This is a genomic window from Vibrio sp. CCUG 15886 (genome assembly GCF_028570825.1).
Classification (GTDB): Bacteria; Pseudomonadota; Gammaproteobacteria; order Enterobacterales; family Vibrionaceae; genus Vibrio; species Vibrio vulnificus_B.
The window spans coordinates 230,686-316,032 of record NZ_JAQQBT010000005.1; the positions used below are offsets into that span (position 1 = coordinate 230,686).

General features: G+C 45.7%; 90 protein-coding genes, 1 pseudogene and 1 riboswitch (1 of these 92 only partly in view). Of the genes and pseudogenes, 28 read left to right on the forward strand and 63 right to left on the reverse strand.

The window, feature by feature from the left end; translation table 11 throughout:
- The 11 genes from kdsD to mgtE all read left to right on the forward strand — a co-directional run.
- A protein-coding gene (gene kdsD / locus PQQ36_RS12550; RefSeq protein WP_263130515.1) for an arabinose-5-phosphate isomerase KdsD crosses the window boundary here: on the forward strand, positions 1–229 show its 3' portion. Its footprint begins 743 nt before the window's first position; only the last 229 of its 972 coding nucleotides appear in the window; its start codon lies off the left edge, out of view; the stop codon is at positions 227–229.
- Entirely contained in the window at positions 229–786 is a 558-nt protein-coding gene (gene kdsC, locus PQQ36_RS12555) for a 3-deoxy-manno-octulosonate-8-phosphatase KdsC (RefSeq protein WP_013572482.1), read from the forward strand. Before kdsD ends, kdsC begins: the two co-directional genes overlap by 1 nt.
- Positions 783–1,346, forward strand: coding sequence for an LPS export ABC transporter periplasmic protein LptC (gene lptC, locus PQQ36_RS12560; protein ID WP_011078767.1), 564 nt, complete (start codon positions 783–785; stop codon positions 1,344–1,346). The genes kdsC and lptC overlap by 4 nt, the downstream gene beginning before the upstream one ends.
- A complete protein-coding gene (gene lptA, locus PQQ36_RS12565) occupies positions 1,327–1,821 on the forward strand; it encodes a lipopolysaccharide transport periplasmic protein LptA (RefSeq protein ID WP_011078768.1) in 495 nt (164 codons plus the stop codon). The genes lptC and lptA overlap by 20 nt, the downstream gene beginning before the upstream one ends.
- Positions 1,821–2,546, forward strand: a complete 726-nt coding sequence (gene lptB / locus PQQ36_RS12570; protein ID WP_011078769.1) for an LPS export ABC transporter ATP-binding protein — start codon at positions 1,821–1,823, stop codon at positions 2,544–2,546. Before lptA ends, lptB begins: the two co-directional genes overlap by 1 nt.
- Before the next feature lie 53 nt (positions 2,547–2,599).
- Positions 2,600–4,063 carry an RNA polymerase factor sigma-54 gene (locus tag PQQ36_RS12575; protein ID WP_039552533.1) on the forward strand — a complete coding sequence of 488 codons (1,464 nt, stop codon included), beginning with the start codon at positions 2,600–2,602 and terminating at the stop codon, positions 4,061–4,063.
- Positions 4,064–4,086: 23 nt separating this feature from the next.
- The gene (hpf, locus tag PQQ36_RS12580; RefSeq protein ID WP_011149377.1) at positions 4,087–4,374 is read left to right on the forward strand and encodes a ribosome hibernation promoting factor; all 288 of its coding nucleotides are present in this window, start codon (positions 4,087–4,089) and stop codon (positions 4,372–4,374) included.
- A 2-nt stretch (positions 4,375–4,376) separates the two neighbouring features.
- Complete coding sequence (gene ptsN / locus PQQ36_RS12585; protein WP_011078772.1) at positions 4,377–4,823, forward strand: PTS IIA-like nitrogen regulatory protein PtsN; 447 nt, start codon at positions 4,377–4,379, stop codon at positions 4,821–4,823.
- 12 nt (positions 4,824–4,835) lie between these two features.
- Entirely contained in the window at positions 4,836–5,699 is an 864-nt protein-coding gene (gene rapZ, locus PQQ36_RS12590; protein WP_011078773.1) for an RNase adapter RapZ, read from the forward strand.
- 2 nt (positions 5,700–5,701) lie between these two features.
- On the forward strand, positions 5,702–5,977 hold the full coding sequence (locus PQQ36_RS12595; protein ID WP_011078774.1) for an HPr family phosphocarrier protein: 276 nt from the start codon (positions 5,702–5,704) through the stop codon (positions 5,975–5,977).
- Between the two features lie 214 nt (positions 5,978–6,191).
- Entirely contained in the window at positions 6,192–7,547 is a 1,356-nt protein-coding gene (gene mgtE, locus PQQ36_RS12600) for a magnesium transporter (protein WP_011078775.1), read from the forward strand.
- 100 nt (positions 7,548–7,647) lie between these two features.
- Here mgtE and pmbA read toward each other — a convergent pair whose 3' ends face one another.
- The gene (pmbA, locus tag PQQ36_RS12605) at positions 7,648–8,991 is read right to left on the reverse strand and encodes a metalloprotease PmbA (protein ID WP_011078776.1); all 1,344 of its coding nucleotides are present in this window, start codon (positions 8,989–8,991) and stop codon (positions 7,648–7,650) included.
- A gap of 117 nt (positions 8,992–9,108) precedes the next feature.
- Between pmbA and yjgA the strand changes: the two genes are divergently transcribed.
- Positions 9,109–9,666: a ribosome biogenesis factor YjgA gene (gene yjgA / locus PQQ36_RS12610; RefSeq protein ID WP_011078777.1), complete on the forward strand. Its 558-nt coding sequence runs from the start codon at positions 9,109–9,111 to the stop codon at positions 9,664–9,666.
- A gap of 92 nt (positions 9,667–9,758) precedes the next feature.
- Here yjgA and thiQ read toward each other — a convergent pair whose 3' ends face one another.
- The 5 genes from thiQ to mpl form a co-directional block, all read right to left on the reverse strand.
- Complete coding sequence (gene thiQ, locus PQQ36_RS12615) at positions 9,759–10,463, reverse strand: thiamine ABC transporter ATP-binding protein (protein WP_224655493.1); 705 nt, start codon at positions 10,461–10,463, stop codon at positions 9,759–9,761.
- A complete protein-coding gene (thiP, locus tag PQQ36_RS12620; RefSeq protein ID WP_111416045.1) occupies positions 10,457–12,064 on the reverse strand; it encodes a thiamine/thiamine pyrophosphate ABC transporter permease ThiP in 1,608 nt (535 codons plus the stop codon). The genes thiQ and thiP overlap by 7 nt, the downstream gene beginning before the upstream one ends.
- 9 nt (positions 12,065–12,073) lie before the next feature.
- On the reverse strand, positions 12,074–13,081 hold the full coding sequence (gene thiB, locus PQQ36_RS12625; RefSeq protein ID WP_072616351.1) for a thiamine ABC transporter substrate binding subunit: 1,008 nt from the start codon (positions 13,079–13,081) through the stop codon (positions 12,074–12,076).
- Between the two features lie 66 nt (positions 13,082–13,147).
- A riboswitch (TPP riboswitch) is annotated at positions 13,148–13,273 on the reverse strand.
- 29 nt (positions 13,274–13,302) lie between these two features.
- Complete coding sequence (locus PQQ36_RS12630; RefSeq protein ID WP_039555111.1) at positions 13,303–13,941, reverse strand: flavin prenyltransferase UbiX; 639 nt, start codon at positions 13,939–13,941, stop codon at positions 13,303–13,305.
- A 22-nt stretch (positions 13,942–13,963) separates the two neighbouring features.
- Positions 13,964–15,325 carry a UDP-N-acetylmuramate:L-alanyl-gamma-D-glutamyl-meso-diaminopimelate ligase gene (mpl, locus tag PQQ36_RS12635; protein WP_013572490.1) on the reverse strand — a complete coding sequence of 454 codons (1,362 nt, stop codon included), beginning with the start codon at positions 15,323–15,325 and terminating at the stop codon, positions 13,964–13,966.
- Positions 15,326–15,666: 341 nt separating this feature from the next.
- Between mpl and fbp the strand changes: the two genes are divergently transcribed.
- Positions 15,667–16,683 carry a class 1 fructose-bisphosphatase gene (gene fbp / locus PQQ36_RS12640; protein WP_273661585.1) on the forward strand — a complete coding sequence of 339 codons (1,017 nt, stop codon included), beginning with the start codon at positions 15,667–15,669 and terminating at the stop codon, positions 16,681–16,683.
- A 139-nt stretch (positions 16,684–16,822) separates the two neighbouring features.
- Complete coding sequence (gene ppa / locus PQQ36_RS12645; RefSeq protein ID WP_011078784.1) at positions 16,823–17,353, forward strand: inorganic diphosphatase; 531 nt, start codon at positions 16,823–16,825, stop codon at positions 17,351–17,353.
- An 89-nt stretch (positions 17,354–17,442) separates the two neighbouring features.
- Here the strand turns inward: ppa and PQQ36_RS12650 are convergent, their stop codons facing one another.
- The 4 genes from PQQ36_RS12650 to tamA form a co-directional block, all read right to left on the reverse strand.
- Positions 17,443–17,802: a DUF2799 domain-containing protein gene (locus PQQ36_RS12650; protein ID WP_011149368.1), complete on the reverse strand. Its 360-nt coding sequence runs from the start codon at positions 17,800–17,802 to the stop codon at positions 17,443–17,445.
- Between the two features lie 100 nt (positions 17,803–17,902).
- The gene (locus PQQ36_RS12655; protein WP_043877048.1) at positions 17,903–18,250 is read right to left on the reverse strand and encodes a gamma-glutamylcyclotransferase family protein; all 348 of its coding nucleotides are present in this window, start codon (positions 18,248–18,250) and stop codon (positions 17,903–17,905) included.
- A gap of 63 nt (positions 18,251–18,313) precedes the next feature.
- Entirely contained in the window at positions 18,314–22,069 is a 3,756-nt protein-coding gene (tamB, locus tag PQQ36_RS12660; protein ID WP_263130516.1) for an autotransporter assembly complex protein TamB, read from the reverse strand.
- Positions 22,066–23,781 (reverse strand): autotransporter assembly complex protein TamA, encoded by a 1,716-nt coding sequence (gene tamA / locus PQQ36_RS12665; RefSeq protein WP_011078788.1) that lies wholly within the window; start codon positions 23,779–23,781, stop codon positions 22,066–22,068. The genes tamB and tamA overlap by 4 nt, the downstream gene beginning before the upstream one ends.
- A 231-nt stretch (positions 23,782–24,012) precedes the next feature.
- Here tamA and msrA point away from each other — a divergent pair, with 231 nt between their 5' ends.
- On the forward strand, positions 24,013–24,642 hold the full coding sequence (msrA, locus tag PQQ36_RS12670) for a peptide-methionine (S)-S-oxide reductase MsrA (protein WP_011078789.1): 630 nt from the start codon (positions 24,013–24,015) through the stop codon (positions 24,640–24,642).
- A 104-nt stretch (positions 24,643–24,746) separates the two neighbouring features.
- Here the strand turns inward: msrA and PQQ36_RS12675 are convergent, their stop codons facing one another.
- Positions 24,747–24,956: a DUF1107 domain-containing protein gene (locus PQQ36_RS12675; RefSeq protein WP_011078790.1), complete on the reverse strand. Its 210-nt coding sequence runs from the start codon at positions 24,954–24,956 to the stop codon at positions 24,747–24,749.
- Positions 24,957–25,288: 332 nt separating this feature from the next.
- On the opposite strand from PQQ36_RS12675, the gene PQQ36_RS12680 reads away from it, so the two are divergent.
- The 7 genes from PQQ36_RS12680 (at position 25,289) to PQQ36_RS12710 (ending at position 30,714) form a co-directional block, all read left to right on the forward strand.
- Complete coding sequence (locus tag PQQ36_RS12680) at positions 25,289–25,840, forward strand: YtfJ family protein (RefSeq protein ID WP_011078791.1); 552 nt, start codon at positions 25,289–25,291, stop codon at positions 25,838–25,840.
- Between the two features lie 137 nt (positions 25,841–25,977).
- Positions 25,978–26,271: a DUF2607 family protein gene (locus tag PQQ36_RS12685; protein ID WP_011149363.1), complete on the forward strand. Its 294-nt coding sequence runs from the start codon at positions 25,978–25,980 to the stop codon at positions 26,269–26,271.
- Between the two features lie 45 nt (positions 26,272–26,316).
- The gene (zrgA, locus tag PQQ36_RS12690; RefSeq protein ID WP_182290345.1) at positions 26,317–26,934 is read left to right on the forward strand and encodes a zinc uptake protein ZrgA; all 618 of its coding nucleotides are present in this window, start codon (positions 26,317–26,319) and stop codon (positions 26,932–26,934) included.
- A gap of 66 nt (positions 26,935–27,000) precedes the next feature.
- Complete coding sequence (locus tag PQQ36_RS12695; RefSeq protein WP_011078794.1) at positions 27,001–27,705, forward strand: ABC transporter ATP-binding protein; 705 nt, start codon at positions 27,001–27,003, stop codon at positions 27,703–27,705.
- On the forward strand, positions 27,702–28,961 hold the full coding sequence (locus tag PQQ36_RS12700; protein WP_011078795.1) for an ABC transporter permease: 1,260 nt from the start codon (positions 27,702–27,704) through the stop codon (positions 28,959–28,961). The genes PQQ36_RS12695 and PQQ36_RS12700 overlap by 4 nt, the downstream gene beginning before the upstream one ends.
- A gap of 4 nt (positions 28,962–28,965) precedes the next feature.
- The gene (locus PQQ36_RS12705) at positions 28,966–29,463 is read left to right on the forward strand and encodes a DUF3299 domain-containing protein (protein WP_011078796.1); all 498 of its coding nucleotides are present in this window, start codon (positions 28,966–28,968) and stop codon (positions 29,461–29,463) included.
- A 348-nt stretch (positions 29,464–29,811) separates the two neighbouring features.
- Positions 29,812–30,714 (forward strand): TIGR03899 family protein, encoded by a 903-nt coding sequence (locus PQQ36_RS12710; protein WP_039552507.1) that lies wholly within the window; start codon positions 29,812–29,814, stop codon positions 30,712–30,714.
- Between the two features lie 126 nt (positions 30,715–30,840).
- Here PQQ36_RS12710 and cysC read toward each other — a convergent pair whose 3' ends face one another.
- The 5 genes from cysC to cobA all read right to left on the reverse strand — a co-directional run bounded on the left by cysC (position 30,841) and on the right by cobA (position 36,579).
- Positions 30,841–31,464, reverse strand: coding sequence for an adenylyl-sulfate kinase (gene cysC, locus PQQ36_RS12715; RefSeq protein ID WP_011078798.1), 624 nt, complete (start codon positions 31,462–31,464; stop codon positions 30,841–30,843).
- 13 nt (positions 31,465–31,477) lie between these two features.
- The gene (locus PQQ36_RS12720; RefSeq protein ID WP_011078799.1) at positions 31,478–33,202 is read right to left on the reverse strand and encodes an SLC13 family permease; all 1,725 of its coding nucleotides are present in this window, start codon (positions 33,200–33,202) and stop codon (positions 31,478–31,480) included.
- 87 nt (positions 33,203–33,289) lie between these two features.
- Positions 33,290–34,720 (reverse strand): sulfate adenylyltransferase subunit CysN, encoded by a 1,431-nt coding sequence (gene cysN, locus PQQ36_RS12725; protein WP_182290347.1) that lies wholly within the window; start codon positions 34,718–34,720, stop codon positions 33,290–33,292.
- Positions 34,721–34,737: 17 nt separating this feature from the next.
- Positions 34,738–35,646 (reverse strand): sulfate adenylyltransferase subunit CysD, encoded by a 909-nt coding sequence (gene cysD, locus PQQ36_RS12730; RefSeq protein WP_011078801.1) that lies wholly within the window; start codon positions 35,644–35,646, stop codon positions 34,738–34,740.
- 57 nt (positions 35,647–35,703) lie between these two features.
- Positions 35,704–36,579 (reverse strand): uroporphyrinogen-III C-methyltransferase, encoded by an 876-nt coding sequence (cobA, locus tag PQQ36_RS12735; RefSeq protein ID WP_011078802.1) that lies wholly within the window; start codon positions 36,577–36,579, stop codon positions 35,704–35,706.
- 272 nt (positions 36,580–36,851) lie between these two features.
- On the opposite strand from cobA, the gene cpdB reads away from it, so the two are divergent.
- The 4 genes from cpdB to PQQ36_RS12755 all read left to right on the forward strand — a co-directional run bounded on the left by cpdB (position 36,852) and on the right by PQQ36_RS12755 (position 40,874).
- Positions 36,852–38,813, forward strand: coding sequence for a 2',3'-cyclic-nucleotide 2'-phosphodiesterase (cpdB, locus tag PQQ36_RS12740; RefSeq protein WP_182290350.1), 1,962 nt, complete (start codon positions 36,852–36,854; stop codon positions 38,811–38,813).
- 72 nt (positions 38,814–38,885) lie between these two features.
- A complete protein-coding gene (locus PQQ36_RS12745; RefSeq protein ID WP_065090748.1) occupies positions 38,886–39,449 on the forward strand; it encodes a Crp/Fnr family transcriptional regulator in 564 nt (187 codons plus the stop codon).
- 99 nt (positions 39,450–39,548) lie between these two features.
- Positions 39,549–40,001, forward strand: a complete 453-nt coding sequence (locus PQQ36_RS12750) for a GNAT family N-acetyltransferase (RefSeq protein ID WP_039552496.1) — start codon at positions 39,549–39,551, stop codon at positions 39,999–40,001.
- The gene (locus PQQ36_RS12755; RefSeq protein ID WP_263130517.1) at positions 40,002–40,874 is read left to right on the forward strand and encodes a DMT family transporter; all 873 of its coding nucleotides are present in this window, start codon (positions 40,002–40,004) and stop codon (positions 40,872–40,874) included. It begins immediately after the preceding gene.
- Positions 40,875–40,947: 73 nt separating this feature from the next.
- On the opposite strand, the gene PQQ36_RS12760 is transcribed toward PQQ36_RS12755, so the two are convergent.
- Complete coding sequence (locus PQQ36_RS12760) at positions 40,948–41,511, reverse strand: LysM-like peptidoglycan-binding domain-containing protein (protein ID WP_011078807.1); 564 nt, start codon at positions 41,509–41,511, stop codon at positions 40,948–40,950.
- A gap of 226 nt (positions 41,512–41,737) precedes the next feature.
- Here PQQ36_RS12760 and PQQ36_RS12765 point away from each other — a divergent pair, with 226 nt between their 5' ends.
- Both PQQ36_RS12765 and PQQ36_RS12770 read left to right on the forward strand, forming a co-directional pair.
- Positions 41,738–42,358: an FKBP-type peptidyl-prolyl cis-trans isomerase gene (locus PQQ36_RS12765; RefSeq protein ID WP_026050414.1), complete on the forward strand. Its 621-nt coding sequence runs from the start codon at positions 41,738–41,740 to the stop codon at positions 42,356–42,358.
- Between the two features lie 133 nt (positions 42,359–42,491).
- Positions 42,492–42,986: a DUF2780 domain-containing protein gene (locus PQQ36_RS12770; protein ID WP_011149348.1), complete on the forward strand. Its 495-nt coding sequence runs from the start codon at positions 42,492–42,494 to the stop codon at positions 42,984–42,986.
- A 333-nt stretch (positions 42,987–43,319) separates the two neighbouring features.
- On the opposite strand, the gene rplQ is transcribed toward PQQ36_RS12770, so the two are convergent.
- From rplQ to wecC, 46 genes and pseudogenes are all read right to left on the reverse strand, one after another.
- On the reverse strand, positions 43,320–43,703 hold the full coding sequence (rplQ, locus tag PQQ36_RS12775; RefSeq protein WP_011078810.1) for a 50S ribosomal protein L17: 384 nt from the start codon (positions 43,701–43,703) through the stop codon (positions 43,320–43,322).
- Between the two features lie 26 nt (positions 43,704–43,729).
- Positions 43,730–44,722, reverse strand: a complete 993-nt coding sequence (locus tag PQQ36_RS12780) for a DNA-directed RNA polymerase subunit alpha (RefSeq protein ID WP_010445384.1) — start codon at positions 44,720–44,722, stop codon at positions 43,730–43,732.
- A 23-nt stretch (positions 44,723–44,745) separates the two neighbouring features.
- On the reverse strand, positions 44,746–45,366 hold the full coding sequence (gene rpsD / locus PQQ36_RS12785; protein ID WP_011078811.1) for a 30S ribosomal protein S4: 621 nt from the start codon (positions 45,364–45,366) through the stop codon (positions 44,746–44,748).
- A gap of 27 nt (positions 45,367–45,393) precedes the next feature.
- Positions 45,394–45,783 (reverse strand): 30S ribosomal protein S11, encoded by a 390-nt coding sequence (rpsK, locus tag PQQ36_RS12790; RefSeq protein WP_001118870.1) that lies wholly within the window; start codon positions 45,781–45,783, stop codon positions 45,394–45,396.
- An 18-nt stretch (positions 45,784–45,801) separates the two neighbouring features.
- Positions 45,802–46,158: a 30S ribosomal protein S13 gene (gene rpsM, locus PQQ36_RS12795; RefSeq protein WP_011078812.1), complete on the reverse strand. Its 357-nt coding sequence runs from the start codon at positions 46,156–46,158 to the stop codon at positions 45,802–45,804.
- A 146-nt stretch (positions 46,159–46,304) separates the two neighbouring features.
- Positions 46,305–46,418, reverse strand: a complete 114-nt coding sequence (gene rpmJ, locus PQQ36_RS12800; protein WP_000868186.1) for a 50S ribosomal protein L36 — start codon at positions 46,416–46,418, stop codon at positions 46,305–46,307.
- Positions 46,419–46,456: 38 nt separating this feature from the next.
- The gene (secY, locus tag PQQ36_RS12805; protein ID WP_011078813.1) at positions 46,457–47,791 is read right to left on the reverse strand and encodes a preprotein translocase subunit SecY; all 1,335 of its coding nucleotides are present in this window, start codon (positions 47,789–47,791) and stop codon (positions 46,457–46,459) included.
- A gap of 20 nt (positions 47,792–47,811) precedes the next feature.
- Positions 47,812–48,246, reverse strand: a complete 435-nt coding sequence (gene rplO, locus PQQ36_RS12810; protein ID WP_011078814.1) for a 50S ribosomal protein L15 — start codon at positions 48,244–48,246, stop codon at positions 47,812–47,814.
- A gap of 6 nt (positions 48,247–48,252) precedes the next feature.
- The gene (gene rpmD / locus PQQ36_RS12815; protein WP_011078815.1) at positions 48,253–48,429 is read right to left on the reverse strand and encodes a 50S ribosomal protein L30; all 177 of its coding nucleotides are present in this window, start codon (positions 48,427–48,429) and stop codon (positions 48,253–48,255) included.
- 7 nt (positions 48,430–48,436) lie between these two features.
- Positions 48,437–48,940, reverse strand: coding sequence for a 30S ribosomal protein S5 (rpsE, locus tag PQQ36_RS12820; RefSeq protein WP_273661620.1), 504 nt, complete (start codon positions 48,938–48,940; stop codon positions 48,437–48,439).
- Positions 48,941–48,954: 14 nt separating this feature from the next.
- A complete protein-coding gene (gene rplR, locus PQQ36_RS12825; protein WP_011078817.1) occupies positions 48,955–49,308 on the reverse strand; it encodes a 50S ribosomal protein L18 in 354 nt (117 codons plus the stop codon).
- Positions 49,309–49,317: 9 nt separating this feature from the next.
- Positions 49,318–49,851 carry a 50S ribosomal protein L6 gene (rplF, locus tag PQQ36_RS12830; protein WP_011078818.1) on the reverse strand — a complete coding sequence of 178 codons (534 nt, stop codon included), beginning with the start codon at positions 49,849–49,851 and terminating at the stop codon, positions 49,318–49,320.
- A 12-nt stretch (positions 49,852–49,863) separates the two neighbouring features.
- Positions 49,864–50,256, reverse strand: coding sequence for a 30S ribosomal protein S8 (rpsH, locus tag PQQ36_RS12835; RefSeq protein ID WP_011078819.1), 393 nt, complete (start codon positions 50,254–50,256; stop codon positions 49,864–49,866).
- Between the two features lie 30 nt (positions 50,257–50,286).
- Entirely contained in the window at positions 50,287–50,592 is a 306-nt protein-coding gene (gene rpsN, locus PQQ36_RS12840) for a 30S ribosomal protein S14 (RefSeq protein ID WP_011078820.1), read from the reverse strand.
- A 17-nt stretch (positions 50,593–50,609) separates the two neighbouring features.
- Positions 50,610–51,149 carry a 50S ribosomal protein L5 gene (gene rplE / locus PQQ36_RS12845; protein WP_011078821.1) on the reverse strand — a complete coding sequence of 180 codons (540 nt, stop codon included), beginning with the start codon at positions 51,147–51,149 and terminating at the stop codon, positions 50,610–50,612.
- Between the two features lie 26 nt (positions 51,150–51,175).
- Complete coding sequence (gene rplX / locus PQQ36_RS12850) at positions 51,176–51,493, reverse strand: 50S ribosomal protein L24 (protein WP_011078822.1); 318 nt, start codon at positions 51,491–51,493, stop codon at positions 51,176–51,178.
- A 13-nt stretch (positions 51,494–51,506) separates the two neighbouring features.
- Positions 51,507–51,878, reverse strand: coding sequence for a 50S ribosomal protein L14 (gene rplN / locus PQQ36_RS12855; RefSeq protein ID WP_011078823.1), 372 nt, complete (start codon positions 51,876–51,878; stop codon positions 51,507–51,509).
- Positions 51,879–52,040: 162 nt separating this feature from the next.
- Positions 52,041–52,295: a 30S ribosomal protein S17 gene (gene rpsQ / locus PQQ36_RS12860; RefSeq protein ID WP_011078824.1), complete on the reverse strand. Its 255-nt coding sequence runs from the start codon at positions 52,293–52,295 to the stop codon at positions 52,041–52,043.
- Positions 52,295–52,486: a 50S ribosomal protein L29 gene (rpmC, locus tag PQQ36_RS12865; RefSeq protein WP_011078825.1), complete on the reverse strand. Its 192-nt coding sequence runs from the start codon at positions 52,484–52,486 to the stop codon at positions 52,295–52,297. Before rpmC ends, rpsQ begins: the two co-directional genes overlap by 1 nt.
- On the reverse strand, positions 52,486–52,896 hold the full coding sequence (gene rplP, locus PQQ36_RS12870; protein ID WP_004728605.1) for a 50S ribosomal protein L16: 411 nt from the start codon (positions 52,894–52,896) through the stop codon (positions 52,486–52,488). The genes rpmC and rplP overlap by 1 nt, the downstream gene beginning before the upstream one ends.
- An 11-nt stretch (positions 52,897–52,907) precedes the next feature.
- Complete coding sequence (gene rpsC / locus PQQ36_RS12875; protein ID WP_011078826.1) at positions 52,908–53,609, reverse strand: 30S ribosomal protein S3; 702 nt, start codon at positions 53,607–53,609, stop codon at positions 52,908–52,910.
- 18 nt (positions 53,610–53,627) lie between these two features.
- Complete coding sequence (gene rplV, locus PQQ36_RS12880; RefSeq protein ID WP_005528535.1) at positions 53,628–53,960, reverse strand: 50S ribosomal protein L22; 333 nt, start codon at positions 53,958–53,960, stop codon at positions 53,628–53,630.
- Positions 53,961–53,970: 10 nt separating this feature from the next.
- Positions 53,971–54,249: a 30S ribosomal protein S19 gene (gene rpsS / locus PQQ36_RS12885; protein ID WP_011078827.1), complete on the reverse strand. Its 279-nt coding sequence runs from the start codon at positions 54,247–54,249 to the stop codon at positions 53,971–53,973.
- A 21-nt stretch (positions 54,250–54,270) separates the two neighbouring features.
- Positions 54,271–55,095 (reverse strand): 50S ribosomal protein L2, encoded by an 825-nt coding sequence (gene rplB / locus PQQ36_RS12890; RefSeq protein ID WP_017420314.1) that lies wholly within the window; start codon positions 55,093–55,095, stop codon positions 54,271–54,273.
- Between the two features lie 16 nt (positions 55,096–55,111).
- Positions 55,112–55,414: a 50S ribosomal protein L23 gene (gene rplW / locus PQQ36_RS12895; protein WP_011078829.1), complete on the reverse strand. Its 303-nt coding sequence runs from the start codon at positions 55,412–55,414 to the stop codon at positions 55,112–55,114.
- Positions 55,411–56,013 (reverse strand): 50S ribosomal protein L4, encoded by a 603-nt coding sequence (rplD, locus tag PQQ36_RS12900; protein WP_011078830.1) that lies wholly within the window; start codon positions 56,011–56,013, stop codon positions 55,411–55,413. The genes rplW and rplD overlap by 4 nt, the downstream gene beginning before the upstream one ends.
- 16 nt (positions 56,014–56,029) lie before the next feature.
- Entirely contained in the window at positions 56,030–56,659 is a 630-nt protein-coding gene (gene rplC / locus PQQ36_RS12905; RefSeq protein WP_011078831.1) for a 50S ribosomal protein L3, read from the reverse strand.
- Between the two features lie 14 nt (positions 56,660–56,673).
- Entirely contained in the window at positions 56,674–56,985 is a 312-nt protein-coding gene (gene rpsJ, locus PQQ36_RS12910) for a 30S ribosomal protein S10 (RefSeq protein WP_004410492.1), read from the reverse strand.
- Positions 56,986–58,381: 1,396 nt separating this feature from the next.
- A pseudogene (locus PQQ36_RS12915) lies at positions 58,382–62,935 on the reverse strand (SslE/AcfD family lipoprotein zinc metalloprotease).
- A gap of 1,284 nt (positions 62,936–64,219) precedes the next feature.
- Entirely contained in the window at positions 64,220–65,560 is a 1,341-nt protein-coding gene (locus PQQ36_RS12920) for an MBL fold metallo-hydrolase RNA specificity domain-containing protein (RefSeq protein ID WP_273661629.1), read from the reverse strand.
- 125 nt (positions 65,561–65,685) lie between these two features.
- Positions 65,686–65,922: a GIY-YIG nuclease family protein gene (locus PQQ36_RS12925; protein WP_443098524.1), complete on the reverse strand. Its 237-nt coding sequence runs from the start codon at positions 65,920–65,922 to the stop codon at positions 65,686–65,688.
- Between the two features lie 932 nt (positions 65,923–66,854).
- Positions 66,855–68,021 carry a nucleotide sugar dehydrogenase gene (locus PQQ36_RS12930; RefSeq protein WP_263139929.1) on the reverse strand — a complete coding sequence of 389 codons (1,167 nt, stop codon included), beginning with the start codon at positions 68,019–68,021 and terminating at the stop codon, positions 66,855–66,857.
- A gap of 175 nt (positions 68,022–68,196) precedes the next feature.
- Positions 68,197–70,149 (reverse strand): polysaccharide biosynthesis protein, encoded by a 1,953-nt coding sequence (locus PQQ36_RS12935; protein ID WP_243328877.1) that lies wholly within the window; start codon positions 70,147–70,149, stop codon positions 68,197–68,199.
- A gap of 24 nt (positions 70,150–70,173) precedes the next feature.
- The gene (locus tag PQQ36_RS12940; RefSeq protein ID WP_243328878.1) at positions 70,174–70,728 is read right to left on the reverse strand and encodes a sugar transferase; all 555 of its coding nucleotides are present in this window, start codon (positions 70,726–70,728) and stop codon (positions 70,174–70,176) included.
- Positions 70,728–71,687 (reverse strand): UDP-glucose 4-epimerase family protein, encoded by a 960-nt coding sequence (locus tag PQQ36_RS12945; RefSeq protein WP_243328879.1) that lies wholly within the window; start codon positions 71,685–71,687, stop codon positions 70,728–70,730. The genes PQQ36_RS12940 and PQQ36_RS12945 overlap by 1 nt, the downstream gene beginning before the upstream one ends.
- Before the next feature lie 2 nt (positions 71,688–71,689).
- On the reverse strand, positions 71,690–72,865 hold the full coding sequence (locus PQQ36_RS12950) for a glycosyltransferase family 4 protein (protein WP_273661630.1): 1,176 nt from the start codon (positions 72,863–72,865) through the stop codon (positions 71,690–71,692).
- Positions 72,862–74,358 carry a heparinase II/III family protein gene (locus tag PQQ36_RS12955; RefSeq protein ID WP_238796116.1) on the reverse strand — a complete coding sequence of 499 codons (1,497 nt, stop codon included), beginning with the start codon at positions 74,356–74,358 and terminating at the stop codon, positions 72,862–72,864. The genes PQQ36_RS12950 and PQQ36_RS12955 overlap by 4 nt, the downstream gene beginning before the upstream one ends.
- 143 nt (positions 74,359–74,501) lie before the next feature.
- Positions 74,502–76,640: a bi-domain-containing oxidoreductase gene (locus PQQ36_RS12960; protein WP_130190820.1), complete on the reverse strand. Its 2,139-nt coding sequence runs from the start codon at positions 76,638–76,640 to the stop codon at positions 74,502–74,504.
- 1 nt (position 76,641) lies between these two features.
- The gene (locus PQQ36_RS12965) at positions 76,642–77,427 is read right to left on the reverse strand and encodes an AglZ/HisF2 family acetamidino modification protein (protein WP_130190819.1); all 786 of its coding nucleotides are present in this window, start codon (positions 77,425–77,427) and stop codon (positions 76,642–76,644) included.
- Between the two features lie 2 nt (positions 77,428–77,429).
- Positions 77,430–78,044 (reverse strand): imidazole glycerol phosphate synthase subunit HisH, encoded by a 615-nt coding sequence (gene hisH / locus PQQ36_RS12970; RefSeq protein WP_130190818.1) that lies wholly within the window; start codon positions 78,042–78,044, stop codon positions 77,430–77,432.
- Positions 78,041–79,171 carry an N-acetyl sugar amidotransferase gene (locus PQQ36_RS12975; protein ID WP_225490562.1) on the reverse strand — a complete coding sequence of 377 codons (1,131 nt, stop codon included), beginning with the start codon at positions 79,169–79,171 and terminating at the stop codon, positions 78,041–78,043. Before PQQ36_RS12975 ends, hisH begins: the two co-directional genes overlap by 4 nt.
- 11 nt (positions 79,172–79,182) lie before the next feature.
- A complete protein-coding gene (locus tag PQQ36_RS12980) occupies positions 79,183–80,298 on the reverse strand; it encodes a glycosyltransferase (protein WP_243328883.1) in 1,116 nt (371 codons plus the stop codon).
- Positions 80,295–81,344 carry a glycosyltransferase family 4 protein gene (locus tag PQQ36_RS12985; protein WP_243328884.1) on the reverse strand — a complete coding sequence of 350 codons (1,050 nt, stop codon included), beginning with the start codon at positions 81,342–81,344 and terminating at the stop codon, positions 80,295–80,297. The genes PQQ36_RS12980 and PQQ36_RS12985 overlap by 4 nt, the downstream gene beginning before the upstream one ends.
- Before the next feature lie 4 nt (positions 81,345–81,348).
- Positions 81,349–82,698: a hypothetical protein gene (locus tag PQQ36_RS12990; RefSeq protein ID WP_243328885.1), complete on the reverse strand. Its 1,350-nt coding sequence runs from the start codon at positions 82,696–82,698 to the stop codon at positions 81,349–81,351.
- On the reverse strand, positions 82,688–83,890 hold the full coding sequence (locus tag PQQ36_RS12995) for an oligosaccharide flippase family protein (protein ID WP_273661632.1): 1,203 nt from the start codon (positions 83,888–83,890) through the stop codon (positions 82,688–82,690). The genes PQQ36_RS12990 and PQQ36_RS12995 overlap by 11 nt, the downstream gene beginning before the upstream one ends.
- Positions 83,891–83,969: 79 nt before the next feature.
- A complete protein-coding gene (gene wecC, locus PQQ36_RS13000) occupies positions 83,970–85,238 on the reverse strand; it encodes a UDP-N-acetyl-D-mannosamine dehydrogenase (RefSeq protein ID WP_243328887.1) in 1,269 nt (422 codons plus the stop codon).
- Between the last annotated feature and the right edge of the window lie 109 nt (positions 85,239–85,347).

Consider the following 85,347-nt stretch of genomic DNA (forward strand, 5'->3'; position numbering starts at 1 on the left):
TACTGACGGAGACTTACGCCGTATCTTAGATAAGCGTGTCGACATTCACAACGCACAGATCGGCGAAGTGATGACCAAACACCCAACGGTTGCCAATCCAAGCATGCTCGCGGTTGAAGGGCTCAATCTCATGCAACAAAAGAAAATTAACGGTTTAATGTTGTGCCAAGATGGTAAACTGGTTGGCGCATTAAATATGCACGATTTATTGAAAGCGGGAGTCATGTAGTGACGCAATTCGTTGAAACTTTATACGGTCCAGTAGAGCAAGCGATCGTCGATATTGCCCGCGATATTAAACTTCTCATTTGTGATGTGGATGGGGTATTTTCTGACGGTCTGATTTATATGGGCAATCAGGGAGAAGAGTTGAAAACTTTCCACACCCGAGACGGTTATGGCGTCAAAGCACTCATGAATGCGGGCATTGAAATTGCGATTATTACAGGTCGTCAGTCACAGATCGTCGAAAACCGAATGAAGGCATTAGGTATTTCACTCATTTATCAAGGTCAGGATGATAAAGTCCGCGCCTACTACGATATTTGTGACAAACTCTCCATCCTCCCAGAACAAACCGGGTATATTGGAGACGATTTAATCGACTGGCCTGTGATGGAAAAAGTCGCACTACAAGTTTGTGTTGCAGATGGTCATCCATTACTGGCACAACGCGCCAACTATGTTACCCGCATTAAGGGGGGGCATGGCGCAGTGCGTGAAGTTTGCGATCTCATTTTACAGGCACGTGGAGAATTAGACGCTCACAAAGGTCTGAGTATATGAGTTTTTCTCGGCTGATTTATTTACTGCTGTTTTTCGTTGTGAGTTGGTCTTGCTACTACTTGTATGGCCAACGTGAAGCTCAATCTGTACAAGTGGCACCCAATTTAGAGCTACCGATGTTTAGTGGCGAATCACTCAATAACATCAGCTATAACTCTGATGGCATACGAAGCCATCAGATCTCTTCGTCACATTTGGATCACTATGCCAAAAGTGGCGATACCGTTTTTGAAAATCCGAGTTTAGTCATCTACCGCGATGGCGACACGATCGAATGGAAAATCACAGCTCGACGCGCCGTGCTGGATGAAGAACAAGTTTTGACCCTCTCCGACCACGTAAGAATGCAAAACTTGTTGCCAGGTGCCAGCTTCGAAATGCTGTCTACGGACAAACTGGAAATCGATCTGTCAAATCGAGATTTTCATGCTGACCAGCAGGTTTTATTGATTGGTCCACAATTTGAAACCACCGGAGAAGCGATGAAGGGTAACCTGAAAACCAACACAGCGACTCTGTATAATCATGTACAAGGTAGATATGAAACCCTTACACCTTAGTCTTTTTGCTCTTATGCTGGCCACCAGCAACGCCTATGCGTTGAAATCTGATACTCAGCAGCCTGTTTATATTGATTCCGATTCACAGCAATTAGATATGCGTAGTAATCAAGTCATCTTTGATGGTGACGTCTCTCTCAAACAGGGCAGCATCAATATCAATGCCGATAAAATCGTCGTCACACGCGATCCTGAGAGCAATACGATTAAAAAGATCGAAGCCTTTGGCCAGCCAGCGACCTTTTCACAATTGATGGATGACGGCAAAACGCTCAGCGGCAGCGCTAAACAGCTCGATTACAGCATCGATAACGATCAGTTGACGATGAAAGGTCAAGCGGAGCTTGCGCAAGACAACAACGTCATCAAAGGTTCGTCCATTGTCTACCAAATTGCTTTACAAAAACTGATGGCCGACAGCTCTAAAAATGAGCGTGTCACCACCGTTTTACAGCCAAGTCAGGTGAATAACTAATGGCGGTATTGAGCGCAAAACACTTAGCGAAAAGCTATAAAAAACGCAAAGTCGTTACAGACGTTAGCTTGCAGGTTGAATCGGGCCAAATCGTGGGATTACTGGGCCCCAACGGCGCAGGCAAAACCACCTCGTTTTACATGATTGTAGGACTGGTGCCTCGCGATGAAGGCTCAATTAAGATCGATGATCGTGACATCAGTATTCTTCCGATGCATAGCCGCTCTAAATTGGGCATTGGTTATTTGCCGCAAGAAGCGTCGATTTTCCGTAAGCTCTCCGTTGAAGACAACATCATGGCTGTGCTGCAAACTCGCAATGAGCTCACACGCGAAGAACGTCAGGACAAACTGGAAGACTTATTAGAAGAGTTCCACATTCAGCACATTCGTCACAGCGCGGGCATGGCATTATCCGGCGGTGAACGTCGTCGAGTGGAAATTGCCCGAGCGTTAGCGGCCAACCCACAATTCATTCTATTGGATGAACCTTTTGCCGGCGTTGACCCCATTTCGGTCATTGATATCAAAAAAATTATCGAACATCTGCGCGATCGAGGCTTAGGTGTCCTGATTACCGACCACAACGTACGTGAAACCTTAGACGTCTGTGAAAAAGCTTACATCGTTAGCCAAGGTCGTTTGATTGCGGAAGGAACACCTGAACAAGTTCTCAACAATGAACAGGTAAAACAAGTTTATCTCGGCGAACAATTCCGACTATGATTAAATGAAGAACAACAGAACCAATTACGAGAATAAAAGGTAAGTACTACTGAATGAAACCTTCATTACAACTCAAGCTAGGTCAACAGTTAGCCATGACGCCTCAGCTCCAGCAGGCCATACGTTTGCTGCAGCTGTCCACCTTGGATTTACAGCAAGAAATCCAAGAAGCGCTGGAATCAAATCCCTTATTGGAAGTGGAAGAGCATCAAGAAGAAGCGCAACTGAATGGCGAAGACAAAGCGATCAATGAAGGTTCCGATTCTGATGATTTTTCTGTTGAGATCGACATTCCTGACAGCTCTGATGTGATTGAAAAATCCGAGATCAGTAGCGAACTGGAAATCGACACCACCTGGGATGACGTTTACAGTGCCAACTCTGGCAATACGGGCATCGCACTCGACGATGACATGCCGGTCTATCAAGGTGAAACGACGGAAACACTGCACGACTACTTACAGTGGCAACTGGATTTAACCCCGTTTAGCGATACTGACCGCATGATCGCCTTTGCCATCATTGATGCCGTCGACGACACTGGCTACCTCACCATCAGCCCTGAAGAGATCTTAGAAAGCCTGAACAGCGTCGATATCGAACTCGACGAAGTGGAAGCCGTACGCAAACGCATCCAACAGTTCGATCCCCTTGGTGTCGCGTCGCAAAACCTACAAGAATGCTTGCTGCTACAACTGGCCACATTTCCTATCGAGACCCCTTGGCTAGCCGAAGCCAAAATGGTCCTGAGCCATCACATTGATGCGCTAGGCAATCGCGATTACAAGCTGATCGTCAAAGAAGCGAAGCTTAAAGAAGAAGACCTACGTGAAACGCTCAAACTGATCCAGCAACTTGATCCAAGGCCTGGCAGTAAGATCAATGCCATCGAGCCTGAGTACGTGATTCCAGATGTATCCGTATTTAAAGAGCATGGCAAATGGAGTGTCGCGATCAATCCAGACAGCATTCCAAAATTAAAAGTAAATCAACAGTATGCGCAACTAGGCAAAGGCAGCAGCGCCGATAGCCAGTACATTCGCAGCAATTTGCAAGAGGCGAAATGGTTAATTAAGAGCCTTGAGAGCAGAAACGAGACGCTGCTCAAAGTTGCACGTTGCATAGTTGAACATCAACATGATTTCTTCGAGTATGGGGAAGAAGCAATGAAACCTATGGTGCTAAATGATGTGGCAACCGCGGTTGAGATGCATGAATCCACCATCTCACGCGTGACAACCCAGAAGTTTATGCACACACCTAGAGGTATCTTTGAATTGAAATATTTCTTCTCTAGCCATGTTAGTACGGATAGTGGAGGAGAATGTTCATCGACAGCAATTCGCGCACTCATTAAGAAGTTAGTCACTGCCGAAAACAGTGCGAAACCACTGAGTGATAGCAAAATTGCTGCCTTACTGGCAGACCAAGGGATCCAGGTCGCACGGCGAACGATAGCTAAGTACCGCGAGTCCTTAGGCATTGCCCCATCTAGTCAGCGAAAACGCCTACTTTAGGCCTCAACTGAAAAGGAAAGTCTATGCAAATCAATATTCAAGGCCATCATGTTGATCTTACCGATTCAATGCAGGACTATGTTCACTCCAAGTTTGACAAACTTGAACGATTTTTTGATCACATCAATAGCATACAAGTTGTACTTAAAGTTGAAAAAATTCACCAGATCGCGGAAGCTACGCTCCACGTCAATCAAGGTGAAATTCACGCCTCCTCTGACGATGAGAACATGTACGCCGCGATTGATTCGCTGGTGGATAAACTGGTTCGCCAGTTGAACAAACACAAAGAAAAACTACACAGTCATTAACCATGCAACTTAGCACAATACTTTCTCTGGACTGCACCAAAAGTGCAGTCCAGTGTTCTAGCAAAAAACGCGCACTAGAAATCATCAGTAACTTGGTCGCAGAGCACACAGGCCAAGATTCCACCGAACTCTTTGAATGTATGCTTAGCCGCGAGAAAATGGGCAGTACCGGTATCGGTAATGGTATTGCGATTCCACACGCGCGCATGACCGCCGCAGACAAAGCTGTCGCCGTTCTTTTGCAATGTGAAGAACCGATCGATTTTGATTCGATTGATAACCGTCCTGTGGATCTCCTTTTTGCTTTATTGGTCCCAGAAGAGCAGTGTAAAGAGCACCTCAAAACGCTTTCGTCGATGGCAGAGCGCCTCAGCGACAAGCAAGTTCTGAAGTTGCTGCGCGCAGCGCAAAGCGATCAAGAACTGTACGACATCATGACCAATCAGTAACGGAAACCAACCATGCGTCTTATTGTAGTGAGTGGGCACTCCGGTGCAGGGAAAAGTGTCGCGCTACGTGTGTTAGAAGATATGGGTTACTACTGCGTAGATAATCTCCCGGTTAACCTGCTGGAATCTTTCATACAATCAGTTTCGGAAAGTAAACAGAATGTCGCGGTCAGTATTGACGTTCGCAACATTCCGAAGAAACTGAAAGAGCTGACAACAACGCTACAAAAGCTGAAATCCAGCATTGACCTTTCGATTCTCTTTTTAGATGCGGATAAAGCTACCCTTCTCAAACGCTACAGTGAGACTCGCCGTGTTCACCCTCTTTCTCTAAGTGATGAGTGCCATACCCTAGATCAAGCGATCGACCTTGAGAAAAAAATGCTCAAGCCATTGAAAGAGATCGCCGATATCTTACTCAACAGCAGCAACCAATCACTGCACGATCTCAGTGAAGACGTACGCTACCGAATTGAAGGAAAAGAGCGTAATAAGCTCATCATGGTGTTCGAGTCTTTTGGCTTCAAATTTGGTTTACCAACAGACGCTGACTACGTGTTTGACGTCCGCTTTCTGCCCAACCCTCATTGGGAACCTGCGTTGCGTCCGATGACGGGGTTGGATGCGCCCATCAAAACCTTCTTAGAAAGCCATGATGAAGTGTTAGAACTCAAAAGGCAGATTCAAACGTTTATAGAGCATTGGTTGCCTTTGCTGGAAAAAAACAATCGCAGCTATTTAACCGTGGCGATTGGCTGTACGGGAGGGAAACATCGCTCCGTCTACTTAACTCAGCAAATCGGCGAATATTTCGCAGCGATGGGGCACACCGTTAAGATCCGCCACACCACTTTGGAAAAACGCAACAAGGAATAGCCGTGGAACTCAGCCGCAAAGTACTCATACAGAATCGACTTGGCTTGCACGCTCGTGCTGCCGTCAAATTGGTAGAACTGGCACAAAGCTTTGCCGCCGAAGTCACCATCGACAACGAAGAAGACAAAACCGCCGCGGCTGACAGCGTGATGGGGCTACTCATGCTTGAGTCTGCACAAGGGCAATATGTGACCATTCATGCCAGCGGAGAACAGGCAGAACAAGCCCTGGACGCCATTTGTCATCTTATCGAAGATAAGTTTGAAGAAGGCGAATAGCCTTCTTCACTTTCACACTCTGCACACTTTCCCCGTCACGAATCATCACAACTGCTATTCTTTTCATAGCCAAGGTTACTCAGTAAACCAATTGTTTCTTTGGAAGAAATACTGACAGAGTTTTGTCGAGCGAGCATGCTTTCTCGGGTTACTTGTGTGGCGAATTAAGTTATTATTCAACACATTGTAAATATCTAGGAATCAGGGGGTCACCGTGGCAGAGCAAATTGAATTCGACCAAGCTCACCAAGCCCTCCAGGAAGTTTCTGAAGCGCTCGAAAATGGCCGCTTCGTTCACGTCCGCCGTCAGCTTCAGGACATGGAGCCTGAAGATATTGCCCATCTACTTGAAGCATCCCCGCGTAAAAGCCGCGAAGTCTTATGGCAACTTACCGACCCTGAGGATTATGGTGAAATCCTTGACGAGCTGAGTGAAGACGTCAAAGACAGCCTTGTCTCAAAAATGGCCCCCGAGGATCTCGCCGAAGCGACCGAAGGGATGGACACCGATGACGTTGCTTACGTTCTACGTAGCCTACCAGATAACGTTTCTCGTGAAGTACTGGCGCAAATGGACGCGGCGGATCGTCTGCGCGTGGAAACCGCGCTGTCCTATTCTGAGGACACGGCCGGTGGCTTGATGAACACCGACGTGATCACCATTCGTGGTGATGTTGATGTCGATGTAGTCCTGCGTTACTTACGTATGAAAGGCGAGCTGCCGGAAAACACCGATGCACTTTACGTGATTGACGAAGAGAGCCGTTTAATTGGCGAGCTGCCTATCTCTATCCTCATCACCACCCAGCCTGATGTCAAAGTCAGTGAAGTGATGGAAGATGTGGATGACGCCATTGCGGTCACCACCAGTGACTCAGATGTGGCTAGCCTGTTTGAACGTCGAAACTGGATCTCCGCCCCCGTCATTGATGAAAATCAGCATCTGGTTGGTCGTATCACCATCGATGATGTCGTCGACGTTATTCGTGAAGATGCCGAACACTCGATGATGAGTATGGCGGGTTTGAATGACGACGAAGATACCTTTGCTCCCGTGGTTAAATCGGCGCGTAAACGCAGTATTTGGCTCGGGGCGAATGTGCTTGCCGCCTTAGCAGCCGCGTCGGTTTCCAACATGTTTGAAGCGACCCTTGATCAGATGGCGGCCATTGCGGTATTGATGACCATTGTTCCCTCCATGGGCGGCGTGGCAGGCAACCAAACGGTCGCACTGGTGATCCGTGGTTTGGCACTGGGTCATATCGGTGATGCCAACAAACGCGAACTATTGATGAAAGAAGCGGCGATCGGTTTTCTCAACGGGGTGTTATGGGCGTTGATCATCGGTGGTATCGTGGTGGCTTGGAAAGGTAACTGGCTACTCGGCGGCATCATTTCCGCCGCAATGATGACCAACTTAATTGTCGCGGGCATCGCCGGGGTAACCATCCCTATCCTTCTCAAGAAGATGAATATTGACCCTGCCTTGGCGGGCGGTATGGCGCTGACCACCGTCACTGATGTGATTGGTTTATCGGTGTTTTTAGGCCTTGCCACCATTTTGATTTAACGACCTGACGCTATCAAAATGAAAGCAGAATAGAAACGAAACAAAAAAGGTTGCTTACTGAGCAACCTTTTTCATCTCTTAACGAATGCCACAATCGCGATTATTCGCCCGCAATCTTCATCGATGGCAACAAAATAGAACCGGTTTGAATTTGTGAGCGCGTCTCTACATCGCTACCAACGGCAACGATTTGCTGGAACATCTCTTTCAAATTACCCGCAATGGTGATTTCTGACACTGGGAATTGCAACTCGCCATTTTCCACCCAGAAACCCGCCGCGCCACGCGAATAATCGCCGGTCACCACATTCACACCTTGACCCATCACTTCGGTCACAAGTAAACCCGTACCCAGCTCTTTGAGCATCTGTTGGAAATCTTGCCCTGTCGATTGCACAAACCAATTGTGGATACCACCTGCATGTCCCGTTGGCGCCATATTCATTTTACGCGCAGCGTAACTGGTGAGCAGATAAGTGGCGAGCACACCATCGGTGATGATTTCGCGATCTTGCGTGTAAACCCCTTCGCTGTCGAATGGGCTTGATGCCAAACCACGCAGAATATGCGGACGCTCAGAGATATTGAACCACTCTGGCAGCACTTGCTTGCCCAAATGATCAAGTAAGAAAGACGATTTGCGATACAAGTTACCGCCACTGATCGCCATCACTAAATGACCGATAAGCCCGGTTGCCACATCCGCGGCAAACATCACCGGGTATTTGCCCGTTTTTAGCTTGCGGGCATCTAAACGTTCAATGGTTTTTTGCGCCGCTTCGCGACCGACTTGTTCAGGACGCCACATGTCATCACGATGACGAGCGACAGTGTAGCTGTAGTCACGCTCCATTTCGCCATTTTTGCCTTCACCAATTACACAACAACTGATGCTATGGCGACTCGAGGCATAACTTGCCAATAAGCCGTGACTGTTGCCGTAGACGCGAACGCCGTAATGGCTGTCGTAACTCGCGCCATCACTCTGCTTAATTTTATCGCTGTAGTTAAGCGCATGCTCTTCAGCAGCAATGGCCATTTTCGCCGCATAATCGGGATCGGGCGTATCTGGATGGAAGAGATCCAAATCCGGAATCTCTTTCACCATCAACTCAGCAGGAGCTGGCCCTGCACAGGGATCTTCTGACGTGTATTGCGCAATATCCAAGGCCGCCAAGACAGTCTGTTCAATCGCTTTTTCACTGAGATCCGATGTCGATGCGCTGCCTTTACGCTGACCACGATAAACCGTAATGCCTAAAGCGCCATCACTGTTAAACTCGACGTTTTCTACTTCACACATGCGAGTCGAAACACTTAAGCCCGTGGTTTTGTTGATCGCAACTTCAGCACCATCGCTATGTTGCGCTGCCAGCGCGAGCGCTTTGGCAACCGCGGCTTCGAGCTCAACTCTTTGCTGAGCAACTTGCTGTTTTACATCCATATCTCAATCATCTTTGATTTGTAATGGCATAAGAATAACAAGAATTTCGCTTTCTCCCCACGATTCTTGTTAAAATAGGGCTAATCTTATTTTGAGAAAGTGATATAGGCAGAAAAGATGGCCCGTAAAAACCAAAAAGCGCCATGGGAACCTGAAGAAGAGTACATCCTAGTCAGCAAGTCTGAAATGAAGCGTGATATGGACGCGCTACAGAAGTTGGGTGAAGAGCTAGTGGAACTCAAACCTTCGGTATTGGCTAAGTTCCCAATCAGCGAAGAGTTACTTGATGCAATCAAAGATGCGCAGCGTTTCAAAAACGAAGCCCGTCGTCGCCAGTTGCAATACATTGGTAAAGTGATGCGCCAAGAAGATCCAGAGCCAATTCAAGCGGCGCTGGACAAAATCCGTAACAAGCACTCGCAAAACACCGCCGTGCTACACAAGCTAGAAACGCTGCGTGAACGTATTGTTGAGCAAGGTGACAGTGCAATTGATGATGTGGTTGCCCTTTACCCTGACGCGGATCGTCAACGCCTACGCCAGCTAGCACGTATGGCGACGAAAGAGAAGCAAGCGAATAAGCCGCCAAAGGCCTACCGTGAAATCTTCCAAATCTTAAAACAGCTTAATGATGATGCGGTTTCAGACTCGATCGAAAACGAGCTAAAACAGTAATAGCAACGCTGTAAAACATAAAAACAAAGGTTGGCTCACTGCCAACCTTTTTTATCTCTGCACCACAACAGATCGTTGCCGCCTTTTATCTATCATACTGCGGCTTGGAAAAACTCTACCAACTCTGGGTGGCTGTGCTTTTCATTGAGGCTCGCAATAGGCCCATGCGCGGCAATGGTACCCTTGTCTATGTAGGCAAAGTGGCTAGCAATGGCACGTGCATCACTTAAATGATGCGTCACCATCAAGACCGTAATGGCACGCTCTTGCGCCAGCAGTTTGACGAGCGAGAGCATTTCTTCACGCAAGACTGGATCGAGTGCGGAAAACGGCTCATCCAGTAACCAAATTGGGTTGGGCTGGACAAAACAACGCGCAAGGGCCACTCGCTGTCGCTGACCACCAGAGAGCTGTTCAGGCAGCCGATCTAAATAGGCTTCAATGCCAACCTGCTTTGCCGCTTGCTCCACTTGCTTTTGTTGCTGCGACGTCAGTTTCAAACCGGGATGCAATCCCAACGCAATGTTGTCGCGCACCGTGAGATGAGCAAACAAATTGTGTTCTTGAAACAACATCGAAAAAGGACGTTGCGCTGGAGAGAGTGTATTGAGCAAACGCCCATCCAATGCCATGCGACCCGACTGAGGCGCAATGAACCCCGCCAGCAGCGCCAGCAAGGTGGACTTTCCTGCCCCACTTGGCCCCATCAACGCCACAATACTGCCTGCTTCTACCTCTAAATCAAAAGCAAACAGATCTTGATGATAATAATAATGCACCTGTTGCAGCGTTAGCATGGCGCCTTCTCCTGATGTTGATTCGATTTGGTACTGAGTAAGGACTCACTCAGGGCAAAACAGCCGACACTCAGCAGCAATAACGTGAGTGACACCACCGCTGCTGCCTCCATTTGATAACTGCCGAGTAACTGGTACAGATAGAGTGGTAGAGTACGAAAATCTTGGCTACCAAATAAGGCAATTGCGCTCAAATCGCCAATGGAAAACATAAAACAGAGCGCAAACGCATTGGCAAAAGGTTTACGCAGTGCGCGCCACTCAACGATTTTAAAACGATTCCACCCGCTTAAGCCCAATGTAGCAGCCAAGTATTGATACTGCTGCTCGCAATGCAACATCGGCTGAGCGAGCGTTTTAACGGCGTATGGTAATGCCATCAAACTGTTGACGATGATGACGATCAACAGCGCCAAACTGAACACATCTGCAAAACTACGCAGCAATAAAAACAGCCCAGTACTCACCACCAAACCTGGCGTCACCAAGATGATGGTGCCCACCATCTCAATGCCGTCTGCAGGGTATCGCAGACCACGCAACCGCCATGCACGACTGGTGAGCAAAATAGCAATCGCTGCACCCACGGCTAAGGTGGCGGCACCAAACGCTACACGTAACGAGGCCCCCAGAGCGGACCAAAATCGACCATCACTGATCACGTCAGGGAGCTTGCTGTTTATCCCGCTGGCCACCACAAACAGCAGCGGCGGAACCACCAGCAGTGTCGCCAGTGCTATCCACGCATAATCCCACATCAAATGACGCTTAGAAGCTGGGGTTAATTGAACGAAACGGGTGTGGCTGCCAACCGAGACAGGCAGCGGTTTAGTCAATCGCTGCAGCGTCAACACCAGCAAGCTACACAATAACATTTGCCAGATCGCCAGTAGCGCTCCAGCTTGTAAGTCAAAATCAAATTTTATCGCTTGGTAGATAGCCAGTTCGATGGTGGTCGATTTTGGGCCGCCACCGAGGGCCATGACCGTGGCAAAGCTGGTGAAGCAAAGCATGAACACCAAGCCACACACATGTGGTAGTTGCTGGCGCAATCGCGGCCATTCGACCCAACGAAACTTCTGCCAACTGTTCATACCAAGATGAGCCGCCAATTTGTGCTGCTCTGCCGGAATCGACTCTAAGGTTTGCAGCAGCAATCGCGCTGCATACGGCAAATTGAAAAACACGTGCGCGAGCAAAATGCCGCTCAATCCGTAGATCGAAAAGGGCAATTTGGCGTCAAAGCTCGCCAATACACTCGCCAACCAACCACTGTTCCCATAAATGGCCAACAAGCCAAACACGCCTACCAATACTGGCAGCACTAAAGTTGACGCAAACAATTTGAGCAATAACGAACGGCCAACAAAATGTCGCCGAGACAAGGCGTGCGCGACAGGAAGCGCCAAGCCGACACTCAGCAGCATCGATAGCGTCGCTTGAAGAAAACTAAATTGCGTAACATGGCGGTAATAAGGATCTTGCCATACCGCCGTGAGATCCAGCGTCGGCGTCGCCAACAAGAGCGCCGAGAGAGCAGAAACAACAAAGGTCGCGATGATCATCGCGACCCCAATGCCCAACTTAGGAACCGAATTCAATGCGACGCCTTAAAACGTCAACGCGCTTTGCCATTCGCGAATCCAAGCTTTACGCTGCTTCGCCACCTCTTCCGCACTGAAACTCAACGCCTTCTCAGGCACGGTTAAACTGCGGTAGCCCTCTGGCAGCGTCACGTTGGTCACTGGGTACATCCAGTTGCCCGTAGGCATTGCGCTTTGGAACTCATCGCTCAAAATGAAACTCATAAACTGATCAGCCAGCGCTGAGTTCTGACTACTTTTCACTTTTGCGGCGACTTCCACTTGCATGTAGTGCCCTTCACTAAAACCCGCCGCGGCATATTGCGCATCATTTTCGGCAATCAGGTGGTACGCCGGTGAGGTGGTGTAAGAGAGCACCATGTCCGATTCGCCTTTGAGGAACATCGAATACGCTTCCGACCAACCTTTCGTGACCGTCACGGTTTTCTTCGCCAGTTGCTGCCATGCGCCCGTCACGTCATCGCCATACACCGACTTCATCCACAGCATCAAACCTTGACCGGGTGTTGAAGTGCGAGGGTCTTGGTAGATGACTTTCAGATCGTCGCGTGATTCCACCAGCTCTTTTAAGCTCTTGGGTGGATTCGTCAGTTTGCCTTTGTTGTAAACAAACGCAAAGTAACCGTAGTCATAAGGAATAAACGTGTCGTCAGCCCAACCATTTGGCAATGACAGTGCTTGGGTGTTCACTTGATGTGGCGCCAGCAAACCTGTGGCTTTAGCTTCTGCCATCAAATTATTATCCAAACCTAAAACAATATCCGCTTTGGTATTGCTGCCTTCTAAACGTAAGCGGTTGAGAATTGACACCCCATCGTCCAGCGCGACAAAATTCACATCGCAGCCACACTGCGCTTCAAATGCTTTTTCGACTGTCGGGCCTGGGCCCCAATCGGAGGCAAAAGAATCGTAGGTGTAAATGGTTAAGGTTTTGTCCGCCGCAAGTGCAGAAGAAGAGATGCCCATCATTGACGTGATTGACGCTAGGGCTATCAGGTTTAGAGTGTGTTTCACTGCTCGCTCTCCATTTCGCATGAGTTGAGCGGCACAGGCTTGAGGTAGGTGTTAATCGTCCTTGCTAATTAATCCCGACTCAATTCCTACGCCAGCATTATCTGGTTCAGGTTTACGGGTCCTAGGCCTTTGCCTAGTCTCAGCCACTGCGATGCAATAAAACACCACAGTTAAGCGCCCCGATGAGTGGTTCGGATTGTAATCGGAATGATCTCTCTTGGCTATACAGAGTCACCGTCATTGCGATGATCGTATCCCCAACGTGGCACCAAAACCTGTTCGATGCCGAGATGATCCAAGATACGCGCGACCATAAAATCAATCAGATCGTCTATCGACTGCGGTTGATGATAGAAACCGGGCGCGGCGGGCATGATGGTGACCCCGAGCTGAGAAAGCTTGTGCATGTTTTCAAGATGCAAGGTCGAAAAGGGCGTTTCACGCACCACTAAAATCAATTGGCCACGCTCTTTCATCACCACATCCGCAGCACGCTCAATTAAATTATCCGACATACCATGAGCGATCGCCGCCACACTCCCTGCCGAGCAAGGGCAAACCACCATCTGCTTCGGTGCGGCCGAGCCAGAAGCCACTGGCGAAAACCAATCGTCTTTACCACACACCACCAGCTTGTCGGCATCACAAGCCAAATGGGCCACCAGCGCTTGCTGCGCGGCGTCAGGATTGGCTGGCAGTTTGAGACCATGCTCGGTTGCCAATACCACTCTTGCCGCAGAAGAGATCAGCAGGTAGACACGGTAATCTGCCGCCAGTAATTGCTGTAATAAACGTAACCCATAAGGCGCGCCAGAGGCGCCCGTAAAGGCTAACGTGATCGATTTTTCTTGGTTTGTCATGCTCATCTAATATGTGTCTTTTCTAGCGCGTTGAACTCTCTAAAGCGGTCAGTAATTTGCCATGAATGCCTTCAAAACCGCCATTGCTCATGACCAAAATTTGCGTTCCTGCCTCGGCGCGCTGCGCAATGTTGGCCACAAATTGGTCAATGTTATCACTGGTGAATGCCGGTTGCTGACATTGCGCCGCGACGTCCTGCACCGACCAAGCAATTGACTCTGGTTGGTAAAGGAACACTTCATCTGCCTGCTTGAGTGAAGCCGCCAAGGTCTCTTTGTGCACGCCACGTTTCATAGTGGCTGAGCGTGGCTCCAGTACCGCGATGATTTTCTTATCACCCACCTTATTACGTAAACCAGCAAGAGTCAGTTCAATCGCAGTTGGGTGATGGGCAAAATCGTCATACACCGCCACGCCATTGATTTCCCCTTTCAGCTCTAGGCGACGCTTGGTATTAATAAAGCGCCCTAGTGCCTCACAAGCCAGATCTGCTGTCACACCCACATGGCGCGCTGCTGCGATCGCCATCAACGCATTATCGACATTATGATCGCCGACTAAGTCCCATTGCACCGTGCCTACTTGCTCACCCTGTAGCCACACTTCAAAGTGTGAACCATCTTTGCTGAGTTTGACCGCTTGCCACTCGCCGTCCTGACCAGAAAACTCCTGGTCACTCCAGCAGCCTCGTGACAACACATCCGCTAATGCGCCGTCTTGCTTGGGCGCCAAAATACGGCCATTACCGGGAACAGTACGCACTAAGTGGTGGAATTGTCGCTTGATCGCTTCAAGATCATCAAAGATGTCAGCATGATCAAACTCTAGGTTATTCATGATCAAGGTGCGAGGATGGTAATGCACAAACTTAGATCGCTTGTCGAAAAAAGCACTGTCATATTCGTCGGCTTCGACGACAAAAAACATGCTTTCGCCTAAACGCGCGGAGACACCGAAGTTACCAAGCACGCCACCAACAAGAAATCCCGGCTGGTAACCACAATCTTCCAAAATCCACGCCAGCATGCTCGAGGTAGTGGTTTTACCGTGTGTGCCCGATACCGCCAATACCCAGCGGTCATGCAACAAAAACTCCTGCAGCCACTGCGGCCCAGAGGTGTAACGCAGGTTGTGATTCAACACATATTCAACACAAGGGTTACCCCGGCTCATGGCATTGCCAATCACCACCAAGTCTGGTGCAGGATTAAGTTGCGAAGGATCAAAGCCTTCAATAATTTCAATACCTTGAGACTCGAGCAAGGTGCTCATTGGTGGGTAAACATTGGCGTCAGAGCCGGTCACTTTGTGGCCCAACTGTCGCGCTAAAATCGCAGCACCACCCATGAAAGTGCCACAAATTCCCAAGATATGAATATGCATAAATTGAATCCTGCCATCAGACTGTTTTTTCTCGTTCTCATTATCATGATAACCGTTAGAAAAGCGAGCAGCATTGTTGGCCTTGTGCCACATGCCGCTCAGTTTTTACTGTTGAGTGGAAGCAAACGCTGTTTTTTCAGCCACTTTTTATCGAACTCTTCCGTGTAATCAACCGGTTTCATTCGACATACAAATTGAGATCTGCGTCGGTTACTTCATTACCATTAATAAGATCTAAACCTTACACTTATTGGGAGCGCAAACGATAACCTTCGTCACATCCATCAAGAGATGCCGCTCACACTCCCCCAACATTATTCAGCGAAGTTTAAGGAAATAACATGTCTGGAATGCGCACCCTTGGCGAGTTCATTGTTGAGAAACAAGCGGACTTCCCCCACGCTAGCGGTGATCTCTCTTCTCTTTTGTCGTCGATTCGCTTGGCGGCCAAAATCGTTAACCGTAAAATCAACAAAGCGGGTCTCGTTGATATCACAGGCGCGGCAGGAGTAGAGAATATACAAGGCGAAGTTCAACAAAAGTTGGACGTGTATGCGAATGAAAAATTCAAATCGGCACTCGAAGCACGCGACCAAGTGTGTGGCGTAGCGAGTGAAGAAGAAGATGAAGCGGTTGCTTTTAACAAAGAGCTAAACAAAAACGCCAAATACGTGGTGTTGATGGACCCTCTTGATGGCTCATCGAACATCGATGTTAACGTTTCTGTTGGCACCATTTTCTCTATCTACCGTCGAGTTTCCCCTATTGGCACTCCCCCGACTCAAGAAGACTTCTTGCAGCCAGGACACAAACAAGTGGCCGCGGGTTACATCATTTACGGCTCTTCCACCATGCTGGTGTACACCACAGGCAATGGCGTGAATGGTTTCACCTACGATCCATCACTCGGCACCTTCTGTCTGTCGCACGAAAACATGATGATCCCACAAAATGGCAACATCTATTCGATCAACGAAGGCAACTATATTCGCTTCCCTATGGGCGTGAAAAAATACATTAAGTATTGTCAGGAAAATGTGCCTGAAGATGGCCGTCCTTACACCTCTCGCTACATCGGCTCGCTCGTGGCGGATTTCCATCGCAACCTGCTTAAGGGCGGTATTTATCTTTACCCAAGCACACAAAGCCACCCACAAGGCAAACTGCGCTTGTTGTACGAGTGCAACCCAATGGCGTTCTTGATTGAGCAAGCCGGTGGTTTGGCTTCTGACGGAGTGAACCGCATTCTTGATTTAAAACCGACAGAATTGCATCAACGCGTGCCTTTCTTTGTTGGCTCCACCAACATGGTGAAGAAAGTCGAAGAGTTCCTCGAAGTCTATCGTGACGAAGCCTAAAGAATGAAACAAAGCGCCTGCAACAGCAGGCGCTTTTTGTTAGCCACTTTGGAAAGCCCAACGCACTTGGTTTACAGCTCAGCCTGTTTGCGGCTAAATTATCACCGTTCAGCCCAAAACAAAGAAAAGGAAATCACTCATGAGTTTAAATAATGTCCCAGCGGGCAAATCACTGCCTGATGATCTGTATGTCGTCATCGAGATCCCAGCCAACGCGGATCCGATCAAATACGAAGTGGACAAAGAGTCTGGCGCGGTGTTCGTTGATCGCTTTATGTCGGCGCCGATGTTCTACCCATGCAACTACGGCTATGTTAACCATACCCTTTCGCTGGATGGCGACCCTGTCGATGTGTTGGTCCCAACCCCTTACCCTTTAATGCCAGGTTCAGTGATCCGTTGCCGCCCAGTCGGTGTGCTTAAAATGACCGATGAATCCGGCGAAGATGCCAAAGTCGTCGCAGTACCACATTCTAAGTTGTCCAAAGAGTACGATCACATCCAAGACGTCAACGATCTTCCTGAGTTACTCAAAGCGCAAATCACCCATTTCTTTGAACGCTATAAAGAGCTTGAATCAGGTAAGTGGGTCAAAGTGGATGGCTGGGAAGACGTGGAAGCGGCGCGTAAAGAGATCTTAGATTCTTACCAACGTGCACAGAACAAATAATCCTTGCCCATTGAAAGACAAAAGAGCTGTGTGAACACAGCTCTTTTTGATCCTGACAAGCACTTCGGTTCTTAGCATCTCTTTCGCCTTTACAAACCACCAGCGGTCGACATCTGTCCGGAGATATAATCCTGTTTGAAGAACGGGTCAACATCATCACAAATGCCATAGTAAGGCTTGCCAATCACCCCCAACATATAGGCATTCTGTTGGCAGTACTGCTGCTTACCCTCTTGGTAGCCCGCTTGGTATGAGGCCAGCAAATTGGCCGAGAGGTTTCGCGGTTCCGCCAATTTGAGTAAACGTGCTTCGCTTAAAGCCATCTTACCTTCTAACGCGCTTTCAACGCCAAAGGTGTGCCAATCTAAAGCTTGCTCCGATTGCGGTAACGGAGTCTGCACGCAGCCAACCAGCAACAGCAGCGGGAACGTCAATACGAGAGCTTTCATGCTCGGTCTCCTTTGTTGAGATAGGTCCTCAAGGCACTATCGTTTCCTCATCCACAACAACAGAACCTATCACAGTATACGACCTTCGAGCCTCAATCGCTCAAACGCGTTGGCACCAATCTCCTGAGGCAATTTCCTCCACCAACTTACTGCTGTCTTGATAGAGATAAATCCACGCTTGACCAAATGGGGTCGCGATGGTTTCACGGCGGTATTCCACTGGTACGTCTTCGAGCTTATCAAGGGCTTGCAGTGTTGCGTCGTCAATCAGATACACTTCCCCACTGACGGCGCGATTGCCTTCGCCAACCGCTGGGTAATCACCGAGATCGTACAGGCGATATTCTTGCCCACTCTGGCAACCACCCAAAAACTCACTGTGTTGCAAATAGTGGTGATTGGATTCACCTTTTCTCAACGTGCCATAGACAAACACTAAATGTTGCATAACCACTCCTTGTCGCCAACTGACCATTTCGCCTAAGTGCAGTGAATAGCATGTGGCGAGATTTTAATCAAACTCAAACTGATAAAGCAGATCAACGGCGCTTTCAACCCCTGAAACCCCTTCTAGATAGAGATCTTTCATCAGACGATAGCGCACGGTGAACTCACCAAGCGGTTTGAAAATACCCACCCCATACTTCACTTGCAGCCCTGGCATTATGTAGCCACTGACCGTGACTTGTGAATCTTCCCCGGAACCTGCGGTATCCAACTGCAGATCTTGCACGCCAAACGCCTGACCAATTTCACCGACGACTTTGCCGCTTTTGGCCAGACTCAATCCGATTAAGGCCGTGGTCATGGCGTTGCCGCCTCCCGATTCACCATCAATGTCTTGCCCGCGCAATAAGTAAGAAAGCGCATTGGCCTGCGGCATGGCAGGTTCGGAGAAAATCGTAATACTTGGCTCAGTGGCAGGGCCAGTCACTTTCACCCCCGCGATGACATCATCTTGGGTATTTTCTGGGTTGCGAATTGCTTTGATCGCCACATATGGCTGATCGGCAGGCCCGTTCATCAACACTTTGCCTTCTTTGATCAAGAGGTCTTGACCAAAGGATCGATAGGTCCCGTCAACAATGTTGACTTCACCAAGGATAAACGGCCCTTTCTCTTTCTGCGTGACATTCAACTGGCCTTTTAAGCCCCCTTCAAGGCCAAATGCCGCCAGTTTGAAATCGTCACCAATCGAAATGTTAATGTCGGTTTCAACGTTAAATGGCATCGAGGAAGACTTATCGATTGGCTCGAGTTGGTCGTTGAGCAACACCTGATCTTTCGACACACTCACCGCGCTTGGTGGCAGTTCTTCGACAACAATACGCCCCCAAGGCAGAGCCAAACTGCCCGTCACTTTGGCCAGTGTCGGATTAACTTCAATCGTCATATCCGGCACCAACTTAATTTTCACCATCGGCGGCATGTCGACTTTGAGGGAATCGGCAAAAACCCGCACCTTACTGTGCCAGTTATCCAATTGCTGCCAATTCGCCTCACCACTGACGTTGAGCTCACCATCAGGGGTTACAATATTGGCCGCCAAATCGGCGTCATAACCGCGAAAATCGATCGCCAGTTTGCCCTGTTTCACGTCGATTGGGCTGATATCACCGTTCACTTGGATATCGTCTACTAAGAACTGGCCCTTTACTTGAGGATGATAAGCCGAACCCGACACCGACAGATCGGTTGAAATCAGCGCTTTCAGCGCGCTGTATTCCCCAACTAAAGGTGCTAAGAAATCCAAATTGAACTGGCTAAGTGCCAACTTGGCCTTCAGTTGTGGATCGCTGGCTTGCACATCGGCCACTTGCAGTTGCCCCGTTAAATCACCATTGTCACTCACATTGATCTGCCAATCCGCGTTCAATTGGTCTTGATGCAGTTGCGCATTGAGATTGATGTCGTCCCAACCGAGCGTTACGACTTGTTCAATTTTCTGTTGCACCTGACCTGTGGGTAAATGCAGCGACACTTTGGCCTGTGGCGAACTCTCTGGTGCCCATTTTGCCCACACTGTTGCATCGACACTGCCATCGAGCTTCGTTTCCGGCGGTAAAAACATCGCAATCTGAGCGAAATCGAATTGGTTTAATGCCAGCTCGGCTTCGCCTTTTTCACCGACGCGAATGTCTTTCGTTAGGCAAAGCGTTGAACCTTGTTGCTGCCAGCAATGTGCTGCGACATCGACCTGTTGCTGATCAATATTGGCTTTAATCGCCGTCGCTTGTTGTAAGGTCCACGTCCCTTGCTGAGTGGTGGCAAACATGCGCTCCAACTCCCCAGACCAAACCATCTGTGGTTTTTGCTGTAAGCCACCATGGATAGCCAAGCTGGTGGAGACCAGATCCGAAGAGACGTCCAAACTCAGTTGATGCTGTTTTTCGCCGCCACTGACCGAGAGCAAAATCGAGTCAATCAACTGCTCTTGATAACGCAGTGCCGCCACCTTCAATGTGACATCCGCTTGTGGCTCCGGCAAAGGCGTGACTCTGCCTGTGAGCGACAACTGTTCGATGCTCGCTTGCTGCTGCCATTGGATTTTCTGTGCTTGCAGTGCCAGTTGAATGTCTGGCTCTTTCAACGCACCGCGCAAATCAACTTCACCAGCCACCGAACCAGACAGATCCGGCACGCTCTTCGCCAAATCGGTGAAATGGATGTCGACATCCATCTGCCACTCTTTTTTCAACTGACCTTTGGCGGTTAAGCCATTCGGACCGTGAGACAAGGTTAAGCGCTCAGTATCAAGGTAGACTTCCCCGTTACCCTCTTCGTCGGAAGCGTGTAGCGAACCTTCAATGTTAAGTGGATAGCCACGCAGCAAACCATCAATATCCAGTTCTGGCAGCGCCACTTTCCAACCGCCTTTCTCAGTCAACGAGCCAGTAGTTGCAAGTTTGCCACTGATGTTGCCTTCCGCTTCAGGCCATTGAAGACCAGGCTGAATATTTTGCAGCTGCAAGCTCGCCTGCCAATTGACCAACGATTGCCAGTTGGCCATCACTTGGCCTTTAAGCTCTCCCCCCAGTGTCTCGACATTGAGCTTATCGAGATCAATGTGTTGCAGATCACCGCTGCCATGCACATCAAGCGTGATCGCAGGGATCTCTTTACCATCCAACTGAGATTGCAGCGCCAACTGATAGCCCTCAAGAGAGCCTTGGGTCATCAGGTTGGTTGACTTGATCTGATAGTCACTCTCACCACTCAGTGGCCACTGAGTCTGTAGATCTGAGAGTTTGACATCAAAAGGCAAGCTCACTAATAGTGGCGCAAGCGTGGCAGACAGCTGTGCGGAAACGGGCCCAGATAAGGTACTCTGCAACTGCAAATGCGCCACGCTTTGCGAGGCATTCAGCGTAATATTCTGCCCTTTCAGGTCGGTTTCTTTCAGTTTCGCTTTGAGATCCAATGAAAGTGGGTACTCACCTTTCAATTCAACCTGCGCATTCGCTTGGGCCGACACTTGCGGCATGTCGAGCTCCAACGTCTCCACGTCAACACGGTTTTTGCCCGCCTTCGCTTCTAAGGCTAAATGATTGACTATCAATGGCGTTTCTTGATGCAAGGTAAAACGGTTGACATCAAAACGCTGCAACACAATTTGTAGCGGGATCCATACTTCTGGCAGTTCAATATCTTGTCGTGGCGCGTCATTTGGCGCCGCCGATTGAGCTTGCGGCTCGCTGGGTGCCAGCGTGACATCAATGTCGCTAAAGCGAGTCGGCGCGATGACCAGACGATCCCCTTGCATGGAGAGGGCGCTACTCAATTCTCCCCAAGAGATTTGGTTGCCCAGCACATCCAGTTGGATGTTGGTCAATGCCAATCGATGCAAAAAGACGGGTACGGGTGTGCTGATACTTTTCAGCGGTTCACTGGGTTCTTCGACGACCTCTGAGCTGGGAGGTAACTGTGGCAGTGAGAGCGCCAAGCCATCAATACTGATTTCATTGATGCAAACTTTGGGCTCCAACAAACACTGAAAATTCATCGCTAAAGTCAGTTCATCCACAGACGAAGAGATGTTGAGTTCGGCATCATTAAAGGTGACTTTTCTCAGCGTGAACTTGGGAAACAGCGCGCCTTGTACTTGGCCAACTTGCAACTGCGGCACTACTTTTTCCGCGACCCAAATGGCCGAAGTTAGGCCGGGATGCGTAAAGAGCAGCAGAGCAATCAAGGTCAGCAGCAAAACCAGCAGCGCCATGACGCCCGCAGAAATCCACTTGCTCCATTTAAACACCACTTTGATCATAACTCAGGCCCCAAAGTGAAGTGCAAACGGAACTCATCCCCCGGCTTGGCGTCCAGCCCCCATGCGAAGTCGATGCGAATTGGGCCAACTGGCGAAGCCCAGCGAATGCCAAGCCCCGTCCCTGTTTTCCAATCAGGCGCATCATTAAAGGCATCACCATAATCAACAAAGGCAGCCGCCCACCAGTTGCCATATAAGCGATACTGGTACTCTAGCGTACTGGTCGCAATGTACTGCGCCCCGGTTAAGGCACCACTGCTGTCTTTGGGTGAAATGGATTCGTAACCATAACCACGTAGGTTATTGTCACCACCGGCGAAGAAACGCAGCGAGGGCGAGAGCTTTTCAAATTCCTCGGTGAGATTGGCCCCCGCTTCAAGCCGTGCAAGACCACGATGATTCTCACCTAGGCTGCGAATCCAGGTGGTTCGGCCTTGCACGCGCAGCACTCGCGTTTCAGACAACAAATTGTCGTCACCATACTCAAAGGTAATACTCTGTTTGTCACCCCAGCTCGGCATGCTGCCACCACGCACGCGACTGCGAGAAAAAGAGACGCCGGGCAAAACAAACTGTGCGACGTCGTCTTGCAAACCTTGTTCATAGTTTTCAATCAAATAACGAACAAACACCGTTCTGTGCCAACGGTTGTCTAGCAACCAATGACGCTCAACGGCTAAGTTCGATTCCAAGCTTTTAGTGTCTCGGCTGTCGACGTGTTTCATCGCGTATTGAATGCGGTAGTAATCGTGCAACACATCTTCAAGCGGGATCTGATAACCCGCGGTCACGGTTTGTTCTGGTTTCGAGATCGACAAGCTGCTGTCAAAACTGTGGCCAAGTTCATTCACCCACGGTTTTTTCCATTTCAACGTACCGCGAAATTCAACGTCGGTGGCGTAACCAATACCTGTTTCAATCTGGTTTTTTGCTTGCGGAGCCAAGCTGACTTTCATCGGCAACTCGCGGGTATCATCAAGGGATGACAAATCAGGTTCGACGAATACCGATGAGAACCAATCGGTGTTAGAGAGGTTTTGATTGTACTCCCCCACCTTGGCGACCAAATAGGGGTCACCGGCTTTAAACGGTTGCAAGGAGCGCACTCGGTTTTCTTCAATTTGACTGCCCGTAATGGTCGTTTGACCAAAGTGGTAACGCATCCCACTGTCGTAATGGAGGCGCACAAACGCTTGATTGAGATCGGCTGCGACCTCTAAACGCGTTTCGATAAAATCGCCTTTAAAATAGCCTTTTTGCAGTGCGAGGTTACGTATTGAGGATTTGAGCGTGTCGTAGTCGCCATGATTTAAAATCGCCCCCTGTTTAAGCGGCGATTTTTCTAACAGTTGCAGGAAATCTTTGTCATTCGAGGCTTCCCCCTCAATGCGCACATCAAAGGTCTCAACTCTCACCGGTTCGCCCAGGGTGATATGGGCCGTCAGTTCTTCCTGATCGTCGCTGATTTGATAGTCAATCTGGGCATGATAGTAACCCAATGCGTTCAACGCGCCATTAATGATGCCATCAAGACGAGATTGAAAACGCAACGAGGTGGAATAATCCTTTTCATCAATCGAGGTAAGGTGCGCCTCGATATTTTCCTCCACAGCACCGCTCACCCCTTCCAAAGAGAGAGAAACTTGAGGTGCCGCAACAAGATTGCTGGCAAAAAGCGAGCTGACTAATAGTGGTAATACTTTTTTTATCATGCTTTAGTACGTACAAAACAACGTCGGCTGACATCGAGGCTTTGCGGATATGAATGTGGTGTAGAATCGACACAACTCATAAGCAGACAAGTTGCGTTAAGCTGACGGTCTAAACTATCCTGCATCACCAGCTGAGACTGAGCTTGCAAGATAGCACCCGACCTACAAAGGGACAACCAGATTCCGTTTTTTGTTCGGAGTCATATCACAGATGAATATAAGGGAAGAGAGATGCTCAACAAACAAATCATGGTCGATGCCGATAACGCGCTAGCGGGCCGCCAAGAAGCAATGGCCGTAGAGCCTATTCATTTTGTCAACGGCAGTGATATCACTGCCTCTGCCACACAAGGACAACAAGAAATACTGTTCGGCATGGGCTGTTTTTGGGGGGCAGAACGCTTGTTTTGGCAACTCGATGGGGTGGTTTCAACGTCGGTTGGATACAGTGGTGGCTTTACGCTCAATCCCACCTACCAAGAAGTGTGCAGTGGTCAAACGGGCCATACGGAAGTGGTGCGCGTGATCTTTGACCCGCAAGTATTGCCACTTGAGCAACTGCTGGAAAAATTTTGGGAACGTCACGATCCCACTCAAGGCATGCGCCAAGGCAACGATCTTGGCACGCAATATCGCTCTGCCATTTACACTTTCAGTGATCAACAGCTCGATATCGCCCTTGCTTCTCAGCAAGCCTATCAAGCGGCATTGGCAAATCAACAACACAACACCATCACCACCGAGATCCGCCCCGCTGGACCTTATTTCTACGCAGAAACTTACCACCAGCAATATTTGGCCAAAAATCCAGAAGGCTATTGTGGTCTAGGCGGCACCGGTGTGTGCTTCCCGCCAGCCTAGTGTCAGCATCAAAGCGATCACCTCAGCGTGATCGCTTGCTTGAGATCGCGAAGTGTCATTGCCCGCCAAGGTGCTAGGTGTTTTAGCTTCACGTTGAATGTAGACTACGCGGCAGCCAAAGACAGAGCGTTGATCTCTGCGTTGACTTCACGATAGACAGACAATTTTTGTGTATTGTGAGTATCAGGCAACAGCACTTTGCCGTTGTCGAATTCAAACTCCCCAATGCCATTGATGGAAAAAGAACCTTTGAAAAGGGTTTTAACAAATCGAGCCACTTGACGTGGACGATAGACAGCAAACTCGCGCAACATAAGCAAACCTCAACTTCCGTATCAGTTAATGTGACGGGCAAAGAGCACGTCACCCATGCCTTTTGGCATTCCTTGTTTAGCTCACTCTAAGGCGAGATCCTCTCACCTCAGCTTGGCCATTTTATTTGTCGTTGACTCATTAGCGTTCACTAATGAATAAAAAAAGCATACCTCAGAGTGATGGAGAGTTAAACTCATTAACGCCATTTTTGTTAAAAAAATGTTATTTACAACCAGATATTTTTGCCAACAGCGTATTATACTCAGCCAGCACAAGATAAAATGCACTCTGCTCTTAATGAACGGAGTTTCAGATACATAAGGATAAATCGATGAAACGAAAGACTCTCCTCACTCTGGCACTGCTTAGTGCTTCTTTTGGTGCAGCAGCACACAACCTCTCTCTAGGCAACCCAGTCCCTAGCGTCAGTGTGGCCTCGTATGGCGAAATTGTGCTGCAAGGAAAAGGCACCGCCTTTCAACCTTGGGCTTCTTCACAAATGCTCGGTAAAGTTCGCGTGATTCAAGCTATTGCGGGTCGCAGCAGCTCAAAAGAGATGAATGCGCCGCTGATGCAAGCCATTACTGCCGCACAGTTTTCAGCGGATCATTACCAAACCACCACCATCATCAATCAAGATGACGCGATTTGGGGCACGGGATCGTTTGTCAAATCTTCAGCGCAAGACAGCAAGAAAGAGTTCCCTTGGTCATCAATGGTGTTAGACGAAAATGGCGTGGTAGCCAGCAGTTGGCAACTGGATAAAGAGAGCTCTGCGATCATCGTACAAGACAAGCAAGGCAAAGTGCTGTTTGTCAAAGAAGGGGCTCTTTCAAGCGATGACATCACTCAAGTTCTTGAGTTAATCAAAGCTAACATTTAATTGCTTTTCTTCATCAATAAAACCCATACACTCCATCGGTATGGGTTTTATTTTTTGTACACTTTTTGACAAAAAGAGTGAACTTTGCGGCTGAATAGCTGTTATATTGTAACACTTTCAAATGTCTCAATCGGTTTATGCAACACAATCTTAGCCTCCCTTTCATGACTTTGCGCCACACTGCGATCTTTGCGGTGGTACTCAGCGTGTTTTTGAGCTTTGCCAGCATTGCCCATGACTTTGACTTTAATGCCGAGCACCACAACAGCCATCACTGCCAACTGTTTGCCAATGCCCATCATGGTGTTAACCAAGCAGCGATTAGCGTCCCCGTTTTGGTGCCCGAATACGCACAGCCGCAACCCGTTACAGCAATTGCACCTTATCAACCAACCAGTGCCTATTTGGCGCGTTCTCCTCCCTTCAACTAAATAAGTCTATAAGTATTTCAATTTAGTTTATTAAGGATTAGAACCATGCTACGCAAAACTTCTCTCGCCATTTTGGTTGGGCTTTCTTTTTCTGCTCTCGCGTCTGCGCAAGAGGGCTTTCGTCAACACGATGCTCACGTACACGGTCAGGTCGAATTTAATATCGCCCAAGACGGCCATGATCTTCTGCTCGAAATCACCGCTCCGGGGGCCGATGTCGTCGGTTTTGAACACGCTCCAGAAAACACAGAGCAAGAAAATCAACTTAAGGCCGCAGTGGAAAAACTCTCTCAAGCCGACTTGATGGTTCAAATCAATGAAGCCGCCAAATGCACGATTGAGAATGTATCGGTAACACACACCTTAGGCGGTGAAGAGCACGATGACCATGAGCATCATGATGACCACAAACATCATGATGACCACGAACATCATGACAACCACGAACATCATGACGACCACGGACATGAGCACGATGGTCATGGGGCTTTTACCGTCGAGTACCAATATCACTGTGGCAATGTGGCAGCGTTGAATGCACTTGAAACCGATTGGTTTAAACAATTCCCTGCGACTCAAGCTATTCAGGCCAATGTTCTAACGGACAAAGTACAAAGTGCCCTTGCCTTGTCGCCAGCACACAACACAGTCTCATTGAAATAACGGCTAAGCTCAGCAGGTAAGTGGTGACTTACCTGCTATTCTTCTCCACTCAATAGGGTAAATGTTATGGTGAACACTTCGCCTGCCGTCATTGAACTACAGCAAGTCTCTTTTACGTGGAAAGAGGCTACCCAGCCTATCCTGCAGATACCGCATTTTTCCGTTGCTCGCGGTGAGCATGTTTTTATTAAAGGCCCTAGTGGTTGTGGCAAGTCCACACTGCTGAGTCTATTAACCGGCATCAACCAAGTACAATCTGGTCAACTCACGATTCTCGGTACAGAACTGGCCGCACTGTCTCCCAGTCAACGAGATAAGTTTCGCGCCGACAATATCGGTTATATCTTCCAGCAATTTAATCTATTGCCATATCTCAATGTATTGGAGAACGTTTTGCTGCCTTGCCAGTTCTCTCGCACACGCGCAACCCATGTGGAAGGCGATGCCCGAGCGAAAGCGGCGCAGTTGCTTACTCGCCTCCATTTACCGCAATCGCTGCATCTCAAATCGGTCAGTGAACTGAGTATCGGGCAACAACAACGCGTTGCGGCGGCACGTGCGTTAATCGGTGCACCGGCTCTAGTGATTGCAGATGAACCAACGTCAGCACTGGATTTCGACAATCGCAGCGCCTTTATCGAACTGTTGATGGAACAAGCCAACGCTGCCAATGCCACCTTGGTGTTTGTCAGTCACGATCCCACCTTGGAACGTCTTTTTGACCGCACAGTGGATCTACGTCAACTCAACCAAGCAGGAGAAGCCTCATGAGCGCAACGATGACCTTAGCTTGGAAAAGCTTACGGAATCGCAAAGCCACCGCCTTTTTGACCGTGCTAACGGTGGCGATCTCGGTCATTCTGCTGTTGGGGGTCGAGAAAATTCGCACGCAAGCCAAAGAGAGTTTTGCCAATACCATTTCAGGCACCGATCTCATCGTCGGCGGGCGTTCTGGCCAAGTAAACCTCTTACTGTATTCGGTATTTCGCATCGGCAATGCCACCAACAATATTGACTGGAAGAGCTATCAAGATTTTGCCAACCATCGTGCTGTAGCGTGGGCTATCCCGATCTCATTGGGTGATTCTCATAAAGGCTTTCGCGTGATGGGGACCAACCACAGCTACTTTGAACATTTCAAATATGGCAGTAAGCAACCACTCACATTTTCTCAGGGCAAACCGTTCAATGGCTTGTTTGAGACGGTACTCGGTGCCGATGTGGCGAAACAACTGGGCTATCAGATCGGCAGTGAAATCATCATTGCTCACGGCATCAGTGACGTCGGTTTTAGCCGCCATGACAATTTGCCATTTAAAGTGGTCGGCATCCTAGCGCCAACAGGCACCCCCGTCGACAAAACGGTGCACGTTTCACTTGAAGCCATTGAAGCGATCCATGTCGGTTGGGAATCGGGCGCTCGACTCGGCCCTTCCCCCGATGCCACTCAATTGGAACAAAAACAATTTCAGCCCAAACAGATCACCGCGATGATGCTCGGGTTGAAATCACGCATCCAAACCTTTGCACTGCAACGTGAAATCAACACCTACAATCAAGAACCGCTCAGCGCCATCATGCCTGGTGTCGCGCTGCATGAACTATGGGGCATGATGTCTGTCGCCGAGCAAGCCTTAATGGCCGTCTCGGTATTCGTTGTCATTGCCGGGTTGCTTGGCATGCTCAGCAGCTTGCTCACCAGCTTACAAGAGCGTCGCCGTGAGATGGCCATCCTACGCGCAATGGGAGCAAGGCCTCGTCATGTCTTCACGTTATTGATAAGCGAAGCCAGCTTACTGACACTGGCAGGTATCGTCACTGGGGTGGCGGGGGTGTACGGATTACTGTCGATTGCGCAACCAATCATTCAACAACAATACGGCATTAACATCACTATGACGGCGATTTCTCCTCATGAATGGATGTTACTCGCCTTCGTTCAAACTGCAGGCATCCTCATCGGTTTTATCCCTGCAATCAGAGCTTATAAACAATCACTCAGTGATGGAATGACCATAAGGATTTAACGTCATGAAACGTAGACTCACTCTGTTTTTAACGCTGATTTTTGCCGCTTGGCTGCCTGTGCAAGCCATCGCGCAACAAGTCACCACTTTAGATTGGATCGATTTGGTCCCCGAGCAAGAACGTAAAATGTTCGACAGTGTCGGTATGCCCGCCGCCGATCACTCCGGTACGGCCGCCGCCCAATCCAAAGTTGGCGGTGTTCGCCCTGAACTCAACAACAAAAAAGTTAAGATCCCAGGCTTTGTGATTCCGCTTGAAGGGGATGCCAACAAAGTGACAGAGTTTCTGTTGGTGCCGTACTTTGGTGCGTGTATTCACGTACCACCACCACCACCAAACCAAATTATTTATGTGAAGTTTCCAAAAGGCGCTCCCGTTCAGGAGCTGTGGGATGTGATTTATCTGGTGGGCACCTTAAAAACCGAAACCGTCAGCCATGAATTGGCAGAAACGGCGTATGTGATCGAAGGTGATGCCATTGAGCCTTATGACGACATGTAATCACGATTAACATTTACACAACCTGTCAATCGTTCTCTCTCAAGCAATGAATTTAGATAAATAAATTAACGTTGCTAGGTAAGCCACCAAGAGTAGCGCGATTGATAGGTGCTTTTTCAGCTTATTCTCTCCGAAGTACTTCATAGTTCCCTCACAAAACACCGCAACAATTTTAACAACTTATTATCATTTGGCATAGCCTATTACACGGTTAATTTGCGATTTTCTCCGCGAACAGGGCAATATCTCGCCATGAACCAGCAGAGTGTGAGGCGTGAATCTTGCAGTCTGCTTCTGATTGCAGGTACATTGAGAGCTTAGCCAGCGAAAAGATGAAAGGAAAACCCCATGGCGGATAGCAGACCTCCCGTCGTCATTGACGTGGAACCCGAAACCAAAAGCAGCGGTTATCAGGAGAAAAAGTCCAGCTATATCAAAGACAGCGCGAGCCGAATCCAAACCATAGCGCAAACCTATGGCCTCGATGCGCTGTTGCAAAAAGATCCGCCAGCCAAAAATGCTCTAGAGCGGGCCGTGTTTCGTGAAGAGCAACGCAAAGAACAGCGACAAAAAAACCTAGAGCAGATCCTCAAGCTGGCGCATGTATCATGCAAAGATGAAACGGCTGGTGAGCCAGACCAGGATTGGCTCTACCGCTTCTTCGACATGGCGCAAGAGATCCACAACAGTGCCATGCAAAAATTGTGGGCACAGGTGCTTAAACGCGAAGTAACCAATCCGGGTTCAACCTCGATGAAAGCGCTGAAAGTGCTACAAGACATGACGCCAAAGGAAGCGCACATACTGCAACGTGCCGCCTCGCTTGCCTGCAGCTTTGGCGGTGACGCCAGCCGTAAATTACTCATTGGCTTTCGTGCGCAAGGCGGACTGTTCAGCTTTGGTAAGCGCGATACCACCAGCAACATTAATATTGGCAGCTTCCAACTTCCTTTCTCCAGTCTACTGGTTTTGATTGAGTTAGGGTTGCTGCACGGAACTGAGCTTGAGTCGGGTGAAATTGAACAGCAAACGCCGCTCATGCTCACTTATCAAGGCAAAAATTTGCAGTTGAATGCCACATCCAAAGGAGTGCGTTTGCTTTATTACCGTTTTACTCCAACGGGGAATGAATTGTGTAAATTGCTTGGCAACAAACCGAATAACTCGTATTACGATCAACTGGTTGCGCTACTCAATCAAAAATTTACCGTACAAAGTGACGCGCAAAGCAGCATCCATCACACCGTGTAAAACCGACGCGAAAATTGCCAGTACGGCAATAACGTCAAGCTATCCACATAAAATGAATCACAATAAAAAAGTGAGTCTCGCGCTGCGACACTCACTTCTTGTCATACAAAAATTCAGTTAACAGTACTAACGTGGGGAAATCACACCACGCAGAGTGAGCTGCTCCACCAGCAAATCCACCAGCGCTTCGATGCCTTTTTCTCCCGCAGGCAGGTCAATCTCTGGATTGAGTGGTACCTCATATTCAGAGTCGATTCCCGTGAAGTTGGCAATTTCGCCTGCACGTGCTTTTTTATACAAACCTTTTGGATCACGTTGTTCGCACACTTCTAATGACGTATTGACGAAAACTTCAATAAACTCCCCTTCCGGCAATAAATCACGCACCAACTGACGCTCAGCGCGGTGAGGAGAAATAAATGCCGTCAACACGATCAAGCCCGCATCGGCCATCAACTTAGCCAACTCACCGATACGGCGAATGTTTTCACGACGATCTTGCGTCGAAAAACCAAGATCACTGCACAAGCCGTGACGTACGTTGTCTCCATCCAATAGATAAGTATGAAAACCTTGTTCAGCAAGCCGATTTTCCAGCGCACCAGCCACTGTCGATTTGCCCGCACCAGACAATCCCGTAAACCAAAGCACGGCTGGCTTTTGCTGTTTTAAATCTGCGCGCTGCGTTTTAGTCACAGCATGTTGATGCCAAACGACATTTTCATCTTTTTGCGCGATAACGCTGCTCATAGAAAATCCTTTTTTAAAACGGGAAGAAAATCGGAATCAGAGTCAACACCAGCACCGAATACACCAAAGAGATCGGCACACCAATTTTCAAATAATCCAACAAACGATAATTCCCCACGCTGTACACCAGCAAGTTGGTTTGATACCCGTAGGGTGAAATAAAACTGGCACTGGCACCAAACAACACCGCCATGATAAACGGCATCGGATCAACGCCATAGCCCAACGCCATGCTATAGCCCAGCGGAAAGGCAAGAGCCGCCGCGGCATTATTGGTCACCAATTCCGTCAGAATCAAAGTGACAAAGTAGGTGGCCACCAAAGCGCCAAACACACCCCAGCCATTGAAGGCTTCAATGAACATGCCACCCATACGCTCTGAAAAACCAGAGCTGATCATCAACTGCGCAATCGACAGCGCTGAGCCAACAATCACCACAATATCAATCGGAAAACGTCGTCTTAGCTCATTGAGCTGCACAATACCAAAAACTACTAGAGCCAGCAGATACACCGCCAAGCCTTTAATGATCGGCACTAACCCCGTCAGTGCTGCAGCAATCACCGCCATAAAACCGAGTAACACCAACGTCGATTTGTGGCTGTCTAAACGTGCGCTGGAATCCAAATCGTTCATCAGCACAAACTCTTTACGATGTGCCTGACGCTCCGCTTCAAACCGCTTGCCCGGCACTACCACTAAGGTATCGCCAGCCGCTAAGGTAATATTACCTAAGCCCCCTTCGAGACGCTCATGACCACGACGAATCGCCACCACAACCGCATCAAACCGGTCACGAAAACGGCTCGATTTGAGGGTTTTATTGCAAAATGTCGCCGATGAACTCACCACCACTTCAACAAAGTTTTGTCCGTTGAGATGCTGCTGACCAAACAAGGTCAAACCGGGAATTTCTTGCAACGTCGAGACGCTATCGACCTCACCACAAAACAACAAACGATCTTTGGCTTGCAGAACAAAATCGGGCCCCACTGAAGGCACCGTTTGCCCATCACGAATCACCTCTGCCAAAAACAGCTTACGCAAAGCACGTAGATTGTTCTCGGTGATGCTACGCCCCACCAGTGGTGAACCGGGTTCCACCGCGGCTTCTAGGAAATACGGTAACTCATCTTGGCCTTGGTCATCGTAATCGGGTAGCAAATAACTTAGAGGAATCAGTACCAACACCCCGCCAATCACGATCGCCAAACCAATCAACGTTGGGGTAAAGAAACTGAGGCTGGGTAATCCCGCATCTTCGACAAAACTGTTGATGATCAAATTGGTGGACGTGCCAATTAACGTCAGCGTACCCCCAAAAATCGCCGCATAAGAAAGCGGGATCAACAGCTTAGAAGGCGCATGCTGACGATTGCGTTTGATTGCCCCAATCAGAGACACCACTACTGCGGTGTTATTGGTAAACGAAGAGAGAAAGGCCGTAGAAAAACCCAGTTTCGCTACCACTGTCAACAATCTGCCTTCCGAAATACTGCGACTGACCCAACTGATCAAACGCGTCTTTTCCAACGCAGTCGAAGCGAGAATCAGCAACACTAAGGTCAATAAGGACGAGTTGGTGAAATTCGCTGCAATCGCGGTTAGATCACTCATTCCAGCCATAAATGCAGCAAACGCCGCACCAGCAAAAATATAGCTTGGTTTGATTTTCGTGACGAGCAAACAGGTGATGATGCCCAGCAACAACGCCAATACAAATCCTTGCTCCCACATACTACATCCCCATGATGGGGGAGCCTCACTCCCCCAGTTACAACAACGTCTGACTGACTCTACAAACTTCGGTATGATGACTCAGTGTTACTTCTTAAGCAGTTCGCTCAAATCTTTCGCATCCCAATGTGGGAAATGCTTGCGAATGAGTGCATTCAATTCCAACTCAAATGCGGAGAAATCACTGCTTACTTTGGTTACTTCCGTCAGGCTCTCACTCACCATGCCCGCACCAACAGTGACGTTTGTCAGGCGATCGATGATGATGAAACCACCGGTATCAGCACAGTCTTGGTAGTTATCCAGAGCGATAGACTCATTAAAGGTCCACTCACACAAACCAATACCATTCAATGGCAACTCAGCCGCACTGTGTTTAGAAAGGTTGTTGATGTCATATTGATGATGAATGTGCTCAACGCGACCAATGGTCTTTTTACCAGCAATCTTGATGTCATAATCACGACCAGGCTGAAGTGGCTGTTCTGTCATCCACACCACATCCGCTGCCAAATGGTTAGTGAGCTCCACATTCGCACCATGGTGAACAATCAAATCCCCGCGGCTGATATCGATCTCATCGGCCAGAGTCAGCGTCACTGCTAAACCCGCTTGCGCCTGTTTAAGATCGCCATCGAAGGTGACGATGCGCGCAACGGTTGAGCTCTTACCCGATGGCAACGCCGTAATGCGATCGCCCACGTTCACCACACCAGACGAAATGGTGCCAGCGAAACCACGAAAATCGAGGTTTGGGCGATTAACGTATTGCACTGGGAAACGGAATTCACCCGCTTCTTTCTCTTTCTCAACGTCAACCGCTTCCAAAATTTCGAGTAGTGTCGGGCCTTGATACCAAGCCATTTGTTGGCTCAGTTCAACCACGTTGTCGCCTTCCAGAGCAGAGATGGGGATAATTTGAATATCCGTTTCACCACGAAGATTTTTCGAAAACGCTTGGTATTCGGCTTTAATTTCTTCAAAACGCTGTTGAGAAAATTCCACCAAGTCCATTTTGTTAACCGCCACCACAAAGTGTTTCAGGCCAAGCAAGTTGGAGATAAACGAGTGGCGACGCGTTTGATCCAACACCCCTTTACGCGCGTCGATCAAAATCACCGCAAGATCACAGGTAGAAGCACCTGTTGCCATGTTGCGCGTGTACTGCTCATGCCCTGGAGTATCGGCGATAATGAATTTACGCTTCTGAGTTGAGAAGTAACGGTAAGCCACATCGATGGTGATACCTTGCTCACGCTCCGCTTGTAGGCCATCCACTAGCAACGCCAAGTCTGGACGGCTGCCGGTGGTGCCAACGCGCTGGCTATCGTTATGTACGGCGGCCAATTGATCTTCATAAATCTGTTTTGAGTCGTGTAGCAAACGACCAATCAGGGTACTTTTACCATCGTCTACCGAGCCACATGTCAGGAATCTAAGTAGCGATTTGTGTTGGTGTTGATTTAGGTAACCTTCAATACCTAACTCAGCGAGCTGAGCTTGAACTGCACTATTCATTTTCTTTCCTTAGATCCTTAGAAGTAACCCTGACGTTTTTTCAGTTCCATCGAACCCGATTGATCGTGGTCGATGGCTCGTCCTTGACGCTCACTGGAAGTCGCCACCAGCATCTCTTCAATAATGCCTGTCAACGTATTCGCCTCTGATTCGATCGCGCCCGTCAGTGGGTAACAACCGAGGGTACGGAAACGTACGCTTTTCTCTTCAATCACTTCACCTTCTTTCAGCTTCATACGATCATCGTCCACCATGATCAGCATGCCATCACGCTCTACCACCGGGCGTTTAGCGGCCAGATACAGCGGAACAATCTCGATGTTCTCTAGATAGATGTATTGCCAAATATCCAATTCTGTCCAATTCGACAAAGGGAACACGCGAATGCTTTCGCCTTTGTTTACTTGGCCGTTATAGGTTTTCCACAGCTCTGGGCGCTGATTTTTTGGATCCCAAGTGTGGTTTTTGTCGCGGAATGAGTAGACACGCTCTTTCGCTCGCGATTTTTCTTCATCACGACGCGCGCCACCAAAGGCAGCATCAAAACCATACTTATTTAATGCTTGCTTAAGACCTTGCGTTTTCATGATGTCAGTATGTTTCGAAGAGCCGTGGGTAAATGGGCTACATCCCATAGCGAGACCTTCTGGGTTCTTATGTACCAACAATTCAAAGCCGTACTTCTCTGCCGTACGATCACGAAATTCGATCATTTCGCGGAATTTCCAATCCGTATCTACATGCAGTAGTGGGAAAGGAATCTTCCCTGGATAGAAGGCTTTGCGTGCTAAATGCAGCATGACCGAAGAGTCTTTGCCGATTGAGTACATCATTACTGGATTGTCGAACTCAGCAGCCACTTCACGAATAATGTGAATGCTTTCTGCTTCCAGCTGCTTCAAGTGAGTCAGGCGTTGTTGATCCATAGTTATTTCCTTTTTAAACCTTTTGGCTTATACGTATCCCTAAATCTTTGGTAACGATTATATTGAGTTGGCAATAGCACTATTGTTGATTCGAGTACCAGATAAGAACCAATCTAATTTCTGAGACAACTGCACCACTTCACCGATCACAATCAGTGCTGGAGCCTCTGCTTTCTTAGCTAAATCAGCAAGTTCCGATAATTGACCTTTAAAAACTTTCTGTGACAACTGAGTCCCACGTTCGATAATCGCAATCGGTGTTTGTGCTCTGCGACCGTGTTTGATCAATTGCTCTTGAATGTAATTCGACTTCATCAACCCCATATAAATCACCAGTGTTTGCTGCCCTCTTGCCAGAGTCGACCAATCCAATTGGTCACTTTCTGCTTTGAGATGCCCTGTAATAAACATAGCGGATTGTGCGTAATCACGATGGGTAAGCGGTATGCCCGCATACGCTGTGGCGCCCGCTGCGGCAGTAATACCTGGGACCACTTGAAAGGTAATGCCAGCATCGGCTAACACTTCTAGTTCTTCGCCGCCACGGCCAAAAACAAACGGATCCCCCCCTTTGATGCGCACGACTTTGTAACCTTGCTTGGCAAAGTCCACGAGGAGTTGGTTGGTTTTCTCTTGAGGCACGCTGTGGTGACCCGCTCGCTTACCGACACACACTAAAATGGCGTCATTGGGTACCAGAGCCATGATCTCATCAGAGACGAGGTAGTCGTACAGCACGACTTCGGCTTGCTGTAGGTAATTGAGTGCTTTGAGCGTCAGTAGCTCCGGGTCACCCGGACCCGCACCGACTAAAGCCACTTCACCATGCTTGAGCTGGCTGTGACCATAACGGCCAGCCGTAGGATTACTTGCCACAACGCTAGGGCGCTTAAAGGGGAAAACCGTTGCTGTGTCCTTGTCTGCCATGCTCATCTTTCCATCGAACTATTGATAAGCGCATTATGGCGAGCTCTTCATATTACCTGAAATTCTAAAATTTCATTTTTTATTCAAAAAACTGCTAAGGAAAAACAATCTCGTTACTCTCAGCGCTGAAATAACCCGCAAAAGGTGAGAGATAATAAGCAGAACGGGATAAAGTAATTGCTCAAAATCACAATTCAATGTGTCGCGTAAGATAGGTTTCATCATTATTTGTTACATTAATCACCGACCTTTCCGCAAACATTCTTTTGGAGCAGACAATGAAAGTGGCAGTGAAACCCCTATCTCTAGCCGTTTTAAGCAGCATGTTAGTCATGGCTGGCCCAGCAATGGCTGAGACCATCAAACTACGCATTATTGAAACCACCGATATTCACACTAATGTGATGGACTACGACTACTACAAAGACAAGCCTTCACAACAAATTGGTTTGACGCGTGCAGCAACGCTGGTCAAACAAGCACGTGGTGAAGTGGTCAACAGCGTATTGGTTGATAACGGTGACTTAATTCAAGGTAGCCCGATGGGTGACTACATGGCAGCTAAAGGCATTAAAGCGGGTGAAGTTCATCCTGTTTACAAAGCCATGAACCAGCTGAGCTACGATGTCGGTAACATTGGTAACCACGAATTCAACTACGGTTTGGAGTTCTTAGCGGAAACCATTAACGATGCGGATTTCCCATACGTCAGCGCCAACGTTTTTGATAAGAAAACGGGCAAGCACTACTTCAAACCTTACATCATCAAAGATCACACCTTCAAAGACGTAAACGGTGAAGAGCACACCATCAAAGTGGGCTACATTGGCTTTGTACCTCCTCAAATTATGGTGTGGGACAAGAAAAACCTCGAAGGCAAAGTGTTCGCCAAAGACATCAAAGAAACCGCAGAAGAGCTGGTTCCGCAGATGAAGAAAGAAGGTGCCGATGTGATCGTCGCCATTCCACACTCAGGCGTCTCCTCTGACCCATACAAAATTGGCGCAGAAAACTCGGTTTACTACCTCTCAGAAGTGGACGGCATTGATTCAATTGCGTTTGGCCACTCCCACGCCGTGTTCCCAGGTAAAGGCTTTGACAACATCCAAGGTGTCGATAATCAAGCTGGCACCATCAACGGTGTTGCGGCGGTGATGCCAGGACGCTGGGGCAGCCATGTCGGCATCATTGATTTGGAGCTGCAACAGAAGCAGGGCAAATGGACGGTGGTGAAAGGACAAACGGAAGCACGCCCAATTTTCGACAAAGCGACCAAGAAACCATTAGTCGACGCCGATGCGGCGATGGTAAAAGCACTGGAAGCCGACCACAAAGGCACACGCGAATTCGTTAACCAACCTATCGGTAAAGCGAACGATGTGATGTACAGCTTCCTCGCATTGGTTCAAGACGACCCAACCGTGCAAATTGTTAACTTAGCGCAGAAAGATTACGTAGAACGCTTCATTCAAGGCGATCCTGATCTCGCTGGCCTGCCCGTTCTTTCTGCTGCAGCTCCTTTTAAAGCGGGTGGTCGCAAAAACGATCCGGCCAACTTTACCGAAGTTGAATCTGGTCAATTAACGTTCCGTAACGCAGCCGATTTGTACCTTTATCCAAATACACTGGTAGCAATGAAAGTCACTGGTCATGAAGTGAAAGAGTGGCTTGAATGCAGCGCAGGTCAGTTCAAGCAAATCGACGTCAGCAGCACGGCGCCTCAATCTCTGATCGATTGGGATGGTTTCCGCACGTATAACTTCGATGTGATCGATGGAGTGAACTACCAGATTGATGTGACCAAACCTGCAAAATACGACGGTGATTGTAAAGTGATCAACGCCGATTCTGAGCGTGTTATTGGCCTGACTTACCAAGGCAAGCCGATCGATGTGAAGCAAACATTCATTATTGCGACCAACAATTACCGCGCTTACAGCAACAAATTCCCAGGCACTGGTTCTGAGTTTGTTGCGTTTGATTCACCAGATGAAAACCGCACTGTTGTGGCCAACTACATCTCTCGCGTGAGCCAAGAAAAAGGTGAAGTGACACCAAGTGCCGACAATAACTGGACTTTTGCGCCGATTAAGTCAGACAAAGCACTGGATATTCGCTTTGAAACCTCGCCAAGCGACAAAGCGGCTCAGTTCATCAAGGAGAAAGGCATCTACCCAATGAAGCAGATTGCGACGGACGACGTTGGTTTCGCCGTGTACCAGTTGGATCTACAAAAATAACTTTTCTCGATACGAGAAATGCTTAAACTCAAACCGTTGCCCTAAGGCAACGGTTTTTTTTTAGGGAGAGACATGGACACTCGCTTTACACAACAGCTTCAGCAGCTCAATTTATCCGCCGATGACATTGCTCTGGTGCTCTCTCACGCCAAAGAGTTGCAATTACCCACTCGTCATATTCTCCATCATCAGGGAGAGTGTCCGCAGCAATTTTATTTTTTGCTCGATGGGTTGTGCCACGCCTGCTATCTCACCGAAGAAGGTAAAGAATTCAGCAAAGAATTCTATTGGGAAGTCGATTGGATGATCGGTTTTGAAAGCGCAATTTTGCAACAAGCGAGCCCTTTTCTGCTTGAGACATTAACACCAGTGCATTTACTGACATTTCCTATCGAGTTACTGCAGCATTGGCGCTCAACGCATCACCCGCTTTACACGCACTTACTCGAGACTCAACTGGTTTACAAAGAACGTAAAGAGCGCTTTTTGCTGCTTCACACTCCTGAGCAAAAATACCACTTGTTTAAAACGTCGTTCCCCACGTTATTGGAACGGCTCAGTGATCGGCAAATTGCGGCGTATTTGGGTATCACCCCTGTCAGTCTAAGTCGAATCAAAAACCGTTCAACGGTTTAACTCGATGACATAGAGATAACCATCGTTAACATATGTTAATGGCATTAGTGGGAGACAAAGATTAGAGTCGCCATACTCATTTCATAAGGAGCGTTATCCATGACCCAATGGCAATTGCTGCCGTTTGCGCAGCTGTCAAACACCCAGCTTTATCAGTTATTAAAACTTCGCGTTGATGTCTTCGTCGTTGAGCAAAATTGCCCGTATCCTGAGCTCGATGGTCACGATACAAAACCAGGGGTCTACCATCTATTGGGTTATCAAGGAGAAGAGTTGGTTGCTTGTAGTCGCTTGCTTCCTGCTGGAACCACTTACCCTCACGCCTCAATCGGACGCGTGGCAACCTTAGCCAGTGCACGAGGCAATGGCCTTGGCCATCAATTGCTCAATCAGGCGTTGCAATATTGTGACAAACTTTGGCCAAACACAATAATCGACATTGGTGCCCAACAACACCTCGAAGCGTTTTACCAACATCACGGCTTTCGTACAGTGTCAGACATGTACCTTGAGGATGGAATCCCCCATATCGACATGCGTAAAGGCAACTAAATGCAAGCTCAGCAACTGGCTATCGTTTTACTGATTGTTGGCAATTTCTTGGCGACGCTTTCCGATGTCGCCGTGAAGCTCATCGACGGCGACATCTCCCCATTTCAATACATGTTTTTACGTCAGGTGGTCTCGCTCTTACTCATCACGCCCTTATGGTGGGTTCAATCGCCAGAACAACGGCGATTAACACAACCCGCAGTGACCATCACCCGAGCGCACCTCATTTTGATTGGTAGCGGTTGCATGATGGTTTCTATCACTTATCTGCCGCTGGCAACCGCCAATGCGGTTTTTTATGCCGCACCGTTACTCATGCTGCCATTGTCGATTTGGCTATTGAAAGAACGCCCTTCCGCCGCCAAAGTGCTTGCGACCAGCCTGGGCTTTGTTGGTGTGTTGATCGTGTTACGTCCTTCTCAATTTCATTGGGCGGCACTCTTTGCACTCGGCACCGCCACCACACTCGCACTGTTTAACATCCTAGTGAGAAAATTGCCGGCCTCGCAATCGGTGGTGACCACATTATGGTGGACAACCCTGTTCTCCTTTCCGGTATCTGCCTTGCTCGCGCTATTTCATTGGCAACCCATGAGTGCTCAACTGTTTCTGTTGGTCGCAATAAGCGCAGTGTGCATCCTTGGCTATAACGGCTTGGCCGTTGCAGCGTATCGCCGTGCGCCAGCAGGCCAAATTGCGCTCTCGGAGTATTCTGGATTGCTGTTTGTCACCCTCATTGGCGTGGTTGGTTTTAACGAACTGCCTGATGGCTTCACTTGGCTAGGAATTTCATTGATTGTGCTGCCGCTACTGCCCGTCCGCGAGTGGTTACATGCCAGGCAACGGAAACATCGCTCTCCATCATCGAGCTAGAAAAAGAGAGCTCGCATAAACGCAATAAGGCGCTCAACGCGCCTTATTGGGACTGATTCATCACACGGCAGCGCTACTTGCTGCGGCCAAAACCACCATCAGACAAGCGGAAAAACATCACTGAAGTGGTGCCTTTTTCCAACTGTAAAATGTCCAATTGGCCAGTGTCATTGAGCTTAAAACGCACCAACTGACCTTGTTTGATCTGGCTGAGCGGTTTGTCATCCCCTTCGATGCGCACCAGTGCATTGAGATCCGACATCGACAATTGATTATTACGAAACACCTGAGAAAGAGTGTCACCATCACGCACTAGGTATTCCTTCCAGCTATTGGACTTTAAGTTGTTCTGCTCTTCTGTGCGTTGCTGGCTTAACCCGGTAGTATCAATATCCAAAGCAATACGCTGCGGCGTGCTAGGCTCTGACACTTTGAGCTCTGGTTCGCTACTTGGCCATAGTAACAAGACAAACAGGACAGGAACCAAAACATAAAGCGCACGTTGATGTAAACGTGGCAACGTTGCCCAAAACTGCTTTACGTTGGACAAAATACGCTGGTAATCAAATTGAGCAATACGCTGTTTACACAGCGCCAGATAATCTACCTGAGCCTTCTTCTTTCTACGTCGATTCATGCTAGTGCTTCTCCAAACCCTTTGCACTCAGTATAAAAATACAAATTGGCTGAGTATAGTGCTTTCCGATGACAGTGAGTCATTACAAGGTAAAAATGGTTAAAAAGCGTGAAGGAAAACGTTCCTTTTACACGGCCATACGCCCGTCGGTGAGAGATGGACCATTTAAACCTGTAGCCTAAACTGTTATCCTTTCGCTTTCATTCGTTCAATAAGAGTGACTTTTATGTCTGACATTAAATTTGAAACCGTAGAAGAGAAAGCAAGCTACGGTATCGGCCTACAAATGGGCCAGCAGCTAGCAGGTTCAGGTCTTGATGGCCTAAACGTTGCAGCCATCGCCGCGGGTATCGCCACATCTCTAACAGGCGACATGCCAGCGATTGAAGTAGACGAAATCAACAAAGCGCTACACGAGCTATACACTCGCGCAGAATCTGCGCGTGCAGAAGCGGCAAAAGCCGCAGCGGCTGACGGCGAGGTATTCCTAAAAGACAACGCACTTCGTCCAGAAGTAACGGTTCTTGAGTCTGGCCTGCAATACGAAATCATCACCGAAGGTAATGGCGAAATCCCAACGTCAGACAAAACCGTACGTGTTCACTACCATGGCGAACTGGTTGACGGCACCGTTTTCGATAGCTCAGTATCACGTGGCCAACCAGCGCAATTCCCAGTAACGGGTGTGATTAAAGGTTGGGTTGAAGCACTACAACTGATGCCTGTAGGCTCTAAATGGAAACTGTACATCCCACACGATCTTGCTTACGGCGAGCGTGGTGCGGGCGCGTCCATTCCTCCATTTGCAGCACTTGTATTTGAAGTAGAACTGCTAGACATCGTTTAATCTAAACTTGTAGCATTTCTCATAACGGCGACACATTGTGTCGCCGTTTTTTTTGGATAATACTGAAACCATTCAAAACAAGAATATTCGGTTGCGACAATACCGAAAATAAGTCAGAAAATAAGGAAATATTATGTACAAGAAAATCGCTATCGCCGCCTTTGTCAGTGTTGCACTTATGGGATGTCAAACGACATCGAAACAAACTCAAACAGGTACCGAAAGTGGCTATAGCGAAATCGCTAATGCGGCGCTGATGGGCGCAGTTCAAACATGGTCTCAAAAAGGAGCAGCCGATAGCGATCTCGTCTCCGCGATACAAAATAGCACTAATGTGTCATCTGAACAGGCTATTGGCGGGATCGGCTCACTACTCGCGTTAGCTCAAAACTCATTGAGCAGTAACGAAAACAATGAGTTATCGGGGCTCATTCCGGGATTTGATTCTTTACAGTCAAGTGGCTTGACGGCTTTAATTAGTAATAACGAAACGGTTAAGAGCGCATTTTCGGCATTGGGATTAGATCCAGCTCTTATTTCTACCTTTACACCGATCATCCTAAGCGCACTACAAAACCAGGGCGCAAGCTCAGGTTTGCTAGATAGCCTTTCTTCTATCTGGAAATAAGCGAAGCGAGAAGCGAGAAGCGAGAAGCGAGAAGCGAGAAGCGAGAAGCGAGAAGCGAGAAGCGAGAAGCGAGAAGCGAGAAAATGTTGAGGGGTTGGTGCGCAGTGCCAACCCTTTTTCTTTAAATTCAGATAATGAAATCCAAATTAGGAACCAGTGCTGTCTGCAACTTTTGACTCTCTCTCCGCGATCTCATCTCGAAGAACGGAGTTCGCTCGCGATTCTCTGAACGAAGCTTTCTCAAAGGAAGTAAGGCGTGGCTCGTTATTTCCCTACCTTACAAACGCAAAAAAGCCGAGCTAATGCTCGGCTTTTCTGTTCTTACGAACCTGATTACTCAGCAGCAGCTTCTTCAGCAGCTGGGCGATCTACAAGCTCAATGTAAGCCATTGGAGCTTTGTCACCAGCACGGAAGCCAGCTTTTAGGATACGAGTGTAACCGCCCTGACGAGCAGCAAAACGTGGACCTAGTTCGTTAAATAGCTTTGCAACTACTTCGTTGTCACGAGTACGTGCAAACGCAAGACGACGGTTAGCAACACTGTCAGTCTTAGCTAGTGTAATCAAAGGCTCAACTACGCGACGTAGCTCTTTAGCTTTTGGCAATGTAGTCTTGATAACTTCATGACGTACAAGAGAGCTAGCCATGTTGCTGAACATCGCTTTGCGATGTGAGCTGTTGCGGTTGAGTTGACGACCACTCTTACGATGGCGCATGACCTAATCCTTCTAACTAGTATCGATTAATCTTCAGCGATTGATGCAGGTGGCCAGTTTTCTAGGCGCATGCCCAGAGACAGACCACGTGACGCAAGTACGTCTTTAATCTCAGTAAGAGATTTTTTACCAAGGTTTGGCGTTTTAAGTAGCTCAACCTCAGTACGTTGTACTAGATCACCGATGTAGTGAATCGCTTCTGCTTTCAGACAGTTAGCAGAGCGAACTGTTAGTTCAAGATCGTCTACAGGACGCAGTAGGATCGGATCGAATTCTGGCTTCTCTTCCTTCTCCTCAGGTACACGTACATCACGAAGATCTACGAACGCATCCAATTGCTCAGCAAGAATAGTTGCTGCGCGACGGATTGCTTCCTCAGGTTCAAGAGTACCGTTCGTTTCCATATCGATAACAAGCTTGTCTAAGTCAGTGCGCTGTTCTACACGAGCTGCTTCTACAGCGTAGGCAATTTTGTCTACTGGGCTGTAAGTAGCGTCTACTAGTAGGCGACCGATTGGACGCTCATCTTCTTCAGTATGGATACGAGCTGAAGCTGGAACATAACCACGACCACGTTCTACTTTGATGCGCATTGCGATCTCTGCGTTGTCATCCGTTAGGTGACAAATTACGTGTTCAGGGTTAGCGATCTCTACATCACCGTCATGGGTGATGTCACCTGCAACCACAGGGCCCGAGCCTGATTTGTTCAGTGTAATGAACACTTCATCTTTGCCTTCGGCAACGCGTACAGCCAAACCTTTTAGGTTTAGTAGGATTTCAAGAATATCTTCTTGAACGCCTTCTTTAGTGCTGTACTCATGAAGAACGCCTTCAATTTCTACTTCTGTTACAGCACAACCTGGCATAGAAGATAGAAGAATACGGCGAAGTGCATTACCTAGAGTATGGCCGAAACCACGCTCCAATGGCTCAAGAGTTACTTTTGCGTGGGTCGAGCTGATCTGTTCGATGTCAACTAGACGTGGCTTAAGAAATTCTGTTACAGAACCCTGCATTGTGTCCTCTCTTTAGTTTAACCTTACTTAGAGTAAAGCTCGACGATCAATTGTTCGTTGATGTCAGCTGATAGATCTGAACGTTCAGGCATACGCTTGAATGTACCTTCCATCTTGCCAGCATCTACTTCAATCCAAGTTGGTTTTTCACGTTGTTCAGCAACTTCTAGAGCTGCTTTGATACGAGTTTGCTGTTTAGCTTTCTCGCGAATTGAAACAACGTCGTTAGCCGCTACTTTGAAAGAAGGAACGTTTACAACTTTACCGTTTACTAGGATAGCTTTGTGGCTAACTAGCTGACGTGCTTCTGCGCGAGTTGCACCAAAGCCCATGCGGTAAACTACGTTATCAAGACGACCTTCAAGAAGCTGAAGTAGGTTTTCACCTGTGTTGCCTTTAAGACGAGCAGCTTCTGCGTAGTAGTTACGGAATTGTTTTTCTAGAACGCCGTACATACGACGTACTTTTTGCTTCTCACGAAGCTGAACGCCATACTCAGATAGACGACCGCGACGAGCGCCGTGTACACCTGGTGCGTTATCAATTTTACACTTGGTATCGATCGCGCGAACACCAGACTTAAGGAACAAGTCAGTGCCTTCACGACGGCTAAGCTTCAGCTTAGGACCCAAATATCTTGCCATGATCTTTCTCCAGTAATCTAAAAAACGTTATACGCGACGTTTCTTAGGTGGACGACAACCGTTATGAGGGATTGGTGTAGCATCAACGATGTTGGTGATGCGGAAACCAGCTGCGTTCAGTGCGCGAACAGTAGATTCACGACCTGGACCAGGACCCTTAACCATAACTTCCAAGTTCTTTAGGCCGTATTCTTTAGCCATTTCAGCACAACGCTCAGCAGCAACCTGTGCAGCGAACGGAGTAGACTTACGAGAACCACGGAAACCTGAACCACCAGCAGTAGCCCATGCAAGAGCATTACCTTGACGGTCAGTGATAGTTACGATTGTGTTATTGAAAGAAGCATGGATGTGCGCAACGCCATCCGCAACTTGCTTGCGTACGCGCTTGCGCGCGCGAGTTGGTTGTTTAGCCATTGTACTCTACCTTCCCGATTATTTCTTGATCGGCTTACGCGGACCCTTACGGGTGCGAGCGTTGGTTTTAGTACGCTGTCCACGTAGAGGTAGACTGCGACGATGACGAAGACCACGGTAACAGCCAAGGTCCATAAGACGCTTGATGTTCATAGATACTTCACGACGTAGATCACCTTCTACAGTGTACTTAGCTACACCATCACGCAGTTGATCGATCTGCTCTTCAGTTAGTTCACTGATCTTAACATCTTCAGCAATACCCACGTCAGCTAGGATAGCTTTTGAGCGAGTTTTACCGATACCGTAGATCGCAGTTAGAGCGATTACAGCATGTTTCTGATCAGGAATGTTAATGCCTGCAATACGGGCCATTATTCACTCCTAGGTTTCATAAAAGAATTATCCGCAGCAAAGCCCGTGTCGGATACGCTGCGGGATACTACTTCTTTTGCACGCAAAAGGTAGGCCGAGGAATATACTCGACACTACCTTTTATTTCAAGTAAAAATTTCTGCTGATTAGCCTTGGCGCTGCTTGTGCTTTGGCTCACTGCAAATCACGCGAACTACACCGTTACGCTTGATTACTTTACAGTTACGGCAGATTTTTTTAACGGAAGCACGAACTTTCATTGCTAAACTCCGTAATTGAAACTGAAACTACCGCCGGATTAACGGCCGTAGCCTTTCAGATTCGCTTTCTTCAACACAGACTCATATTGATGAGACATCATATGTGTCTGTACCTGTGCCATAAAGTCCATAATTACAACAACTACGATAAGTAGTGATGTACCGCCGAAGTAGAAACGTACGTTCCACGCGACCATCATGAACTCCGGAATCAGACAGATAAAGGTAATATAAAGCGCACCAGCTAAGGTTAAACGCGTCATTACTTTATCAATGTACTTGGCTGTCTGCTCGCCTGGGCGGATACCGGGTACGAATGCACCTGACTTCTTCAGGTTATCTGCTGTTTCACGCGGGTTGAAAACCAACGCCGTGTAGAAGAAACAGAAGAAAATAATCGCTGCTGCATAAAGCATTACATATAGCGGTTGACCAGGACTTAGAGCCAATGACACATCAGTTAACCAACCGAACGCGCTGCTTTCACCATTCTGACCGAACCACTGGGCCAATGTTCCAGGGAACAGGATAATGCTTGATGCGAAAATCGCAGGAATTACACCAGCCATATTAATTTTCAATGGAAGGTGCGAGCTTTGTGCTGCAAATACTTTACGACCTTGTTGACGCTTCGCGTAGTTAACAACGATACGACGTTGACCACGCTCCATGAAAACAACGAAGTAAATTACAGCAAAAGCCAAAACTGCAATTAACAGCAGAAGAAGTACATGCAATTCACCTTGACGCGCTTGCTCGATTGTTTGACCGATTGCCGAAGGCAATCCAGCAACAATACCTGCAAAGATCAGTAATGAAATACCATTACCAATTCCACGCTCAGTAATTTGTTCACCTAACCACATTAAGAACATGGTACCGGTTACTAAACTCACGGTTGCAATTAGCGTAAACATGGTTTGATCGATAACGACCAGATTGTCGACCATGTTTGGTAAGCCAGTTGCAATACCAATAGCCTGGAATGTTGCAAGTACAAGCGTGCCGTAGCGTGTGTATTGGCTGATCTTACGACGGCCTGCTTCACCCTCTTTCTTGAGTTCAGCTAACGCTGGATGAACTACAGTTAGCAACTGGACAACAATAGATGCCGAAATATACGGCATGATGCCCAGAGCTAAAATAGATGCACGCTCAAGAGCACCACCGGAGAACATGTTAAACATTTCAACGATGGTACCTTTTTGCTGTTCGAACAAATCGGCAAGTACAGCAGCGTCAATACCAGGAATCGGCACAAAAGAGCCAGCTCGGAATACTAAAAGTGCACCAATTACGAATAATAAGCGCGACTTCAGTTCACTTAAGCCGCTCTGAGCACTACGAAAATCTTGTCCTGGTTTCTTAGCCATCTGTACCTCGTTCCTCGAGATTATTCCTCGATTTTACCGCCTGCAGCTTCGATTGCAGCTTTAGCGCCTTTAGTCACACGTAGACCTTTAACAGTCACTGCCTTGTTGATTTCACCAGAAAGAACGATTTTCACGTTCTCAATGTTTTTGGTGATAACGTTAGCAGCTTTAAGGCTGTTTAGATCAACCACGTCACCAGTTACTTTCGCTAGCTCAGCTACGCGAACTTCAGCAGACACTAGGCTCTTACGAGAAGTGAAACCGAATTTTGGTAGACGTTGTTTTAGAGGCATCTGACCGCCTTCAAAACCTGGACGAACTTTACCGCCAGAACGTGACTTTTGACCTTTGTGACCGCGGCCACCTGTTTTACCAAGGCCAGAACCGATACCGCGACCTACACGCTTAGGAGCATGCTTAGAGCCAGCAGCCGGTGATAGAGTATTCAAACGCATTTCTGATTACTCCTCAACTTTAACCATGTAGTAAACCTTGTTGATCATACCGCGAATGCACGGAGTATCTTCAAGTTCTACTGTGTGGTTGATACGACGAAGACCTAGACCACGAAGTGTAGCTTTGTGCTTAGGTAGACGACCAATTGAGCTTTTAGTTTGTGTTACTTTGATAGTTGCCATGGTGTTCTTACTCCGAAATAACTTCAACAGTTAGACCACGTTTAGCAGCAACCATTTCTGGTGACTTAACGTCTACTAGCGCATCAATCGTTGCACGAACGATGTTGATTGGGTTAGTAGAGCCGTACGCTTTAGACAGTACGTTGTGTACACCAGCAACTTCTAGTACTGCACGCATCGCACCACCTGCGATAACACCAGTACCTTCTGCAGCAGGCTGCATGTAAACTTTAGAGCCCGAGTGGCGACCTTTCACTGGGTGGTGAAGTGTGCCTTCGTTAAGTGCGATAGTAACCATGTTACGACGCGCTTTTTCCATTGCTTTTTGGATCGCTGCAGGTACTTCACGAGCTTTGCCGTAACCGAAACCTACACGACCGTTACCGTCACCAACTACTGTTAGTGCAGTAAAGCTCATGATTCGACCACCTTTAACCGTTTTAGAAACACGGTTAACTGCGATTAGCTTTTCTTGCAAATCATTCGCTTGAACTTGTTGTTCTTTAGCCATCTTCCAACCCTACCTTAGAATTTCAGACCAGCTTCGCGAGCAGAATCTGCTAGCGCCGCTACTCGACCGTGGTATTGGAAACCAGAACGATCGAATGCAACAGTAGATACGCCTTTTTCAAGAGCGCGCTCTGCTACAGCTTTACCAACTGCTTTAGCTGCTTCGATGTTACCAGTGTATTTCACTTGCTCACGGATCGCTTTTTCTACAGTAGAAGCTGCTGCGATAACCTCAGAGCCGTTTGCTGCGATAACTTGAGCGTAAACGTGGCGAGGAGTACGGTGTACTACCAGGCGAGTTGCACCAAGTTCTGCAATCTTACGACGTGCACGTGTAGCACGACGGATGCGAGATGCTTTCTTATCCATAGTGTTACCTTACTTCTTCTTAGCTTCTTTACTACGCACATTTTCATCTGCGTAACGAATACCTTTACCTTTGTAAGGCTCAGGCGCGCGGTAAGCACGAATGTCTGCTGCAACTTGACCGATCAACTGCTTATCACAACCAGTTAGAACGATTTCAGTTTGGCTAGGACACTCAGCTTTGATACCCGCTGGCAATTCATGCTCAACTGGGTGAGAGAAGCCAAGAGTTAGACCAACCGCATTGCCTTTGATAGCAGCACGGTAACCTACACCCTTAAGGATTAGCTTACGGGTAAAGCCTTCAGTAACACCTACAACCATGTTGTTAACTAGAGCGCGAGCAGTACCTGCTTGTGCCCATGCGTTAGCAACACCTTCGCGAGGACCGAAAGTTAGCTTGTTTTCTTCCTGAGCGATAACTACTGCGTTGTTGATAACGCGAGATAGTTCACCTTTAGCACCTTTTACAGTGATTTCTTGGCCGTTCAGTTTCACCTCTACGCCAGCTGGAATAGCGACAGGTGCTTTAGCAACACGAGACATATTCTACTCCTATTAAGCTACGTAGCAGATGATTTCACCACCAAGACCTGCTTTACGAGCAGCACGGTCTGACATCAGACCCTTGGAAGTGGAAACTACAGCAACACCTAGACCACCCATAACAGATGGCAGATCGTCTTTCTTCTTGTAGACGCGCAGACCTGGGCGTGAAACACGCTTCAGTTGCTCGATTACTGGTTTAGCTTGGAAGTACTTAAGAGTAACTTCTAGCTCAGGTTTTGCTTCGCCTTCAACAGCGAAGTCAACGATGTAACCTTCAGCCTTTAGTAGTGCAGCGATTGCAACTTTCAGCTTTGAAGAAGGCATTTTAACAGCAACTTTGTTTGCTGCCTGACCGTTACGAATACGGGTCAGCATATCCGAAATCGGATCTTGCATGCTCATATGATTTACTCCAAATGATTAAAGTGGCAATTACCAGCTAGCCTTACGAAGTCCAGGAATCTCGCCTTTCATGCAAGCTTCACGAACTTTGATACGGCTCAGACCGAATTTACGTAGGTAACCGTGTGGACGACCAGTTTGGTTACAACGGTTGCGCTGACGTGACGCACTAGAATCACGTGGAAGAGTTTGCAGTTTTAGAACCGCATTCCAACGATCTTCTTCAGATACATTTACATCGCTGATGATAGCTTTTAGAGAAGCACGCTTTTCAGCGAACTTAGCTACTAGCTTTGCACGTTTTGCTTCACGTGCTTTCATTGATTGTTTAGCCATAACAGTAACCCTTCACCTTACTTACGGAATGGGAAGTTAAAGGCAGCCAGCAGAGCACGGCCTTCCTCATCAGTACCAGCAGACGTCGTAATAGTGATGTCTAGGCCGCGTACACGATCAACTTTATCAAAGTCGATTTCCGGGAAGATGATTTGCTCGCGAACGCCCATGCTGTAGTTACCGCGACCGTCAAAAGACTTAGCGTTAACACCACGGAAGTCACGTACACGTGGAAGAGCGATAGAGATTAAACGCTCCATAAAATCCCACATACGTTCGCCACGCAAGGTTACTTTACAACCGATAGGGTAGCCTTCGCGGATTTTGAAACCTGCAACAGATTTACGCGCTTTAGTGATAAGTGGCTTTTGACCAGAGATCGTTGCCATATCAGCAGCTGCGTTTTCTAGCAGTTTCTTATCGTTGATAGCATCGCCCACACCCATGTTAAGGGTGATCTTTTCGATTCTAGGGACTTGCATGACGCTTGTGTAACCGAACTGTTTGGTCAGTTCAGCGACTACAGACGACTTGTAGTAATCATGCAGTTTCGCCATAGTAGAACTCCAAATTACTTTCTAAATTAGTTAGAAACAGTTTCACCGTTAGACTTGAAGAAACGAACCTTTTGGCCGTCTTCAAAACGGAAACCGATACGGTCAGCTTTACCAGTAGCTGCGTTAAAGATCGCCACGTTAGAAACGTCGATTGCTGCTTCTTGCTCTACGATACCGCCTTGGATACCTAGTGCAGGAACAGGTTTCTGGTGTTTCTTAACAAGGTTGATACCTTCAACGATAACTTTACCAGTTGCTAGGACCTTAGTTACTTTACCTTTCTTGCCTTTATCTTTACCAGCAAGAACGATTACTTCGTCGTTACGACGGATTTTAGCTGCCATTTTTTGCCGCTCCTTACAGAACTTCTGGAGCCAGTGAAACGATCTTCATGAACTTATCGCCACGAAGTTCGCGAGTCACAGGACCAAAGATACGTGTACCGATTGGTTGCTCAGTGTTGTTGTTTAGCAACACACAAGCATTTCGGTCGAAGCGAATGACAGAACCGTCTGGACGACGTACGCCTTTACGGGTGCGAACTACCACCGCCTTCAGAACGTCACCTTTTTTAACTTTACCGCGAGGAATTGCTTCCTTAACAGTAACTTTGATAACGTCACCGATATGTGCATAACGGCGGTGAGAGCCACCCAGAACCTTAATACACATTACGCTGCGAGCGCCTGAGTTATCAGCTGCGTCCAGCATACTTTGCATTTGGATCATGTTAGTGCTCCGCTAAATATTAAAAAAACTAGACCCTCTCGGGTCGGGCTGCCTCTTTATAAGGGACGCGAATTGTACCACCCTTTTTTGTGATTGGGTAGTCAAAAAATAAACGGCCCCAAAAAAATTTTGGAGCCGTTTATATTCATAGAATAGTGAAGATTAGATCTTCGCTTTTTCTACAACTTTTACCAAAGTCCAAGACTTAGTCTTAGACAGTGGACGACATTCACGAATTTCAACAGTGTCGCCAATGCCACACTCGTTGTTTTCGTCATGTGCGTGAACTTTAGTCGTGCGCTTAACGAATTTACCGTAGATAGGGTGCTTCACCATGCGCTCGATAGCAACAACGATAGACTTGTCCATCTTGTCGCTAACAACACGACCTAGTTGAGTACGAATTTTGTCGCTCATTATGCGCCTGCCTTCTCAGTCAAAACAGTTTTCACACGTGCGATATCACGGCGTACAGCTTTCAGAGTATGAGTTTGCTGTAGTTGACCAGTTGCAGCTTGCATGCGCAAGTTGAACTGTTCACGTAGCAAATTCAATAGCTCAGAGTTAAGCTCTTCAACGCTCTTTTCGCGTAGATCTTGTGCTTTCATCACATCACCTGCTTAGTTACAAATGTAGTCTTGAATGGCAGTTTGCGAGCCGCTAGGCGGAACGCTTCACGCGCCAATTCTTCAGGTACACCATCAACTTCGTACATAACCTTACCAGGTTGGATTTGGGCTACCCAGTACTCAACGTTACCTTTACCCTTACCTTGACGAACTTCAAGTGGTTTTTCAGTGATCGGCTTGTCTGGGAACACACGGATCCAGATCTTACCTTGACGCTTGATGTGACGCGTCATAGCACGACGTGCAGCTTCGATTTGACGAGCAGTCAAACGACCACGGCCAACAGCTTTAAGACCAAAAGAACCAAAGCTAACTTCAGTACCTTTAGCTAGACCGCGGTTACGACCAGTATGAACCTTACGGAACTTAGTACGTTTAGGTTGTAGCATCTGTCGACTCCTTACTTACGGCCTTTACGCTGCTTCTTAGGCTTGTCAGCCTTTGGCTCTGCAGCTTCAGTTGCTGCTGGCATACCGCCTAGGATCTCACCTTTGAAGATCCAAACTTTAATGCCGATTACACCGTATGTGGTGTGAGCCGAAGAAGTTGCGTAATCAATGTCTGCACGTAGAGTGTGTAGAGGCACACGGCCTTCACGGTACCACTCAGAACGTGCGATTTCAGCGCCGCCTAGACGACCGCTTACTTCCACTTTGATACCCTTAGCACCTAGACGCATTGCGTTTTGTACCGCACGCTTCATAGCACGACGGAACATTACACGACGCTCTAGCTGAGACGCGATGCTGTCACCAACAAGTTGCGCATCTAGTTCAGGCTTACGTACTTCAGCGATGTTAATTTGCGCTGGTACACCTGCAATTTTCGCTACAGCTGTGCGTAGCTTCTCAACGTCTTCACCTTTCTTACCGATAACAACGCCTGGACGAGCAGTGTGAATAGTCACACGGATGCTCTTAGCAGGACGCTCGATAACGATGCGTGATAGAGACGCTTTTGAAAGTTCCTTAGTTAGGAACTGACGTACCTTGAAGTCGCCGTCTAGGTTGTCAGCGAAATCTTTGGTGTTAGCAAACCATGTAGCATTCCAAGGCTTAACGATGCCTAGACGAATACCATTAGGATGTACTTTTTGACCCATTGCTTACTCTCCTAGTCTCTAGCGATCTGCTACAACAACAGTGATGTGGCTTGAACGCTTCAAGATACGATCCGCACGACCTTTAGCACGAGGCATAATACGCTTCATGGTTGGGCCTTCATCTACAAAGATTTTTGCGACATTCAGATCGTCAATATCTGCACCTTCGTTGTGCTCCGCGTTAGCGATAGCAGACTCTAGAACTTTCTTAACTAGTACAGCAGCTTTTTTGTTGCTGAAAGTTAGGATTTCAAGAGCTTGGTCAACAGATTTACCACGAATTAGATCCGCAACTAAGCGAGCTTTCTGAGGCGAAATGCGAGCAAAGTTATGTTTAGCAATAGCTTCCATTATTTACTCCTTAACGCTTCTTAGCTTTCTTATCCGCAGCGTGACCGCGGTAAGTACGAGTTGGTGCGAATTCACCCAGTTTATGACCGATCATTTCTTCGGTAACGAAAACTGGAACGTGCTGACGACCATTATGGACAGCGATGGTCAAACCGATCATCGTAGGGATGATCATTGAACGACGGGACCAAGTCTTAAGTGGCTTTTTGTCTCCGCTTTCCACCGCTTTCTCTACCTTCTTCAGCAAGTGTAGGTCAATAAATGGACCTTTCTTGAGAGAACGTGGCATGGCGATTCCTCTTTATATAGATTACTTGTTACGACGACGTACGATGTACTTGTCAGTGCGTTTGTTGCTACGAGTCTTGTAGCCTTTAGTTGGTACACCCCAAGGTGAAACTGGATGACGGCCACCAGAAGTACGACCTTCACCACCACCGTGTGGGTGATCTACTGGGTTCATTACCACACCGCGAACGGTTGGACGAACACCACGCCAGCGACTTGCACCAGCTTTACCAAGCTCACGAAGCATGTGCTCAGAGTTACCAACTTCACCGATTGTTGCGCGACCTTCAGATAGAACTTTACGCATTTCGCCAGAACGTAGACGGATAGTTACGTAAGAACCATCACGAGCTACTAGCTGAGCGTAAGCACCCGCTGAACGAGCCAACTGTGCACCTTTACCAGGAGTCAATTCAACACAGTGAATTGTAGAACCTACTGGGATGTTGCGCATTGGTAGAGTGTTACCCGCTTTGATCGGTGCATCAACACCAGATTGGATAACGTCACCAGCTTGCAGACCTTTAGGTGCAATGATGTAACGACGCTCACCGTCTGCGTACAGAACTAGAGCGATGTTTGCGCTACGGTTTGGATCGTATTCTAGACGCTCAACTTTCGCTGGGATACCGTCTTTAGTACGTTTGAAGTCAACTACACGGTAGTGTTGTTTATGACCACCACCGATGTGACGTACTGTGATACGACCGTTGTTGTTACGACCACCGTTCTTAGAGTTTTTCTCTAGAAGAGGTGCGTAAGGCTTGCCTTTGTGTAGGTCAGCGTTAACAACTTTAACAACGTGACGACGACCAGCCGAAGTCGGCTTACATTTAACAATAGCCATTATTCAACTACTCCTGTTATTCCGCGCCGCCAACAAAGTCAAGATCTTGACCTTCTTTCAAAGTAACGTACGCTTTCTTCACGTCTGAACGACGGCCTTGGCGTAGACCTTGACGCTTGGTCTTACCCTTAGTGATAAGAGTATTTACAGACTTAACTTCAACTTCAAATAGCTGTTCTACAGCTGCTTTGATCTCTTTCTTAGTTGCATCTTTCGCTACTTTGAAAACGATAGTGTTCGCTTTCTCAGCTGCCATAGTTGCTTTTTCAGAGATGTGCGGTGCACGTAGAACTTTTAGTAGACGCTCTTGAGTGATCATGCCAGCATCTCCTCAACTTGCTTAACTGCATCAGCAGTCATTAGAACCTTGTTAAACGCGATTAGAGAAACTGGGTCAATACCAGCTACGTCACGTGCGTCAACTTTGTATAGGTTACGTGCAGCTAAGAATAGATTCTCGTCTACTTCGCCAGTTACGATAAGCACGTCGTTTAGCTCAAGTTCTTTAAGCTTAGCAACTAGCTCTTTCGTTTTTGGTGCTTCAACAGAGAAGTTATCAACAACGATTAGACGCTCTTGACGAACTAGCTCAGAAAGAATGCTCTTCATCGCACCACGGTACATTTTCTTGTTTACTTTTTGGCTGTGATCTTGTGGTTTCGCAGCAAAAGTAACACCACCTGTACGCCATAGTGGGCTACGGATTGTACCAGCACGTGCACGGCCAGTACCTTTTTGACGCCATGGCTTAGCACCACCGCCAGAAACTTCTGAACGTGTTTTTTGAGCACGAGTACCTTGACGAGCACCTGCTGCGTACGCAACAACTACTTGATGAACAAGAGCTTCGTTGAACTCACGTCCGAAAGTAGCTTCGGAAACAGTTAGTGCAGCAGCACCTTTAACCATCAATTCCATTACTTACTCCTAGACGTTATGCTTTAACAGCTGGTTTAACGATCACGTTACCGCCAGTTGCGCCAGGGACTGCACCTTTAATAAGAAGCAGATTGCGCTCAGCGTCAACACGTACGATCTCTAGGTTTTGAGTCGTTACACGCTCAGCACCCATGTGACCTGCCATTTTCTTGCCTTTAAATACGCGACCTGGAGTCTGACATTGACCGATAGAACCAGGAGCACGGTGAGACAATGAGTTACCGTGAGTCATATCTTGAGTGCGGAAGTTCCAGCGCTTAACAGTGCCTTGGAAACCTTTACCCTTAGATGTACCAGTAACGTCTACTTTTTTAACTTCGTTGAATAGCTCAACAGTTAGTTCTGAACCAACTGCAAACTCTTCGCCGTTTTCTAAACGGAATTCCCAAAGACCACGACCAGCTTCAACGCCAGCTTTAGCAAAGTGACCTGCTTCAGCTTTGTTTACGCGGTTAGCTTTCTTTGTACCAGCTGTAACTTGGATTGCTGCATAGCCGTCAGTCTCAAGAGTTTTCACTTGAGCAACACGGTTCGCTTCAACCTCAACAACAGTTACAGGGATAGAAACGCCTTCTTCAGTAAATACGCGGGTCATGCCCACTTTACGACCGATTAGACCAATCATTCTTCTAATCTCCCTTAACCTAGGCTAATTTGAACGTCAACGCCTGCAGCAAGGTCTAGACGCATCAGAGCATCAACAGTTTTGTCTGTTGGCTCAACGATGTCGATTAGACGCTTGTGAGTACGAATTTCGTACTGGTCACGAGCTTTCTTGTTAACGTGTGGAGAGATAAGAACGGTGAAACGCTCTTTACGAGTAGGTAGTGGGATTGGACCACGAACCTGTGCGCCAGTGCGCTTAGCTGTTTCAACGATTTCCGCTGTAGAAGCGTCGATTAGTTTGTAATCGAAAGCTTTAAGGCGGATACGGATACGTTGGTTCTGCATGAGACAGAGCTCCAATATTAAAAATTACACAAACAATATCGCCACTCAAACTCGTTAAGACGAGAGAATGCCGATTGATTTATGTGAAACCGTAGCATCCAAGATTAGGACGCATTGTCAGTTAATTTTCGATTAACCATGTATCTATGGAAGGAACGCTATCAGATAGGAACACTAAAATAGATAAGCTAATTGTATTAACTGCGAACATAAGCTGAGTATACATTACCCCACAACCGAAGCTGCTGGCTCCTCGCTGCTCATTGGTTCACAACTGAACAAGTCAGTGCGGCGTATTATACAGATCACAGTTTTGCTTGCAAGGGCTGTTTGAAAAATAATCGGAGAAAGATTCAGACGATTAAGATCCTCGCAACCTGGAGTAGCCGAGATACAACTCACCTCAATACACATGGCAGATAAACACAATCGCTATAATGGAGCTCAATACCCTCCCCGCACCACCAGCCGTCATTCCCGTGTACACGGGAAACCATTTATCCGCACACACCGAACCCTGCGTTAGAACAAAAGCTCGCAACGTTAAAACGTGCACAGGGTCATCAAACATTTACCGATAGTGAGGCAGTACGACCAACCCACTGCGCTTTCCGTACCATGGGTCCCCGCGTTCGCGAGGATGACGAGCTTTGAGGCTATGGCATAGATAGGAGCGCCCATCCCCTATCCGCATTCCTAACTCTCAGCCACCTCCCCCTGCTGTCATTCCCGTGCACACGGGAAACCATTTATCCGCGCACGCTAGATGCCGCGTTTGGAGATACACTCACCACAACAGACAGCAAGAACAACGACAATGCAGTAGTAATACCTACCCTCCACGCTCGCCGTTCCATGGGTCCGCGCGACCGCGAGGATGACGAGATAAAAGAAGGAAAGAAAAAGCCGATCGAAGATCAACGCCAAAGAACAAAAACTCTGAACACCGCCTCCCCCTGCTGTCATTCCCGTGCACACGGGAAACCATTTATCCGCACACGCCAGATGCCGCGTTTGGAAATACACTCCTCACAACAGACAGCAAGAACAACGACAATGCAGTAGTAATACCTACCCTCCACGCTCGCCGCACCATGGGTCCCCGCGTTCGCGAGGATGACGAGATTAAAGATGAAAAAGAAATGAATCGACCTAGAGCTCAAATATAAGTCAGAAGTGCTGGAAACTAGAGAACTAGGAACTAGGAACTAGGAACTAGGAGCTAGATAACTAGATAACTAGATAACTAGATAACTAGATAACTAGATAACTAGATAACTAGATAACTAGATAACTAGAAAACTAGAAAACTAGAAAACTAGAAAACTAGAAAACTAGAAAGGTAACTGCAACTTAGCACGAAAACAAAGGCCCTAGAGAGCTAGGGCCTTATCTATTATCTTGATAACTGATTTATCGCTAATGGATCATGTTGTGGTTCAGGCAACTTGAGCGCTTTCAACTTGTCTAGCCCACTTTGTGTAATCCCGCCTTCATACCTTGGTGTTGGGTCACCTGGGTAGAGAAACACTTTAGACCCCGGATTCCACGCTTGGAAGAAAGCACTCAGATCCGTTTGAGCCGCATAAGAGGCGCAAAGCATCAACATGTCACTCTTTCCCAACCCTGACGCTTGGCACATGTTCTCACCTTTTAGCTTAAACAAATCCTCAGTCTTATTACGCGTTAATCGATGCATTAATTTAAAGAGGTTCCACCCTGTGATCCCTTCTTTCGAGCTGTAGTAACTTGGCACCTCATCGCCATACCACTGCTGAATATCAAATTCACTCTCAGCCCACTCTTTCAGTTGTGCAAACATCACTAAGCGTTCACCCGCACCGCCCGCGCCCCATGCATGACCATTCTCCATACGCACAAAATCTGGCGCGATTCGGATATCTTGCTCAACGCGAACCATTTTTCCTAAGTACTGATCCTGCATGTACAACGCCAGTAGGTTATTCACCACTTCCGTTGCGCCATCTACATTAAACGGTGCCTCTGCGGCGTTATGTCCAACCTCATGCCATAACAGCCAGCTGTTCAGTGGCGCTGTATTTAGACTTTGGCTCTTAGCATTAAAGCTCGCATTCATCACTGGGTAACCAGAGTGAGCCGCGCCAATACTAATCGCAACATCATTTACAAAGTGATGGCGGTTATTAGGATTACTCTGACTGGTCGCTTGACGATTTAAGCGCCCTTCAACCCCTTCATCGCGAGCGTAAAAATCATTGAGATCCGCCGAAAAACGATCGAGATCCCGGGCGAACTGTTCGATACCACCAGAGTAACCAGAAGCATTTAAGTTCGCTTTCGGGGCAGTAAAGACAAAGGTATCTGAAATCACCTCACCCATTGGCGCAGGAGAGATCTGTGGATTTTGCCATTTGCCCTGTTTATACAGAGGCGCATCAACCGTGCCAGTAAACGTTAAGCTCACTTGCTCGCTATTGCCACCTTGGGCATAAATCAAACCACCATAAGGAACGGTAAACTGCTGACTTGTGGCATGGCCACCACCAATGACGAACGACTTGGTCATTCTTGGCGGACGCTGCAAACCAAGCTCATGTTTTTCACGACCAGTTAAATCATCCGCCAAAGCGATAGTGATAGTGACGGGCGCTTCCTCCCCAGCCACCGATACCGTAAACGGCTACTGCGCGACCGCCCACTGCCCTGTTGGCTGACGGTTGCCCGCAAACCATGCGGTCGTCAAATTACGCATATCCAAAGTAACATTGCGGCCACCCGCCCCCTCACCTGCTTCTCCAGGGAATGCACGGACATCCACCTTGATGTCTAAATCCCAAAAAGAGCGACCAAGCATTAATCGGGTTAACGGTTTTTCCATATAGTTGAGCGGGTAGCTAGGGTTCATTTGACCGGCATACTCACCAGCCTCATCACCATAGACCATGTTCAACCGGTTCAATTCAGATTTCACCTCTTCTGGGCAATGGGTATTACCGCCTGCCACATCATTGGTGTAACAGTTTAAGAATTGGGTAAAACGCTGGAAACCTAACTCATCCTCACTGCTTGATTCGTAGCGATAATCGAGGTCGTTCCATAGCCAAACCGTCATATTCTGGTAGATACGGTTGAGATCAACACTGCTTAAACGCTCCCCCATTTTCCCTTTGGTACGGAAATAGCGCTCATGCTGATACAACGCCTCAATATTGGTCCCTAAGTTAGCCGCTTTCACCATAGCTTGCGATTCTGCTTCACCAAGTTTGAGCTCAGTGTAATAAGGCACATGCATACCCCCACCAGTGGGTATGCCGTTCCCTGGGCGGGATTCCAAACAGTTCACTTCATAATGAAATTGGCTATCATGACACTCTTGATAAGCGGGCTTTCCGTTTACCAAGAAGGCGTTCAAAATACGTTGCTTTGCCTTGGCAAGGCTGTCTTGATCCAATATAGGCTGTTGATGTTCATCGACAACCACATGGCCCTCTTCATCTTTACGCCAATGCTGTGATTCATCAATAAAGGCGACATTAATGATCGGGTTGCCATCTTTATCCAGCACTGGCTCGCCTTGCTCATCCAATTCAGGCCAACGAGCCATCTCTAGATTGGGTTTATCATCTGGCCTGCCTTCTACTTGATATTGCCACTCAACCGAACCATCGTCTTTAATGGTGTAAGGCAATACTGGTTTACCATCCGCGCCTTGTACCGCCGCATAGCGCTCCAGCACCCAAATACCATGCTGACGCTGATTGCGCGGGCGATCAGGATAACCGCCACTTGGTCCATTGCCATTTGGCACCACACTTTGCCCCATGCCAAACGCGATACCGGCACTATCGAGTAACCGAGCAACTTCACCCGCATTAGCACGATTGATGATGGTTTCCATCATCAAAACATTGCCACCACGATTCACGTAGTCGATGAGATCCGAGACATCTTGCTGGCTCAATTTAGGCTTATTGATATTGGCACTCATTGGCAGATCGTACGCGCCGATACCCGCATGACCTAAATACTCATACCCATTGATGATCACAACAGGCATAGCTTCAGGGTCAAGATTCACAAAATCAGGGAGTTGCTCCGTTTTAGCCGCTAAACGAGGATCGATAACAAAATCGGCCCGCTCGCCCATCACTTGACCATGACGCTTAAAGTAGACATAAGGAATATTGGTGCCAACCGTCAGCTCTTGCGCTGATTTGCCGGTTAAATAACGCAGCGTGTTAGCAAAGAAGTTTGCCATGTCGTCAGCGTCGCTGGATTGCTTACACGAGCCATCTTGATTCACCCCGCCATTCCAACTAAAGCCATTCGGGCAAACCAACACACTGTTGTATCGCGCGTTGCCCATCACCATCACTTTGCCTTCGCCCAACTCACCAATGCTCATGAAAGGCAGATTGAAGGTCGCCGTTTCCGCCGACACTTTTTCTGGCACAACAGAAGAAGGGGCCTCGGTGATAAACGCCAGACCTTGCGCATCCCAAGCTTTCGGTTGACCAAAGTCGATCCAGTAATTGTTGTCGTTACGAGCCATCATGACCGGAAACGCGCTATTGGCAATATTCACCGCCGCCTGACCGCGTGCATTACCTGTACTCCCGTAGAAGTTGGTACTGTCATGGAACACATGGAAACGTTCTACTTTTTTCCATCCAGCTTGCTGCACTTGGTTAGTCGCCCCCCAAAGTTTTTGGATATCCGCTTGAATGCGGCTTGCTTGCGGATCGAGTGCGCCTTTAACCACTGGCAGCTCAACGTTTGAGCGAGCAGATGGCTTAGCTAGCTGTTGATCGATATCCGCAGCGAGACCATGAGCAAATTGCTGTTCAAATTCACCCGGAACCAGTTGCGTTTGACCTCCCCCCACGTCAAGTAACGTATCATCACTATTGAGCGATAAAGAGATCGCTTCATTGACCACGTTCGGATAGAGGGCAAAAACCTCCGTGACTTGTTGAGGAAGCGTTACTTTACTGTCAGTACGGTCGGCATAACGATGCACCAGTTTTTCAACGTTTTTCCCCTCATTTCCTTGAGCAAGTTCTGTTAGCTGGAAGGCCGTTTTGTTGCCGCGTACCTCACCCAGTTCAAACGTATCGATAGCAAAACTGATGTTTTCGCCCCAAGAGAATTCAAAACGGCCATCACCGATCATATTTCCTTGCTTATCGACTCCAGTGACACCTCGACCATGGGCACTGAAATAGGCAATACCATTGACAGGCAAACCTTGCTCATTAAGCAACTGTGCTTGAGTTAAGATAACCTCGCTCGGTTTATAAACCAGAGACTCTTCAGCACTTGCTGACACAAAACCACTCGTTAAGTCACTCGATGCGCCGGGCGTCACCGCCGGTGGAACATCGGGCACGTGCGTTGTAGGCTGCTTATCCACTTGGTTATCATTGCTCACTTTCTCGGTGATCAACGCTCGAAACTCATCAACAGGCATGTCTAGGTTGTGGTCAAAATAATGTTCGAACGTGAGCGCATCGCGTGACGAAGACAAATCCAGCTCTATTGTATTGCCCTGAGTGCTACCTATGTTTTTAATCAGCGTTTGAATATTGCTCAAACGTACTGGTGAAGCTTTGTATTCATCGGCTTGAGCCAGCGACAGGACTTCCACATTGACGGCACGACTACGAGTTTGTTCCGCAACGTATGGGGTTGTGAAGGTTGCAAGTGTGCGACCTTGCACCATGCACACGACATCCTCTTTTTGAGGAACATCGAACTGATTCGCTGGCCCACCATTACACTCAACCGAACCGCTCAACATCAAATGCCCATCCAAAGATAAGGCGCTGACGATGATCGGGTCATCAACCCCAATATCGGGCAGCTCTGGTTCTACCGTTGGAGGGAGAACGGGGGCAAGTACTTGATCTTCACTACCACAAGCCACCAGCATAGAAGCAATCAAAAGCGACAAAAGGCTTCGTTTCAAGATGTCATCCTTCTTAAGAATACATTGAACAAGCAGACTTTCTTAATTAGCTCAAAACAAAAAAGAAAAGACGAAAGAACTGCGATTTACTTAATTTTAAAGCTCATTTTTACAGTTCAATATTCTATATATGGATTCAAGTTTGGGAAATAGAAATGAATCGCTACCTCCGAAAATGTGGCAGAGATAGAGATTTAGTAATAAAGAACCAGGGCACCAGCCATCATTCCCGTACTCACGAGAACTCATCCACACACCAGATACCACGTTTGGAAATGCTCTCACCGCAACAAACAACAAGAACAACGTCAATACAGTAGTAATACCAACCCACAGCGCTTGCCGTACCATGGGCCCCCGCGTCCGCGAGGATGACAAGATAAGAGACAGAAAGAGGCTAATAGACAGAAGTTATAAAGAAGAAGTTGGAATAACAAAGATGAGACAAGACAAACCAACAGCGCCACTCTCACATAAACACTCAGCACACTACTAACTGTCATTCCCGTGCACACGGGAAACCATTTATCCGCACACACTGGATGCCGCGTTTGGAAATACACTCGCCACAACAGACAACAAGAGCAACGACAATACAGTAGTAATACCAACCCACAGCGCTTGCCGTACCATGGCCCCCCGCGTTCGCGAGGATGACAAGATAAGAGACAGAAAGAGGCTAATAGACCGACGTTATAAAGAAGAAGTTGGAATATCAAAGGATGAGACAAGACACATCAACAGCGCCACTCTCTCATAAACGCTCAGCACACCGCCACCACACTACCAACTGTCATTCCTGTGCACACGGGAAACCATTTATCCGCACACGCTGGATGTCGCGTTTGGAAACATACTCACCGAAATAGACAACATAGAACAATCCAACATCAACACTGGCAATGAAGCGGTAATACCAAGCCATACCACTTGCTGCACGATGGGTCCCCGCGTGCGCGAGGATGACAAGAATAAGAAAAGAAAAAAACAGAGCTAAGATCAACGGTAAAGAACAAAAAATCTGAACACCGCCGTCACATCACCAACTGTCGTTCCCGTGCACACGGGAATCCATTTATCCGCACACGCCAGATGCTGAGTTTGGAAATACACTCCCCACAACAAAACAAGAGCAACGACAATACAGTAGCAATACCTACCCACAATACTCGCTATACGATGGGTCCCCGCGTTCGCGAGGATGACTAGATAAGAGAGAAGAGACTAGGGACTAAAGCAAGTAAAAGACAGAAATGGAGAGTAGCAACAAAAGAAACGGAAAACCTAGAACCGCATAGCTCGAAGCAGACTTAGCTTTGCTTCCTCTTCACCATGGATCAAATGGATCTCCTTCGGCTTTTGCGCAATACCTTGAATAAACGCCAGTAGATCTGCTTGGTCTGCATGGGCCGAGTAGCCAGACATCGTATGTATCTGAGCGCGAACCTCCACCATTTTCTGCTCAATTTGTACCATTTTCTCACCAGTCTGAATCTCACGCCCCAAAGTACCGTTAGCCTGATATCCAGCAAACAACACATCCGTACGCTCATCTGGCAACAACGCTTGGAGATAGTCCATAATCCGACCTCCTTGGCACATGCCAGATGCAGCAACCACAATCGCTGGCTCCCCCGTTGATGCGAGACGATTCACTAATGCTTTATGTTGGCGATAATCATCTATCGTTATGCACTGCTCAAAGGCCAAAGGATGACGATGAACCTCCAGCCGCCGCTTCGCCTCCTTTCCCCATAGTTTTTTAAATCGGCGATACGATTGAGTTACTCTTTTGGCTAATGGCGAGTCGAGAATAATAGGGATGTCGGTGCCGATATTATGCTCAAATATCAACTGCTCAATATCAAACAACAACTCTTGTGTGCGGCCCACACTAAACGCCGGAATCAAGATGGTGCCACCGTCTTGCAATGAGCGATTGATGATAGATTTTAGGCGTTCTCCTCTTTCTTCAACGCTTTCATGCAATTTATCGCCATAAGTGCTTTCTATGTACAGATAATCGGCTCGAGGAGGAGAAATGGGATCTGGCAGCAACGGCGTATTTCGAGGCCCTAAATCACCAGAAAAAACCACAATTTCGTCGTTTGGTAGCTTAAACTCCAAATATGCCGAGCCTAGTATATGACCTGCAGGATTAAAACGCAGATAGAGGTAGTTTTCTAAAGCATGAGAAACAGAGCGCGAAGCCCGATTGCCATTTTTTATGCGAGGAGTCAGCCTTAGCCATTCTCCATACTTCACAGGTTTTAAGCGTTTTTTGACCAAATCGAGCACTTGGTGTAACTGCTTGTGGTTTAAGCTTAGCTGTAACCTTAACCCATCCTCCAACATCAGCGGAACAAGTTCAGCAGTCGCTTCCGTACAGTAGATAGAACCAGAAAATCCTGCGGCAAGTAGCCAAGGAATACGACCAATATGATCGATATGCGCATGAGTCAGCACTAAGGCATCAATATGTTTGACAGGGAAATCCACTTCTGGAGGCCGCGCATCTTTCCCTTGGAAAAGCCCACAGTCGATTAAGAGCGCGATACCCGCAGCGCGAAACTCATGACAAGAACCTGTGACGGTATCCTTTCCCCCATGGTGAATGACTTGCATGCTTACTCCTTGCTCCCCTAAAGCACTCCTTCACAACGAAACGGCACAAAGCTAATAACGCACTTATCGGATCGTAGTACGGAGATTTTTATACACATCCAACCAATGAGGATTGGCACTTTCAATTAATTGAATCTTCCATTGTCGATTCCACTTTTTAGCTGCTTCTCTCTTAAAATCGCATCACTCATGGCTTCAAACTGTTCAAAGTATACAAGATGCACCACTCGGTACTTTTTGGTAAAACCGTCACTCTCACCATTCTTGTGTTGCCAAATGCGCTTAATGAGATCACCGGTCACACCAATATATAAAGTGCCATAGGGCTGACTAGCCAGAATATACACACATGGAAGGCTCACCAAGTTTCTCCTGGTAACTCTATTGGTTTTGACGAATCAACGTAATAGGGAAACTAACACGCCAGTAACAAGCCATTTGTGAAGATGAAGAAACACACGAGGAAGTTGGCAAAAATACATACTAAGGCGACATTTACACTACCAAACGTCATTCAACCGTATCCGCCGCCACACCACCAGTCGTCATTCCCGTGCACACGGGAAACCATTTATCCACATGCGCCGGATGCCGCGTTTGGAAATGCACTTACCGCAACCAACAACTATATAGAGCAAAACCAACAGCAACACCGGCAATGAAGCGGTAATACCAAGCCACACCACTTGCTGTGCGATTGGTCCCCGCGCTCGCGAGGATGACAAGATAAGAGACAGAAAGAGGCTAATAGACCAAAGTTATAAGGAAGAAGTTGGAATAACAAAGATGAGACAAGGCACATCAACAGCGCCACTCTCACATAAACACTCAGCACACCGCCACGCCCCCCTTGTCGTCATTCCCGTGCACACGGGAAACCATTTATCCACACGCACCGGGTGCCGCGTTTGAAAATGCACTTACCGCAATGGGCAACAACATAGAACAACCCAACAGCAACACCGGCAATGAAGCGGTAATACCAAGCCACACCACTTGCTGCACGATGGGTCCCCGCGTGCGCGAGGATGACAAGATAAGAGACAGAAAAAGGCTAAAAGACCGAAGTTAGAAGGAAGAAGTTGGAATAACAAAGATGAGACAAGACACATCAACAGTGCGACTCTCACATAAACACTCAGTACATCGTCGCCACTCCACCAACTGTCATTCCCGTGCACACGGGAATCCATTCATCCACACCCGCCGGATGCCGCGTTTGAAAATGCACTTACCACAACCAACAAATACAGACATGCCACCGACAACCATGCTCGCTATCTAGTCAAATGCTTCAGTCACTACCAAACAAATCGCGTGTATAAACTTTTTCAGCTACATCCGCTAACTCTTCGACCATACGGTTAGAGACAATCACATCCGAACATTTTTTGAATTCATTCAAATCTTTGATTACACGAGAATGGAAAAATTCAGCCTCTTTTAAAACAGGCTCATAAACCACCACTTCAATGCCTTTAGCCTTGATGCGTTTCATGATTCCTTGAATCGAGGAAGCGCGGAAGTTGTCCGAACCCGCTTTCATGATTAAACGATAAATACCCACGACTTTGGGGTTGCGCTTCAAAATCGACTCAGCAACAAAATCTTTGCGGGTACGGTTCGCATCAACAATGGCACCAATAATGTTATTCGGTACATCTTGGTAGTTCGCCAACAGTTGCTTGGTATCTTTTGGCAAGCAGTAACCGCCATAACCAAATGATGGGTTGTTGTAGTGATTGCCAATACGAGGGTCTAAGCCAACCCCTTCAATGATCTGGCGAGCATCTAAACTATGCGCTTCGGCATAGGAGTCCAACTCGTTGAAGTAAGCGATACGCATCGCCAAATAAGTGTTTGAAAACAACTTGATCGCTTCAGCTTCGGTTGGGTTAGTCAGTAGAATGGGCACATCCCTTTTCTCGGCAGCGTTGGCAAATAATTCCGCTATTTGCTGCCCACGTTCACTTTTCTCTCCGATGATAATGCGAGAAGGAAATAGATTGTCGTACAGCGCCTTACCCTCACGTAGAAACTCAGGAGCAAAGAGAATATTGCACCTTTTCGCTTGAACACGCATTCTTTCTGTAAACCCGACTGGCACAGTCGAACGGATAAGAATCGTAGCATTCGGGCTAATCTGAATCGCATCCTTAATCACCTGTTCAACAGAAGCCGTATCAAAACCATTGGTAATGGGATCATAGTTTGTAGGAGTAGCAACAATAATCAGCTGCGCATCGTGATAGGCAATTTGTGGTGATGTGGTGGCCGTAAGCTGAAGCGCCCCCGACGATAAGAACCGCTCAATATCCGCATCTACGATTGGGCTACTTTGGGCATTGATTTGTTCGACTCTTTTAGAGTCTACATCGAGCAGAGTAATGGAATGGTACTGTGCCAAAAGTGCAGCGTTAGCCAGGCCGACGTAGCCAGCCCCAACGACGGTGATTCGCATAACATTTCCTGTTATTGACAACGTTACACGCTATATCAACAAGTGAATGTTACACCTCTAAGACGCTAAGATAACAAGAAAGGAAGAGAAAGGCCGATATGGCTGAAGAGAAATAGGACGAGAAAAAAGAAGGAGCTTGCCAAGGCTTACTCCCTCTTTTTCTAGTGCGAATAGACTAAGCGGTGACTTTAATCTCAACCACTTTATCTTTAGAGGCATTGAGCTTTCGCTTGGCATTCCAAACTAAATCACCAATACCGTCTGTAGGGTTAAAGCCTGTAGGTGTTTCCAACAAGATTTGACGTATGGTTTCATGATCAAACTCGTGACAGGCTTTGTCTAAGTTATCGAGAATCTGATTAAACTCTTCGAGCGGCAAAAATTGCTCGTTCGCCGTCATGATTCGTTCGTGATCGGTGCCTTCCACATTGTCACCAATCAATAACTCTTCATAGAGCTTTTCACCAGGGCGAAGACCTGTAAATTTGATTTCGATATCACCGTTTGGATTATCAGACGATTTCACTTCAAGGCCTGATAACTGAATAAGATTTTTCGCCAGATCGACAATCTTAACGGGCTCACCCATATCCAACACAAACACATCGCCACCTTTGCCCATTGCACCAGCTTGTATAACGAGCTGAGCAGCTTCAGGAATGGTCATAAAGTAGCGGATAATATCTGGGTGGGTAACGGTAATAGCCTGCCCTTCTTCAATTTGACGCTTAAACAGTGGAATTACCGAGCCTGAAGAGCCAAGCACATTACCAAAGCGCACCATGCTAAAACGCGTACCGTTCACTTTGTCATTTTCTTTTGCCGCCAAGGCTTGCAGTGCAAGTTCTGCCATACGTTTAGAAGTGCCCATCACGTTAGTTGGGCGTACCGCTTTGTCTGTTGAGATCAACACAAAAGATTCCACACCAGCTTCAATAGCGGCTTTCGCGCTGTAGTAGGTGCCAAATACGTTGTTGCGAACCCCTTCCACCACGTTATATTCCACCAAAGGAACGTGCTTATAAGCCGCTGCGTGATAAACCGTTTGCACGCCAAACGCTCGCATTGTGGCACTTAGGCGGTTGATTCGCTGCACAGAACCCAACAAGGGTATGATTTCCACTTCAAGCTGCATAGCTTCCACCATGCCAGACAGCTCTTTATCAATTTCGTACAAGCCGTATTCAGACAACTCAAATAGAATTAAGGTCTTTGGTTTTTGGCGTACAATCTGACGGCAAAGCTCAGAACCGATTGACCCCCCTGCACCAGTGACCATCACCACTTTACCGTTAATATTGGCTTTCATGAGTTCAGGATTAGGCTCTACAGGGTCTCGGCCGAGCAAGTCTTCAATGGCAACATCTTTAAGCTCATCGACCGTGGCATTGCCATTAACGATGTCTTTAAAGTCCGGTACTGTTAGCACTTCTACGGGTAAGTGAAGTAATCCGTCAATAATGGCTTTGCGTTCAGAGCGTGTGGCTCTTGGCATGGCAAGCAAGATCTTTTCAATTTCTTGCTTTTCAACCAGACGAGAAATCTGCTGAGAAGAGTGCACGGTTAAGCCCTGGATAATGGTGTTTTCAAGAGAAGGATCATTATCAATAAACCCTTTCACCTGGTAGGTTTCCGCATTGCGAAGCGCAATGGCCAACTGGCGCCCTGTACTTCCTGCACCATATATCAATACACGCTCACACCCTTTGCGACTAGCCTGCACGATTAATGAACGCACCATCATGCGTGCACCACCACACAACAGTGCTAAAAACGTCATGTAGATGACAGGCACGGTACGAGGCACTTCTGCATTGAAGAAATAAGCGAATGTTGTGATCGAGAGTGCGGAAATCAACGCACCAAGCACCACCACGGTAAGCGCATGGAAGGTGAGATAACGCAATACTGCTCTGTACAAGCCTAATCTTGTAAAGGCGATTAGGGTAACAACAACCGTGCCCGCGAGTGTTAGCCATGTTTCCGCAGAAACGGAAACAGCCACTTCACCATGACGCACCCAAATTGCCATGAAAAAAGAAAAGGTAATCAATAAGGTATCTATGGCCAAACTGATCAAGCGCTTATGCACTCGAGGTAAAGACCATATGTAAGCCAACTTATCCATAAATCGTATTCACTTTTAGTATCGTTATGATTTTTTTACTGCATCGCCCGTGCCGCTGCCCGTGACTGTCATAATTATATACTTAAAGTAGTTTTTTATCGTCAGAGTATCGATCATTTCTCGGTCGGTCTTAGCGAGTAACTGAGGAGTAGACATATCGATGTTTTGCACCTGCGCCAGGCCAGTGATGCCTGGTAGCACATTGTATACGCCTAAAGCCTCACGCTCTTTAATCAAATCTTCTTGATTAAACAGATTCGGGCGAGGACCGACTAAACTCATTTCACCTTTCAGTACATTGATTAACTGTGGCAGTTCATCAATCTTAGTTTTACGCAAAAACGCACCTAATTTAGTGATTGAACTAGTACTGGCTAAGTGAGAAGCGACTGACTGAGTATCAACAGACATTGTTCGAAACTTAACTAGTTTAAAAGGCTTTCTGTTGCGCCCTACTCGCTCCTGAACAAAAATAGGTGAGCCAGTATCAAACAAACCGATAACGGTAACCACGACCAATATTGGCCATAAGAATAGCAAACCAAAGAATGCTGCGAAAAAATCTAATAGACGAATCATTATTTACCACTACTTTGTTTTGATTTTAAGAAAGCTTCTGCAGTTTTTTTAAAGCCTTCCTGTAATGTTTGAGGAGGAGTCCAACCCAGTGTTTCTTTTGTATGAGATATATCAACTTGTAATGATCCAGTTAACCGGTCCACTACATCGTTTTTATCAAACAGCTTACCAACTAACTTATAACAATAAGCTGGTACGGGTATTTGCCAACTTGGTTTACCTAAGGCGATTGCCATTTCTTTAACCATTTCTGATGTAGATACATAATGATCGTCTGAAACTAAAAACACTTGATTCACTGCTTTGGGGTGGTCGATGCAGGTAATAATTAAATCAACCAAGTTATCAACTGAGACTAAACTACGCTTGTTGTTGGTAATACAGCCAAACGGTAGAGGGATACCTTTTGAGACAAGCTTCATTAGAGAAGCAAAATTAGCTTTCACGCCTTCGCCATATACTAAAGGGGGACGAATTATAACAATCTCTAAATCCGTTTCTTTACCCAAAGCAATAAGCTGCTCTTCAGCTTCAGCTTTAGATACACCATAGGGGTCTTCTGGACTAGGCGTATCTTGGGCAGTAAAAGCTTGCTTACCTGTAGTGCTTTCACCGTTTACTTTTATGCTACTTACAAATATGAAACGTTTGACACCAGCTTCTGCTGCTTGCCTTGCTAGGTTCATGGTGCCTGCTGTATTTACCGCTCTAAACTCCTCCAAAGGATCATCTGACTCATCATTCATAACATGAACACGAGCAGCGATATGAATAACAGTGCTGACTTTATCCAAAACAACTGAATAATCTGAGCTTGAATCAATACTTGCTTTTAAAAATTGACTACACTTTGTCGGCTGGGAGCGTCCAAGTAAATTGATATTCTGTAGGTTTTCAAAAGTGCTCAATAAATGGCGGCCAACAAAGCCCGTATAACCAGTAACTAAAACCTGAGACATATTTAGTGCCCTAGCTCCATTATCGATTTACTCATCTTTTGCATTATATTGCTGCGTGTATATTTCTCGACAAAGGCAGCTCTACCTGTATATTCAAGCTTTAGCTTTTTCAAAGCTTCCATGGCTCCATTATGATCTCCAGGATAAAAAACCTCAGCATTAGGCACTTCGGCTTTAATAAATTCAGCCGCATACCCTGAAACACCAGCCAAGATTGGTTTTCCTGTTGCTGCATACTCAAATATTTTAGAAGGTAAAACCTTTTCAAAGGCAGGGTAATCGTTTAAATGAAGAAAAAGAACATCAGCGTTAAGATACTCTTCAATTAGCTTTTTCCTATTCACTGGCGGTAAAAGAACAACATTGTTATTGCTTGTAGAGGCATCTTCTAACTGTTTTTTACGCCCACCATCACCAATAACTCTAAATGTGTAATCATGATTAGCTAAAACAGCCAACTCAGGCATAATAGTGTGCAGTCCCTGCCCCTCACCAATATTACCTGCATAAACAAGTCGTTTCGCTTTTTCAGAAGTAAACTCACTACTATTGCCTTTAGGCAAGTCAAGAAACTCACCATCAATGCCATTGGTAAACCAAGAGTAGCTTGGATTTGTATATCTTGCTTTGAAATACCCCTCAAACCCCTTAGAAACAAGGTTAATATGCTTCGCGGAGGAGAATGTATATTTTTCAATGGCTGAAAGTACTGGTTTTAATAGCAATGCCACTTTGGGAGATAAGACATCTTTAATTGTGTCTACAAAAATATCACGTATATCTAAATATAAAGGTACTTTCTTAGCTTTAGCTACACGCGCGCCTAAAAACGCAGTAAACAACCTAGAACTCGTTGCAAACACAAGATCATAACTTTCATTTTTTACTAGCTTTTGTGCTTGTTGGTAAAAGGTTTTGAATGACTTTATTTGATCAAGCATGCCACTGTTGTGCGAGGGCAAGTGTATGCGCCTGACTCTTACATTACCATCAACTTCTTCAGCTTTAATATCATTATCAGCACTGGCATCAAAGCTAGCATATCGATTAGGCATGGTTGTTACTACATCTACCATTACATCATCTTGTTGCTTTAATTGCTCAATTAAAGCTGTTGTTCTGAACGAGCCAGCGCAAAGGTCTGGTTTGTAATAAAAAGATAAAACCAGTATTTTCACGATTCCCTCTTAATTTTAGTAATTTCTGTTTTTAGGTTTCCATTTGCAAAGTTTATCTCAATCTTTTTATTCGCAATGGTTTTTCCAAACTCTGGGTGCCAAGTACCAACTTTAACCAATATCGGCTCAGAGCTAGTAACAAGGCATAATGATTCACCATCTAAAATGAGGTTAATTTCTACTTCAGAAACTTTAACCACATCGATGTTAGGATGTAGATGCAAATGAAAACAAGCCGGAGTAGCTTTAGATAAAGTATCAATAATGATAAAACTATCTGGTGAACATATTAAATTGCGAGTGTGTTTAACTTTCGGGCTTTGTTGCATGTAGCCATTATGACTGGCTGATAATAATACTCTTTCAGGAGTGTTAATGGCATCTTCTAAGTGAGCGTAAGCTCGTTTTGCAACTCTAAACCCCGACCAAACCTGAGAAGAATCTAACCCTGCAACAGAAACGGTATTATGTGCAGGCGTTTGACGCTGTCTTACACGCTCTTTGCTTGTCCCATATAGTGAAGTGCCAGAGTTTACAAAAACACGCTGTTTGCCAATAGAGAGCTCAAAGCTCAACGTATCGGCATGAGCATGCCCAGGTAAATAATCAGGCCCAACATTCGCATGGTCAAAAATAGCAGAATAATTAGTAAAAGTAATTCTGCTATAGCCACTACTTTTGTTGGTGACTAACGACTTATTGACTAATTCATAAGCAATTCCCAACTTTTCTGCATAAGCAAAAATTTGACTTGGCTGCATTGCAATACCTATGGCTGCATCATTGAAAAAGCTAACCTCGCCATCATTATGCACCATAGTTGAAAGCCAAAAGAGTGCTTTTTCTGCAATCCGTATCCACTGTGGTAAGCTTTCAATGAACTGAGGTTTATCGCTAGTCTTTGCTAAATCAATTAACTCCAAAAGGTCCCAAAGCAATATTTCATGATACATAGGAGAAAGCTCAAAGTGAGCACCATCGTCTAAAAACTGCTCTTCCAGCTCTTCATTAAGTAGCTTAATACCTTGCATTAACAACTTGTTAGAATTTTCTCCTTTTAAATATGCACCTATAAAAGTCAAAGCTTTAGCATTTGCAAATAAATGATTCCCAAGAATATGATACTCAAGTTGTTGAGTTAATGCATTGGCCTGTTCAAGCATGCTCTTAAGGTATTTGGGAGGTACTTGGGATTGTAGGCTGCACCACTTGACCCAATTTACCAGGCGTAAAGAAATAGGATAAGGCTCCCAGCCATTACCATTGAATGCTGGGTTTTCATCTATCCATTTTTCGATAAAATCTCGATGGAGTTGGTATCTCTCAAAACCATTTTTGGAGTTCAAGTCATCAAAATAATGTAAATTATATAGCCATAACTTAGACTTGTTTGGGCAATTCCAATCCGCAGAACTGCTAATCTTGCCTGTTTGATTAAGAAACTTAACATCGGAGCTACTGAACAAACTTTGCTTGTTAAGTAACGGTCCCACCCACTTCCATTGAGAACTATCTGGTTGGTCACATTCAATTAATTTAGGTTTGTAAAACTTGTAATATATTCTGTAATAAATCTGCTTAAACTTAAGATATTTTAACGTGTAAAATATCTTAAGTAGCCTTTCTAAATGCCCCCTCATTGCTGTCTCAGCTGTTCAGCAATATCTATAGAAACCTTTGCAACTTCAAAAATTTCTTTAATATCTATAGGGGCACTTTTACCTTCACGAATAGAGTCTAAGAACAATCGAGAGCATAGATTTTGGCCTTTATCCTGCTTCCAAAGATTCATTTTCTTAAAGCCTTTAAAACCAAAACCTTTCAATTTCACAAAATTATCGAGTTGCAATACCTTACCATCAGCAAATACTTCTATGCGCTCTTTAGGGAAACTAGCCGCACCATTTGCATAGTAGTGAATAGTACCAAATGAGCCATCAGCAAAACCGAGTATAATAGCAGCCTTGTCTTCAGTTACCTCAACTGCGTCACAATCACCCATTCTACGAGCTTGCACAGACACAATCTCACTGCCTACAAGAAAACGCATTAGATCAACAAAGTGACATGCTTCACCAATAATACGCCCACCACCAACATTGTTATCTTGAGTCCAATGATCAGTTGGTATACTTCCGGCATTCATGGTCATGATAAATGACTTTGGAGCCTTAATAGGATCGATCAAAGCTTTCATTTTCTGTATTTGTGGAGAAAAACGTCGGTTGAAACCAACCATTAATTTAGGTGGATTTTCTGATTTAGAAGCTTCTTCATAAGCAGATTTGACAACCTCTAGCTCATCATGAGTAATAGCAAGCGGTTTTTCTACAAACACATTTTTACCAGCATTCAAAGACTGTTTCACAAAATACGCGTGACTATTGTGACGGGTTACAATCGCTATTGTGTTTACTTGTTCACTTTCAATAAGTGCATCTGTGTCTGTAGTCGCTTCGGCAAAGCCAGCTTTTTCACCATGTATTACACCATTGATACCGCCTGATGTAGAAATACTATGCAATTGAGCGCCCGCCTCTTTAAATGCAGGAATAAGCATGCGTGATGCGTAATTACCAGCACCAACAAAGCCAACTACAGGCTCGCTAGCAAGGTAGTTTTTAACCGCACTTAATTGCACTGTTTTTTTATGGCGAGTAGAAGGTTCTGACTCAAACTGCAGCAGAATACCTAAAGCACTTTTATCATTCGTTAGCAACTCATAAGCATCACTTGCGTCTTCAAATTTAAAACGGTGCGTAATGAGCGATTTCACATCGAGTAAACCACCCGACATCATATCTAGAATCGCTTCGAAGTTGCGTTGTTCAGTCCAACGTACGAATGCGAAAGGATAGTCATTACCTTGCTCTTCATAGCTTGGGTCATAGCGACCAGGGCCATAAGAACAAGATACTTGGAACGTCAGCTCTTTTTCATAAAAATCAGCACGGCTTAATTCTAACCCAGTAACGCCAACTAAAATGATGCGGCCGCGCTTACGGCTCATGCGCGCAGCTTGAGTTACAGGATCATTAGATTTAGTCGACGCGGTTATAATGACACCATCAACACCGTTACCACGACTAAATGCCATACCCAGAGCAACTGGATCTTCACCTTTGCCAGGGTTACAAATTTCCGCACCATATTGCTTTGCAAGCTCAAGTTTAGATTGGTCAAAATCAATAGCAAGAACACGACAACCTTGAGCGCGCAGCATTTGCACGGTCAATAGACCTATTAAGCCAACACCAGTTACAACAAAGCACTCACCCATTGTTGGGTTTGCTAAACGAATCCCTTGTAAACCAATGCTAGCAACTACTGTAAACGACGCTTCTTCATCCGTTACATTATCAGGTATTTTAGCAACTAGATTTTTACTCACACGTACTACATCAGCATGAGGTCCGTTTGACACTACTCTATCGCCAACTTTAAAACTGTCAGCACCTTGACCAATACTTTCAATAATACCGACATTACAATAACCAAGAGGTAGGGGCTGAGCTAGCTTCGATTTCACTGCATCAATTGTGGTCATCAAACCATCCGTTTGGACTTTTTCAAGTACCATTTTTACTTTATCTGGCTGAGAGCGTGCTTTATCAATAAAATTTGCTTTGCCAAAATCGACAAGCATTCTTTCTGTGCCTGCAGAAATAAGTGTTGTAGTTGTATTAATGACAACGTGATTTTTGTTTGCTTGAGGCGCTGGAGCTTCAACTATGGCCGAGCCTCCTTTTGCCATATCTTGAAGAATTTGTTTCATCTTACTTTCCTAACTGTGAACGTGCGATATTTCTTATCTTGGAGAGGGCATCTTGGTTCAAATAATTAATAAGCACCGCTCTGTAAACACCTTTAAATACAAAAAGACTCCCAGCTGAAGCACCGATAACCTTAAACTTTTCAATCAGCTTTAAAATATCCTCTGAAGAGCCAGCCCCACCCAATATAGTAAGCGGAACGCTGGCTATATCTCGCACTTTTTCGGCCAACTTCATATCATAACCTTTCATCATTCCATCTTGATCAATTGAATTGATCACCAACTCACCGATTCCAATTTCTTCTAGTTCAGATATAACTTGCTCAAGTTTTTTTTTAACTTTTTTCTTTCCGTTGTGGGTATATATTTCATAACTGCCAAGCAGTGTTTTTTTAACGTCTAAGACGACAACTATACTCTGTCTACCGATTATATCGGCCATTTCCTTAAGAACCGATGGGTTGTTTAGCGCCTCACTTGAAATAGCGATTTTTTCGACACCCAGTTTAATAATTTCTTGTGCTTGTTGAGGCGTTTTAATACCGCCCCCATAACACAATGGCATACGACTCTCATTGGCCAAATGCTTAATCATTTGATAATCGGGGGCCTTGTTTTCTACTGATGCGTCAATATCCAACACAATCAGTTCATCAACCTCTTTTTCATTGAAAATTTTAACTGCATTGATTGGATCCCCAACATACTTAGCATCTTTAAATTTTACAGTTTTTACTAGCCCTTTATTATGAACAAGTAAACATGGGGATACTCTTGATCTCAGCATAATTAAAACTCTGCAAAATTCTTAAATAAGTTAATACCATTCGAGTGACTTTTCTCAGGATGAAATTGAAATCCAAATATATTGTCTTTCCTGACAGCACAGCAAAAATCATCACCGTAGTGAGCTTTGATCAGTACATCCTTGGGATCATGTGCATCAAAGTAATATGAATGGATAAAGTAGAACCCTTTTTCACAATCTATATTATTTAACAACGGATGTGATTCTGTTGGCTTTATTTCGTTCCACCCCATATGCGGCAATTTCGGCTTAAATTGTATCTTTGACTCATCAAATTTCTTAACTGACGCATCAAACCAGCCTAGCCCTGGTAATTCGCCTTCATCACTGCTTTTCGCCATGACTTGTAAACCAACACAAATCCCTAAGACAGGTTTCTTTTCAACCATCGCAAAGTGGTCCAACGCTGCTCTCATTCCTGATTTTTCAAGTTGTGTCATCGCTTCATCAAAAGCGCCAACACCAGGCAAAATGATCTTGTCTGCTATTTTTAAATCTTCTGCTGTACTTGCAAAAAAAGTCTCAATCTTTAACTTAGTAAATATGTTTTGAATGGCCTGAATATTCCCAGAACCATAATCTACTATTGCGATCATCTTTTGCCGCCTTTCTCAAGACCCAGCTTTCTCATTACCTTTGCACCTAAGTCATAAATAGATTGCTGATTTTTATAGTCTCTATAGGTTTTATTCGGCGCCTCTAAATACCCCCTTAGCTCTTCAACTGTGATCCCAAGTTTGTTAGCAATATAGCTGAAATCATCGTCGATTGTCTCTGGGTCATATGGTGGTTTTTTCAGTCTTTCCAACGCATCATCTCGTGTCATTTGACCTGTAACAATAAGACTTGAGTACTGTACTTTTCTCGTATCATAGCCAAATTTCTTGTACAACCAATAAGCTTCATAAAAGCGAGTGAAACGTGATTCAAAGTGTTTCTGGGCGTAACGTTGGTATCCGTAGTTGTCTACTAAAAACTGTGTTGCTTCTTCTTTGTTATAAGGCATAAAGTCTAAGGGTCTATAAAGCTTAATACCCTTGATATACGGCAAGTACACTTTGTGCCATAGAATATTCGTCAGCGGGAAGTTTTTAAGTTTTTTAGTACCAAACTTTTTTTGAATATCTTTAATTTGACGAGAGTCTGACTGGAAATACATCCACTCTAGAGGGTTGCGAATACACTCCGTAGAATAGTTACCACCAGTTAAAATATGCTTAATCTTGTGCTTAGACGCAAACTTATACATAGTGGCGAAAAACGCGTGATCTTGCGGTGTATCCGTATGAGAAACTCCTGCTTTGAAGAAAGAAAGCTGCAAGTCTTTCATCTCTTCCCAATCGATAACTTCTGTATACAGATCTAAACCTAGGCGATCTACTATCTGTTCAATATTATGAACAGCTTGCTGAGAGTTCCAGCCTGCATCAACATGAAAAACTAACGGTCTGAGACCCAGTTTTTCTTTGGCTAAGTAGACTAAATAAGAGCTGTCGATACCGCCACTCATTCCAATAATACAATCGAACTCTTTGCCTTCACCTTCACGTTTTATATCAGCAGCAATTTTAGTAATCTCTGCCCATCCCTTCTCATCTGTGTGCCAATTAGGCTTAATATCGTTGTAAAAAGTCGTACAATGATCACAGATGCCGTTGTCATCAAAAGTGATTTTTGAGTCTGTTGTGTCCATTACACAATTTTTACAAATAGTTTCTACCATAACAATAACACCTATGAAATTAAATTTTTAATTCTTTCATAACTATCTTCCCAAGAAGATAATTCAAAAAATGTCCTTTTTTTACACAATGCCTGCGAATTGTTAGCTTTTTTAATGCCTCCATTCACTACTCTATATATATCTTCGGCATCCAGCGGATCAAAATAGTAAGCACTTTCACCGCAAACTGTCCTGGCAAAATCCCTGTCGCTTGAAAATATTGTTTTTCCCGCTATCATGGCCTCTATGTGCATAGAAGAAAAAGACTCAATCAGTGATGGCAAAATTACATGATGGGATGCATTATAAAGTTTGTACACGTCATCATAAGCAACCGAACCTACAAGCACGAAATAATCACACAACCCAAGATTTACAATATTATTCTGAAAAGTGACAACCTCTTTTCCTTGCCTTTCATCTATTGTTAGAATAAAAACCCAGTTCTTATCATCATTCTTTGCTTTAATCGCAAGTTCTAAAAGAATTTCTATATTCTTATGTGGATAATACCTAGTGAGATACAAAAAAACTTCTTTACCTTCCAAAGAACAAGGAAATTTATATTTTTCATCATCTCTAATGAAATTTTTCTTTGCGGAATTTGGCACGACAAATACCTTGTTCATATCAACAATGTTTTCCAACCTATTTTTTATTGCTTCGGTTTGACATATAACAATATGGCAACGTTTAATCATTTTCCGAATCAAATATGATTTTACTATTCTAGGAAACCTTTGTTTAATGCTCATTCTTGACCAGATACTAATATCATTATACAAGGCAAATGCCCAATCAAAATAATAGTATATTTTACAATTCACAAATGGTATAAGATCACCAAAGTTCAACAACTTTTCCGCTTTATAAAATTTAGCAATAATCCAGAAAAAAATCAGATATGTGAAAATATTAAAAAAAGGAAAAATAAAAAATTTAGGCAATACCAATAAATTTATTCTTTCCGATCTAAATTTTTCGTACAACGTTACATCAGTAATAACTAAAGTATATTTATCATTATGGTCACGATCATGAGAGAGCTGTTCCAAAAAATTGCTCACAACCGATAACCCACCAGCCGAATTAGAGTTAATCGCATTAATTATTATATTTGACATCATGCCTCATCTATTACATCTGTAATTTGTCTAGCCATATTTTCTATTGTACAATTTTCTTCAAACCATCTATATGCATTATCGCTGATTTCAACCCTGTTACTTAAATCACCAATAATATCAGTTAATCTAGCTACCAAATCATTTTCATTATCTACAAAGTATCCATTGAAACCATCGATTATATTGTATTTTTCACTCCCTGAAATAGAATCTCTGTGTGTGATAAATGGAACACCAAAAGCCAAACTCTGCAATACACTCAAACCTGCTTGGGAATAAGAAACTGAAACAAATGCCTCCTCATAATATCGAGAAAGCTCTTCTGGATCATTAATCCTACCAACCATATTTACACGTTCTGTTAGCCCTAAAACATGTATTTCTTCTTTAACTTCATTATATACATCACCATCACCAACCAAAACTAATGATACGTCTGGCATTTTCATTGTAAGCTTTTTGAATGCTCTAATTAATATAGGAATACCCTTTCTTTCATCAAAGCTACCAACAAAAAGTATGTGTTTTTTTTCACATTTCGAAGTGTTCCGATTGTTTGAAATTGGAAATGTATTGGTTGCATATCTAGCGATGCCTTTAGATAAACCCAATTTTACAAATCTGTCTTGATTGTATTTACTGTAAAATATTATTGGACAATTTACATAATTGGCAATCCATAGCTTAATTTTTAGTGCGATGTCACTAGCACCTTTATCCAAGCCCCACCATATTAGCTTTTCACTCAATTTTTTATTTTTAATAAAAAATAAAATAATAGATATCAATCTAAGATCAAATGTGGCTATTATGCAGTCAGGGCCTACTTCTTTAATTATACTTTCAAATTTAGGGAATATAATAAACTTGAAAAATGATTTCTTTTTTTGTTTGATAAATCTAAATTTAAACATTTCTGTATTTATACTACTCTCAATATCAGTTGATACAACTGTGAGATCGTATTCCTGTGCAATCAGGTTAAATAAATCAACCCTGTAGTGCATCAAATACTCTTGTACTATCAATAGCTTCTTTTTTTTCATCGTATTAATTCCGAGTCAGACAATATATAACCATGTAGCTAATGAAACAGAAAAATAGTGCTATAACACACTGAAAAACAAACAAATCAAAGCCAGATCCTCTGATCAAAACCAAATAGCTATATATCATATATATTGAAATTACAGAATACGAATAGTTTGCTTGTTTTACATATCTTACTGCTTTTATATATAGCTTTTCAAAAATATAAAAAAAGATAAAACAGAACACGAGAGATATTATGTGGAAGTTCCAAAAAAGTTCTGCGTAAAAATTTGGTGGCCATGACCCACCAATAGACCTAAATGCAGGATCATATGTGCTTGTATATAATTCGATAAAACTAGATGGCTTAAAATCAATAATACTTCTTGGTACAACTAAAAATAAAAACTTTACTAGAGTCTCTCCATAAGAGACAATCCAAAAATCATCTATTACGTATTCTATAGATTGTATAGTGTGGAAAAACGTATAATTTACCTCTATATTATTGAATAAATATAGAAGAAAAAGGTCAGAACTCATATAATCAATTACAAAAGGCAAGGCACTAATCACGCCATCAACTTCATAACCTCCATAACCTCTCGCAATTGACATTAAGACAATAAGGAACAACAAAAAAATGACCGAACAGAATAGCGCTGCGACCACTTTAGGTTTGAAACTTGATATATTGAAGGTAAATTCTAGGAACGCTATAGGAAATATTAAGAAAATGGCATCTCTTTTATCTTCGAAAGAGAAAAGAGAAAAAAGGAAGATTACAACCGCGTAATATAAAAAACGACTTTTTCCACCTTTAAGACAAAAATAATAAATGAATAATATTGCCAAAACCGATTTTGGAATTGATGCAATGCCACCAGCCCCTCCGAAAATACTTAGGTCAATATCTATAAATATAAATGGAGTTGTAAAAAAAAGCATGACTAATAGTAATTGTTTCACTCTGGTAGTAATTATTTTTAAGTCATAACCTATTTCCATCTCTCGAATAGTTTCATTTTTTGTTATCATATAAACAAAAAATAAAATTGAATTCATTAATAACACAACTGATGTACTAAAATGATAATATTTCCAATTCATAAAGTTTGATAAATTTATTTCACTATATACTAATTCATGTTTAAAAGCCCATGAGCCTATGGTAAATGACACTGATATATAGAGAAATGCAAGTATTGATGGTCTCAAAAAATCAAGTATTTTACCTCTAAGTGAAATATATACAAATACTATGACTAATTGAGAGCAAAAAAAGTAGTAGCTGTATTGTTTAGCAAGTTCATTTCCCATTAACAAAACTGGAATACATAGTAGGGATAAAAGGAGACTAATCAGCATGCTTGAATTCTCTATTAGAATTTAACCACATCAATACCGACAATGTAACTTGAGTTGATACAGTCGATATTGCAGCGCCAAGAACACCAATTATTGGTATTAATATGTAGCATGCCACAATACTTAACCCCAAACTTATGGCAACTATGTATGGTAATAGTCCAATACTATTGTTGAAATTATTTATATGAAAGAAGTATAAATAAATAATATGTACTCCATAATTAAATATCAACATCAATGTCAACGGATAAGACCCAGAATATTCAGCAGGAAAAAAAAACATGAGGTAGTCATACAAAAAAAACAGTAATGTAAAAAAGACTACAACTATTGCTAAAGAGTAAAAGCATGACGTCTTAAGTATTACTCTTGCAACATCAATGTCTTTTTCCCTATAAAATTTAGGCAAATATACTAGGAATATAACACTGATTGCAAAAAAAACTAGAGAAGCCAAATTATAAGCAAAACCATACAGCGCCAAGTCATTATCTGTCATCATTTTCTTAATCATTAGCCTATCAATAAAACTGTATGCGATATTTAGTATTGCTTGTAAAGCAAATGGCCAAATCATCATCACATCCACAACACTCACTTTTTGGCCAATGAAATTACCCGCTCTTAGTTTTATAGCATTTATTATATTTACGGAAACTACAGATAAAATTATCGCCAATACATATGAATGAGATTCAAAATTAAAAATTTTAATCAGTATCAAACAACTAAAAAACTTTATAACCTGGTATGTCATCTTTGAGTTAAAATAACCACTGTGATTTTCATCCGATCTCATTCTTATATTATCCAGCTCATATATGGCATACAGAAAACAACCAAAAGCCAATATCAGAAGAATAAAGAAATCCAAACATTCCATTCCAAAAAACATAGCAGAAACTAGAATGCACACAGAAACAATGACAAATATTATTAGTGATATTTTTTTAGATTTATTATAAATAACATATTTTTCTTTATCACATCTCGCTCTTTGATAATCTTTTATGAATTTATTTTGCTGACCAAAGATAATTATTGCAAACATTATTTGTTCAATTGAAATGTAATATACAACATTCCCAAATTCCTCTTGTGTTAGTATAATCGGCAATAATAGCACTAAGCCAAGATTTAGCCCTTTGCAAAGAAATTCATTTACCCCATAGCTAATTACTTTTTTCAATTAAATCTCTTAAATTCAGTTATAGAGAAGGATAAAAATTGCTGAAACCAAATTCATGGTCACAGCAACTTCTTGTTATTTACCAAATTCCTTTGGTATCTACGACATAGTTACTAGGTGGCATGCGGCTAGATTTGAACTCACTATGATCAACGAGCAACACTTGTATATCAGATTCTTTTGCCGCGCTTTTGAAATCCATTAGTTCAACATACTTAAGCTTTTCTGGAACTGCATCAATGTTTGGTTCTATTGCAACAATGCGACCAGCGTGCATTTCAGAAATTTTTTGTGTTATTGCCATTGCTGGACTTTCACGTAAGTCATCAATATCTGGTTTAAATGCTAAACCATAACATGCAATAGTCACATCTTTAGCGGTCTTGTCTGGGTTGGCTTGTAAAAAGTCTGCAATGGCTAATTTTACTTTGTTAATCACCCATTGCGGTTTGCTGTCATTGACTTTACGTGCCGTATGGATAATTTGTGCTTCTTCTGGTGTTTTTGACACAATAAACCAAGGGTCAACAGCGATACAGTGGCCACCCACACCAGGGCCAGGCTGAAGGATGTTTACACGCGGGTGACGGTTAGCCAGTGCAATCAGTTCCCATACGTTGATGTCTAACTTGTCGCAGATGATGGATAGCTCGTTAGCAAAGGCAATCTGTACGTCACGAGAGCTGTTTTCGGTTAGCTTTGCCATTTCTGCCGTGCGCGCATTGGTAACTACACATTCACCTTGAACAAAGGTTTTATAGAGTTCCACCGCACGCGCTGAACACTTAGCTGTTAAACCACCAATTACTCGGTCGTTTTCAACTAGCTCACGAACAACATGGCCTGGTAGCACGCGCTCAGGGCAATGGGCAATATTCACATCCGCGTCTTCCCCGTGTGTTTGTGGGAAACTAAGATCTGAACGAGTTTCTGCTAGCCAAGTCGCCATTTGCTCGGTAGCACCAACTGGTGAAGTTGACTCAAGTATAACGAGGTCACCTTTTTTAAGAACTGGCGCAATGGCTTTACTAGCCGCTTCAATGTAAGAGAGATCCGGTGCTGGAATATCGCCTTCTTCACACGGTAAGAAAGGAGTCGGTACGGCAATCAAAAATGCATCAGCTGGTTCCGGCGTTGTGGTTGCTTTCAGGTAACCTTCAGAAACTGCAGCGTGGACGATCATGTCTAGATCTGGTTCTACAATATGAATTTTTCCTTGATTAATGGTATCAACTGCATGCTGATTGACATCCACACCGATCACTTTCTTTTTACGCGATGCAAACATCGCTGCGGTTGGTAAACCAATGTAGCCTAAGCCGATTACTGAAATGGTTTCAAAAGACATTTTTGTGAGTCCTAAAGATATTTATCAATTTTGTTCTAGGTTCTAGGTTCTAGGTTCTAGGTTCTAGGTTCTAGGTTCTAGGTTCTAGGTTCTAGGTTCTAGGTTCTAG

Excerpts from the sequence above, each read along its gene's own strand:
- lptC (WP_011078767.1), top strand. The coding sequence starts at position 783 with ATGAGTTTTTCTCGGCTGATTTATTTACTGCTGTTTTTCGTTGTGAGT.
- lptA (WP_011078768.1), top strand. The coding sequence starts at position 1,327 with ATGAAACCCTTACACCTTAGTCTTTTTGCTCTTATGCTGGCCACCAGC.
- lptB (WP_011078769.1), top strand. The coding sequence starts at position 1,821 with ATGGCGGTATTGAGCGCAAAACACTTAGCGAAAAGCTATAAAAAACGC.
- PQQ36_RS12575 (WP_039552533.1), top strand. The coding sequence starts at position 2,600 with ATGAAACCTTCATTACAACTCAAGCTAGGTCAACAGTTAGCCATGACG.
- hpf (WP_011149377.1), top strand. The coding sequence starts at position 4,087 with ATGCAAATCAATATTCAAGGCCATCATGTTGATCTTACCGATTCAATG.
- ptsN (WP_011078772.1), top strand. The coding sequence starts at position 4,377 with ATGCAACTTAGCACAATACTTTCTCTGGACTGCACCAAAAGTGCAGTC.
- rapZ (WP_011078773.1), top strand. The coding sequence starts at position 4,836 with ATGCGTCTTATTGTAGTGAGTGGGCACTCCGGTGCAGGGAAAAGTGTC.
- pmbA (WP_011078776.1), bottom strand. The coding sequence starts at position 8,991 with ATGGATGTAAAACAGCAAGTTGCTCAGCAAAGAGTTGAGCTCGAAGCC.
- yjgA (WP_011078777.1), top strand. The coding sequence starts at position 9,109 with ATGGCCCGTAAAAACCAAAAAGCGCCATGGGAACCTGAAGAAGAGTAC.
- thiQ (WP_224655493.1), bottom strand. The coding sequence starts at position 10,463 with ATGCTAACGCTGCAACAGGTGCATTATTATTATCATCAAGATCTGTTT.
- PQQ36_RS12630 (WP_039555111.1), bottom strand. The coding sequence starts at position 13,941 with ATGACAAACCAAGAAAAATCGATCACGTTAGCCTTTACGGGCGCCTCT.
- mpl (WP_013572490.1), bottom strand. The coding sequence starts at position 15,325 with ATGCATATTCATATCTTGGGAATTTGTGGCACTTTCATGGGTGGTGCT.
- fbp (WP_273661585.1), top strand. The coding sequence starts at position 15,667 with ATGTCTGGAATGCGCACCCTTGGCGAGTTCATTGTTGAGAAACAAGCG.
- ppa (WP_011078784.1), top strand. The coding sequence starts at position 16,823 with ATGAGTTTAAATAATGTCCCAGCGGGCAAATCACTGCCTGATGATCTG.
- PQQ36_RS12650 (WP_011149368.1), bottom strand. The coding sequence starts at position 17,802 with ATGAAAGCTCTCGTATTGACGTTCCCGCTGCTGTTGCTGGTTGGCTGC.
- PQQ36_RS12655 (WP_043877048.1), bottom strand. The coding sequence starts at position 18,250 with ATGCAACATTTAGTGTTTGTCTATGGCACGTTGAGAAAAGGTGAATCC.
- tamB (WP_263130516.1), bottom strand. The coding sequence starts at position 22,069 with ATGATCAAAGTGGTGTTTAAATGGAGCAAGTGGATTTCTGCGGGCGTC.
- tamA (WP_011078788.1), bottom strand. The coding sequence starts at position 23,781 with ATGATAAAAAAAGTATTACCACTATTAGTCAGCTCGCTTTTTGCCAGC.
- msrA (WP_011078789.1), top strand. The coding sequence starts at position 24,013 with ATGCTCAACAAACAAATCATGGTCGATGCCGATAACGCGCTAGCGGGC.
- PQQ36_RS12675 (WP_011078790.1), bottom strand. The coding sequence starts at position 24,956 with ATGTTGCGCGAGTTTGCTGTCTATCGTCCACGTCAAGTGGCTCGATTT.
- PQQ36_RS12680 (WP_011078791.1), top strand. The coding sequence starts at position 25,289 with ATGAAACGAAAGACTCTCCTCACTCTGGCACTGCTTAGTGCTTCTTTT.
- PQQ36_RS12685 (WP_011149363.1), top strand. The coding sequence starts at position 25,978 with ATGCAACACAATCTTAGCCTCCCTTTCATGACTTTGCGCCACACTGCG.
- zrgA (WP_182290345.1), top strand. The coding sequence starts at position 26,317 with ATGCTACGCAAAACTTCTCTCGCCATTTTGGTTGGGCTTTCTTTTTCT.
- PQQ36_RS12695 (WP_011078794.1), top strand. The coding sequence starts at position 27,001 with ATGGTGAACACTTCGCCTGCCGTCATTGAACTACAGCAAGTCTCTTTT.
- PQQ36_RS12700 (WP_011078795.1), top strand. The coding sequence starts at position 27,702 with ATGAGCGCAACGATGACCTTAGCTTGGAAAAGCTTACGGAATCGCAAA.
- PQQ36_RS12705 (WP_011078796.1), top strand. The coding sequence starts at position 28,966 with ATGAAACGTAGACTCACTCTGTTTTTAACGCTGATTTTTGCCGCTTGG.
- PQQ36_RS12710 (WP_039552507.1), top strand. The coding sequence starts at position 29,812 with ATGGCGGATAGCAGACCTCCCGTCGTCATTGACGTGGAACCCGAAACC.
- cysC (WP_011078798.1), bottom strand. The coding sequence starts at position 31,464 with ATGAGCAGCGTTATCGCGCAAAAAGATGAAAATGTCGTTTGGCATCAA.
- PQQ36_RS12720 (WP_011078799.1), bottom strand. The coding sequence starts at position 33,202 with ATGTGGGAGCAAGGATTTGTATTGGCGTTGTTGCTGGGCATCATCACC.
- cysN (WP_182290347.1), bottom strand. The coding sequence starts at position 34,720 with ATGAATAGTGCAGTTCAAGCTCAGCTCGCTGAGTTAGGTATTGAAGGT.
- cysD (WP_011078801.1), bottom strand. The coding sequence starts at position 35,646 with ATGGATCAACAACGCCTGACTCACTTGAAGCAGCTGGAAGCAGAAAGC.
- cobA (WP_011078802.1), bottom strand. The coding sequence starts at position 36,579 with ATGAGCATGGCAGACAAGGACACAGCAACGGTTTTCCCCTTTAAGCGC.
- cpdB (WP_182290350.1), top strand. The coding sequence starts at position 36,852 with ATGAAAGTGGCAGTGAAACCCCTATCTCTAGCCGTTTTAAGCAGCATG.
- PQQ36_RS12745 (WP_065090748.1), top strand. The coding sequence starts at position 38,886 with ATGGACACTCGCTTTACACAACAGCTTCAGCAGCTCAATTTATCCGCC.
- PQQ36_RS12750 (WP_039552496.1), top strand. The coding sequence starts at position 39,549 with ATGACCCAATGGCAATTGCTGCCGTTTGCGCAGCTGTCAAACACCCAG.
- PQQ36_RS12755 (WP_263130517.1), top strand. The coding sequence starts at position 40,002 with ATGCAAGCTCAGCAACTGGCTATCGTTTTACTGATTGTTGGCAATTTC.
- PQQ36_RS12760 (WP_011078807.1), bottom strand. The coding sequence starts at position 41,511 with ATGAATCGACGTAGAAAGAAGAAGGCTCAGGTAGATTATCTGGCGCTG.
- PQQ36_RS12765 (WP_026050414.1), top strand. The coding sequence starts at position 41,738 with ATGTCTGACATTAAATTTGAAACCGTAGAAGAGAAAGCAAGCTACGGT.
- PQQ36_RS12770 (WP_011149348.1), top strand. The coding sequence starts at position 42,492 with ATGTACAAGAAAATCGCTATCGCCGCCTTTGTCAGTGTTGCACTTATG.
- rplQ (WP_011078810.1), bottom strand. The coding sequence starts at position 43,703 with ATGCGCCATCGTAAGAGTGGTCGTCAACTCAACCGCAACAGCTCACAT.
- PQQ36_RS12780 (WP_010445384.1), bottom strand. The coding sequence starts at position 44,722 with ATGCAGGGTTCTGTAACAGAATTTCTTAAGCCACGTCTAGTTGACATC.
- rpsD (WP_011078811.1), bottom strand. The coding sequence starts at position 45,366 with ATGGCAAGATATTTGGGTCCTAAGCTGAAGCTTAGCCGTCGTGAAGGC.
- rpsK (WP_001118870.1), bottom strand. The coding sequence starts at position 45,783 with ATGGCTAAACAACCAACTCGCGCGCGCAAGCGCGTACGCAAGCAAGTT.
- rpsM (WP_011078812.1), bottom strand. The coding sequence starts at position 46,158 with ATGGCCCGTATTGCAGGCATTAACATTCCTGATCAGAAACATGCTGTA.
- rpmJ (WP_000868186.1), bottom strand. The coding sequence starts at position 46,418 with ATGAAAGTTCGTGCTTCCGTTAAAAAAATCTGCCGTAACTGTAAAGTA.
- secY (WP_011078813.1), bottom strand. The coding sequence starts at position 47,791 with ATGGCTAAGAAACCAGGACAAGATTTTCGTAGTGCTCAGAGCGGCTTA.
- rplO (WP_011078814.1), bottom strand. The coding sequence starts at position 48,246 with ATGCGTTTGAATACTCTATCACCGGCTGCTGGCTCTAAGCATGCTCCT.
- rpmD (WP_011078815.1), bottom strand. The coding sequence starts at position 48,429 with ATGGCAACTATCAAAGTAACACAAACTAAAAGCTCAATTGGTCGTCTA.
- rpsE (WP_273661620.1), bottom strand. The coding sequence starts at position 48,940 with ATGGCTAAAGAACAACAAGTTCAAGCGAATGATTTGCAAGAAAAGCTA.
- rplR (WP_011078817.1), bottom strand. The coding sequence starts at position 49,308 with ATGGATAAGAAAGCATCTCGCATCCGTCGTGCTACACGTGCACGTCGT.
- rplF (WP_011078818.1), bottom strand. The coding sequence starts at position 49,851 with ATGTCTCGTGTTGCTAAAGCACCTGTCGCTATTCCAGCTGGCGTAGAG.
- rpsH (WP_011078819.1), bottom strand. The coding sequence starts at position 50,256 with ATGAGCATGCAAGATCCGATTTCGGATATGCTGACCCGTATTCGTAAC.
- rpsN (WP_011078820.1), bottom strand. The coding sequence starts at position 50,592 with ATGGCTAAACAATCAATGAAAGCACGTGAAGCAAAACGTGCAAAGCTA.
- rplE (WP_011078821.1), bottom strand. The coding sequence starts at position 51,149 with ATGGCGAAACTGCATGATTACTACAAGTCGTCTGTAGTCGCTGAACTG.
- rplX (WP_011078822.1), bottom strand. The coding sequence starts at position 51,493 with ATGGCAGCTAAAATCCGTCGTAACGACGAAGTAATCGTTCTTGCTGGT.
- rplN (WP_011078823.1), bottom strand. The coding sequence starts at position 51,878 with ATGATCCAAATGCAAAGTATGCTGGACGCAGCTGATAACTCAGGCGCT.
- rpsQ (WP_011078824.1), bottom strand. The coding sequence starts at position 52,295 with ATGAGCGACAAAATTCGTACTCAACTAGGTCGTGTTGTTAGCGACAAG.
- rpmC (WP_011078825.1), bottom strand. The coding sequence starts at position 52,486 with ATGAAAGCACAAGATCTACGCGAAAAGAGCGTTGAAGAGCTTAACTCT.
- rplP (WP_004728605.1), bottom strand. The coding sequence starts at position 52,896 with ATGCTACAACCTAAACGTACTAAGTTCCGTAAGGTTCATACTGGTCGT.
- rpsC (WP_011078826.1), bottom strand. The coding sequence starts at position 53,609 with ATGGGTCAAAAAGTACATCCTAATGGTATTCGTCTAGGCATCGTTAAG.
- rplV (WP_005528535.1), bottom strand. The coding sequence starts at position 53,960 with ATGGAAGCTATTGCTAAACATAACTTTGCTCGCATTTCGCCTCAGAAA.
- rpsS (WP_011078827.1), bottom strand. The coding sequence starts at position 54,249 with ATGCCACGTTCTCTCAAGAAAGGTCCATTTATTGACCTACACTTGCTG.
- rplB (WP_017420314.1), bottom strand. The coding sequence starts at position 55,095 with ATGGCTATTGTTAAATGTAAGCCGACTTCGGCTGGTCGTCGTCACGTT.
- rplW (WP_011078829.1), bottom strand. The coding sequence starts at position 55,414 with ATGATCACTCAAGAGCGTCTACTAAAAGTTCTACGTGCACCGCACATC.
- rplD (WP_011078830.1), bottom strand. The coding sequence starts at position 56,013 with ATGGAATTGATGGTTAAAGGTGCTGCTGCACTAACTGTTTCCGAAGCT.
- rplC (WP_011078831.1), bottom strand. The coding sequence starts at position 56,659 with ATGATTGGTCTAATCGGTCGTAAAGTGGGCATGACCCGCGTATTTACT.
- rpsJ (WP_004410492.1), bottom strand. The coding sequence starts at position 56,985 with ATGCAGAACCAACGTATCCGTATCCGCCTTAAAGCTTTCGATTACAAA.
- PQQ36_RS12920 (WP_273661629.1), bottom strand. The coding sequence starts at position 65,560 with ATGCAAGTCATTCACCATGGGGGAAAGGATACCGTCACAGGTTCTTGT.
- PQQ36_RS12930 (WP_263139929.1), bottom strand. The coding sequence starts at position 68,021 with ATGCGAATCACCGTCGTTGGGGCTGGCTACGTCGGCCTGGCTAACGCT.
- PQQ36_RS12935 (WP_243328877.1), bottom strand. The coding sequence starts at position 70,149 with ATGGATAAGTTGGCTTACATATGGTCTTTACCTCGAGTGCATAAGCGC.
- PQQ36_RS12940 (WP_243328878.1), bottom strand. The coding sequence starts at position 70,728 with ATGATTCGTCTATTAGATTTTTTCGCAGCATTCTTTGGTTTGCTATTC.
- PQQ36_RS12945 (WP_243328879.1), bottom strand. The coding sequence starts at position 71,687 with ATGTCTCAGGTTTTAGTTACTGGTTATACGGGCTTTGTTGGCCGCCAT.
- PQQ36_RS12960 (WP_130190820.1), bottom strand. The coding sequence starts at position 76,640 with ATGAAACAAATTCTTCAAGATATGGCAAAAGGAGGCTCGGCCATAGTT.
- PQQ36_RS12965 (WP_130190819.1), bottom strand. The coding sequence starts at position 77,427 with ATGCTGAGATCAAGAGTATCCCCATGTTTACTTGTTCATAATAAAGGG.
- hisH (WP_130190818.1), bottom strand. The coding sequence starts at position 78,044 with ATGATCGCAATAGTAGATTATGGTTCTGGGAATATTCAGGCCATTCAA.
- PQQ36_RS12975 (WP_225490562.1), bottom strand. The coding sequence starts at position 79,171 with ATGGTAGAAACTATTTGTAAAAATTGTGTAATGGACACAACAGACTCA.
- PQQ36_RS12980 (WP_243328883.1), bottom strand. The coding sequence starts at position 80,298 with ATGATGTCAAATATAATAATTAATGCGATTAACTCTAATTCGGCTGGT.
- PQQ36_RS12985 (WP_243328884.1), bottom strand. The coding sequence starts at position 81,344 with ATGAAAAAAAAGAAGCTATTGATAGTACAAGAGTATTTGATGCACTAC.
- PQQ36_RS12990 (WP_243328885.1), bottom strand. The coding sequence starts at position 82,698 with ATGCTGATTAGTCTCCTTTTATCCCTACTATGTATTCCAGTTTTGTTA.
- wecC (WP_243328887.1), bottom strand. The coding sequence starts at position 85,238 with ATGTCTTTTGAAACCATTTCAGTAATCGGCTTAGGCTACATTGGTTTA.